105 protein-coding genes (2 of these 105 cut by a window edge) are annotated in these 115,343 nt (G+C 65.2%); 46 read left to right on the top strand and 59 right to left on the bottom strand.

What is annotated here, in order from left to right:
- From BFL43_RS22160 to BFL43_RS22135, 6 genes are all read left to right on the top strand, one after another.
- On the top strand, positions 1–199 hold the final stretch of the coding sequence (locus tag BFL43_RS22160) for a YfbU family protein (protein WP_240498420.1). Its footprint begins 614 nt before the window's first position; only the last 199 of its 813 coding nucleotides appear in the window; the start codon falls outside the window, past its left edge; the stop codon is at positions 197–199.
- Between the two features lie 146 nt (positions 200–345).
- Positions 346–654 carry a type II toxin-antitoxin system RelE/ParE family toxin gene (locus BFL43_RS22155; RefSeq protein ID WP_084894807.1) on the top strand — a complete coding sequence of 103 codons (309 nt, stop codon included), beginning with the start codon at positions 346–348 and terminating at the stop codon, positions 652–654.
- A gap of 11 nt (positions 655–665) precedes the next feature.
- Positions 666–1,763 carry a HigA family addiction module antitoxin gene (locus BFL43_RS22150; protein ID WP_084894805.1) on the top strand — a complete coding sequence of 366 codons (1,098 nt, stop codon included), beginning with the start codon at positions 666–668 and terminating at the stop codon, positions 1,761–1,763.
- Between the two features lie 98 nt (positions 1,764–1,861).
- Positions 1,862–2,341 carry a GNAT family N-acetyltransferase gene (locus tag BFL43_RS22145; protein WP_084894891.1) on the top strand — a complete coding sequence of 160 codons (480 nt, stop codon included), beginning with the start codon at positions 1,862–1,864 and terminating at the stop codon, positions 2,339–2,341.
- A gap of 85 nt (positions 2,342–2,426) precedes the next feature.
- Complete coding sequence (locus tag BFL43_RS29195; RefSeq protein WP_206186731.1) at positions 2,427–3,086, top strand: hypothetical protein; 660 nt, start codon at positions 2,427–2,429, stop codon at positions 3,084–3,086.
- A 353-nt stretch (positions 3,087–3,439) separates the two neighbouring features.
- On the top strand, positions 3,440–4,345 hold the full coding sequence (locus BFL43_RS22135; protein ID WP_168176698.1) for a hypothetical protein: 906 nt from the start codon (positions 3,440–3,442) through the stop codon (positions 4,343–4,345).
- 285 nt (positions 4,346–4,630) lie between these two features.
- On the opposite strand, the gene BFL43_RS22130 is transcribed toward BFL43_RS22135, so the two are convergent.
- Genes BFL43_RS22130 through BFL43_RS22120 form a run of 3 tightly spaced genes read right to left on the bottom strand, consistent with a single transcriptional unit; the run spans position 4,631 to position 7,787 of the window.
- A complete protein-coding gene (locus tag BFL43_RS22130) occupies positions 4,631–5,296 on the bottom strand; it encodes a response regulator transcription factor (RefSeq protein ID WP_084894889.1) in 666 nt (221 codons plus the stop codon).
- Positions 5,286–6,497, bottom strand: coding sequence for a DUF5931 domain-containing protein (locus tag BFL43_RS22125; RefSeq protein WP_084894801.1), 1,212 nt, complete (start codon positions 6,495–6,497; stop codon positions 5,286–5,288). Before BFL43_RS22125 ends, BFL43_RS22130 begins: the two co-directional genes overlap by 11 nt.
- 3 nt (positions 6,498–6,500) lie before the next feature.
- Positions 6,501–7,787 carry an AI-2E family transporter gene (locus BFL43_RS22120; RefSeq protein WP_240498418.1) on the bottom strand — a complete coding sequence of 429 codons (1,287 nt, stop codon included), beginning with the start codon at positions 7,785–7,787 and terminating at the stop codon, positions 6,501–6,503.
- 124 nt (positions 7,788–7,911) lie between these two features.
- Here BFL43_RS22120 and BFL43_RS22115 point away from each other — a divergent pair, with 124 nt between their 5' ends.
- Both BFL43_RS22115 and BFL43_RS22110 read left to right on the top strand, forming a co-directional pair.
- Positions 7,912–9,072, top strand: a complete 1,161-nt coding sequence (locus tag BFL43_RS22115; protein ID WP_084894797.1) for a YbhN family protein — start codon at positions 7,912–7,914, stop codon at positions 9,070–9,072.
- A gap of 30 nt (positions 9,073–9,102) precedes the next feature.
- Positions 9,103–9,504 carry a DUF3054 domain-containing protein gene (locus tag BFL43_RS22110; RefSeq protein WP_084894795.1) on the top strand — a complete coding sequence of 134 codons (402 nt, stop codon included), beginning with the start codon at positions 9,103–9,105 and terminating at the stop codon, positions 9,502–9,504.
- Here BFL43_RS22110 and sigJ read toward each other — a convergent pair.
- The gene (gene sigJ, locus BFL43_RS22105) at positions 9,487–10,425 is read right to left on the bottom strand and encodes an RNA polymerase sigma factor SigJ (protein ID WP_084894793.1); all 939 of its coding nucleotides are present in this window, start codon (positions 10,423–10,425) and stop codon (positions 9,487–9,489) included. The genes BFL43_RS22110 and sigJ overlap by 18 nt on opposite strands.
- Positions 10,426–10,569: 144 nt before the next feature.
- On the opposite strand from sigJ, the gene BFL43_RS22100 reads away from it, so the two are divergent.
- Positions 10,570–11,304, top strand: a complete 735-nt coding sequence (locus tag BFL43_RS22100; RefSeq protein ID WP_084894791.1) for an NmrA family NAD(P)-binding protein — start codon at positions 10,570–10,572, stop codon at positions 11,302–11,304.
- A 7-nt stretch (positions 11,305–11,311) separates the two neighbouring features.
- On the opposite strand, the gene BFL43_RS22095 is transcribed toward BFL43_RS22100, so the two are convergent.
- Together BFL43_RS22095 and BFL43_RS22090 are read right to left on the bottom strand one after the other, a co-directional pair.
- Complete coding sequence (locus BFL43_RS22095) at positions 11,312–11,947, bottom strand: TetR/AcrR family transcriptional regulator (protein ID WP_084894789.1); 636 nt, start codon at positions 11,945–11,947, stop codon at positions 11,312–11,314.
- Positions 11,944–13,584, bottom strand: coding sequence for an NTF2-like N-terminal transpeptidase domain-containing protein (locus BFL43_RS22090; protein ID WP_084894786.1), 1,641 nt, complete (start codon positions 13,582–13,584; stop codon positions 11,944–11,946). The genes BFL43_RS22095 and BFL43_RS22090 overlap by 4 nt, the downstream gene beginning before the upstream one ends.
- A 141-nt stretch (positions 13,585–13,725) precedes the next feature.
- On the opposite strand from BFL43_RS22090, the gene BFL43_RS22085 reads away from it, so the two are divergent.
- Positions 13,726–14,475 carry a pirin-like bicupin family protein gene (locus BFL43_RS22085; protein WP_240498417.1) on the top strand — a complete coding sequence of 250 codons (750 nt, stop codon included), beginning with the start codon at positions 13,726–13,728 and terminating at the stop codon, positions 14,473–14,475.
- 1 nt (position 14,476) lies between these two features.
- On the opposite strand, the gene BFL43_RS22080 is transcribed toward BFL43_RS22085, so the two are convergent.
- Genes BFL43_RS22080 through BFL43_RS22070 form a run of 3 tightly spaced genes read right to left on the bottom strand, consistent with a single transcriptional unit; the run spans position 14,477 to position 17,219 of the window.
- Positions 14,477–15,262, bottom strand: a complete 786-nt coding sequence (locus tag BFL43_RS22080; RefSeq protein WP_084894784.1) for an ABC transporter ATP-binding protein — start codon at positions 15,260–15,262, stop codon at positions 14,477–14,479.
- Positions 15,246–16,298: an ABC transporter substrate-binding protein gene (locus tag BFL43_RS22075; protein ID WP_143695458.1), complete on the bottom strand. Its 1,053-nt coding sequence runs from the start codon at positions 16,296–16,298 to the stop codon at positions 15,246–15,248. The genes BFL43_RS22080 and BFL43_RS22075 overlap by 17 nt, the downstream gene beginning before the upstream one ends.
- A 51-nt stretch (positions 16,299–16,349) precedes the next feature.
- Positions 16,350–17,219 carry an ABC transporter permease gene (locus BFL43_RS22070; RefSeq protein WP_084894780.1) on the bottom strand — a complete coding sequence of 290 codons (870 nt, stop codon included), beginning with the start codon at positions 17,217–17,219 and terminating at the stop codon, positions 16,350–16,352.
- A gap of 463 nt (positions 17,220–17,682) precedes the next feature.
- On the opposite strand from BFL43_RS22070, the gene BFL43_RS22065 reads away from it, so the two are divergent.
- Positions 17,683–18,387 carry a PAS and ANTAR domain-containing protein gene (locus BFL43_RS22065; protein WP_084894778.1) on the top strand — a complete coding sequence of 235 codons (705 nt, stop codon included), beginning with the start codon at positions 17,683–17,685 and terminating at the stop codon, positions 18,385–18,387.
- Positions 18,388–18,418: 31 nt separating this feature from the next.
- The gene (locus tag BFL43_RS22060; protein WP_240498416.1) at positions 18,419–20,416 is read left to right on the top strand and encodes a M13 family metallopeptidase; all 1,998 of its coding nucleotides are present in this window, start codon (positions 18,419–18,421) and stop codon (positions 20,414–20,416) included.
- A gap of 78 nt (positions 20,417–20,494) precedes the next feature.
- On the opposite strand, the gene BFL43_RS22055 is transcribed toward BFL43_RS22060, so the two are convergent.
- Positions 20,495–21,418, bottom strand: coding sequence for a L,D-transpeptidase (locus tag BFL43_RS22055; RefSeq protein WP_084894775.1), 924 nt, complete (start codon positions 21,416–21,418; stop codon positions 20,495–20,497).
- 248 nt (positions 21,419–21,666) lie between these two features.
- On the opposite strand from BFL43_RS22055, the gene BFL43_RS22050 reads away from it, so the two are divergent.
- A complete protein-coding gene (locus tag BFL43_RS22050) occupies positions 21,667–22,359 on the top strand; it encodes a GAF and ANTAR domain-containing protein (protein WP_240498415.1) in 693 nt (230 codons plus the stop codon).
- 22 nt (positions 22,360–22,381) lie between these two features.
- Here the strand turns inward: BFL43_RS22050 and BFL43_RS22045 are convergent, their stop codons facing one another.
- The 6 genes from BFL43_RS22045 to BFL43_RS22020 all read right to left on the bottom strand — a co-directional run bounded on the left by BFL43_RS22045 (position 22,382) and on the right by BFL43_RS22020 (position 29,130).
- Entirely contained in the window at positions 22,382–23,233 is an 852-nt protein-coding gene (locus BFL43_RS22045; protein WP_084894773.1) for an alpha/beta fold hydrolase, read from the bottom strand.
- Between the two features lie 85 nt (positions 23,234–23,318).
- Positions 23,319–23,984 (bottom strand): TetR/AcrR family transcriptional regulator, encoded by a 666-nt coding sequence (locus BFL43_RS22040; RefSeq protein ID WP_084894771.1) that lies wholly within the window; start codon positions 23,982–23,984, stop codon positions 23,319–23,321.
- An 84-nt stretch (positions 23,985–24,068) separates the two neighbouring features.
- Positions 24,069–24,863 carry an ATP-binding cassette domain-containing protein gene (locus BFL43_RS22035; RefSeq protein WP_084894769.1) on the bottom strand — a complete coding sequence of 265 codons (795 nt, stop codon included), beginning with the start codon at positions 24,861–24,863 and terminating at the stop codon, positions 24,069–24,071.
- A complete protein-coding gene (locus BFL43_RS22030; protein ID WP_084894767.1) occupies positions 24,860–25,696 on the bottom strand; it encodes an ABC transporter ATP-binding protein in 837 nt (278 codons plus the stop codon). The genes BFL43_RS22035 and BFL43_RS22030 overlap by 4 nt, the downstream gene beginning before the upstream one ends.
- The gene (locus tag BFL43_RS22025; RefSeq protein WP_084894765.1) at positions 25,686–27,713 is read right to left on the bottom strand and encodes an ABC transporter permease; all 2,028 of its coding nucleotides are present in this window, start codon (positions 27,711–27,713) and stop codon (positions 25,686–25,688) included. The genes BFL43_RS22030 and BFL43_RS22025 overlap by 11 nt, the downstream gene beginning before the upstream one ends.
- 148 nt (positions 27,714–27,861) lie before the next feature.
- Positions 27,862–29,130 (bottom strand): ABC transporter substrate-binding protein, encoded by a 1,269-nt coding sequence (locus tag BFL43_RS22020; protein ID WP_206186730.1) that lies wholly within the window; start codon positions 29,128–29,130, stop codon positions 27,862–27,864.
- A 413-nt stretch (positions 29,131–29,543) separates the two neighbouring features.
- On the opposite strand from BFL43_RS22020, the gene BFL43_RS22015 reads away from it, so the two are divergent.
- Positions 29,544–30,365 (top strand): SGNH/GDSL hydrolase family protein, encoded by an 822-nt coding sequence (locus BFL43_RS22015; protein WP_084894763.1) that lies wholly within the window; start codon positions 29,544–29,546, stop codon positions 30,363–30,365.
- A 65-nt stretch (positions 30,366–30,430) separates the two neighbouring features.
- On the opposite strand, the gene BFL43_RS22010 is transcribed toward BFL43_RS22015, so the two are convergent.
- Positions 30,431–32,608, bottom strand: coding sequence for a 3-hydroxyacyl-CoA dehydrogenase NAD-binding domain-containing protein (locus tag BFL43_RS22010; RefSeq protein ID WP_084894761.1), 2,178 nt, complete (start codon positions 32,606–32,608; stop codon positions 30,431–30,433).
- A gap of 45 nt (positions 32,609–32,653) precedes the next feature.
- Positions 32,654–33,862, bottom strand: coding sequence for an acetyl-CoA C-acetyltransferase (locus tag BFL43_RS22005; protein WP_084839388.1), 1,209 nt, complete (start codon positions 33,860–33,862; stop codon positions 32,654–32,656).
- Between the two features lie 147 nt (positions 33,863–34,009).
- On the opposite strand from BFL43_RS22005, the gene BFL43_RS22000 reads away from it, so the two are divergent.
- Together BFL43_RS22000 and BFL43_RS21995 are read left to right on the top strand one after the other, a co-directional pair.
- Complete coding sequence (locus tag BFL43_RS22000; RefSeq protein ID WP_084894759.1) at positions 34,010–35,254, top strand: TetR/AcrR family transcriptional regulator; 1,245 nt, start codon at positions 34,010–34,012, stop codon at positions 35,252–35,254.
- Positions 35,251–36,216: an adenylate/guanylate cyclase domain-containing protein gene (locus tag BFL43_RS21995; RefSeq protein WP_240498414.1), complete on the top strand. Its 966-nt coding sequence runs from the start codon at positions 35,251–35,253 to the stop codon at positions 36,214–36,216. The genes BFL43_RS22000 and BFL43_RS21995 overlap by 4 nt, the downstream gene beginning before the upstream one ends.
- Before the next feature lie 97 nt (positions 36,217–36,313).
- Here the strand turns inward: BFL43_RS21995 and BFL43_RS21990 are convergent, their stop codons facing one another.
- From BFL43_RS21990 to BFL43_RS21975, 4 genes are all read right to left on the bottom strand, one after another.
- Positions 36,314–37,375, bottom strand: coding sequence for an ABC transporter ATP-binding protein (locus tag BFL43_RS21990; protein WP_084894757.1), 1,062 nt, complete (start codon positions 37,373–37,375; stop codon positions 36,314–36,316).
- Positions 37,372–38,100 carry an ABC transporter permease gene (locus BFL43_RS21985; protein WP_084894878.1) on the bottom strand — a complete coding sequence of 243 codons (729 nt, stop codon included), beginning with the start codon at positions 38,098–38,100 and terminating at the stop codon, positions 37,372–37,374. Before BFL43_RS21985 ends, BFL43_RS21990 begins: the two co-directional genes overlap by 4 nt.
- Before the next feature lie 74 nt (positions 38,101–38,174).
- Positions 38,175–38,939 (bottom strand): molybdate ABC transporter substrate-binding protein, encoded by a 765-nt coding sequence (gene modA / locus BFL43_RS21980; RefSeq protein ID WP_084894755.1) that lies wholly within the window; start codon positions 38,937–38,939, stop codon positions 38,175–38,177.
- Positions 38,936–39,340 carry a TOBE domain-containing protein gene (locus BFL43_RS21975; RefSeq protein ID WP_084894753.1) on the bottom strand — a complete coding sequence of 135 codons (405 nt, stop codon included), beginning with the start codon at positions 39,338–39,340 and terminating at the stop codon, positions 38,936–38,938. The genes modA and BFL43_RS21975 overlap by 4 nt, the downstream gene beginning before the upstream one ends.
- Positions 39,341–39,489: 149 nt before the next feature.
- Here BFL43_RS21975 and BFL43_RS21970 point away from each other — a divergent pair, with 149 nt between their 5' ends.
- The 3 genes from BFL43_RS21970 (at position 39,490) to BFL43_RS21960 (ending at position 42,396) form a co-directional block, all read left to right on the top strand.
- A complete protein-coding gene (locus BFL43_RS21970; RefSeq protein WP_084894876.1) occupies positions 39,490–40,305 on the top strand; it encodes a VOC family protein in 816 nt (271 codons plus the stop codon).
- Between the two features lie 250 nt (positions 40,306–40,555).
- Positions 40,556–41,542, top strand: a complete 987-nt coding sequence (locus BFL43_RS21965) for an ATP-binding cassette domain-containing protein (protein ID WP_084894874.1) — start codon at positions 40,556–40,558, stop codon at positions 41,540–41,542.
- Complete coding sequence (locus BFL43_RS21960) at positions 41,542–42,396, top strand: ABC transporter permease (protein WP_084894751.1); 855 nt, start codon at positions 41,542–41,544, stop codon at positions 42,394–42,396. The genes BFL43_RS21965 and BFL43_RS21960 overlap by 1 nt, the downstream gene beginning before the upstream one ends.
- 75 nt (positions 42,397–42,471) lie before the next feature.
- Here BFL43_RS21960 and BFL43_RS21955 read toward each other — a convergent pair whose 3' ends face one another.
- Positions 42,472–43,821: an ROK family protein gene (locus tag BFL43_RS21955; RefSeq protein WP_084894749.1), complete on the bottom strand. Its 1,350-nt coding sequence runs from the start codon at positions 43,819–43,821 to the stop codon at positions 42,472–42,474.
- Between the two features lie 411 nt (positions 43,822–44,232).
- Between BFL43_RS21955 and BFL43_RS21950 the strand changes: the two genes are divergently transcribed.
- Genes BFL43_RS21950 through BFL43_RS21940 form a run of 3 tightly spaced genes read left to right on the top strand, consistent with a single transcriptional unit; the run spans position 44,233 to position 47,778 of the window.
- Positions 44,233–45,411: an LLM class flavin-dependent oxidoreductase gene (locus BFL43_RS21950; protein ID WP_084894747.1), complete on the top strand. Its 1,179-nt coding sequence runs from the start codon at positions 44,233–44,235 to the stop codon at positions 45,409–45,411.
- Positions 45,412–45,439: 28 nt separating this feature from the next.
- Positions 45,440–46,558 (top strand): dimethylsulfone monooxygenase SfnG, encoded by a 1,119-nt coding sequence (gene sfnG, locus BFL43_RS21945; RefSeq protein ID WP_084894745.1) that lies wholly within the window; start codon positions 45,440–45,442, stop codon positions 46,556–46,558.
- On the top strand, positions 46,555–47,778 hold the full coding sequence (locus BFL43_RS21940) for an SfnB family sulfur acquisition oxidoreductase (RefSeq protein ID WP_084894743.1): 1,224 nt from the start codon (positions 46,555–46,557) through the stop codon (positions 47,776–47,778). The genes sfnG and BFL43_RS21940 overlap by 4 nt, the downstream gene beginning before the upstream one ends.
- A 67-nt stretch (positions 47,779–47,845) precedes the next feature.
- Here the strand turns inward: BFL43_RS21940 and BFL43_RS21935 are convergent, their stop codons facing one another.
- The 3 genes from BFL43_RS21935 to BFL43_RS21925 are packed head-to-tail and all read right to left on the bottom strand — an operon-like array spanning position 47,846 to position 50,393.
- On the bottom strand, positions 47,846–48,505 hold the full coding sequence (locus BFL43_RS21935; protein WP_084894741.1) for a hypothetical protein: 660 nt from the start codon (positions 48,503–48,505) through the stop codon (positions 47,846–47,848).
- A 36-nt stretch (positions 48,506–48,541) separates the two neighbouring features.
- Complete coding sequence (locus BFL43_RS21930) at positions 48,542–49,516, bottom strand: YhjD/YihY/BrkB family envelope integrity protein (protein ID WP_084894872.1); 975 nt, start codon at positions 49,514–49,516, stop codon at positions 48,542–48,544.
- A 58-nt stretch (positions 49,517–49,574) separates the two neighbouring features.
- Complete coding sequence (locus BFL43_RS21925) at positions 49,575–50,393, bottom strand: DUF72 domain-containing protein (protein WP_084894739.1); 819 nt, start codon at positions 50,391–50,393, stop codon at positions 49,575–49,577.
- Between the two features lie 33 nt (positions 50,394–50,426).
- On the opposite strand from BFL43_RS21925, the gene BFL43_RS21920 reads away from it, so the two are divergent.
- Positions 50,427–50,906 carry a nucleoside deaminase gene (locus tag BFL43_RS21920; RefSeq protein WP_084894737.1) on the top strand — a complete coding sequence of 160 codons (480 nt, stop codon included), beginning with the start codon at positions 50,427–50,429 and terminating at the stop codon, positions 50,904–50,906.
- 57 nt (positions 50,907–50,963) lie between these two features.
- Positions 50,964–51,998: a sigma-70 family RNA polymerase sigma factor gene (locus BFL43_RS21915; protein WP_084894735.1), complete on the top strand. Its 1,035-nt coding sequence runs from the start codon at positions 50,964–50,966 to the stop codon at positions 51,996–51,998.
- Here the strand turns inward: BFL43_RS21915 and BFL43_RS21910 are convergent.
- Complete coding sequence (locus BFL43_RS21910; protein ID WP_084894733.1) at positions 51,977–52,381, bottom strand: VOC family protein; 405 nt, start codon at positions 52,379–52,381, stop codon at positions 51,977–51,979. The genes BFL43_RS21915 and BFL43_RS21910 overlap by 22 nt on opposite strands.
- 134 nt (positions 52,382–52,515) lie before the next feature.
- On the opposite strand from BFL43_RS21910, the gene BFL43_RS21905 reads away from it, so the two are divergent.
- From BFL43_RS21905 to BFL43_RS21895, 3 genes are all read left to right on the top strand, one after another.
- A complete protein-coding gene (locus tag BFL43_RS21905) occupies positions 52,516–53,778 on the top strand; it encodes a histidine kinase (RefSeq protein ID WP_143695457.1) in 1,263 nt (420 codons plus the stop codon).
- Positions 53,766–54,437, top strand: coding sequence for a response regulator transcription factor (locus BFL43_RS21900; protein ID WP_084894729.1), 672 nt, complete (start codon positions 53,766–53,768; stop codon positions 54,435–54,437). Before BFL43_RS21905 ends, BFL43_RS21900 begins: the two co-directional genes overlap by 13 nt.
- An 88-nt stretch (positions 54,438–54,525) precedes the next feature.
- Entirely contained in the window at positions 54,526–55,185 is a 660-nt protein-coding gene (locus tag BFL43_RS21895; RefSeq protein ID WP_084894727.1) for an NAD(P)-binding domain-containing protein, read from the top strand.
- Between the two features lie 90 nt (positions 55,186–55,275).
- On the opposite strand, the gene BFL43_RS21890 is transcribed toward BFL43_RS21895, so the two are convergent.
- Positions 55,276–55,911: a TetR/AcrR family transcriptional regulator gene (locus tag BFL43_RS21890; RefSeq protein ID WP_084894870.1), complete on the bottom strand. Its 636-nt coding sequence runs from the start codon at positions 55,909–55,911 to the stop codon at positions 55,276–55,278.
- A 191-nt stretch (positions 55,912–56,102) separates the two neighbouring features.
- On the opposite strand from BFL43_RS21890, the gene BFL43_RS21885 reads away from it, so the two are divergent.
- Genes BFL43_RS21885 through BFL43_RS21860 form a run of 6 tightly spaced genes read left to right on the top strand, consistent with a single transcriptional unit; the run spans position 56,103 to position 64,804 of the window.
- The gene (locus BFL43_RS21885) at positions 56,103–57,671 is read left to right on the top strand and encodes an amino acid permease (RefSeq protein WP_084894725.1); all 1,569 of its coding nucleotides are present in this window, start codon (positions 56,103–56,105) and stop codon (positions 57,669–57,671) included.
- A gap of 32 nt (positions 57,672–57,703) precedes the next feature.
- Complete coding sequence (locus BFL43_RS21880; protein ID WP_084894723.1) at positions 57,704–58,558, top strand: urea amidolyase associated protein UAAP1; 855 nt, start codon at positions 57,704–57,706, stop codon at positions 58,556–58,558.
- Positions 58,558–59,226, top strand: coding sequence for an urea amidolyase associated protein UAAP2 (locus tag BFL43_RS21875; RefSeq protein WP_084894721.1), 669 nt, complete (start codon positions 58,558–58,560; stop codon positions 59,224–59,226). Before BFL43_RS21880 ends, BFL43_RS21875 begins: the two co-directional genes overlap by 1 nt.
- Before the next feature lie 5 nt (positions 59,227–59,231).
- Positions 59,232–61,235, top strand: coding sequence for a 5-oxoprolinase/urea amidolyase family protein (locus BFL43_RS21870; RefSeq protein WP_084894719.1), 2,004 nt, complete (start codon positions 59,232–59,234; stop codon positions 61,233–61,235).
- Entirely contained in the window at positions 61,232–62,893 is a 1,662-nt protein-coding gene (gene atzF, locus BFL43_RS21865; protein ID WP_084894717.1) for an allophanate hydrolase, read from the top strand. Before BFL43_RS21870 ends, atzF begins: the two co-directional genes overlap by 4 nt.
- Before the next feature lie 54 nt (positions 62,894–62,947).
- Complete coding sequence (locus BFL43_RS21860; protein ID WP_084894715.1) at positions 62,948–64,804, top strand: glycosyltransferase; 1,857 nt, start codon at positions 62,948–62,950, stop codon at positions 64,802–64,804.
- Between the two features lie 3 nt (positions 64,805–64,807).
- Here the strand turns inward: BFL43_RS21860 and BFL43_RS21855 are convergent, their stop codons facing one another.
- The 4 genes from BFL43_RS21855 to BFL43_RS21840 form a co-directional block, all read right to left on the bottom strand.
- Positions 64,808–65,866, bottom strand: a complete 1,059-nt coding sequence (locus BFL43_RS21855) for a class I SAM-dependent methyltransferase (RefSeq protein ID WP_084894713.1) — start codon at positions 65,864–65,866, stop codon at positions 64,808–64,810.
- Positions 65,856–68,546, bottom strand: a complete 2,691-nt coding sequence (locus tag BFL43_RS21850; RefSeq protein WP_240498413.1) for an HAD family hydrolase — start codon at positions 68,544–68,546, stop codon at positions 65,856–65,858. Before BFL43_RS21850 ends, BFL43_RS21855 begins: the two co-directional genes overlap by 11 nt.
- 109 nt (positions 68,547–68,655) lie before the next feature.
- Entirely contained in the window at positions 68,656–69,516 is an 861-nt protein-coding gene (locus BFL43_RS21845) for a TIGR03621 family F420-dependent LLM class oxidoreductase (RefSeq protein WP_084894710.1), read from the bottom strand.
- Between the two features lie 37 nt (positions 69,517–69,553).
- Positions 69,554–69,790, bottom strand: a complete 237-nt coding sequence (locus BFL43_RS21840) for a DUF3263 domain-containing protein (protein WP_084894708.1) — start codon at positions 69,788–69,790, stop codon at positions 69,554–69,556.
- Positions 69,791–69,916: 126 nt separating this feature from the next.
- Here BFL43_RS21840 and BFL43_RS21835 point away from each other — a divergent pair, with 126 nt between their 5' ends.
- Positions 69,917–70,603, top strand: a complete 687-nt coding sequence (locus tag BFL43_RS21835) for a histidine phosphatase family protein (RefSeq protein ID WP_084894706.1) — start codon at positions 69,917–69,919, stop codon at positions 70,601–70,603.
- 180 nt (positions 70,604–70,783) lie between these two features.
- Positions 70,784–72,265, top strand: coding sequence for an SDR family oxidoreductase (locus tag BFL43_RS21830; RefSeq protein WP_084894704.1), 1,482 nt, complete (start codon positions 70,784–70,786; stop codon positions 72,263–72,265).
- A gap of 47 nt (positions 72,266–72,312) precedes the next feature.
- Here the strand turns inward: BFL43_RS21830 and BFL43_RS21825 are convergent, their stop codons facing one another.
- The 4 genes from BFL43_RS21825 to BFL43_RS21810 form a co-directional block, all read right to left on the bottom strand.
- Complete coding sequence (locus tag BFL43_RS21825; protein WP_084894702.1) at positions 72,313–73,080, bottom strand: SDR family oxidoreductase; 768 nt, start codon at positions 73,078–73,080, stop codon at positions 72,313–72,315.
- A gap of 3 nt (positions 73,081–73,083) precedes the next feature.
- Positions 73,084–74,109: a phosphotransferase family protein gene (locus BFL43_RS21820; RefSeq protein WP_084894701.1), complete on the bottom strand. Its 1,026-nt coding sequence runs from the start codon at positions 74,107–74,109 to the stop codon at positions 73,084–73,086.
- Positions 74,106–75,320, bottom strand: coding sequence for an acyl-CoA dehydrogenase family protein (locus BFL43_RS21815; protein WP_084894699.1), 1,215 nt, complete (start codon positions 75,318–75,320; stop codon positions 74,106–74,108). Before BFL43_RS21815 ends, BFL43_RS21820 begins: the two co-directional genes overlap by 4 nt.
- A gap of 113 nt (positions 75,321–75,433) precedes the next feature.
- Positions 75,434–76,078 (bottom strand): TetR/AcrR family transcriptional regulator, encoded by a 645-nt coding sequence (locus tag BFL43_RS21810; protein ID WP_084894697.1) that lies wholly within the window; start codon positions 76,076–76,078, stop codon positions 75,434–75,436.
- Positions 76,079–76,186: 108 nt separating this feature from the next.
- On the opposite strand from BFL43_RS21810, the gene BFL43_RS21805 reads away from it, so the two are divergent.
- Positions 76,187–77,425, top strand: a complete 1,239-nt coding sequence (locus tag BFL43_RS21805) for an MFS transporter (protein ID WP_084894695.1) — start codon at positions 76,187–76,189, stop codon at positions 77,423–77,425.
- On the opposite strand, the gene BFL43_RS21800 is transcribed toward BFL43_RS21805, so the two are convergent.
- Entirely contained in the window at positions 77,409–78,041 is a 633-nt protein-coding gene (locus BFL43_RS21800) for a TetR/AcrR family transcriptional regulator (protein ID WP_084894868.1), read from the bottom strand. The genes BFL43_RS21805 and BFL43_RS21800 overlap by 17 nt on opposite strands.
- A 238-nt stretch (positions 78,042–78,279) precedes the next feature.
- On the opposite strand from BFL43_RS21800, the gene BFL43_RS21795 reads away from it, so the two are divergent.
- Positions 78,280–79,056 (top strand): oxygenase MpaB family protein, encoded by a 777-nt coding sequence (locus BFL43_RS21795; protein WP_346425989.1) that lies wholly within the window; start codon positions 78,280–78,282, stop codon positions 79,054–79,056.
- A 61-nt stretch (positions 79,057–79,117) separates the two neighbouring features.
- Here the strand turns inward: BFL43_RS21795 and BFL43_RS21790 are convergent, their stop codons facing one another.
- Together BFL43_RS21790 and BFL43_RS21785 are read right to left on the bottom strand one after the other, a co-directional pair.
- Positions 79,118–79,825 (bottom strand): SDR family oxidoreductase, encoded by a 708-nt coding sequence (locus BFL43_RS21790; protein ID WP_084894691.1) that lies wholly within the window; start codon positions 79,823–79,825, stop codon positions 79,118–79,120.
- A gap of 85 nt (positions 79,826–79,910) precedes the next feature.
- Positions 79,911–81,218 (bottom strand): alpha-hydroxy-acid oxidizing protein, encoded by a 1,308-nt coding sequence (locus tag BFL43_RS21785; RefSeq protein WP_084894689.1) that lies wholly within the window; start codon positions 81,216–81,218, stop codon positions 79,911–79,913.
- A gap of 131 nt (positions 81,219–81,349) precedes the next feature.
- Here BFL43_RS21785 and BFL43_RS21780 point away from each other — a divergent pair, with 131 nt between their 5' ends.
- Positions 81,350–82,369 (top strand): NADP-dependent oxidoreductase, encoded by a 1,020-nt coding sequence (locus BFL43_RS21780; protein ID WP_084894687.1) that lies wholly within the window; start codon positions 81,350–81,352, stop codon positions 82,367–82,369.
- A 73-nt stretch (positions 82,370–82,442) separates the two neighbouring features.
- Here the strand turns inward: BFL43_RS21780 and BFL43_RS21775 are convergent, their stop codons facing one another.
- On the bottom strand, positions 82,443–83,510 hold the full coding sequence (locus tag BFL43_RS21775; protein ID WP_206186729.1) for an ABC transporter substrate-binding protein: 1,068 nt from the start codon (positions 83,508–83,510) through the stop codon (positions 82,443–82,445).
- A gap of 117 nt (positions 83,511–83,627) precedes the next feature.
- Here BFL43_RS21775 and BFL43_RS21770 point away from each other — a divergent pair, with 117 nt between their 5' ends.
- Positions 83,628–84,488, top strand: a complete 861-nt coding sequence (locus BFL43_RS21770; RefSeq protein WP_084894685.1) for an AraC family transcriptional regulator — start codon at positions 83,628–83,630, stop codon at positions 84,486–84,488.
- A 232-nt stretch (positions 84,489–84,720) separates the two neighbouring features.
- On the top strand, positions 84,721–85,353 hold the full coding sequence (locus tag BFL43_RS21765; RefSeq protein ID WP_084894683.1) for a hypothetical protein: 633 nt from the start codon (positions 84,721–84,723) through the stop codon (positions 85,351–85,353).
- A 61-nt stretch (positions 85,354–85,414) separates the two neighbouring features.
- On the opposite strand, the gene BFL43_RS21760 is transcribed toward BFL43_RS21765, so the two are convergent.
- The 3 genes from BFL43_RS21760 to BFL43_RS21750 form a co-directional block, all read right to left on the bottom strand.
- Positions 85,415–86,503, bottom strand: coding sequence for an NAD(P)-dependent alcohol dehydrogenase (locus BFL43_RS21760; RefSeq protein WP_084894864.1), 1,089 nt, complete (start codon positions 86,501–86,503; stop codon positions 85,415–85,417).
- Between the two features lie 11 nt (positions 86,504–86,514).
- Positions 86,515–86,982 carry a DUF4334 domain-containing protein gene (locus BFL43_RS21755; RefSeq protein ID WP_084894681.1) on the bottom strand — a complete coding sequence of 156 codons (468 nt, stop codon included), beginning with the start codon at positions 86,980–86,982 and terminating at the stop codon, positions 86,515–86,517.
- Between the two features lie 70 nt (positions 86,983–87,052).
- Positions 87,053–87,673: a LysE/ArgO family amino acid transporter gene (locus BFL43_RS21750; RefSeq protein WP_143695456.1), complete on the bottom strand. Its 621-nt coding sequence runs from the start codon at positions 87,671–87,673 to the stop codon at positions 87,053–87,055.
- A gap of 72 nt (positions 87,674–87,745) precedes the next feature.
- On the opposite strand from BFL43_RS21750, the gene BFL43_RS21745 reads away from it, so the two are divergent.
- Positions 87,746–88,654 (top strand): LysR family transcriptional regulator ArgP, encoded by a 909-nt coding sequence (locus BFL43_RS21745; protein ID WP_084894676.1) that lies wholly within the window; start codon positions 87,746–87,748, stop codon positions 88,652–88,654.
- Between the two features lie 5 nt (positions 88,655–88,659).
- On the opposite strand, the gene BFL43_RS21740 is transcribed toward BFL43_RS21745, so the two are convergent.
- The 4 genes from BFL43_RS21740 to BFL43_RS21725 are packed head-to-tail and all read right to left on the bottom strand — an operon-like array spanning position 88,660 to position 93,044.
- Entirely contained in the window at positions 88,660–89,493 is an 834-nt protein-coding gene (locus tag BFL43_RS21740; RefSeq protein ID WP_084894674.1) for an SDR family NAD(P)-dependent oxidoreductase, read from the bottom strand.
- Positions 89,490–91,010 (bottom strand): NAD(P)/FAD-dependent oxidoreductase, encoded by a 1,521-nt coding sequence (locus tag BFL43_RS21735; protein ID WP_084894672.1) that lies wholly within the window; start codon positions 91,008–91,010, stop codon positions 89,490–89,492. Before BFL43_RS21735 ends, BFL43_RS21740 begins: the two co-directional genes overlap by 4 nt.
- Before the next feature lie 16 nt (positions 91,011–91,026).
- Complete coding sequence (locus BFL43_RS21730; protein ID WP_240498412.1) at positions 91,027–92,133, bottom strand: PDR/VanB family oxidoreductase; 1,107 nt, start codon at positions 92,131–92,133, stop codon at positions 91,027–91,029.
- The gene (locus tag BFL43_RS21725) at positions 92,130–93,044 is read right to left on the bottom strand and encodes a metal-dependent hydrolase (protein ID WP_084894670.1); all 915 of its coding nucleotides are present in this window, start codon (positions 93,042–93,044) and stop codon (positions 92,130–92,132) included. Before BFL43_RS21725 ends, BFL43_RS21730 begins: the two co-directional genes overlap by 4 nt.
- A gap of 118 nt (positions 93,045–93,162) precedes the next feature.
- Between BFL43_RS21725 and BFL43_RS21720 the strand changes: the two genes are divergently transcribed.
- Positions 93,163–93,747, top strand: coding sequence for a TetR/AcrR family transcriptional regulator (locus BFL43_RS21720; RefSeq protein WP_084894668.1), 585 nt, complete (start codon positions 93,163–93,165; stop codon positions 93,745–93,747).
- 24 nt (positions 93,748–93,771) lie between these two features.
- Here BFL43_RS21720 and BFL43_RS21715 read toward each other — a convergent pair whose 3' ends face one another.
- The 10 genes from BFL43_RS21715 to BFL43_RS21670 all read right to left on the bottom strand — a co-directional run bounded on the left by BFL43_RS21715 (position 93,772) and on the right by BFL43_RS21670 (position 109,060).
- A complete protein-coding gene (locus BFL43_RS21715) occupies positions 93,772–94,383 on the bottom strand; it encodes a TetR/AcrR family transcriptional regulator (RefSeq protein WP_084894860.1) in 612 nt (203 codons plus the stop codon).
- 14 nt (positions 94,384–94,397) lie between these two features.
- Positions 94,398–96,587, bottom strand: coding sequence for a 3-hydroxyacyl-CoA dehydrogenase NAD-binding domain-containing protein (locus BFL43_RS21710; protein ID WP_084894858.1), 2,190 nt, complete (start codon positions 96,585–96,587; stop codon positions 94,398–94,400).
- Between the two features lie 10 nt (positions 96,588–96,597).
- A complete protein-coding gene (locus BFL43_RS21705) occupies positions 96,598–97,809 on the bottom strand; it encodes an acetyl-CoA C-acetyltransferase (RefSeq protein WP_084894666.1) in 1,212 nt (403 codons plus the stop codon).
- 24 nt (positions 97,810–97,833) lie between these two features.
- Positions 97,834–98,973, bottom strand: a complete 1,140-nt coding sequence (locus BFL43_RS21700; protein WP_084894856.1) for an acyl-CoA dehydrogenase family protein — start codon at positions 98,971–98,973, stop codon at positions 97,834–97,836.
- 16 nt (positions 98,974–98,989) lie between these two features.
- Positions 98,990–100,750 carry a long-chain fatty acid--CoA ligase gene (locus BFL43_RS21695; RefSeq protein WP_084894664.1) on the bottom strand — a complete coding sequence of 587 codons (1,761 nt, stop codon included), beginning with the start codon at positions 100,748–100,750 and terminating at the stop codon, positions 98,990–98,992.
- Between the two features lie 169 nt (positions 100,751–100,919).
- A complete protein-coding gene (locus BFL43_RS21690; protein ID WP_206186728.1) occupies positions 100,920–102,221 on the bottom strand; it encodes an MFS transporter in 1,302 nt (433 codons plus the stop codon).
- 177 nt (positions 102,222–102,398) lie between these two features.
- On the bottom strand, positions 102,399–103,457 hold the full coding sequence (locus BFL43_RS21685; protein WP_084894854.1) for a hypothetical protein: 1,059 nt from the start codon (positions 103,455–103,457) through the stop codon (positions 102,399–102,401).
- A 150-nt stretch (positions 103,458–103,607) separates the two neighbouring features.
- A complete protein-coding gene (locus tag BFL43_RS21680) occupies positions 103,608–105,170 on the bottom strand; it encodes an NAD(P)/FAD-dependent oxidoreductase (protein ID WP_084894662.1) in 1,563 nt (520 codons plus the stop codon).
- A 57-nt stretch (positions 105,171–105,227) separates the two neighbouring features.
- Positions 105,228–107,975 (bottom strand): DUF2232 domain-containing protein, encoded by a 2,748-nt coding sequence (locus tag BFL43_RS21675; RefSeq protein ID WP_276206117.1) that lies wholly within the window; start codon positions 107,973–107,975, stop codon positions 105,228–105,230.
- Positions 107,976–108,127: 152 nt separating this feature from the next.
- Positions 108,128–109,060: a Ku protein gene (locus BFL43_RS21670; protein WP_084894658.1), complete on the bottom strand. Its 933-nt coding sequence runs from the start codon at positions 109,058–109,060 to the stop codon at positions 108,128–108,130.
- Positions 109,061–109,121: 61 nt separating this feature from the next.
- Between BFL43_RS21670 and BFL43_RS21665 the strand changes: the two genes are divergently transcribed.
- Positions 109,122–111,482 carry an ATP-dependent DNA ligase gene (locus tag BFL43_RS21665; protein WP_084894656.1) on the top strand — a complete coding sequence of 787 codons (2,361 nt, stop codon included), beginning with the start codon at positions 109,122–109,124 and terminating at the stop codon, positions 111,480–111,482.
- A gap of 185 nt (positions 111,483–111,667) precedes the next feature.
- Positions 111,668–112,411, top strand: a complete 744-nt coding sequence (locus BFL43_RS21660) for a metallophosphoesterase (protein WP_084894654.1) — start codon at positions 111,668–111,670, stop codon at positions 112,409–112,411.
- Between the two features lie 14 nt (positions 112,412–112,425).
- Here BFL43_RS21660 and BFL43_RS21655 read toward each other — a convergent pair whose 3' ends face one another.
- Entirely contained in the window at positions 112,426–113,370 is a 945-nt protein-coding gene (locus BFL43_RS21655; protein WP_143695455.1) for a YdcF family protein, read from the bottom strand.
- Between the two features lie 198 nt (positions 113,371–113,568).
- Here BFL43_RS21655 and BFL43_RS21650 point away from each other — a divergent pair, with 198 nt between their 5' ends.
- A complete protein-coding gene (locus BFL43_RS21650) occupies positions 113,569–114,081 on the top strand; it encodes an LURP-one-related family protein (protein ID WP_084894852.1) in 513 nt (170 codons plus the stop codon).
- A gap of 52 nt (positions 114,082–114,133) precedes the next feature.
- Here BFL43_RS21650 and BFL43_RS21645 read toward each other — a convergent pair whose 3' ends face one another.
- Positions 114,134–114,724, bottom strand: coding sequence for a TetR/AcrR family transcriptional regulator (locus BFL43_RS21645; RefSeq protein WP_084894650.1), 591 nt, complete (start codon positions 114,722–114,724; stop codon positions 114,134–114,136).
- Positions 114,725–114,847: 123 nt separating this feature from the next.
- Between BFL43_RS21645 and BFL43_RS21640 the strand changes: the two genes are divergently transcribed.
- Positions 114,848–115,343, top strand: the 5' end (the start) of a protein-coding gene (locus BFL43_RS21640) for an acyl-CoA dehydrogenase (RefSeq protein ID WP_084894648.1). Its footprint extends 1,280 nt past the window's final position; the window shows 496 of its 1,776 coding nt (coding positions 1–496); the start codon lies at positions 114,848–114,850; its stop codon lies beyond the right edge, outside the window.

Here is a 115,343-nt window from a genome sequence, read left to right as displayed (position 1 = left end):
GTTGCGGCCACAGCTGGAGCGCAACGACGACGGAAACTCGCACCACCGCGTGCTCGACACCTACCTACGAATGCTGGCCGAGCACCGCCGCATCACGGATAGCCGAGATCGAGGAGGCCGTCGCGACGACTACTTCCTGGCGGTAGACGAACTTGAGCAGATCGCTGCGGCTCGGGTCCACCCCTCGCGTCGTGGGTAGGACTGCGGCTTGGCGCCGAAGGCGTGGATGGAGAAGCGGATGAACAAGGCGGCGCGTGATACACCCCCGACTGTGAGTCGGTCTTCTCACAGCGGCATAGTGCTCCAGCTATCGGGGTTAGAATGTAACGATATCGGTGACACCAGGTGAAGGTTCTCTACGACAACAAGAAGTTAGAGGATCTCTGCACGGACGAGCGAGAGATGCAAAAGAAGCGGGGTGACATCGCCGCCAAACTCCGACGGCGGATCAAGGCACTCGAAACCGCCAACAGCGTTGGTGAGTTGCGGACCCATGACCCGTTGGGCAGATGGCACCAGCTCACTGGAGACCGAGCCGGTGAGTGGGGCGGCGATCTGAGCCAGAACTACCGCCTCGTGATTCGTCCCGAAGGCGACTGTGAACAGTGGGATGCCGTGACGGTAACCGTGATCGAGATCGACGACTATCACTGAAAGGAGAAGCCATGACTACGACCAACTACGCGGTTGCCCCTGGGGAGTACCTGGAGGAGTGGATCGAAGACCAGGGCTTGTCCCAGCAGCATGTCGCTGACCGACTCGGGGTGAGCCGGAAGCACGTCAACGAAATCGTCAACGGGCACGCCGCCATCACCCAGGACATGGCGCTGCGTCTGGAACGTGTCGTCGGCATCCCCGCCGCCTCGTGGCTCCGCTACGAGGCGGCGTATCGCGCGGACCGCGCGCGCATTGCTGGCGAACAGGAACTTGCCCAGTACGTCGGGGAGATCGATAGCAGCGCTTCCGCGTACCTCCGCAGCATCGGGGCCACCAACGCCACCCGCGCCAAGCCGGGAGAACTGGTCTCCGACTTCCTCGCCTTCCACCGCTGCGGAACGTGGGATGCGTACGTACATCTCCACAAGACTGCATCGCAAGGCGACTACGCGCTCGCCGCATTGAAAGAGTCCGGAGCCGAGCTCGACCCGACTCTGTTATCGACCTGGTTGCGCGCTGGTGAACTCACCGAGCGGTACGAGCGCGGGCGGAACTACTCCTTCACCGCGCACGAGTTGCGCGAGGCGCTCCCGCGCCTGCGAGAGCGCGCCGCTACTCCCAATGACTCGATGCTCCGGGACCTCGCAGGGATGCTCGCAGACGTCAGTGTCGTGCTCATGGTGGTTCCGCCGCCGAAGAAGTTCCCGCTCTTGGGGATGACACGCTGGATCGATAAGCGTGTGCCAGTCATCCAGCAAACCGGGCGGTGGGGCCGAGACGGCTTCGTGATCTGGACGCTGTTCCACGAATTGGGTCATGTCCTCAACGACCCTCGGGGCGAAATGCATCTTGAGTACTCCACGGAGAAGATACGCAACAGTGTCGCTGAGAAGGCCGCGAACGCCTTCGCGATGGACCTTCTGTTCGGCGAGTCGGGGATGGAACCCTTCCGTGACGTGACAAGCGACGATGCCATCGCGCGGGCCGCAAAGGCGGTGGGGATAGCTCCCGGCGTAGCCGTCCATCAGATGCACCGCAAGCGGTTTCTGCCCTACCACCACGGGAATCGTCTGTGCGTCGACTTAGCTGGAACGTTCAGCGAATAGTTCGCGGCCGGCACCAGCTACTCCTGAACCTGGCCGCCCTGGTGCAGTCACCCGAGTGGACGATCGAGCGCTTCGCAAGTAGACGATAACCTCACATGATGCCCACCCGATCTGCGGAGTCGTCGGAGCTGGCACTCGTCGATCTCCACCGGCCCGCTACAGCGAACAAGTACGCCTGGCGCCCGCCCTTCGATGTCGAGGCCGCCTACGAACATGAGCAGTGGTGGGACACAGTGCCCTACCCCCTCGGCGATCCCTGGTACATCCAGGTGGTGGCGGGAGGCATGGAGGTGGCGCGCGTGGAGATGGACAACCCAGGAGACGTCAACCCCGAGTACACGGACGTGCCTGACCTCGGCCCCGAGCGACTGGAGATCCAGTTCATCGAGGTGGCAAACACCGCCCACCGCCGTGGCATCGGCAGCCGAGTGGTGCGCGCGCTGCAGGAACGTCACGCTGACCGCCGACTGTTTGCCTACAGCGAGGAGGCCGATAGGTTCTGGACCTCACTTGGATGGGAGCGGTTCGATCATCCAAATGGCCTGAACCGACCGCTGTTCATCTCACCGCCGAGATAACGCCATCAGCACGCTCAGCCTCACCGGGTCGCATTCTGAGGGGGCATGGTCCAGCGACTTGCCGGTCTCCAGCCATCATCTACCCATGACGGATGAGAACTACCACGTGCGGCGGGTAAACCTCGACGAGTCCGACGCGAATCGCCTCGCCAAGTGGGCCTCGCTCTGGGGGGACCTGGTCCACGCCGACATGGCTCTCGCTGAGAGGGCAGGTCTGCCCGATACCGCTTCCAACGTCTTCGTTCGGCGCGCGCTGTGGGAGGCGGCAGTGGTCAGCTATGGGCGCATGGCTGTCAGCGACAAGCGGCGCAACGTCGACTACGAGGAACTGATCCGGGCCGCCCGCGGCGACCGTGGCGTTGAGTTCCACCAGACTTTGATGGTCTGGCGCCACGACCACGTCGCTCACCGCAAGTCCCGCGAACTGGAGACCGTCGACGTCTACGCCGACTACCTCGACTCAGATCTCCCCGTCCTCGACTCCATCAGGGTGGCGGTGTCGTCCTCAGGTGGGCCTCCCCTTGGATCCCCACTCGTCGTTGAGTTCGCCGAACACGTGAAGTCGCTGCGGGACACCCTGTGGGTGAAGTACCTCGCACCGATCGGCGAGCTGCTCGCGACGCGAGGACCCCGCAGCTCCACAGTTCCGGTCGACCCTGAAACAGAGGGGCTTGTGATCCAGGCAGTCCTATGGTCGCGGATGAACGGGACCGGCATCGCAGACGGCGGGGAGCCGACCTCGTGAGCAGTCCGATGGAACCGAGCGAGGTGCCGCTGGGGCAAGAACCCGCGGGCGTCGTCGCCTTCTCATTCGTGCTGCCGTACGCGGTGCCGCTGAGCACAGAACCGGTGCAAATCCACGTCGGACACGAGTATCTACGGATACGTGGGGTCGACCCTGCCGAACACGACGACTCGTGGATGCTGGACGCGTTCACCTGTCTCCTCACATGGTCGACGGAGTCGCATGGAGCGGACCCCGTTTTTGAGGGCAGCGTTCTGGCATCGTCGGTCCTCGCCCGGGTAACTGGCCGGGCGGCCCGTGAAACGCAGCCTGAGACCGCAGACGCCCCACGTGAACGCTCAGTGGCAGTTGTGATGGTTCCGGTGAAGAGTCGCGCTGCTGCCTTAACACCGCCGCACGACGGCAAAGTAGACCCTCTGACCCTGGCTCACTGGCTGGTGGCAGACAGCGTTCGCTCAGTACGAATCGCGTCGAGCATTCCGCTTCCGGAACTTCACTACAAAGCGTTAAATCCAATCATCCCCGCCGCGTTCGGTAAACAGACCGACGCCGGGGCAATCAGCTTCGATGAAGGTCAACAGGCGATCGTGCTCGACCACGTTCCAGTCCAGTCGGTTACTTGGGAGCCGGTCGACGCGGTTTCGGTCGGCAATGTATTCACTCAACTCACGCTTGGCAGTATCAGCGCTCTGATCCGCGATCACGACGCTCGGAGCCGCGCGGAGCACGTCGCTGGCGACTACCGCGCCTCGGTGCTGAGCAGCGCGGTCACGTGCGAGGTGGCGCTCGACAGCACGCTCGCGGCGATGTTGTGGGAAGAGGGAAAGACACCGGCGGAGGCCGCTCAGATGTGGGTCAACGCAAGTTCGATCACCCTCCGCGTAAAGACGACGTATGCACCGCGACTAGGTGGAACTTGGCACCTAGATAGCAGGGGTGCGGTGGCTGATTGGCGACGTCACGTTGTCGACGTCCGCAACAGCCTCATCCACTCTGGCCGCACCACCACAGTGGCCGAATCCAACCGCGCGGGTGAAGGCGCCGCAGAGCTCATCTCATTCATCTCGAAGCGACTGGTGCTCAAGTGGAAGATCTACCCGAAGGCGCTGGCCGTCATGTGTGGTCCGAGTTCGGTGGACCAGCACGCGTCAAAGAAGCAGCGCGCGAATATTCAGGAAGCCCTGGAACGGAACTCCGCATTCGCTGCCGAGTTCCACCGGTGGCGTGACGACTGGCTGAAGGAGCGCGCCTCGCTGTAGTCTTCGGCAGACTCTGTTGCGCCATCCTCGGGCACGCACCGTTACCGGTGACGTCGAGCCTCGTGAGCCTTAACGACAACCGTGTAACCGCGGCGGTTGTGCGAATCTGCAGGAGCGCGGAGGCATTCCGCAGTTAGCTGCAGACATGGTCTGGACTAGCTCACAGCGAGGCTGTCATGGCAGCTCGACGGACAGGCACCTGCGCTAATTAGATTTAGCGCAGATGAAGCGGTTCACCAAACCCACCGAGCCGGAACCGGAGTCGTAAGACCGCGGGCAAGACCATCAGCCGCCGGGTTCTTCGTCCAAACCGTGCTCGATCGCATACCTGGTCAGCTCCACCCGGTTGCCCAGCTGCAACTTTCGCAGCGTGGCCTGCACGTGGTTCTCGACGGTTCGATGACTCAGAGACAGCTTCGTCGCGATCTGCTTGGCGCTCAGCCCCTTCGCCACGTACCGCAGCACCTCCGTCTCCCGGTCGGTGAGTGCCGGAGCATCTACCGGGCGGTCGGGGTCCCGCGCGATACGGCGATACTCCCCCAGCACCAGACCGGCGAGGCCGGGCGTGAAGACCGCCTGACCGTTCGCTGTCGCCCGCACCGCGGCCAGCAATTCTTCCTTCGAGGCACTCTTCACCAGGTATCCGCTCGCGCCGGCCTTCACGGCCTCGAGCACGTCCTCACGCTCGTCCGACGCCGACAGCACCAGAACCCGGCTGCGCGGCGACACCTCCAAGATCCGCACGGTCGCCTCGGCCCCGTTGCCGTCGGGCAGGTGCATGTCCATCAGCACCACGTCCGGCTGCACCGCGCCCCCTCGACGCGCCGCCGCCTCGACGCTGTCCGCGGTGGCCACGACGTCGAACCCGGCATCGGTGAGATCTCGGGCGACCCCGTCTCTCCACATCGGGTGATCGTCGACGACCATGACCCGCAAGTCCTCAGGAGGCATCTGCTTCACCCTTCGTATCCGTCTCCGGGCCGCTCGCTTGACGACCGCTCATTCTGGGCACTGTCAGCTCCCACTCGGTGCCCTCGCCCGGCCCCGTGTCCAACCGGGCCGATCCACCGAGAGCTTCCATCCGCTCGACAATGGACCGGGACACCCCCATCCGTCCCTCGGCGACTGCTTCCACCAGCCGGCCCTCGTCGATGCCGACGCCGTCGTCGCGCACGCTGACGACCACCTCGTCCCCGAGATCCTCGACCAGCACGAAGGCCTTCGCTATGGGGCCCGCGTGGAATCTGACGTTGTCGAGAGCGTTGACCACCGCGGCCTCGACTTCCAGAGCCATCCGGTGATCGAGGGTGACGGGCTCACCCGGTTCACTGAGGGACACCCGGTCACCGGCGTGGGGGCGGAGCAGCAGCCGAAGGTCGATGTCGGCCGGCCCACCGGAAAGGGCCGCCGGTTCGATATCGGCGATCAACCGCCGCAACGACCGTTCCTGTTCACCCGCCAACTGCGCCAACTGCGCTGTCTCGCCGCCGATTTCCGCACCACGCCGGCTGATCAACGCCAGCACCTGCAACACCCCGTCGTGCACCTGCCTGCTCAGCCGATCGCGCTCCTCGGCCGCGGCGGCGACCCGCATCGCCCTGGCAACCCGATCGTGATTCCGGCGGGCCGTCACCGAGGCCAGACCGACCCCGACCCCCACCGCCAGCAGCACCACCACCGTGGCGTCGCGTCCCACATTGAGGTCGTAACCACCCTTGGCGACCGCGCTGGCGGCCCGCACCACGAGTCCGAAGCCGGCGCCCACCAGCGGACCGCCCAGGATCGCGGCCGACACAACGACATTCGTCGCCCACAGGGTCGTGGGGAACGACTGGTTCGACGCCGCCCAGTCGGCCGAGGCGACGAACCGGGTGGAGATCACCAGCACGCACACGATCACCAACTCGGCGATGACCCACGACCAGCGACGTCCGGTGCCCTTGAGGTAGCCGATCGTGCTGATCCCGGTCCACACGGTCAGGACCGCGAAGAGGAACCAGCTCCACGCCACCCGTTCGTAGTCATTGTGCACCGCCAGCTGAAACCCCAGCGCGTAGACGAAACTGAGCAACCGGAACACCTGGGCGGCCCGCCAGAGCGGACCCACCGGATCATCGTCGAGTAACGAGGAGAGCGCTGCGCGGGAACTCATGCGTCAGCTGGAATCGTCTGAGCTGCCCCGCTTGTCGTCCGGTGCCGCGTCGTCGTCGGGTTTCTCGGTCTTCGGCCCCCGGGCGCCGTGCGCGTCGAGATCATCCCACTTCGGCCGGTCGGGTTCGGCCTCGTACATTCGTTCGTGTTCTTTACCTGTGGCCGCGGCCACCTTGGCCAGCTCACTGTCGTCATCGATCGACTTCGACTTGTCCACCAGCGTCCGGATCGCGGTGTTGAGGAAGGCGATGATCGGTACCGCCAGCAGACCACCGACGATACCCGCGGTGACCAGGCCGGCCGCGATCGCGAGCACCACCGCCACCGGGTGCAGACGGACCGAACGCCCCAACAGGAATGGTTGCAGCACATGGCTTTCGAGCTGCATCACTCCCACCACCACGGCCAGTGCGATGACTGCGGCGATCCAGCCCTGGGTCACCAGGGCCACGAGGACTGCGAGGCTGCCTGTGATCAGTGCACCGACGATGGGGATGAACGCACCGATGAACACCAGGGATGCCAGCGGAAGAGCCAGCGGCACCTGCAGAATCGCCAGACCCGCGCCGATACCGATCGCGTCGACAGCCGCGACCACCACAGTCGCGCGCACATATCCGACCAGGGATCCGAACCCGTTCTGCCCTGCTTCCCACACCTTTTCGCGGGACCCCTCCGGAATGGCCAGCGTCAGGAACCGCCAGATCTGGCCGCCGCCATAGAGAAAGAAGATCATCAGGAACAGCATCAGAAGGCCACCGGTGACGATCTCGCTGACCGTGGTGAAGGTCGCCAACGCGCCGGATGTCACCTTGTCCTGGTTGTCCTGCAGGAACTTGATGGAGTCGTCGCCGAGATGATCGATCTGCTCCTGACGGATGTTCAGCGGGCCATCGACGAGCCAGCCCCGGCTGTCGTCGATGGTCTTGGTGACCTGATCCGTCAGATCCGGGACACCGTCGATGAACTGCTGCACGACGAAGGTCATGATCCCGGCGATCGCGCCGATCGCAACCACCAGCGACGCGACGACGGCCAGCGCGCGCGGCACCCCACGACGATTGAGCCAGTCGACCACCGGCACCAGGAACGCCGTGCCCAGCACCGCCAGCCCGATCGGGACGAAGACTTCTTCGTATCTCGCGATCACCTGGGACGCGACATACAGCGCGACCGCGATCACCACCAGGCGCCACGACCACTCTGCGGCGGCCCGGACGACCGGATGCACCTTCAATCGATCTGCGGTTCGGTCTGTGGTGCTGACGTCCTCGAGTTTCCCCTGGCTCACCTGGGCAACATTAGACCCCACCCTTGCGTCACGCGCTGAACCCGGCGCAGGGGCGAATACTCGCGTACGGTTTCGCCGAGTCTCGGCTGTAACTCGGACACTGCCGCCCGATAGGGTGCCTAGCATGACGGCGACGCAATCGACCCGCCGCCGCTTCTGGTGGGTGCGCTGGGTGGCACTCGCGTTGGTCGTGGTGATTCTCTCGGTCGAGGCCTATCTGGTCTGGCCGAAGCTCAGGGAGACCTGGTTCCACCTCGACGAGATCGAGTGGGAGTGGGTTGCCCTCTGCATCTTGGCAGCCGTGCTCTCGATGGACAGCTTCGCGCAGGTGCAGCGGACGCTTCTCCGATCGGCCGGTGTCAGGGTGAAGCAGTGGCAGTCCCTGTCAGTGGTACTCGCGGCGAACTCGCTGAGCCAGACGATGCCCGGTGGGCAGGTGCTCGCGCCCGCATTCACCTACCGCGAAACCCGCAAGTGGGGAGCGACACCCGTCATCGCGTCGTGGCAGGTCGTCATGTCCGGACTCTTGATGGGTGTCGGTCTCGCCGTCCTCGGCCTGGGAGGCGCCCTCCTGGCGGGAGCCAAGACAAGTCCGTTCTCGGTCATCTTCTCGATCAGCGGCTTCATCGCGTTCGCCCTGGTCGCCCAGTACATCGCCCGGCACCCGGAATCGATCGAGGGCATCGGCGTCACGTTGCTGCGGTGGATCAATCACCTCCGCGACAAAGCCGCGGATCACGGCGTCCAGCGGTGGCACGAGATCTTGCGGCAACTGCAGGCAGTTCAGCTCAAACCGAAGGAAGCCTCGCAAGCGTTCGGGTGGTCACTGTTCAACTGGGTCGCGGACGTCGCCTGTCTGGCCTTCGCCTGCTACGCGGTCGGCGGGCAACCCAGCATCGCCGGATTGATGGTGGCGTACGCCGCATCGAAGGCCGTGGGCACCGCGATACCACTGCTCCCGGGAGGACTCGGGGTCGTCGACGGCGTGCTGGTGCCCGCGTTGACGTCCGCCGGGATGGGCGCAGCGGAATCGGTCACCGCGGTTCTGGTGTACCGCATGATCAGCTACCTGTTGGTGGCTCTCGTGGGCTGGATTGTGATCCTCGTCATGTTCCGGGGTACCTACCGGGCCGAGGCCGAGAGCGGGGACACGATCGAGGAAGAAGTAGAGGAAGAGCTCGACGACGTCGTGGAAGACCGCTCGAAGAGCGTGTCCACCGATCCCGACCCCCCGGTCATCCGACCGTCCGACGAACGGCCGGATTCGCCCGATTCGGTTCGCTGAGCGCGCGCGGTGCCCGCTACGGTGGCTCGTATGCGCCGAACGCTCACCGCCCTCAGTGATCTACTCGCGGTGCTCGTCTTCGCTTTCATCGGCCGCATGAACCACGCCGAGGGTCTGTCGATCGAAGGCGTGTTCAGCACCACCTGGCCCTTCGCGATCGGCGCGGCGATCGGCTGGGCCCTGGCGTATCTCTTCGCGCACATGCTCGCCGACCACGGGTTCGACTACGACTTCCGGCCCGAACGACTCATCCCCGACGGTGCGCTGATGTGGATCGGCGCGGTCGCCATCGGGATGACCCTGCGCCACCTCTTCCATCAGGGCGTCGCATTCAGCTTCGTCATCGTCGCGACCATCGTGCTCGGCGCGTTCCTGCTGGGCTGGCGTGCGGTCCGGGTGCTGCTGGTGCGGCGTTCAGTCATCACCGTCTGACGTCGGATCGACGGGCGGGATCAGCGCCTCCAGTTGCGTGAGTTTGCCAGGATTCCGCACGAACATCAGTCGGCTGATTCCCGCCGATCCCTCTCGAGCTCCGCTCCGCTGCGTCCCCGGGGCCGAGAACTCGAACGAGAGCAGCGTGTCAGGCTTCCCATCTCGCACCGTCAACACCGCGGGCCCACCGTTGCACTCGACGAGCAGCGGGTACGACCCGACTGCGAACTTCGTGACGGCACCGAGGACGAACCGGGCGACCTTGTCGCGACCGAAGATCGGGACGCGGGCGGCGCTGACGATGCCGCCGCCGTCGCTGATCGAGACCACGTCCGCGGTGAGCGCAGCTTCGAGCGCGGCGAGATCGCCCGCCTGCGCGGCCGCGACGAACGCGGTCATGACCCGCGCCCGCTCGTCGGGGTCCACCGACGTGTGGCGTTCACGTCCGACGTGTTCGCGCGCCCTGCGGGCCAGCTGCCGGGCATTGGCCTCATTGGTCTCGAGCAGCCGAGCGATCTCGCGGTAGGGGTAGTCGAAGGCTTCGCGCAGGATGTATGCCGCGCGCTCGCGCGGATCGAGGCGTTCGAGTAGCAGGACCACCGCCATCTCCAGTGCTTCGGCGCGAACGGCCCCGAGCGCGGGATCATCGACGGTCGACACCGGCTCCGGCAGCCAGGGTCCGATGTAGGTCTCCCGTGTCGCTCGTGCGGATGTCACCGCATTGATGGACAGTCGGGTGACGGTGGTGACGAGGAACGCCTCCGCATTGCGGACCACGTCGTGATCGGTCCCCTGCCAGCGGAGCCAGGCATCCTGCACCAGGTCTTCGGCTTCACCGGCCGCGCCGGTCATGCGGTAGGCGATTCCGAACAGGCGTGGCCGGAGTCGTTCGAACTCGTTTAGAGCTGTCGCCTGCGACATCACATACCCTTTCGCCAGGTCTCGGCCGCCGGATCCGACCGTGTGTCAGCCATTTCGATGAGCTTGTCACATTCGCAACGCCTCGTCGGTCTGGGGTTTTGCCAGGCAAACACACGCCGGCCGAGACGACGAAAGGCAGCACTCATGACGACATTCTTGGTCACCGGAGCCACCGGGCGGATCGGCGTCCCGACCACCGCGCAGTTGCGGAACGCCGGGCACGACGTGCGTGCGCTGAGCAGGCGCAGCGGTCCGGGGCTGGTCACCGGAGATCTGCTCACCGGCGTCGACAGCGCCGTCCTCGACGACGTCGACACCATCATCCACCTCGCGACGACCAACGGCGCGAAGGACATACAGGTCGCCGAGAACCTCTTTCGGGCGGCTGCCGAGGCAGGCGTCGCGCACGTGGTGCTGCTTTCGATCGTCGGCATCGACACCATCCCGATGGGGTTCTACAAGCACCGCGTCCAGATCGAGGAGATCGCGACGAACTCCCACGTGCCGGTGACCCTGCAGCGGGCCACGCAGTTCCACCCGTTCGTGGAACAGATGTTCACCGCACAGAGGTTCTCACCGGTGTTCGTGAGTCCGTCGATCCGCTTCCAGCCCATCGGCACCGCTGAAGTCGCGGCGCGACTCGTGGAACTGGCGGCGGGCGACCCCGCGGGCCGGGTCGATGACATCGGCGGTCCCGAGCAGCGCACCGCGAGCGATCTGCTCGACGCCTGGAAGCAGGCAACGGGACGACACCGCCCGAGCATTCCGGGAAAGCTGTTCAAGGCGTTCGCAGCCGGCGAGAACCTCATCGAGGGGCCGGGTTTCGGGAACCAGACCTTCAAGCAGTACCTGGCAGACAAGTACCCCGCCGTCAGCTGACGCCAGATCACCCGGCTCGGTGGCCCACCGCATCACGGGCCACCGCCTGATAGCGCGCGATCACCTGTTCCTCGGTGGCCTGCCCGCCCGGCCGGAACCACATGGCGACAGCGGTACAGGCGGTGACCACGAACCGGGAGGCCTCGACCGGATTGTCCGTGCGAAACTCTCCCCGCCGGACACCGTCTGCGACCACACGATCGAAAATTCGCTGCTGCGCATCACGATTGGCGATAACACGCTCCAGCGCCACTGGGTCGAGGCTGCGGAGTTCGGAGTTGCCGATGTAGCTTTCCAGCGGGTTCTCGGCGTGCACGCCGACGTGTGTACGGACGATGGCGTCCAGTCGGTGCACGGGGTCGGCGGGCGCAGCGAGCAATGCCTGCTCGGTGGCTTCCACCAGCGCCTCCCCACCACGAGCCAAGATCGTCACCAGAAGTTCGTGCTTGGATCCGAAGTGGTTGTAGATGGAACCGGCGCTGATGCCTGCGAAACCAGCGATGTCGCGCACGGAGGTCCCGTGGTACCCGCGGGCGGCGATCATCTGAACGGCTGCACTGAGGATCACCCGGGCGGTCGGATCGTCGCTGTCACGGATTGCCGCGGTGGTGAAAGCAGGCTCGCGCGGCGGACCTGACTTCATTGCGGATGGGCGCGGGGGGTGAAGAAGCGTTGCGCCACAGCCAGAGCCGCGGATCCGGATCGCTCACCCTCGGTGTAGACGACGACGACGCGACCACCCGCGATGCCGACGAACCAGCCGGGGCCCTGCGGCCCGTTGGTCCCGACCAGCGCGCGCAGCCCCGGTGCGTTCGTGAGGTCGCTGGCGTCACCCGTGGTCGCCGCCTCCTTCATCGCACTATTGACCGTCGTCAGCACCTTCTGGTCGATCGGACCCAGCTCACCGCCCTCGACCCGTCCGGCCTGCCCTGAGATCATGGACGGCGCAATCGAATTCGTGCGCGCGATCGCAACGCCCAGCGCGCCCATGTTCAGAGCGGACACCTTGAGGTCCTCGGGCCGGAACGTAACCGGCTCGGCGACCGGACCGCTGTGAGGGCCGGACGGACGGACGCCCGGGATCGTGTAGTCGACGTCGAGGCCCAGTTGCGCCAGCAGTTGCGCGGCGCGGGCGTCGTCGGATCCGGCCAGCTGATTGATGACTCTGGCAACCGGTTCCAGCGTGCTACCCGGGGTGTAGTCCTTGTCGATCGTGATGTCCTGTTCGGCCGCTGCGTCGTTACGCATGGATGCGCGGATCGCACCGGTCTTGGCGTCGAGGACCAGGATGCTCGCGGGTTGGGCCACCTCGACCACGGCGTCGAGCGCGTCGAGTTGGGTGACCTGGTCGATGGTGGTGCCGACGTTCGGTCCCGCGGGCCCCTGCTCGCCGGCGAGTTGCACTGGCCGAACGCCAGGGGCGACCATCTGCGCCGACCATCCGGAGGTGGCATCCCGGATTGCCTGCCAGTAATCGTGGACCCCGTCCAACACGGGTGAGTCAAGCCGACGGTCGAGCAGCACGAGTTGCGGCACGGGCTTGACCGAGACGCCCGGCACCGACTTCGGATCACCGGCGAGGGCGACCATGTCTGACTCTCGCACCGACACCACTGTCACCGGCTTGTTCTGGGCGGCCGCGAGCTGATCGCGGATGACGGTTGGCGTGACCAGTTGCGCGAGAGGCTCGATGATGGTCGCGAGCGATCCGATCGACGAGTCCACGTTCGGGGTGCCCGCGGGGTCGAGGACGATCTCGTTGATCGTCTGCAGGGTGAGCATGTTCTTCCCGAACCGGTCCTGCACCACGGGTGCGGGACGCGCGTCGGTTCGAAGGTTGCGCAAGCTGCCGCCGGCGGGCATATTGTCGGCGAGCACTTCCGGCTGCCATTGGATCCGCCAGCCGAGCGAGAGGCGTCGCGCCGAGCCCGAGGTCTCCGTCTTGAGTTCGCGATCATCGCCGAGAACCCACGTCGTGGTCAGCTCGAACGTGGCGGTGCCGTCGGTGTATTCCTCGGCTCGTTCGACGTCGACATTCACCTTCTGCGCACCCATGCCTGTGAACGAGGCGGCAAGCGATCCCTCGGCCTGTCCCGGTGCCGAGGTGAGTGCTGCGGCGGCGAGTGCGTCCTGGTCTTCCATCGCTGTGGCGAACGAGCCGAGCAGTGCCGCCGCACCCGTATCCAGAGGTTTGCTGAACGCGCCGCACGAGGCAACACCGAGCGCGCAGACGAGCGCGAGAACAGCAGTGGCCGCGAGGCGGCCGGGGGAACGACGCATAGTCACAATTTTCACTCCTGTAACAGGACAAATGCCACCAATGTGGTTCCCAACTTGCTTACGAGGTCGTCACAATCGAGTAACTACTCTTAATCTGCCCTGATTTGGGCCCGTTTCCAGCAGCGGAGGATGATGGTCGGGGTGAATGATCGCCATGAACTCCATCGGGCCGACGACCGGCCGGACACCCGAACCGAGTGGCTCGAGTCGCGGCACAGCTTCTCGTTCGGCGACAACTACGACCCTGCCAACACCCACCACGGGGTGTTGATGGTCCACAATGACGAGACCGTTTCACCCCAACAGGGGTTCGACAGCCATCCCCACCGGGACATGGAGATCATCACCTGGGTGCTGTCGGGCTCGTTGGTCCACCAGGATTCGATGGATCACAGTGGGGTGATCTTTCCGGGGCTCGCGCAGCGAATGAGCGCAGGGACCGGCATCCGGCATTCAGAGCGCAACGACACCTGGCGAGCCGATGCGACGACCGGCATCGAGCCCGTCCACTTCGTTCAGATGTGGGTCTTGCCGGACGAGTCGGGCATCGAGCCGGGCTACGACCAACTGGACATCTCCGAGCAACTGACCGGCGGCGGACTCGTCACGGTCGCCTCGGGGATGCCGGCGTACGACTCGGCGATTCGCATCGCCAACAAGAACGCCGCATTTCATGTCGCGCGACTGTCGGTCGGCCAGTCGGTGCCGCTACCCGACCTGCCGTGGGGTCACGTCTTCGTCGCCTCGGGATCGGCGTGGCTCGAGGGTACCGGCGATGAGCTCCAGACAGGCGACGCCGTCAGGATCACCGGTGGTGGCGGTGAGAAACTCACCGCCACCACCGATGCAGAGATCCTCATCTGGGAGATGCACAAGAAACTCGGTCGCTAACTCAAGCGGCGGCCGCCTTCACCGCGTGACTCACCTCGGACCTGATCGAGTTGTACTCCCGGGAGTTCCGTAGTTCGTCGAAGTCGATCCTCCCGCGAGGCAGATCCACCTCGAGGTCGAGGGCTACCTGCCCCGGACGCTTGGAGAGCACCACGATCCGCGACCCGAGGAACACTGCTTCGTCTGCGCTGTGGGTCACGAACACCGACGTCCGGCCGGTCTCGCTGCTCACTCCGCGGACGTCTTCCTGTAGCCGTTCCCTGGTGAGCGCGTCGAGCGCCGCGAAAGGTTCGTCCAGCAGGAAGAGCGGGTTCTCGGCGGCCAGGGCCCGCGCGATGGCGACACGCTGCTGCTGTCCACCGGAGATCTCCCAGATCCGTCGGTCGGCCGTGCCTTCGAGTCCGACCCGCTCGAGTAGCTGATCGCGACGGGCCTTGCGGTCCGGCTTCGCGATCCCGGCGTACTTCAGGGCGACCTCCACGTTGCCGCCGACGGTCCGCCACGGGAACAACCGCGGTTGCTGGAACACGACTCCGGCGGACTCACCGGGTGTCGTCGGGGGCTTGCCGAGCACGTCGACCTGACCGTCGGTGGGCTGTTCGAAGCCGGCGATCAGGCGCAGCAGCGTGCTCTTGCCGCACCCCGACGCCCCGACCAGGACGAGGAACTCGCCGGCCGGGACGTCGAGGGAGACCGGACCCACCGCTGTGACGGTGTCGCCGCCCTTGCCGTAGCGATGTGACACGTTGTCGAGGTGGATGGCTCGACTGTCACTGGTCGAAGGCACCGGGCAGACCTTCGACGTAGATGGCCTCCTGCAACTGCTCCAGGGTGGGCGCGGAGTCGATCTGCTTCTGTGCGACCAGGAACTCGGCGGCGTCGAGCAGGTTGTTCGCGATGTTGCCGACCGCTCCCGGGGTACCGAGCCACTGCGGCGATGCGACCTGGGCAGGCGTGAGGTAGATGCCCTGCTTCAGCTGCCCCTGCGCCTCTTCTGCGCTGATGCCGAGTTCTTGGCCGACTAAGCCGGCAGCGGCGGCCGGATCGGTGTTGATCAGGTCGAGCGCGCGGGCCTGCACTTTGCGCCAGGCGTCGACGGCGGCCGGATCGTCGGAAATCAGTTTGTTCGAGACGACGCCGAGGTCCAGGGTGGGGTTGGACTGACCGATCGCCCGGCTGGTGACGAGGTCTTTGCCGGTCTTGCGGAGCTCGTCGAGGGTCGGCAGCCAGGTGTAGGCGGCGTCGATGTCGCCGCGTTCCCACGCGGCGATGATGGCCTGCGGCTGCAGGTCGACGATCTTGACGTCGTTCGCCGACAGTCCGGCCTGCTCGAGTGCGACCAGCAAGCTGTAGTGCGCGGTCGAGGCCAGTGCGGTGCCGATGGTCTTGCCCTTGAGCTCGGCGACACTGTTGATGTTGGTGCCGTCGCGGGCGACCAGCGCCTCGTTGTCGCCTGCGACGTCGAGAACGAATGCGACCTTGTAGCCGATCGGCGAGTTGCCGGACAGGCCACGGGCGACGGGGCTCGAGCCGATGGCCCCGATGTCGATCGAGTTGCCGATGAAGGCCTGATTGATCGTGGCGCCGGACTCGAACTTGGTCCACTTGATCGTGTAGTCGGGCAGCGCTTCTTCGAGCCACTTCTGATTCTTGACGATCAGGTCGCCACTGGGAAAGGCCTGGTAGCCGACGGTGATGGTCTTGCCGTCGCTGTCGTCACCGGAGCAGGAGGCGAGACCGAGGGTCAGCGTGAGTGCGGACAGCGCAGCGACGAGCACCACCCATCGTCGGCGCAATCGGGCAGAGCGGCGTGTTTGGCTCATGTTGTTCGTTCTTTCTTCTTGTGGGACACAGAGGAGGCGGGCGCGGGCGTTCTAAACGCGTCCCCGCCAGGGCACGGTCTTGCGCTCGATGAGCTGCAGCAGTCCGTCGATGATCAACCCGGAGGTTCCGATCGCGATGATGCCGACGAGCACGACCGGGGTGTTGTTGTAGTTGGATGCGTCTCTGACCATGCCGCCGATGCCGGGCAGGCCGTTGACCAGTTCGGCGGCAACCAGCGAGGAGTAGGCGACCCCGACTGCCAACCGGATGCCGGTGAAGGTCTCGGGCAACGCGGACGGGATCACGACGTCCTTGATCACCTCGAACCTGCTGGCTCCCAGCGCCTTCGCCGCTTCGGTCGAGCTCTGCGGGGCGGCCAGCACTGCCGAGGTGGTCGCGACGGCGACCGGCGGGAACGCCGCGATGGCCAGCAGGGTGATCTTCGGCTCCTCGTTGATGCCGAGCCAGATGATCAGCAGCGAGAAGTACGCCAGCGGCGGCAACGTGCGCAGGAAGGTGATCCAGGGTTCGAACAGAGCCCGGACCTTGCCGAAGGTCCCCATGAACAGCCCGAACGCGATACCGACGACGATGCCGATGGCGATGCCGTAACCGATGCGCTGCAGGCTGATGAGCAGGTGCTCCCACAGGTACTTACCCGCGTAGCCGCGCACACCGTCGGTCGTCGTATTCGTCTCGACGAAGGCGTCCCACACCGCACTCGGCGCGGGGATCAGCGTCTCGTTCCAGATCTTCAGGCTCACGACCAACTGCCACAACGCGATGAAGACGACGAGCGACAGAATCGGTAAACCGACCCGCGACAACAGTTTCGACGTACGCCCGGATTCCCGGCGCCGCGTGGTCACGTTCGGGTCGACCGTCTCGGTCGGCGCAGCTATGGCCGGTACAACTGACATGAGGACAACCCCTGATGAGCTAGCTCTGGCACCGATGATCACCATCGATAGGAGAAGGAGGTGCCGCGCGCGTCGAGGCGAACCTCATCGAAGAGCGGCAGCGGAGGTGTTGTGGTCGCTCTAGGGTGAGCGGACTACAACGTGAAGATGTTCACAGGCAACAGTTCTGGGCACCAAGGCGGCAGAGGTCCACCGCGAGTCGCCGCACCAGCATCGTCTTGAGCACCGCGTCACAGTAGCCCGGCGACTTCCACTCACGCGGATTTGAAGTCAGCTGAACCCAAAGTGTTCTCTTCGACGGCCCGTTCTGCTAGGTACACCCTTTGTGTCCATGAACCACTTCGGCATGCTAGAAAATCACTGGCTCGAATCGAGGGCTGTGTCTTTGCCGACAGCCCGGTGGCGACCCTGCCCGATGGACGCTCGGCTGACTTCCATACAGGTGTGAACAGGGAGCAGTTTCTTGGAGAACAGCAGGACCGACACCCAGTCGGTGCAGGAGGTGCTCGGCGGCAGCGCTGTCCAGAAGGTGGGCAGTTTTCGCTATCTGATCGCGCAGGACCAGTGGCACTGGTCCGATGAGGTCGCCGCGATCCACGGTTACGGGGCCGGCGAGGTCTCACCCACCACCGAACTGCTGCTCGCACACAAGCACCCTGATGACCGGGAGCGGGTCGAGCGGGCGATCGACGACCTCCTACGGGAGGGGAAGTCGTTCAGCAGCAGGCACCGCATCGTCGATCGCCGCGGGCAGGTCCATCACGTGCTCGTCGTCGGGGATCGACTGACCGACCCATCCGGATCCCTCATCGGCACCGAAGGATTCTATGTGGACCTGACAGACGTGCACGAGGGTGAACTGAAAGAGACGATGGACGCCGCGGTCAAGGACTTCGCGGTGTCCCGGGCTGTCATCGAACAGGCAAAGGGCATGTTGATGCTCGTGTACGGCATCAACGCCGACCGCGCATTCGACGTCCTGACCTGGCGTTCGCAGCAGACCAACACGAAGCTCAGGACGTTGGCACAGAACATCGTCGCCTCGGTCAACGGCAACGTACCGTTCGACGACGAGAGCAGGCAGATGTTCGATCATCTGCTGCTGACCGCGCATCAGAGCCCGGATGACGCAGCTGCGCAGAACTCGGGTAGCTCCGGCGGCGGCTGACGAAATCGCGGTTCGGTGCCAGGATGGTCTGGTGACTTCTACCGCAGACACCGCCAATTCCACCGCCGCACGGTCCGGCATCGATCTGAGCTGGGTCGACGAGTCGGTGCGGCCGCAAGACGACCTCTTCGAGCATGTGAACGGCACCTGGTTGCGCGACCACGTCATCCCCGAGGACCGCGCGGTCGATGGCGCCTTCCATGTGTTGCGCGACCGTGCAGAAGAGAACGTCCGCGACTTGATCACCGAGTGCGCCGAGTCCTCGCCTGCCCCCGGCAGCGACGCCCAGAAGATCGGCGACCTCTTCGCCAGCTTCATGAACACCGAGCACATCAATGCACTCGGTATCTCCCCGATCACTGCGGACCTCGCGGCGCTCGGCGACGCGACCACACGCACCGAGCTCGCCGGGCTCGTCGGGGCGGCGCAGCGCCGCGGAATCGGTGGCCTCTTCGGCTACTACGTGGACACCGATGCCAAGGCGTCTGATCGCTATCTGATGCACATCACGCAGTCCGGGATCGGACTGCCCGACGAGTCGTACTACCGCGAGGACAATCACGCCGAGACGCGCACCGCGTACCGGGCTCACGTCGAGAAGATGTTCGCACTGGCCGGATTCGACGATTCCGCCGCCCGTGCCGACACCGTCGTCGATCTCGAGACCGCCATCGCGTCCCAGCACTGGGATGTGGTGCGCCGCCGCGACGCCGACCTCACGTACAACCTCCGCACTCTGTCCGAGTTCACAACAGAAGCAACCGGATTCGATGTGGACTCCTGGATCTCCGGGCTACGGACAACGGGTTCCGAGACCTTCGGCGAGGTCGTCGTCGGCCAGCCGTCCTTCGTCGGGGGCGTCGCGGCATTGTGGGGCGAGCGCGACCTCGACGAGTGGAAGGTGTGGGCACAGTGGCGGCTGCTGCATTCGGCCGCCCCGTACCTCTCCGATGAGTTCGTCGACGAGAACTTCGACTTCTACGGCAAGACCCTCACCGGTTCGGAGGTCATTCGCGACCGCTGGAAGCGCGGGGTCGGCCTCGTCGAGCAAGGCCTCGGATTTGCCGTCGGTAAACTGTATGTGGCAAAGCACTTTCCGCCCGAGGCCAAGGCCCGCATGGACGTACTGATCGGGAATCTCGTGAAGGCGTACCGGCGTAACATCACCGATCTGGATTGGATGAGCCCGGATACCCGCGAGAAGGCCCTGGTCAAGCTCGAGAAGTTCACGCCGAAGATCGGATACCCGGCGACCTGGCGCGACTATTCGTCTCTGCGCATCGAGCGAGACGACCTCTTCGGGAACATCGCTCGCGCAAGCGCTTACGAGGAGGATCGCGAGTTCGGGAAGATCGGTTCGCCGGTCGACCACGACGAGTGGTTCATGACCCCCCAGACGGTCAACGCCTACTACAACCCGGGGATGAACGAGATCGTGTTCCCCGCAGCGATCCTGCAGCCTCCGTTCTTCGACCCCGAGGCCGACGACGCCGCCAACTATGGCGGCATCGGTGCGGTGATCGGCCATGAAATCGGCCACGGCTTCGATGACCAGGGTGCGAAGTACGACGGTGACGGCAATCTCGTGGACTGGTGGACCGACAACGATCGTACCGAGTTCAGCACCCGCACACGCAAACTCATCGATCAGTACGGCACCTTCACCCCGAAGGGCCTCGACGAGAAGTACAAGGTCAACGGCGACTTCACGATCGGTGAGAACATCGGCGATCTCGGCGGTCTGTCGATCTCACTTGTCGCCTACCAGATCGCCCTGGACGGGCAGACCCCGCCGGACATCGACGGCCTCACCGGACTGCAGCGGGTGTTCTATGGCTGGGCGCAGGTGTGGCGCACCAAGACCCGCGACGCCGAGGCGATCCGGCGGCTGTCGATCGATCCGCATTCACCGCCTGAGTTCCGCTGCAACGGCGTCATCAGCAACATCAACGCGTTCTACGACGCGTTCGGGGTGAAAGAGGGCGACGGCCTCTACCTCGACGACGCGGACCGCGTACACATCTGGTAACCCCCAACCCCCGATTTTGGTGGGTTTTGGCGAAGCCGACCTGCGGGTTTGCTCGCCAAAACCCACCAAAATCGGAAGTTACGGGGTGGTGAAGTCGGTCAGTCCATCAGCCGGATCTGCGGTACCGCCGATGGTGTTCACCACGACGACCGGCGCACCCTTGGGGGCATTCTCGAAGAACCACCGTCCGTCCTCGGTGCTGACGTTGAGGCAACCGTGCGAGACGTTGGTGTTGCCCTGTTGTCCGACCGACCACGGCGCGGCGTGGACGAAGATGCCGCTGTTCGAGATGCGGGTCGCGTATTCGACATACGTGCGGTAGCCGTCGGGTGAGTCCACGGGCACCCCGTAGGTGGACGAGTCCATGTACATGTCAGCGAACCGCTCACCGACGGTGTAGATGCCGTTGGGTGTGGGGTGATCGTTGGCGCCCATCGACGTGGGCATAGTCCGGACCACCTTTCCGTCGACCGCGACGGTGATGGTGTGGGTGTTGTCGTCGGCCGTCGCGATCCAGGACTCGCCGATCGTGAAGTTCGAGGTGGCGCTGCCGGCCTGCACAGAGACCTGCGTGTTCGCCGGCCAGAACTCTGTCGGCTTCCACCGGAGTTCCTTGTTGCCCACCCAGTACAGATTGCCGGCAACCGCCGGCGTCGCGGTGACCCTGATGGCTTTCTCTGCGGCCTCTTTGTCGTCGATCGCCGCCTGGAACGAGATGACCACCGGCTGCGCGACCCCGACCGTCTCGCCGTCGGCGGGATCGAGTGTCGGAGTCGAGAAGTTGGCGCGGCCCAGCGGTTGCTCGGATGACGTCGTCGGCGCCGGGCTCGCGGGGCCGGGCTTGGGCAGATCAGGAGCGGAGATACCGGGGACCTCCGGGCCGCCCGGCCAGACGGGATCGGCTGTCGCTGTGATGGTGGACGTTCCGAGAAGCAGTGCGACCCCTGCGACAACAGTCACGAGCCGGCGACGGCGACCATGCCTGATCCTGCCGAGCTGCATGCAGTGTCCCCTTTTTGGTTTTCCCCCGAGCGCCAGGATGCCCAAGATACGTGAGTGTCCCGAGATTCTCCACCACCGAATCGTCGAACTCCGCATCGCAAGTGCTCCGGAGACACAAACTGCGTATGACCACGCGTGGAGCGGACGGAGAGCTCTTCGGATGTCGCCGTCCGACCACGGCGAATTGACATCTATAAGTAGACTTTCAGAATTGTCTAGCAGGACAGGCCATGGCAGGAACTGGGAACATGAAACAACCGAACACCGATTTACCCGATCGGATGGCCGCAGTCGCGCGGCTGCTGCGGTCTGAGAGCAAGGACAGCGACACCGTTCTGCGCGCGATTTCGAAGTCCGCGGTCGAGAACGTTCCCGGTGGCGAGTACGCCAGTGTCACCCTGGTGACGGGCAACTCCAAGGTCGAGACGCCGGTCATGGTGGGCGACCTGGCAGGCAAATGCGACGAATTGCAGCAGGAGTTCGGCGAAGGCCCATGCATCCGGTCGGCGCTCAACTCCGAGACCATCCAGATCGACGACATGGGCTCAGACACCCGGTGGCCGCGTTTCGCCGCAGGCGCCGAGAGTCTGGGCATCAAGTCGATGATCTGCTTCTGCCTGTACATAGAGGACGACACTTTGGGCGCGCTCAATCTGCACAGCTCGTCGGCAGGCGCCTTCGACGACGAATCGGTCTCCATCGGTTCGCTGTTCGCCGCGCATGCCGCGATCGCCTTCGCGGCGGTCAGGGAGAAAGACCAGATTCGGGCAGCGCTCACCAACCGCGACATCATCGGCCAGGCCAAAGGCATGATCATGGAACGCTACAAACTCGACCCGGACGAAGCCTTCCGGCTCCTCGCACGACTGTCCCAGGACTCGAACGTCAAACTGGCCGAGATTGCGCTGCAGGTGGTCACCGCAGGCCCGGACGAACGCTAGGCGCCCGGACCCCGATCAGGGTTCAGCGGCTGAGGAACTCACCGACTGCACTCTCGAACGCACCCTTGGCCTCGATCATCACCCAGTGCCCGCAGTTCGGGAAGACATGTAACTCGGCCTGAGGTATCAACCGCATCGGGATCATCGCCATGTCGGGTGGGCTGACCCTGTCGTCACGACCCCAGGTGAGCAGCGTCGGGCAGCTGACCTTGTGCATCATCGACCAGTACGGAGGGTTGTCGGATGCGGCCATGAACTCCTGCTGCATCGCGAACGCCGCCGAGCCGTACATCATCTGAGCCGTCGCTTGGGCGTCCGGATTGATGGCGGCCTCCCAGCGCTCCTCGATCAGCTCATCTGTCACCAGGGCTCGGTCGAACACCATGGCCGTCAGCCAGCGGATCAGCTTGTCCCGATCAGGTGCATCAGTGAACTCCTGCAGCAACCGCAGGCCCTCGCTCGGGCTGGGACTGAAGACGTTCGGCCCGACACCACCGATGGTCACGAGCTTGCTCACCCGGTCCGGCTTCTTGATGGCCAGGTTGACGCCGACCACACCACCCATCGAATTGCCGATGACCGGCGCGGACTCGATGCCGAGCGCGTCCATGAATCTGATCACCGACGACCCGGCGGTCAGTACGGGATGGCCTTTGACGGGATCACTCACGCCGAACCCTGGGAACTCCAGCACGTAGCAGTGGAAGTTCTCGGCGAACACCCCGATGTTTCCCCGGTAGTTGCGCCAGCCGGTGACGCCGGGACCGGAACCGTGCAACAAGATCAGCGGCGGACCGGAACCCGCCTCGTGATAGCGCAGCACTCCGCTGTCGGTCTGCAGTTCTCGTCTGGATTCCTCGAAGGTCACGTTCACCCCCTCAGATTAGAACGTGTTCCATTTCTGTGGGCCGAATGGGTCGCCGTGGCGAGCCGCAGACCTGGCGGACACGCGCCGGCAGCTACGACTCGAGGGATTCGTCGATCGCATGGAGCTGACGGACCTCCACCGATCGCAGCACCGCCAGCGACGCGGTCACCGCGAGATCGCACGCGGCGTCGATACCCGCACCCGAGACGATCACCGCTCGGTTGGCGACATCGAGACTCATACCGAGCAGCATCGACGCCAGGGTGTCGGCGCTGGCCCCGACCGTGTCGCCCTGCTCGGCATAGTTTCCCCGCAGCCGCTCCGCGATGCGGGGTTCGAGCGCCGCGAACAGCCGGCGACCGGGATCGTGATCCTCATCGCGGTTCGTCAGCAGCACCCGGAACCCTCTGGGCTGGCGGCGAGCGAACTCGAACAACGCCTCGACGGAGTACCTCGCCCGGTCGCCGTAGGTCATGTCGTCGCCCTTGTCGTACGCGGCGAACATCCACTCGGTGAGCGCAGAGAGCTCACGATCGATGACGGCCTCGACAAGAGAATCGCGCGAGCCGAAGTGCGCGTACAACGTGACCCGAGACGTACCACCACGTTCGGCGATCATGTCCATCGTGGCCCGCTGCGCGCCGACATCAGCGATCACCGACAGAGCAGCATCGAGCAGTTCGTCGTCGGTCGGCCGGTTACGGGTACTACGAGTACTCTTCGCTGAGACCTCGCCCGAGCTGGTCGTCTTCGGCACTTTCCCTCCTCCAGCGAGCGGCCGCGCACCGTCCCGGATGCCCCACGACGGACCGCTTCCACACGCCTGCCTCGAGTTCAGGCGCTATTCGACAACCGTTGCCGCCGCACCGGTCTCACGGGTCTCACCGGTCGAGCTCCGCTTCGCTTCGTCTCCGGCCAGTCCGAAGTACGCGGCCTCAACCTTCTCGCGTTGGCCCCGGAGATCCTGCGCCGACCCCGCCAAAGCCACTCGGCCATGGTGCAGGACGATCGCGGAGTCGGCAATCGCAAGGGCGAGGTCGATGTGTTGCTCCACGAGCACCACTGCCATCTGCTGCTCGTCGGCGATGGTGCGCAGGCGCGGCAGCAAGTCCTTCACCGCGATCGGCGACAGGCCGAGGCTGAGCTCGTCGATCAGCAGGACCTTGGGCTTCGCCAGCAGCGCCTTCGCGAGCGCCAGCATCTGTTGCTCACCGCCCGAGAGGTTGCCGCACCGCCGACCTTTGAGCGTCTTCAACTTGGGGAAGTACTCGAAGACGTCGCTCAGTTCGGCGCCGCCCTTGCGTTTGGCCAGCCTCAGGTTGTCGGACACGGTGAGTTTGTGGAACACACCGCGGTTGTCGGGGACCAAGGTAAGACCTCGCCGGGCGTTACGTTCGACCCGCTTGTCGAGCGGTGCCCCGAGGACGGTCACCGCCCCCGACATGAGCGGCAGTGCACCGACCGTGGCGAGCAGGGTGGTCGTCTTGCCGGCTCCATTGGGTCCGAGCAACGCCAGGATCTCCCCTGCCCGCACACTCGCATTGAAGTCGCGGACGGCCGGGACTCCGCCGTAGCCGACATTGAGTCCCTCGATCGTCAGCACCGATTCGCTGGCCACGGCGGTTGTGGTTGTCATTGCGCCGACCCTTTCTGCAGTAGCGGCGATGCCTCGGGCCCGCCGGCGGCGTCGATGTCGACTTCCGCCTCCACCTCGGCACTGCCCAGGTAGGCGGACACGACCCGCGGGTCGTCTCGAATCTCCTGCGGAGGGCCCGCGGCAATGACTTTTCCGAAGTCCAGGACGTAGAGCCGATGGCACACGTCGAGAACGAGCGACATGTCGTGGTCGATCAACAACACTCCGATGCCGGTCGCGGCGATACGACGCAGCTCGTCTCCGAAGTCGCGGCTCTCGTGGGTGTCCAGGCCTGCTGCCGGTTCGTCGAGCAGCACCATCCTGGTGCCGCCCACGAGGGCCCGCGCCACACCCACCAGTTTCTGCTGGCCCAGGGCCAGCTCACTCGGATGCCGGTCCGCGGAATCGGTCAGGCCCACCATCGCGAGCGCCTCGCCGATGGTTTTCGCGGGCGGCTTCGACCCGGTGAAGATATCCGCGACCAGAGCTTTGAGGCCCGGTTTCTGCACCGCGACCGCTAGATTCTCGGCCACCGTCAGGTCCGCGAACAGCTCGCCTGCCTGCCAGGTTCGAGCCATGCCCGTGCCTCGTCTGCGGTGCGGGCTGTACCCGTCGATCCGGACCCCGCCCATCGTCACCTCACCGGTTGACTTGGTGAAGCCGGTGACGGCATCGACGAACGTGGTCTTACCCGCCCCGTTGGGACCGATGAGGCCGACGATCTCGCCGGCTCCGACCTCGAGAGTGATGTCGTCATTGGCGACCACACCGCCGTACCGGACCGACAGGCCTCGAGCCTGCAGCAGTGCTGCTCCCTGCGCTTCAGCCGACATGAGAACTCGCTTTCGCTTCGGATGTTCCTGACGACGCCGGCACAGCAGGCGCAGCGGTCTTACCGGAATCTGGACCCTTACCGATCCTCGCTTTGATGTGGTCTACCGCTTCGCGTACCGCACCGGCGACACCCACCGGGTTGAGCACAGCCATCAGCAACAGGCTGCCGGCCGCGATCAGCTCGTAGTACTTACCGAAATCCAGGGTCTGAGTGAGGAATACGTACCCCACTCCCAGCGGACCGATGATGCCCGCAACGAACGCACCCGACACCGACGTGATGCCGCCGACGTAGGTCATCGCGAGCAACGTCAGGCCGATGATCACGGTGAACGATCCCGCGGACAGCTGCCCGCGGCTGTACCCGATGAGACAACCGCCGACCCCGGCAAGAAATGCAGACAACGCGAAGCCCAAGATCTTCGTTGCCGCAACGTTGATTCCCACCGACGCCGCTGCTCGCTCGTTCGAACGCACCGCGAGGAACGCGCGACCCGTGGCGCCCGCCATGAACCGCATCACTATGAGTGTCAACACTGTCACCACCACCAACACCATCATCGAGAACTCGATGGTCGTCAGTTCGCTGCCCTGCCGCACCGACAGGTCCCAGCCGAACAACGTGGGGTCCTCGATGAGGTTGCCCTCGAACGGCGTCAACGATGGATTGTTGAAGACGAAGCTCTGAATGGCCAGCGCCGCAGCCAGTGTCACGACAGCCAATTGTGCGCCGCGGATACGGAGGGCGGGAACGCCGACGATCACACCGAGCACGGTGGCGATCAACGCCGACAGCAGGATGCTCAGCGGGAAGGGGACGCCCCAGTTCGTCGTGACCTTCGACAGTGCGAATCCCGCCGCACCAGCGAACGCCATACTCGCCAGGGAGATCTGACCGAGATAACCGGTCAGCAGCACGAGAGACAATGCGATCAGTGACAAGATCATCGACGTCAGGATTCCGAAACGCCAACTGCCGGAGGTCAACAGAACAGCGACCACCACAGCGGCGACCATCAGGACGACCGGTATCGGACGAATTCTGGGAATGAACACCGCAGGCATCTTCGCCTCGCCGAGCGAGCCGCGCGACGGGATCTTGCCGCCCAGCAGGAACAGCGCGATCACCACGACAACGAACGGAACAGCGTCGCCGACCCCGGTCTGCGCCCAGCTGGGCCACCACTCCAGGGTGCTCGCCCACAGGATCACGGCCTGGAATGCACCCAAGATCAACCCGGCCGCACAGGCGACCCCGAACGAGGTGAGTCGTCCGACCAGCGCAACCGCCAGCGCAGGGATGATGTAGAACGTGTAACTCGTGGCATCCAGACCGATTGTGTAAGCACCGAGGACGACGATGAGGCCGGAGGCGGCACCGGTGATCACCCACACGATTGCGGCGAGCCGATCTGGCGAGAAGCCGGCAAGTCGCGCGGCCAGCTCGTCCTCAGAACCCGCCCGTGTCGCGACACCGAGAGTCGTCAGCGAGAAATACGCCCACAGCAACAAGGCGATCAGTATCGCGACGACGGCCATGAGGATGTCGCTCACGTTGACGACCGCGCCGGCGATCTCGAAGGTATTCTGCGGCAAAATCGGTAGTGCCATCAGGGAGTCGGTGCTGAAACGTAGATGTACCAGAGCCGTTATGAACAGCATCAGGCCGACCGAGGCGACCACCTGTGCCAGCACCGGAGCGTGGCGCAGCGGCCGGAAGATCAGATAGTGCGCAAGCAGCGCCCACAGCGCAGCAGAAACGACGCCGATCACGATGGCGAGCACCATCGGTGTCGGGTTGTCCTCACTGCCGATGCTCAGGCTCCCGATAGGAAGCACGAGGGTACCGTCGGTGCGCAGTGCGGCAACAACATACACCGCCCAGAGCGCAATCGAACCCTGAGCGAAGTTGATGACCCCGGTGGCAGCGTAGATGCCGACCAATGAGGTGGCGAACACCGAGTAGACGGCGCCGACCGCCAGGCCGAGGAACACGAATTGGACGAATTGACTCATGGGTCGTTGCCCACCTCACTGTGTGGATCTGCGCGAAACCGGTACGAGAGTGCGCGGTATCAAGGCGTTGATGCCTGGGGGGTGGATCGCTCGAGGCTTCGAGCGATCCACCCCCCAGTAGATCTGTCTGACGGTAGAGCGCTATCTACTAGCTGGCACCCGGGATGGCCGCGAGCGCAGCCGGATTCGGCTGAGTCAGTCCGCCACCGACGGGTTCTGTCTTCTGATCGGCGACCACCTCGAAGACGAACATCTCCGTGGTGCAGTTCGGCGTGGTCGGCTTGCCGCAGTTGAGCTTCGGTCCGAGCCAGCTCTGGTAGTCCGTCACGGCCTTGAGGGATGCCAGAACGGTGGCGCCGGTGTACTCCGCAGGCTTCGCTGCACCGAGGGTCCGAGCGAAGTCGACGAACGTCGCGAAGGTGCCGTAGGCGTAGAAGCCACCGGACTCGCCGGCCTCATCGACGTACTTCTTGGTGATGTCGAGGTTGGCTTGCATGTCCGCCGGGGCAGAATCCTTGGCCGGGTCGAGCCAGATAGGTGAATACGTCTGGGCACCAACGGCCTTGGGACCAAGTGCCTCGAGGAACTCGGTGCAGGCCGCGAGGAACATGGTGTTCTTGAAGCCCACGCTCTGCAACGACTGGGCGAGCTTGGTGCAGTTCGCGTCTGTCTGCGAGGTCATCAGGCCGCCGGCATCGGGGTTACCGGAGTTGATGGTCGACGCCAACGCGGTGTAGTTCGGGTTCGTCGGTGAGTAGTAGACACTCTTGACGTCGAGACCGAGCTGCTGGCCCAGCGGCAGCAGAATGCGCTCGAACGTCTGGCGTGCGGCCGCAACGTCGACGTTTGCCAGCGTCAGAGAGTTCTTGCCCTGCGCTTTGAGGGACTGCATCACGCCGACCAGGAAGGAAGCCTGAGGCGGTCCGAAGTAGACCCGATTGTCGGCCGACGAGCCCGTCACGGAATCGAAAGGAATCTGCCCGACGAGCGGGATGTTGGCGGACTTGAGGATCGGCAGGGCCGCACTCGACGCGGCGTCGTAACCATCGATGACCGCAGTTACACCGGCCTGCACCAGCTGATTGGCGCAACCGATGGTCGATTCCGGCGCCGACACATCGACGGCGCAACTGGTCACCTCGATGGGGTGTCCGTCGATACCGCCGAGCGAGTCGTTGATGTACTTGACCGCAGCCTGTTGCCCGACCTCGACACCGGGCTGGGTGATCGGTCCGTTCGAAGGGTTGAGGAAGCCGACCTTGATCGGCGTACCGGTGGCCTTGGTGCCACTCTCCGATGGCGCGGCGGCGGTGCTACCGCCGTCATCGGACCCGCTGTCGTCGCTACAGGAGACGACGGAAAAGACACACGCCGCCGCGACAAATACTGCCGCAATCCGGCCGGTTCTCTTACGCATTTCAATGCCTTTCCCGGCGGCTTCTGACTTCAGACGAATAGGTGCGACAAGATCGGTTCGCCGAGGCGATGACTTGGGGTTTGAACAGCACGAATAAGCCCGGCCAGGCCCTCCGAGTTACACGGGGTTTGCAACCGAATGGCGTGCTTGCAATTCGGAGTGCCCAATCCGGGTGTGATCTGGGCCACTCGAAAAATAGCCCCTGCCTTACAGCCGCGTCAAGGTGAATCCATAAGTAAAATTCTGGACGAAATCGGCAGCGATGGACTTCTCGAAACCGTCCGTATTGTCCGATTTGAGGCGTATAAATAGTGGTCGGAAATATCGTTCGCATTGCGCACTAAATCCCGCCCCGTGAACGCGGCAGTGCGCCCTGACTCCCCTTGTCGCCTCACGGCTCTAGACTCTGCGGGGTGAGCTACTCACGTTTCGTCGCAATAGGAGACAGTCAGACCGAAGGCATGTGTGACGGCGACGATGACGCCGGCTACCGAGGCTGGGCCGACCGACTGGCCGAGATGCTGGCCGAGCACAACCCGCGCCTGCGCTACGCCAATCTCGCGGTCCGGGGCCGGACCACCCGACAGATCCGCGACGTACAGCTCGCTCCGGCCGTCGCGCTGCAGCCGGATCTGGTGGCCGCTCCCCTGGGCATGAACGACGTACTTGCCAGCACAGCGATATCGCAGGTCCACAGGGACCTCGACTTCATCTACAGCGAACTGCGAAAGTCGGACGCGACGGTGCTGATCTCGACGTTTCCGAACCTCGCTCGCACCGTACCGATCGCAAAACGCATCGAAGCGCGGCTACTGGCGGTCAACGAGATGATGCGGGAGTTCGCCATGACGTACGGATTCGTCCTCGTCGACCTGCATGCCGCATCGGTTCTCACCGACCCCCGATCGTGGTCGCCCGATCGCTTGCACGCATCCCCCTTCGGACATCAGAGATTCGCTGCCGGCGCCGCCCACGCCCTCGGCCTCCCCGGCAGCGACCCGCAATGGGGCGAGGCATTGCCGCCGCGCCCTCCGCTGACGATCGCGCAGACCATCGCTCGTGAAACACAGTGGGCCAGGACGTTTTTCATTCCGTGGATGATTCGGCGCATCCGCGGGGTCTCCCTCGGAGACGGCAGAGAACCCAAACGCCCAGAACTGACGCCGGTGGTGCCGGAGACGCATCACGGCCCGGTTCCATTGCAGGAACCGGGCCGTGATGAGCGCAGGGGCTAAGAGGTGACTTCTTACTGCGCGCCTCTCACATAGACGCGCGGGAACACCTCCCCGTCAGAAGGACTTCAGTACTTCTCGCCCTTGGCTGCCTTGTCGACGAGCGACTGCGGCGGCTCGAAGTTGCTGCCGTACTTGCTCGCGAGATCGCGGGCGCGATCGACGAAGCCCTGCAGACCACCCTCGTACTGGTTGATGTACTGGATGACACCGCCGGTCCACGCCGGGAAGCCGATGCCGAAGATCGAGCCGATGTTGGCGTCGGCGACGGTCTCGAGCACACCCTCGTCGAAACACTTGACGGTTTCGAGGGCCTCGGCGAAGAGCATGCGCTCTTGCATGTCCTCGAACGGGATCGTCTTCGAGCCCGAGTTGAACGATTCACGCAGACCGGGCCAGATGCCGACGCGCTTGCCGTTCTCGTCGTAGTCGTAGAAGCCCTTGCCACCCGAGCGTCCCGGGCGGCCGAACTCGTCGACCATCTTGTCCACGACAGCGGAAGAACCGTGGTCGGGGACCTCTTTGCCCTCGTTGGCGAGGGCCTTCTCGGTCTCCTTGCGGATCTTCTGCGGCAGCGTCAGCGTCAGCTCGTCCATGAGCTGCAGCGGCGGAGCCGGGTAACCGGCCTGCGCGCCTGCCTGCTCGATGAACGCCGGCTCCACACCTTCGCCGACGGCCGCGATGGCCTCGTTGACGAAGGTGCCGATGACCCGCGAGGTGAAGAAGCCACGGCTGTCGTTGACGACGATCGGGGTCTTGCGGATCTGCAGGGTGTAGTCGATGACCTTGGCCAGGACCGCGTCAGAGGTCTTGGCGCCCTTGATGATCTCCACCAGCGGCATCTTGTCGACGGGCGAGAAGAAGTGGATTCCGATGAAGTCCTCGGACCGCTTGACACCCTCGGCCAGGCTGGTGATCGGCAGGGTCGAGGTGTTGGAGCCCAGGATGGCGTCGGGTTCGACGATGTCCTCGATCTCCTGGAATACCTTGTGTTTGACCTCGACCGACTCGAACGCGGCCTCGATCACGAGGTCGACGCCCTTGAAGTCCGCGGCGTCGACGGTCGGGGTGATGCGGGCCAGCAGCTCGTCCGACTTCTCCTTCGTGGTCTTGCCACGCGAGAGAGCCTTCTCTTCGAGCTTGATCGCATAGCCCTTGCCCTTTTCGGCGGCTTCGATGTTGATGTCCTTGAGGACGACCTCGATGCCCGACTTGGCAGAGACGTAAGCGATTGCAGCGCCCATCATTCCGGCACCGATGACGCCGACCTTCTTGGCGGTGAACTTCTCGAAACCGTCGGGACGCGACGCGCCGCCGTTGATGGCCTGCAGGTCGAAGAAGAACGCCTTGATCATGTTCTGCGCGACCTGACCGGTCACCAGCGACACGAAGTAGCGGGTCTCGACCTGATCGGCGGTGTCGACGTCGACGTACGCGCCTTCGATGGCGGCGGCCATGATCGCGCGCGGCGCCGGCATCGGGGCACCCTTGAGCTGCTGACGCAGCAGCGACGGGATCGCCGGGAGCATCTGTGCGAGCGACGGGCTGGTGGGCGAGCCGCCGGGCATCTTGTAGCCCTTCTTGTCCCACGGCTGAGCAGCCTCGGGATTGGCAGCGATCCACGCCTTGGCGACCGGGACGAGTTCGTCGATCGAACCGACGAGCTCGTCGACGAGGCCGGTCTCCTTGGCCTGGGTCGGCTTGAACCGGTTGCCCTGCAGCAGAACACCCATCAGTGCGTTCTGGATACCGAGCAGACGCACGGTACGCACGACGCCACCGCCGCCGGGCAGCAGGCCCAGCGTGACCTCGGGGAGGCCGATCTGGCTGCCCTTGACGTCAGCCGCGATGCGGTGGTGGGTGTGCAGCGCGATCTCGAGTCCGCCACCGAGTGCGGCGCCGTTGATGGCCGCCACGACCGGCTTGCCCAGGGTCTCGAGCCGACGGAGCACGGCCTTCATACCGTTGGTGGTGTTCGTGATCTGGGTGGCCAGCTCGACCTTGTCGACGCCCTTGCGATCAGCGGTCATGTCCTTGAGGTCGCCACCGGCGAAGAAGGTCTTCTTGGCCGACGTCAGGATGACACCGGTGATGTTGTCCTTCTCGGCCTCGAGACGATCGACCGTCGCGGCCATCGAGGTGGTGTACAGCCCGTTCATCGTGTTGGCGCCCTGATTCGGGTCGTCCATGGTGAGCAGGACGACGCCGTCGCTGTCCTGTTCCCAGTTGATCATGTTGTCGGTCATAGGTATTCGCAACTCTTTCGTGAAGTGGGGAAGGGCCGGAGAGGGTCAGACACGCTCGATGATCGTGGCGACACCCATGCCGCCGCCGATGCACAGGGTGATCAGGCCGTAGCGGCCGCCGGTGCGCTCGAGTTCGTCGAGTACGGTGCCGACCAGCATCGCGCCGGTCGCGCCGAGCGGGTGGCCCATGGCGATCGCGCCGCCGTTGACGTTGGTCTTCTCGTGCGGGATGTTGAGATCCTTCATCCACTTCATGACCACCGAGGCGAAGGCCTCGTTGAGCTCGAAGACATCGATGTCGTCGATGGTCAGTCCGGCCTTGGCGAGAACGGCTTCGGTCGCCGGCGTCGGGCCTGTGAGCATGATCGTGGGATCGCTACCGGTCTGAGCGGTGGCGACGACGCGTGCACGTGCGGTCAGCCCGGCCTTCTTGCCTGCGGCCTCACTACCGACCAGGACCAGCGCGGAACCGTCGACGATGCCGGACGAGTTACCGCCGGTGTGAACGTGATTGATCTTCTCGACGTTGACGTACTTCTGACGGGCGACATCGTCGAATCCGCCCATCGCGGCCAGGCCCTCGAAGGCCGGCTTCAACTTGCCGAGGCTCTCGACGGTGCTGCCCGGGCGACGGTGCTCGTCGTAATCGAGCAGGGTGACGCCGTTGATGTCCTTGACCGGGACGACCGACTTGGCGAAGTATCCGGCCGACCAGGCGGCCTCGGCGCGGGCCTGCGACTCGGCGGCGTAAGCATCGACGTCTTCGCGAGAGAAGCCCTCGATGGTGGCGATCAGGTCGGCACCGATGCCCTGCGGAGCGATGTAGAGATCGAATGCGGTGGTCGGGTCGGTGAACATGGCGCCGCCGTCGCTGCCCATCGGCACGCGCGACATCGACTCCACACCACCGGCGATGACCAGCTGGTCCCAGCCGGAGGCAACCTTCTGGGCGGCGAGGTTGGTGGCCTCGAGGCCGGAGGCGCAGAAGCGGTTGATCTGGGTTCCGGGAACGGTGTCGGGCAGACCTGCCACGAGGGCAGCCGTCCGCGGGAGAACCGCACCCTGCTCGCCGACCGGCGACACGATGCCCAGCACGACGTCGTTGATGTCGGCCGGATCGAGATCGGGGAAGCGAACCTTGAGTTCGTTGATGAGCCCGACCACGAGGTCGACGGGCTTGACGCTGTGCAACGAGCCCTTACGTTGCTTGCCGCGAGGCGTACGAATGGCCTCGAAGATGTATGCATCAGTCACGCTGGGGTTTCCTTTCAGATGAACTGCGCTGTTCGCCAGCGCTCGCCTTCGATCTAACACTAGGCTAACGCGCTGTAACTTATTTGACCATACCCCGAGTACAGAGCAGCAATCAATCGTCCGATCATGCGCTAGGGTTGATTCACAATGTCCACGAACCCCGAGGTCGCGGACGGCCCGCGAGCACAGCGTCATCGTCGGCCGGCCGACCGCAAAGACCAGCTCACCGACCGTGCTGCCGAACTCTTCCTGGCGCGCGGCTACGACCATGTCTCGGTGGCGGACATCGCGAAGGCTGCAGGGGTGACCGGACCGTCGATCTATCGGCACTTCGTCGACAAACAGGCGATCCTCTATGCGGCGGTGATGTCAGGTGTCGAGGACATAGAGAAGTGCACAGATACCGCACTAGCCCCCGCGGCCGACGGGCAGATCCCGATCGACAAGGCCATCGAGAAGCTGTGCGCCCTCGGGGTGACCAACCCCCGGTCAGCTGCCCTGTGGCGCTGGTCCACCGCGCATCTGACCCCGGACCAGAACGACGAGGTCGCCCGGCGCACCCGCAAGGTGCTGCAGCGATGGTCGGGTGCGGTGTTCGCCCATCGCACCGACCTGTCCGCCCGCGACATCGACCAGCTGGCCTGGTCGATTCTGAGCGTCAACGGCAGCGTGTCCGTCCACCGCACGCGCATCTCCACCGCGAGGGCGGTGGCCCAGCTGGTGAAACTCGTCGACCGGGTAGTCGAGCTGACCCCTGACCGCGCCACCCCCATTCCACCGATGCCCCGGGCCATGGCAGAACCGTCCGGCCGCCGGGACGAGATCCTCGACGCGGCCGCAGCCCTGTTCCAGCAGCGCGGGTTCGCGACCGTCGGCGTCGATGAGATCGGCGAGGCGGTTGGAATCACCGGACCCAGTGTCTACAAACACTTTCCGAGCAAGCAGGCGATTCTCATCGGCATCAGCCAGCGGAGCGCGAACCGGCTGGAGGCCAGCGCCATCGCGGCGTATTCGATCGCCTCCGATCCGCAATCGCTGCTCGCGGTACTCGTGGACTCCTATGTCCAAGTACTGACATCGACGCCAGACCTGTCGGTGTCGTTCAACAGTCGTAGTGTGCTCGAACGGTTCGACAACGGCGATCTCATCACCTATCAGCGCCGGTACGTGGGACGCTGGGTGAACCTGGTCGAGCAGATCGAGACCGACCTACCGACCCCGGAGGCCGCGGTGACCGTGCACGCAGCACTGACAATCGCCAACGACGCCATGCGCTTGCGCCGCAACTGGAGCAGGCCAGACATGCCGGCTCTGCTGGCGTACCTGATGAAGGGCGTGCTCGGACTACCCGAGGGCGGACCCGTTGGTCAGGCAGGAACCGTACTGCCGTGATCGATCAGCCCGACGTCAGCCCACCCGACATCAGCCCGCCCGACATCAGCGCCGAGACGATCGAGACGCAGCTGCTCGGCGGCGAGCGGCTCTTCACCCTCGAAGACATGACCGCGGCCCTGAACATCTCAGAGGACCACGCCCGGCGGGTGTGGTCGGCGTTCGGCTTCACGATGCAGGGCGACGACAAACTGTTCACCGCCGACGACGTGCAGGCGCTGCAACTCGTCCGGGGCCTCGACGAGGGCCAGCCCCCGGAGTTCGAGATCGCCATGGCCAGAGCACTCGGCCAGACGATGTCGCGGCTCGCGGACTGGGAGGCCAGCAACATGGCCGATCGCATCCGCAGTGGCGACAGTCCAGATCTCGAGACGATGCTCGGCGCTGTGCAGCGGGTTCAGACGCTGGTCTGGCGACGCCATCTCGCGTCCGCGTTGCAGAACGCGCTGGCGACCACCGACGGTGTGAACCGAACTCTTGCAGTCGGTTTCGTCGACATAGTCGGATACACGAGCTTGTCACGCAAGATCGGGATGGATGAGCTCGACGGTCTCCTCGAAACGTTCGAGACAAACGCTTACGACGTCATCAACTCACGCGGCGGGCGGGTGGTGAAGACCCTCGGCGACGCCGTGATGTTCGAGGTCGAAGATCCGGCCGCGGCGGCGGACATGGCCCTCGCCCTACAACAGCTCACCGACGAACACGGCCTGCCACCGCTGCGCGTCGGTATCGCCTTCGGCACCGTACTGACCCGGCTCGGCGACGTCTTCGGAGAACCGGTCAACATCGCGGCCCGGCTGACCAGTTCCGCCCGCTCCGGAACGATCCTCGCCGACACCGAACTCGGAAACGCGATCGACGGCGACGATCGCTTCTTCCTCAAATCGATCGGGAGCCTGCACGTCCGGGGCTACAAACGGCTCCGCGCGAGTGTGCTCGAGCCGAACAAGAAAGCCTGAGCCCACCCACAAACCCAGTCGTCCCAGGCAAACCCAGTCGTTGCAACATGTGGGTTTGCCTGGAACGACTGGGTTTGCGGGGCGGGTCAAGTCAGCGCTACCGCGCCGGGTACACCGTGACCTCTGTCGCCTTGACCACCAGAGCCACCTCGTCATCGGCGACCAGTCCGAGTTCGCTCACGGCAGCCCAGGTGATCGCCGCGGTGATCACAGCATCGTCGACCAAGCAGTCGACCCGCGCCAGATCTCCCTGCGGCACTATTTGCGCCACAACGGCTTTCACGACGTTACGCGGACTCCCCGAAGGTGGCCTCCGGTACACGGCCACCGCGCGTGGCGAGAATGCGGCCATCGAGGATGCACCCGCGGCCGGCGTCTCATCGACCATCCCGGCGATGGCGAACCTGCCGGTCTCCACGACCGCGCCCGACCAATGACCACTGATCAGGTTGAGGCCGGCCAGTTGCGCGGCGAATTGATTGACGGGACTGGCGAGCAATTCCCGCACCGGCCCCTGCGCCACGATTCTTCCGTCGCCGAGGATGATCGCCGAATCGGCGAGGGTCACCGCATCGGCGATGTCGTGGGTCACCAGCAAGGTGGTGCGGGCGCGATCCTGCAGGATGCCCCGGAGCATCGACCGGATCCTGTGCACCACATCGACATCCAGCGCGCTGAAGGGTTCGTCGAGAAGCAGCAGATCGGGGTCTGCGGCCAGTGCCCGGGCCAAGGCGACCCGCTGCGATTGCCCGCCGGACAGCTGTGCGGGTTTGCGGTCGGCCAGATCGGTAGCGTCGACCGCGTCCAGCCATCGTTTCGTTCGGGAGCGCACCTCGGAGCGGGGTAGGTGCGCGGCGGCCGGGGCGAAGGCCACGTTCTGCGCCACGGTCAGATGCGGGAACAGCATGCCCTGCTGCGAGAGCAATGCGACCCCGCGTTCATGAGGCGGCACAAACGTTTTCGGTCCGACGAGTTCGCGCACCCCGACCGTCACCGAGCCGGAGTCGGGCCGTAGCAGTCCGGCCAGCATGTTCATCAGCGTGCTCTTGCCTGCACCGTTCGGACCGAGGATCGCAACGGTCTGTCCGGCAGGGATCCGAATGCTCAAGTCGAGGAATGGCACTTCGCCGGCCAGTTCGGCGACCAGGTCCCCTGTCACAGGACCACCGCCCGCTTGGAGTCGCGCACGTGCACCGCGATCACCACCAGCAACGCCACGACGACCAACACGATCGACAGCGGCAGAGCCTGTTCGGGCTCGCTGATCGACTCCACGTAGATCGCGAGAGGTGCGGTCTGGGTGACGCCTTGCAGGTTACCGGCAAAGGTGATCGTCGCCCCGAACTCACCGAGGGCTCGTGCGAAGGCCAACACCATGCCGGACAGCAAGGCGGGAAACACCAGTGGCATGGTCACTTTCCACAGAGTTCGCGTCGGGGACGCACCGAGGGTCGCAGCCACCTGTTCATAGCGGCTACCGACACTGCGGAGCGCACCTTCGAGGCTGATCACCAGAAACGGCAGTGCCACAAACGTCTGGGCCAGGATCACCGCGGTCGTCGAGAAGGCGATGTCGATCCCGATCGATGACAGCGGCTCGCCGACCAGACCGAATTTGCCGAAGGCATAGAGCAGCCCGATTCCGCCTACCACCGGCGGAAGGACCAACGGCAGGAGCACCACTGACCGCAGCACCCGGATCGACATACCGGTTCGTCGGGCGAACACAATCGCCATCGGCACCCCGAGCACGATGCACAGCACCGTGCTGACCGCCGCGGTCCGCAAGCTCAGCTTCAGTGCATCCAGCGATGATTGCGAGGTGATGTTGCCCCAGAAGTCATCCCACGGGGTGTTCACCGCCAGCGCGATCGGCGGCAGCATCACGAGCGCCACACCGATTGCGGCCGGCAGGTAGAGCCAGGCCGGTACCGCCTTCAGTGCGGATCCGGAGTTGCTCAAGTCGCGGGTCCGAAGCCCTGCGACTCGAGCAGCGCACTGCCCTTCGTGCCGAGCACCATGTCGACGAACTGTTGTGCGGCTTCTTTGTTCCTGGTCGCCGCGACGACGCCGATCGGATACTTGTTGACGACCGCAGCAAAGGCGGGATCGGACACGGAGGTGACGGTGTCGCCGGCACCGGCGGCATCGGTGACGTAGACGAGGCCGGCGTCGGCCTGTTTGGTCTGCACCTTGGTGAGCACACCGGTCACCGCCGTTTCTTCACTGACCGGCTTGATGTCGACGCCGGTGTTCTCCTCGACCTCGGCAGTCGCGCTGCCACACGGCACGTCGACCGCGCAGATCACCGTGGTCACATCGGACTTCGCGAGATCGGCGAGACCCTGGATGTTCTCGGGGTTGCCCGGCTGGGTGACGATCGTCAAGACGTTGGTCGCGAAGATCTGCGGATCGGTGATCTTGTCCCCGAGCTTTTCCATGTTCTTCTGGTCGGCGGTGGCCAGCACATCGACGTTCGCGCCCTGGTCGATCTGCGTGACCAGCGCCTGCGAACCGTCGAAGTTGAACTTGATCTCGATGTCGGGGTTGTCGGCCGAGAACTGCTCGGCGAGTGCCGTGAAGCTCTTCTTCAGAGAGGCCGCGGCAGACACCGTCAGCGTGACCTTCTCCGTGTTCGAATCCGGCGCGCTCGACGAACACCCCGCCGATAACAGGACCACCGCCACGACGAGGACGAGTGCGACGAGACTTCTTGACTTCACTCGACGGGCCTCGTTTCTACGATCACGTTGGTTGCCTTGATGACCGCCGTCGCCACCGAGCCGGGTTTGAGATCGAGTTCGCGGACGGCGTCGGTACTCATCAGCGATGTCACTTCGAACGGTCCGCATTGCAGGGTCACCTGGCTCATCACCGGATCCGACTTCACCTCCGTGACAAGTCCGACGAAACGGTTGCGGGCCGACCGCACGACCGGCGCGTCGGCGCTCGAGAGCGCAGGCGCGCGTTCACTGGCCAGTCGCGCCAGATCTGCCCCGTCGACGACCTGTCTGCCGCTGTCGTCGGTGTATGAACGCAGCTGATCCCCGGCGATCAACCGGCGAACGGTGTCGTCGCTGATCCCCAGGAGTTCGGCCGCCTGCCGAATTCGCACTTCACTCACCTGTTGAGGTTCGACCGCTACTGCGACTATGTCAAGCCGAAACGTCCGCAGATGCGGAGCTGGCGACGCGACGGGTTCGTCGCGATGAGTTCCGGCACCGACCCCGGTCTATGCCTGTGACGACCTTCGAACCTCACAAGGAGCCCGCCATGCCAGCCATCGACTCACATCCGGACGGTGTCGCCGTCTGGATCGATCTGTCCAGCACCGAGCCGGATCGCGCCGCCTCGTTCTACGGCGACCTGTTCGGGTGGGACCGGACCGAGCCGGACCAGCAGATGGGCGGCTACTCGCAGTTCACCTACCAGGGCAAACTCATCGCCGGCCTCGGGCCGAAGCAAAGCCCGGACATGCCCGACTTCTGGTGCACGTACTTCCAGACACCGGACATCGAGGCGACCGTCAAGCAGGTCTCGACCTCAGGTGGCAGCGTCTTCGTCGAACCGATGGAGATCCCCGGGCAGGGGACGATGGCGATCGTGATGGATCCGGGCAGCGATCCGGGATCCAATGGTGGCCGCAACGGCCACGGCGCTGTCTTCGGCTTCTGGGAACCTCTTGAGCACAAAGGCTTTCAGCTCTACATGGAGGCCAATGCACCCTGCTACTTCGAGCTTCTGAGCACCGACTTCGCGAAGGCGGTCGAGTTCTACCCGGCGGTCACCGGGCGACAGACCATCACCCTCAGCGACACCGACGAGTTCCGTTACGCCCAGTTGAGTCTGCCCGACACCAAGCCGGGCGAGGGGTACGCCGGGATCATGGACGGTCGCGGCTTCTTACCTGCTGAGGTGCCCTCGCACTGGTCCATCTACATCGGCGTCGCCGACGCCGATGCCACGGCCGCACGAGTCGGGGAACTCGGCGGCACCGTCGTCGCCGCCCCGATGGACACCCCGTATGGGCGACTCGCGACCATCAGTGATCCGTGGGGCGCACAGATCAAACTGCAACAGGTGCCCTGATCCCGAATCCGTCCCGTCGGATTTTCGATGCCCGGGACGATGAACACCGAGTGGACCCGCTCCAGCTCTTGACTTCAAGTTCGCTTCAACTCGGAGGATGACAGAACCGATCTCGAGATGAACAGCCGACGATATTTCCACGACGGATCCGTTGCGATCTGACTCGACCTGCAACTAGGAGAACAACGTGTCAACGCTCAGCAAGAAAACTGCTGGCCCGATGTCCGACTCGGTCGCTACGGTGAGCCCCATGACTTCCACAGCAGTCACCACCGAACACGCCATCGAGGCCATCGACCTGGTCAAAGAGTTCGACGGCGTCCGTGCCGTCGACGGAGTGAGTTTCCACGTCCCGCCCGGCTCGGTACTGGGACTGCTCGGACCGAACGGCGCGGGAAAGACCACCATCGTCCGGATGATGACCACGCTGAGCCTGCCCACCTCGGGTACGGCCCGTATCGCGGGGTACGACGTGACAGAGAATCCGGACCTGGTCCGCAGCAGCATGGGCCTGACCGGACAGGCTGCCACCGTCGACGAGTTGCTGACCGGGCGTGAGAATCTCTGGATGATCGGCAGCCTCTACGGGTTGCCCCGCAAGGAGGTCCGCGCCGCAGGTGACCGACTGCTCGAGCAGTTCTCGCTCACCGACGCCGCTGACCGAGTGGTCAAGACCTACTCGGGCGGAATGCGTCGCCGGCTCGATCTCGCCGTCAGCCTGCTGGCCTCACCACCGGTGCTGTTTCTCGACGAACCGACGACAGGTCTCGATCCGAGAAGCCGGCAGGAACTCTGGGATGTGCTGAAGTCACTCGTCAACCATGGCACCACCCTGCTGCTGACAACCCAGTATCTCGAAGAGGCCGACCAACTCGCCGACGACATCGTTGTCATCGACAAGGGCAAGATCATCGCGGCCGGTACCCCGTTGCAGCTCAAGGAACAGGCGGGCAAGGCCAGCCTGGTGCTGACGGTCTCCGATGCCGACGACCTGCCCGAGGCGACCCGACTCCTGCGGGAGAACAGCGGGGAGGTCTTCGTCGACGAGTCGCAGCGGCAATTGACCGCAAGTGCCGACGGAATCGGCGACCTCACCAAGATCGCCGGGATCTTCGAACGCAGCGAGATCGCGGTCGACGACATCGGACTCACCCGCCCAAGCCTTGACGACGTCTTCCTCTCCCTCACCGGGCACCGAGCTGAAGACGCCGACGCCGACGCCGAGGAGAACAAGTGATGACCACCACGACCAGCAACGCCGGAACGACGAAAGCAACGCCGCGATCGGCGATAGGCAAACCAGACATAGTGCGAGAGTCACTGGTCATGGTGCGGCGCAACCTCATCCACACCAAACGCCAACCCGAGATGCTCTCGGACGTGACGGTGCAGCCGATCATGTTCGTGCTGCTGTTCGCGTACGTCTTCGGTGCGTCGATCAGCCCCGGCGACGGGTTCGACTACAAAGAGTGGCTGCTCCCCGGAATCATGGGTCAGACCATCGCGTTCTCGGCGTTCATCGTCGCGCTCGGACTGACCAACGATCTGGACAAGGGCATCATCGACCGCTTCCGGTCACTGCCGATGGCACGGTCGTCAGTCCTCGTCGGACGATCCGTGGCGGCGCTGATCCACTCCTCTATCGGCATCGTCGTGATGGCGCTCACCGGTCTGCTGATCGGCTGGCGCATCCACGAAGGATTCGCGAAAGCAGTTCTCGCCTTCGCTCTGGTGCTGCTGTTCGGTTTCGCCATGATCTGGTTCGGCATTCTCATCGGATCGGTGATGCGCTCACCGGAAGCCGTGAACGGTGTCATGTTCACCCTGCTGTTCCCGGTCACGTTCCTGTCCAACGCTTTCGTCCCGACAGAACCGATGCCGAGTTGGCTGCGCACGATCGCGGAGTGTAATCCGATCTCGTCGCTCGTCCAGTCGATGCGTGAACTGTGGGGCAACGGTCCGGCGGCGCCTCCGGGAGCCCCCTGGCCGCTGCAGAATCCTGAGCTCTCGACGGTGCTCTGGTCGATAGCGTTGACCTTGATCTTCGCGCCATTTGCATTGCGCGCGTACCACAAGCGCACCACTGATTAGATTGGGAATTCGCGCCACCTACGCACATATGAGCCGGTTGCAAGCGGCTCGTATGCGTGCAGGTGGCGCGAATTTTTATGCGGTGCGGGAGAGGGCTTCCACCGGATCGCTGTAGATCGCATCGAGGGAAACCGCACCTGCGGCTTGTTGCTGGACCGTGGCACCCGAGCGTGACACCCGGACGTCCCGGCGCTCGGCGACCGAGGTCTCGCGGACAGCCTGCGCGACGATCGGCAGGGTCGAGGGGGCGTCGGTGAACGCCTGCCCACCGAGGACCACGTGGTCCGGGTTGAAGATGTCGGCAATCAGGCCGACTGCCTTGCCGAGCAGCCGTGCGCGCTCGTCGAGGATGGCGCGGGAGATCTCGTTGCCCTCCGCAGCCAGCTGGTGCACGTCTTCCACCGACTCGATCTTCAGACCCGCGGCGATGGCGGCGTCGACGATGCCGGTGTCGCTGACGGTCGGTTCGAGCCGGCCGGTGCCGTGCGGGTCGAGAAGTTCGGTGCGCCCGACCGGGAAGTGCCCGATCTCCGGCGGTCCGGCGGTGGGGGTGTACACGCTGCCGCCGACGGTGAAGGCGATGCCAACTGTCTCGCGTGCGTAGAAGTAGACGAAGCTACCACCCTCTTGACCCGGATCCACCAACAATTCGGCCTGCGGGTTCAGCAGGAGTTCCGCAGCGGCCATCGCCTCGACGTGAGAGGCCACGGAGATCGGCAATCCGACGACCGAGGCGAGAATCTCACCGACAGGTGCGGACTGCCACCCGAGGCGCGAGTGGGTGACGCGTCCGGCCTTGTCGACCCGTCCGGCCAGTGCCACCCCAGCCCACAGCACCTTCTTGTTCTGCCACCGCGACAGGAAACGCTTTGCGCTCAGCCCGATGGCCGTCAGTGTCTGCTCGGGGCTGTCGGCGATCGGGGTCGGGATCTGGATGGCACCGACAACGCGGTGAAAGAGGTCATGGGTGGTGATGGAGGTGACCTTGAGGCCGATGTGGATGCCGACCGTCAAGAACTCGGCCGTGTTCAGCTCGAAAGGCAGTCGCGGGCGACCGATGGCACCGGCAGGCGCGAGGTCGGCGCGCTCACGCAGCAAGCCGACCTTCAGGAGGGCACTGACCTGGCGGTTCACAGTCGAGATGCTCAAGCCCGAGGCACCGGACGCAGCGTCGCGGAACACCGGGCCGTGCAGGCGTGCAGCCCGCAACACCACTGCCGCCGGCTTGGTCGACAGATGCAGTTGCGGGGTGGCGATGTGAATCCCAGCGCGGGCGCTGCCCAATTTCACCGCTGCCTTTTTCGGGCTGGGCACTCCCAGCGGACGAGCAGGACGAGCAGGCGCGGCGACGCGGGAGCCGGTCGGGCGGGTCACAGACGGGCGGGTGGTGGTCGTAGCTATGCGGTGATCAAGTGTGGCAGTCATCGAGGGTCCTCGTGGAGTTGTCGCGCCCAGGACCACACCAGTGGCCGAGCGAGAGATGTCAGAACGGAATGCCGCGAGCGCGGCGGATTCGGATCAGGACATTCGACAACAGAGAACGCGAGCGAACGGCAGACGACACCCCAGAGCGGTGGTCATGTAGGTGACCTCCGGGATGTAGTGGCCTGTGCTCGTCATGAACGTCAAGGTAGCAGCGCTTGCAGATTCCGTGCAACGCGGACATCGATCGGACCGAGAAGACTGAACGCACGTCACAGAGGCGTTCACCGGCGAGAATAGTCGCCACGCCGATCTCCCCGCCGACTTGGAATCACAGCGATCTGAACCCTGGGAACCCGGCGCGGGAGCCACCCACACTGGGTCCGACTCTGCATTCAACCGAAAGGCTCGCCTGTGTCACTGCATTTCCACTGGTTCCTGCCGACGTACGGCGACTCACGGAATCTGATGGCTGGTGGTCACGGATCGAACATGTCCGGTGATCGCCCCGCTGACCTGCGATATCTGAACCAGCTGGCCGGGGCCGCCGAGGTGAACGGCTTCGAGGCCGTCCTCACACCCACCGGGCTCTGGTGCGAAGACGCCTGGCTCTCGACCGCGATGCTTCTCGAGACAACCGACACCCTGAAGTTCTTGGTGGCGCTGCGTCCAGGACTGACCAGCCCGACGCTCGCGGCGCAGATGGCGTCGACGTATCAGTGGCAGTCGAAAGGCCGTCTGCTCCTCAACGTGGTCACCGGGGGCGAGTCCTCCGAGCAACGAGCCTTCGGCGACTTCTTGTCCAAGGAAGCGCGATACGAGCGCTGTGGCGAGTTCCTCGACATCATCCGGCAGCTCTGGACCCGGGAGGATCCCGTCGACTTCGTCGGCCGCCATCTACGTGTGGAGGGTGCCCAACTGGCTCGTAAGCCGGATCCGCTGCCTCCCGTGTTCTTCGGTGGCTCATCGCCCGCAGCCGGCACCGTTGCTTCGAAGTACGCCGACACCTATCTGACGTGGGGCGAAAAGCCCGACGCCGTCGCCGAGAAGCTGAACTGGATCCGTGGTCTGGCAGCCGCAGAGGGACGTGACCTGACGTACGGCATCCGGCTGCACGTCATCTCGCGCGACACTGCCGAGCAGGCCTGGGCCGAAGCAGACAGGCTCATCGGGGCCCTGGACCCGCAGTTGGTGGCAAATGCGCAGCAGAACCTGGCCAAGTCGGAGTCCGAGGGACAACGGCGGATGCGCGAGTTGCACGGCGGCGGGAGCGCTTTCAGCGCCGACACCGATGCCCGGTCACTCGAGATCTATCCGAACCTGTGGACGGGTGTCGGATTGGTCCGCGGTGGCGCAGGGACTGCACTCGTCGGATCGCACGATGAGGTCGCCGATCGGATCGCGGAGTACGCCGAGCTCGGACTCGACCACTTCATCCTGTCCGGTTACCCACACGTCGAGGAGGCCTATCACTTCGGGGAGGGAGTGCGGCCAAGACTGATCCAGCGTGGACTCCTCGACGCCGACGACCGGGCAGCCGAGCCCGTCCGCGGCGCCTTCCTGCCTTCACTCAAACCCGCCAGCGCTTCCTGATCAGCGCCAAACACTCTGGAGCACAACCATGACCACTGAAAAGGTCTCAGACGAGATCAAGTTCGCCTACTGGGTACCCAACGTCAGCGGCGGGCTGGTGACCAGCGAGATCGAGCAGCGGACCAGCTGGGACTTCGAGTACAACAAGAAGCTGGCCCAGACCGCGGAGAAGGTCGGCTTCGAGTACGCACTCTCCCAGGTGCGCTACATAGCGTCGTACGGCGCAGAGTTCCAGCACGAGTCGACGTCGTTCAGCCTGGCCCTGCTCGGTGCGACCGAGAAGCTGAAGGTCATCGCCGCGATCCATCCGGGACTCTGGCATCCGGCGGTACTCGCCAAGTTCGGCGCCACGGCAGACCATCTCTCGAACGGACGGTTCGCGATCAATGTGGTGTCGGGCTGGTTCTCCGGCGAATTCAGGGCACTCGGAGAGCCGTGGCTCGAACACGACGAAAGATACCGTCGGAGTGCGGAGTTCATCGACGTGATCCGGAAGATCTGGACCGAGGACAACGTCGAATTCGCCGGCGACTTCTATCGGATCCGCGACTTCACCCTCAAGCCCAAGCCGCTGAACACCCCCGAACGCCCCAATCCGGAGATCTTCCAGGGTGGCAACTCGACGGCCGCTCGCAACAACGGTGGCCGGTTCTCGGACTGGTACTTCTCCAACGGCAAGGACTTCGACGGGGTCACCGAACAGGTCGACGACCTGCGGGCGGTGGCTCGGGCACACAATCGCGAGGTCAAGTTCGGCCTGAACGGTTTCATCATCGCGCGCGACACCGAGGCCGAGGCCCGCGACACCCTCCGGGAGATCATCGAGAAGGCTAACCGCCCGGCGGTGGAGGGCTTCAGGGACTCCGTCCAGCAGGCCGGCGCATCCACGTCCGATGGCAAGGGCATGTGGGCAGACTCGAAGTTCGAAGATCTCGTCCAGTACAACGACGGCTTCAAGACCCAGCTGATCGGTACCCCTGAGCAGATCGCCGAGCGCATAGTCGCCTACAAACGCCTCGGCGTCGACCTCATCCTCGGCGGATTCCTGCACTTCCAGGAAGAGATCGAGTACTTCGGTGCCAAAGTTCTGCCGCTCGTTCGCGAACTGGAGGCGGCCGATACCGCAGCCGGCGTCAGGGCACCGTGAGCACTGCGATCGCAGCACATATCGACTCCGCGGGGCAGGCGCTCTCGGTCGCCCGTGACCTCGCGCAGCACTTCGCCACCGGGGCCGCGGCACGCGATCGCGATCGCAAGCTCCCCTACAAGGAGATCGACCACCTCTCGGCCAGCGGCCTGCTGGCGATCACGGTGCCTGCCCGGTTCGGCGGTGCCGATCTCGCTCCGAGTGTGGTCGCCGAGGTCGTCCGGATCCTGGCCACCGCCGACCCCAACATCGCGCAGATCCCGCACAGCCATTTCGTGTACCTGAATCTGCTCCGGCTGGCGGCCGAGCCAACCCAACAGCGCGAACTCTTCGAAGACGTGCTGGGCGGCAGCCGAATTGCCAATGCGCAGTCTGAACGAGGCGGCAAAACCGTTGCCGAGATCGCGACCACGATCCGCCCCCACAGCGGCGGCCTGCGACTGGACGGTTCGAAGTTCTACTGCACGGGTTCGCTGTACGCACACACGCTTGCAGTGTTGACGCGACTGGACGATCCGGAGGGCAAAACCGGCCTGCCCGACGGTGAATACGTCGCGTTCATTCCCGCGGATGCAGCCGGTGTCCGCATCGTCGACGACTGGAATGGCATCGGGCAGCGCACCACCGGCAGTGGCACGATCACGTTCGAGGGTGTGTCGGTCCGCGGCGATCAACTGGTTGCCAGAGCCAAAGCCGTGGGTGCACCGAGCGGGTACGGCGCCTTCGCACAGCTGCTGCACGTCGCCATCGATGCAGGTATTGCTCGCGGAGCCCTTTCTGCCGCAGTGGAGTTCGCGCGCACCAAGAGCCGCGCATGGTTCGAGGCAGGCGTCGACAAGGCCATCGACGACCCGCTGCTGATCCAGCGCTTCGGGGAACTCGCGGTCGAGGTGACCACCGCCGAAGCAACCCTGACCGCTGCGGGAACTGCGGTTGATGCCACGTTCAACACCCCGGCACGCGGTGCGGCACAAGCGGCAGCCGCAGCGTCGATCGCCGTGGCCACCGCCAAGATCGTCGCCGATCGCGCAGCCAACGATGTCTCCTCGGCACTGTTCGAGGTGTCGGGAACCCGAAGCGCGGGAGCAGATCTCGGGCTCGATCATTTCTGGCGAAACGCGCGCACCCACACCCTGCACGATCCGGTGCGGTGGAAGTACCAGCACATCGGTCGCGCTCTGCTTCACAAGTCGGCGCCGCCCACGCACGGCGTCATCTGAGGAAGATCCACACACCGAGAACGGCCACCCGCAGACACGGGTGGCCGTTCTTGACGAATGACGCGGGTCAGCGCGCGGCGGCCTGCCTGAGCTGAGCCTTGGTGGTCTCCGGGGCGACGGTCTTCAAAGCGACGGTCAGCGTGTTACCGGGGCCTGAAACCAGCGAGTTCAGCACCGGGCCGACCAGATTTCCGCACCCGGTGAAGGCCGGGATCGGATAGGTGCCGCTCAGCGTGGTGTCCAGCGAGGTGCCGCTCAGGTCGATCGTGCCCGCGAGATCAGCCGTCGTCACCGACGTCTCGCAGTGTGCGCCGGCGGGCAGCAGGTTCAAGTTCGCCGATCCGGTGTCGAGACCGAGCGGCTGAATGCTGTTGATCTTCACCTTGAAGCTCTGCTGAGCCTTGAGCGCCACGGTCGTGAAGTCTTCGGCGAACTTCACCGTCCCCGTCACCGGTGATGGATCCACTATCGAGAGCGTGACGGTGGCCAGGTTGAGAGAGCCCAGCTTCAGATCGGTCGTGGTCGTGGGAAGGTTCAGTTCACCCGTCAGCGTTCCCGTCGAGAAATCTTCGGTACTGAGCACACTGGTGAGACCGGTGGCCGGGAAAGTGACCTTCTGGTTCAGCTTCTTCAGCACCGTCGTGGTGTTTGCGGTGTAGTCGATAGGCAGGTCAAAGGCATTCGCCGGACCGGCGACCGCCAGTCCGACCGCGAGTGTGGTTGCCATTGCCGCCACCGTGGAGAGAGCGCGGGTTTGCTCGCGCTAGCTCGGCTCGTCGGGTTTCTTCGCCTTTTCAAAAGTCACCGTGACCTGCTCGAAGCCCTTGGCCCGCTGAGCCTTCGCCTGCCGGGTGTAGGCCGTGCGGTCGCCCTGCGTCAGTTCGACCTCGTCGGTGAACGGCGTCAGCAGCGCGCGTGGATAGAGTCTGTGCACCCGGACTGCATTGATCTCAGCGGTGAGGACCACCGCGGCCGCCGCGAGGTAGAAGTACGCGAGCAGACCGAGAACCACCGCGAAAACGCTGTTGGTGGTGCTGGCGTTCTTGACGACCTGGGTCACGTAAAAAGTTCCGAAGGTCTGCAGCAACTGCCACAAGATCGCCATCACGATGGCCCCGGGCAGGACGTCGCGGTAGCTCACCGTGTTGGTGGTGCTGAGTTTGTAGGCGACCATGAAGACCGCAGAGTTGACGACCACCGCCGTGATCCCGATGGCCCAGGTGTCCCAGGGTCCCAAGAGTCCCCAGAGGCCGCCGTACGTCGACAACACGGTCGTCCCGACGAGGGTGAGGGCGAGGACCGTCAGCAGGAGCAGACTGCGCAGCCGGGAGAAGATCGGATTGGGGCGCTTGTTTCGCGGCACCGCCCAGACCGTGTTCATCGCGTTCTGCGCGGCCTGACCTGCGCCGGAGGCACCATACAGAGCGCCGAGGAGTCCGATGACCACACCCCAGATCCCGCCGCTCAGCTCCTGCGGTTGACCGAGTTGGTCTCCGATGACCGGGAACTGACTCAGCGTCGAGTTCAGCACCCGTTCCTGAAGTCCCGGATTGCCGTCCAGCACGATGCCGACGCCGGTGGTCAGCAAGAGCAGCAATGGGAACAGCGCAAGGAATGCGTAGTAGGTCATCAGGACCGCGAGATAGCCGCCCTGATCGTCGGCGTACTTGTAGATCACGGCGATACCGAATCCGAGGACAGGGTGCTTGCGCTGCAGCTTGTCCAAACGCTCGATCATCGATGGCACCCCAGTCGTCCGGTGGGCGCCGTCACTGGTTGAGCGCTGGGCGATAACGCTACCCGAGCCCGCCGGGATCGAGCCGATCGAGCAGCCCTTGCGCATCATAGGGCGCTCGGACCTTCGCGTCGTTGTCGAAATAGACGTACACGTCGCCTCCGGCCGAGCGTTCACGGAACCTGACCGCCCAGGCGTCGAGCGCCTCGTCTGTGTAGCCGCTGGTGTAGAGCTCCTGGTCGCCGTGCAGCCGCGCATAGGAGAAGTCTGCGGTCATCTCGTCGATGACCGGGAACTTACCCGCCGAGTCAGCGAGCACCAGAGCAATATCGCGCTCTCGCAACAACTCTGGCAGTTGCGGGTCCATGAAGCTCGGGTGGCGGACCTCGAGCGCATGCCGCACCGGGCGGTCTGCATCGGTGGTCGTCCAGGCCCGCCCCGCAATGTGGTCGCTGTGACCCTCGGACATGGTCGCCGCTGCAGCAGTCGTCCGGGGTAGCAGCTCCGCGAAGTCTGCCAGCGCGGCAGCGTCGAACGGCAGGTTCGGCGGGAGCTGCCAGAGGATCGGGCCGAGTTTCGGACCGAGGGCGAGAACACCGGAGGCGAGGAACGTGGCGAGAGGCTCCGCGACGGCGACCAACCGCTTCATGTGGGTGATGAACCGTGGCCCCTTCACCGAGAACACGAAGTCGTCGGGGGTCTGCTCGGCCCATTTGAGGTAGCTCGCCGGTTTCTGCAACGCATAGAACGACCCGTTGAGCTCCACTGAATTGAGGTGCCGCGAGAGGTACTCCAGTTCGCGCCGCTGCGCGAGACCCTCCGGATAGAAGGTCTTGCGCCACGGCGGGTACACCCACCCTGAGGTGCCGACTCGGATCACACCTCAACCTGTACACCACGACAGAATGGGGCGATGACCGAACTCGATGACGCCCTGTTGCTGCGTCGCGCCGTCGCCCTCGCCTGGTCGTCGAGGAACGCGGGCAATCACCCCTTCGGCGCGCTGCTCGTCACGGCCGACGGGTACGTGGCCCTCGAGGCCCAGAACACCGTCGTCACCGGATCCGATGCCACCGGCCACGCCGAGACCAACCTCGTGCGCCTGGCCTCGTCGACGTTCAGACGTGGCGAACTCGCCGATATGACCCTGTACACCTCCACCGAACCCTGTGCGATGTGCTCGGGCGCCGTCTACTGGTCTGGGATCGGCACCGTCGTCTATGCCCTCGCCGAGTCAGCGCTGGCAGAGTTGACGGGTGCGGACGAAGAGAATCCGACGATGACGTTGCCGTGCCGGGACGTCTTCGCTGCAGGCCAGCGGCCCACGATCGTGCGTGGGCCGATTCATCTTCCCGAGGCCGCAGCCGTGCACGAGGGATTCTGGACGAGCTGAGTCCCCCATCCACACTTTCTCTCGCTGTTGTCCGCCCCCCGGCGTAATCTGTCCCCCATGACTGTCGAGGCAACGGCCGATCCTGACTTCCTGGAAGTGACCGAACCGTACCGCCGAGAACTGCTCGCCCACTGTTACCGGATGATGGGCTCTCATCACGATGCCGAAGACCTCCTGCAGGAGACCTACATCCGGGCGTGGCGCGGATACGCACGGTTCGACGGCCGCGCCTCGGTCCGGACCTGGCTGTACAAGATCGCGACCAACACCTGTCTGACGGCACTGGGGTCCAAGCAGCGTCGCCCGTTGCCATCCGGCCTCGGCGGCGATTCCTACGATCCCGAGGCGCCGCTTCTGCAAGACCACGAGGTCCCTTGGCTCGAGCCGTTCGCAGACTCCGATGAGTCACTTGCTGAGACGTCCGACCCGGCCACGATCGTCGGGTCCCGTGAATCCATCCGTCTCGCGTTCATCGCCGCCCTGCAACATCTGCCCGAACGCCAGCGCGCCGTGATCATCCTCCGAGATGTGTTGCAATGGCGAGCAAACGAGGTCGCCGACACCCTCGGCCTGACCACCGCCACCGTCAACAGCCTGCTGCAGCGCGCGCGGGCGCAGCTCAAAGAAATTGCTCCCGAGCGCGATTCGGTGTCCGAACCGCAAGACGCTGCCCAGAAAGAGTTGCTGCAAAAGTGGGTCGAGGCGTTTCAGTCGTACGACATCGACGCAATCGTGCAGCTCTTCACCGACAAGGCGATCTGGGAGATGCCGCCGTTCACCGGTTGGTACCAGGGCGCCGAGGCCATCGGACGCCTCATCCGCGGCAATTGCCCGGCGGAAAAGGCGGACGACATGTTGCTGTTGCCCGCCACTGCAAACGGCCAGCCGGCGTTCGGTCTGTACATGCGTGAGCCCGACGGGGTGCACCGGCCGTTCCAGCTGCAGGTTCTCGACGTCACCGGAGACGGCGTGGCCCATGTTGTGGCCTTCTTCTCCGACACCATGGTCGAGGATTTCGCCCGGTTCGGGTTGCCGGCGACCGCGACCCTGCCTGCAACCGGCGAACCGGTTCAGCCGGCGATGGCCGACTGATCCATCCAGGTGACCTCCCAGACGTGACCGTCGAGGTCGCGGAAGCTCCGGCCGTACATGAAGCCGTGGTCCTGAGCGTCTTGCCAGGCCGACCCACCGATCTCGAGGGCCTTGTCAGCGATCTTGTCGACTTCCTCGCGGGACTCCGCCGAGACCGCGATCAGCACCTCGCGCTCCTTGCTCGTGTCGGTGATGCCGCCGGTGATGAAGTCCTGAAAGCGCGCCGGTGTCATCAACATCGCGAAGGTCTGGTCGTTGATGATGAGGCACAGCGTGTTCTCGTCGCTGAACGTCTCGTTGAACTCGAAGCCCAGCTCGGTGAAGAACGTCCGGGTAGCGGGGATGTCAGAGGCAGTGGTGTTCAGGAACATCATGCGGGACATGGCAGTAACTCCATTTCGTGGTGCTGTTTGTGTTGTCACCCTTTCAGACCGGGGTGGCCACCGAAAGTAATCGGACATCGAAGTTCACACTTTCGCCCGATGCCGGAAGCCTCCACGTCACGGATCATCGCGGTATGAGTTCCGCAGGTGTGCCGGGTCAGACCTCGGACTGGGAGTCTCTGACCGCGCGCCGCGCCTGGATGCCCGGTGCCGTACGCGAGACCCTCGAGGCCGACCCGCACCCGCTGACCGGCAAGCGCACCAAGCGCGACGTCACGATCGATGTACTGATGGTCGCCCTGTCACTGACGATCGGCATCGTCGCCATCTGGGGGCGCTTCGGCAACTGGGGTCCCCTGCTCGCAGCCGACATCGTCGTGGGGGTCCTGGGCTGCGGGGCCCTGATCTGGCGGCGCCGCTGGCCGCTGGCGATCGCCCTGATCCTGACCCTCCTCTCGGGCGTCGCGTCTTTCATCGGCGGTGCCGCACTGCTGGCCTTGTTCTCGCTGGCCGTGCACAAGCCGCTGCGTTACTCGATGTCGATCGGTGCGCTCGGTATCTGCGCGTCGATGTCGAACTTCTTCCTCTACCCCGACGCCCAGACCGACGTCTGGTACGCGGTGTTGTTGTACTCGATCCTCGTCACGGCGGTGGCCGTCGGATGGGGAACGATGGTCCGCAATCGTCGCCAGTTGTTGATCTCGCTCGCCGAATTGGCGCGCAACGTGGAATCGGAGCAGCGCGAGCGGATCGCTGCCGCCAGGGCCACCGAGCGGGAGCGGCTGGCCCGTGAGATGCATGACGTGCTGGCCCATCGCATGAGTCTGTTGTCCGTGCACGCCGGCGCTCTCGAATTCCGCGAGGATGCCTCCCAGGAAGAGGTCCGCCGGGCCGCCGGGGTGATCCGGGCGGGGGTACACCAAATGCTGGTCGACCTGCGCGATGTCATCGGCATGCTGCGGGAGGAGACCGATGACCTCGCCTCCCCGATGCGAACACTGGCGTTCGTCGACGAATTGTTCGCCGAGACCGAGCTCGCGGGCAGCCCCATCAGGGCCACCATCGAGGTCGACGACCTCGACGAGGTGCCCGGGGTCATCAGCCGCGCCGCGTACCGCATCGTGCAGGAGGGGCTGACCAACGCGCGTAAGCACGCGGGCGAGGTGACCATCACCGTGATCATCAGCGGCGCCCCGGGACAAGGATTGACCATCTGCATCCGTCAGCCACTCAACCCTGTTGCAGCCATGCACAACTCCATACCGGGCACCGGTTCGGGACTGGTCGGTTTGCGAGAACGCGTCACCCTCGCCGGTGGCGAGATGGAACATGGTGTGAAGGAGCGAAACTTCGTGTTGACGGCGCGACTGCCCTGGGAGACCGAATGTCCGAGGTGACCACAGAGATCCGACTGCTGTTGGTCGACGACGAGTGGCTGGTGCGCGCGGGCCTGCGCACGATGCTGACCGGCCAGCCCGACATCGACATCGTGGGTGAGGCGTCCGACGGCTCGGCGGTGCGCGAGAAGGTCGCCGAGACCGGGGCCAACCTGGTCCTCATGGACATCAGGATGCCGAAGGTCAACGGCCTTGTGGCCACCGAGGCGCTCCGCGCCCTGCCCGATCCCCCGCATGTGGTCATGCTCACCACCTTCGACACAGACGATCTGGTGTTGCGTTCGCTGCAGGCCGGGGCCAGCGGCTTCCTGCTCAAGGACACCCCGCCTGCCGACCTGATCGCGGCGTTGCGCAAGGTGGTGGCGGGCGAACCGATTCTGTCTCCGGCCATCACGCGCAAACTCATCGTCCGCTTCACCGAACCCGGTGAACGAAAGTCGAAGGCAGACACCCAGTTCGATCAGCTCACCCCGGGCGAGCAGCGCGTGGCGGTCGCCGTCGCCCAGGGCAACTCCAACTCCGCCATCGCCGAGGATCTGTTCGTCTCGGTGGCAACGGTCAAGAGCCACATCTCCCACATCCTCGACAAGCTCGGGTTCAACAACCGGGTCCAGATCGCTCTGCTGGTCCACGACGCCCGGCCCGGAGAGGTGCCCTGACCTCGATCATCAGAGGCCGGGGAATGAACTCCCGACCGCACGAGTTGGCCGGAGGAGTGTGTTTTCCACGACGTAAGGGGTCACCAGAGTGAAGATCGGAATCATCGGCGCAGGATTCATCGGCGGAACGCTGACGCGTCGACTGACACAATTGGGGCATGAAGTGCGGGTGTCCAATTCGCGCGATCCCCAGACGCTCGCAGAGCTGGCCACCGAGACCGGCGCGCAGGCCGTCTGGGCGAAAGACGCCGCGGACGATGCCGACCTGGTCATCGTCAGCATTCCGCAGAAGAACACCCCGGACCTGGCCAAGGGGATCCTCTCGGCGCGCAAGCCCGGTGCACCGGTGATCGAGACCAACAATTACTACCCGCAGCAGCGCGACGGCAAGATTGCCGCCATCGAGGACGGAACACCCGAAAGCGCCTGGGTTTCAGAACTTCTCGACGCTCCCGTCTACAAGGTCTTCAACGGGATCTACTGGAAGCACCTGCTGGAGAAGGGCACCGAGGCCGGGACCGAGGGCCGAATCGCGCTGCCCGTCGCCGGCGACGACGAGGACGGCAAGAAGATCGTCTCGGCCATCGTCGACGAACTCGGTTTCGACCCCGTCGATGCCGGCACCATCGCCGAGTCGTGGCGCCAGCAGCCCGGAACTCCCTCGTACGGCAAAGATTTCACTGCGGCCAAGCTCACAGAGGCGCTGGCCGAGGCCACCCCGGAACGCACCGCGGAGTGGAAGGCCTGACCTACCTTTCGTACGCAAACCCACCCGTTCCGGTCACATCCAGGGGTCGCAGACCCGTGGGTCTGACCGGAACGGGTGGGTTTGTCATCTCTAGGTGAGGACGAGCGCGATGCTCTCGACGAGTACCCCGACCAGGTCGTCGACGGAATCGGCGCCGAGCGCGCCCACCATCTCGTCGGAGCGCATGCTGATGACCGATTCCACGAGCCGGAACGGAACGTGCCTACGCGGGTCGGACTGATCACCGAGGACCTCACCGGCCAGTTGCGCATAGACGCGCGCCAGGTCGGTGCGCGCCTGTCGGAACTCGGCGAATCGCTGCGTGCGCAGTTCGGGAAGTAGATAGAGCGCGCCGAGATTCCAGCGCGACGCTGCGAGCTGCCCGGCGTCGAAACCCGCCAGCTCCTGGAGCCGGGCCAGCGTCGGACCGTCGGCTGCCGCAACCTCGCGCGCCTTCTCGAGCGGCACCACGACGGTGTCCTTGAGCAGGGACTCGAGGATGTCGTCTTTCGTCTTGAAGTGGTGATAGAGCGACGCCTGCCGGATCCCCACGGCCTCGGCGATCATCCTGGTGGACGTACCCGCGTAGCCACGCGTGGTGAACAGCTCCGCAGCGGCGTCCCTGATCTCCTCGCGAGCAGTGGCACCACGACGTCGTTGCTCCACCAATCGAGGGCGTCCTGGGCCTGCCGCAACATGAGTCACAAATACTGACCTTACTGTCATCGACGCACCATTGATGGCGTCCGCGCCGGTCAGCGAGCCCCTGACCTGCACTGAGTGCGTTCTCGGAAACACACTTGTTTCACGCGTTTGCGAGCCGGAAACAAACCTGTCACTCGACAGAAATAGCTACGCGGTTATCTATCACCTGACAGATACCAGGGCTCATGGGCCCCTTAGCAGGAAGATCTCCCATGACCGCAACCGCGCAACCCCCCACCGCACCAGTGAGCGGCGGTGCCGGACCAACGCCGGACGCCGACGACCTCTCCGAGTTCGGCTACACCCAGCAGCTCCATCGCTCGCTGGGAACCTTCGCGTCGTTTGCGGCGGGTTTCTCGTTCGTCTCCATCCTGACCACGATCTTCCAGCTGTTCGGTCTCGGCTTTTCGTTCGGCGGTCCGGCGTTCTTCTGGACCTGGCCGATCGTCTATGTCGGCCAGTTCCTGGTCGCCCTCTGCTTCGCCGAGATCGCAGCACGCTATCCGATCTCCGGTGCGATCTACCAGTGGTCGCGGCGCATGGGCGGTGAGGTCATCGGCTGGTTCGGTGGCTGGTTCATGATGCTCGCCCAGATCGTCACCGCATCCGCGGCGGCCATCGCACTCCAGGTGGTCATGCCCTCGATCTGGGACGGATTCCAGATCATCGGCGACGACGCTGCACTGACCAGCACCAGCGGCGCCGCCAACGCGGTCCTCCTCGGGTCAATCCTGCTGGTCATCACGACCTTCATCAACTGCATCGGCGTCAACTGGATGAGCCGGATCAACAACATCGGCGTCACCTGCGAGATCGTCGGCGTGACCGCGGTCATCCTGGCGCTGTTCACCCACGCCGAGCGCGGTCCCGACGTCGTCTTCGACACCGGACTTCCCGGCCAACAACCCGGCTACATCTGGGCTTTCATCGTCTCCGGTCTGATGGCCGCATACGTGATGGTCGGCTTCGGCTCCGCCGGCGAACTCGCCGAGGAGACAAAGAACCCTCGCCGCGTCGCACCGCGCACCATCCGCCTGGCCCTGACCGCATCGGCAATCGGCGGCGGTTTGATGCTGCTCGGCGCACTCATGGCCGCACCGAGTCTCGGTGAAGAACTGGCCGTCGGCGGACTTCCGTACGTCCTCGACTCCGTGCTCGGATCCTTCTGGGGCAAGGTCCTGCTCTGTGACGTCGTAGTGGCGATCTTCATCTGCACCTTGGCAATACAGACCGCGTGCTCACGATTGATGTTCTCGATGGCCCGCGACAACCGGCTGCCCGCGTCGAAACTCCTGAGCCACGTGAACGCGCGGACCGGAACCCCCATCGCACCGTCGGTGCTGATCGGTGTCCTGTGCATCGGCGTCCTCGTCGTCAACATCGGCAACTCGGCGATCTTCGCGACCCTCGCCAGCGTCTGCATCATCCTGATCTACCTCGCGTATCTCTCGGTCACCGGCCCGATGCTCTGGCGCCGGCTCAAGGGCTGGCCTGGCAACACCACCAGCGCTGTCGACGCCGAAGGAAAGAAGCTGTTCACGTTGGGCCGCTTCGGGATTCCGCTCAACATCCTGGCGGTTGTATACGGACTGCTGATGGTGGTCAACCTGGCCTGGCCACGCGCGGAGATCTTCGACCCCGCCGGCGAGATGCCCATCCTCAAGTGGGCAGGCCCGATCTGCATCGTGGCGTCGATCCTCATCGGCATCGCCTGCTTCCCCCACGGCAAGAAGCACCCGATGCCCGTGAAGGTGTTCACGCCGGCAGCAGCCGACAAATAGTCACTCCCCGATTTCGAAAGGACAACCCGGCCATGACGATGACGTCCACCGGAACCACCGCAGGAGCCCGTGAGCACGCTCGAGCCCAAGCCGCCGCCATCACCGACACGATGCCCGTCGTACCGGCGTCGGCCTGGCCGGATCTGCCCGACGATGTTGTCGCGCAGGACATGACGTGGGCCGAGACGGTGCCCGGTGGGCGTTACACCAGCAAAGTGCTCGCCCGTGGCACCAGGCTCCGGCTTCGCGATATCGCCGGGAACGGGTGCGCCAACGTGCTGCTCTGGCGCGCTGACGCCCCGTGGGAACGGCTCAACGTCGCGGACACCGTGAAGGTCCCCTGGCAGGCGTACCTCGGCGCCGGCCATCCCCTGCTCAGCGATCAGGGTCGGGTCCTGGCCACCATCGTCGCCGATGACTCCGGCCATCACGACGCGCTCTGCGGAACCAGCACGCTGGCAGGCAACACCGCGAAATATGGTGCCGGTGAGGTCTACTCGCAGACACCTGCCGGCCGGGAGCTGTTCCTGCTCGCCGCCGCGAAACACGGCCTGCGCGCCACCGATGTCGCTCCGTCCCTGTCGTTCTTCCACGGCATCGTGGTCGAGTCCGACGGATCCCTGACCTCGAAGGGATCGGCGGGGTTGGACAAGCACGTGGACCTGCTTCTCCATCTGCCGTGCACGGTCGCGATCGTGAACACCGCACACCCCCTCGACCCCTCCCCCGGGTTCGATGTGGGTCCGGTGGAGGTCCTCGCGTGGCGGGCACCCGGCGATCTCGAGACCCTGCTCGACGATCTACCCGACACCGACCCGGAATACCAGCGTGCGGCTCTCAACTCCGAGGATGTCTGGGCCGCAGCACACTTCGAGAGGAACGCGTGATGAGCACGGCGACAACGGCCTCGGCCGCAGAACTGGCCCTGGTTGCCGGTGAGGTGATCGGAGACCACGAGATCGGCGCCCGCGCGCCATGGTCTGGTGTGGTCGAAGCCGGGGACGTCCTCACGATCGTCGATCTGTACGGCAACCAGGCCGTCGACACCCTGTTCTTCGGCGGCCGCGATCACTCCATCCGTTATTCCGCACAGGCGACCATCGCCGCCCAGGGAAACATCTTCCTGACCACCGGATCGGTGATCCGAGATCAGGATTCGGCCCCGCTGATGACGATCGTGGCCGACGAAGTCGGCAACCACGACACCCTCGGCGGTGCGTGCTCACAGGAGTCGAACACGCTGCGATACGGCCACCACACCAAACACCAGCACGCGTGTGTGGAGAACTTCCTCATCGGCGGCGCCCCGCACGGCCTGGGCAAGGCCGACATGGTCGGGAACGTCAACTTCTTCATGAACGTGCCCGTCGACCCTGACGGTTCCCTCGGCATCGTCGACGGACTGTCCGCGCCCGGCAAACGCCTGGCGCTGCGAGCTGAGGTGGACACACTGGTCCTCATCTCCAACTGCCCGCAGATCAACAACCCCTGCAACGGTTTCGACCCCACCCCGGTACGTGTCATCGTGACCCGGCCCGGCGTCAGCGAGGTCTGATCACAATGTCCACCATCTCGATCCTGCGGGCAGGCCCGCAGACCACCATCCAGGATTGGCCCGGCCGTATCCGTTACTGGCACGTCGGTGTCCCACCGTCAGGGCCGATGGATGACCTGTCGTTCCGGTTGGCGAACATCGCGGTCGGCAACGCCGAAGGTGCGCCCGGTCTGGAGTGCACCCTGGTGGGTCCGCAACTGCAGTTCGACGCCGACACCGTTGTCGCGGTCACCGGCGCGCCCGTCTCACTGACAGTCTCTGGTAGGTCTGTGCCGCAATGGGTTCCGATCACCCTCGAAGCCGGCGAGATCCTCGACATCGGTGCGGTCGGCGTCGTCGGGATGCGCGTCTACGTCGCTGTCGCAGGGGGCATCGACGCCGAGTTGTATCTCGAGAGCCGATCGACGTTCACCCTCGGCAAGTTCGGAGGCAAAGACGGCCGCGCCCTGACCGACGGTGACACCCTTGCGACGACCCCGACTGCCCCCGCCGGGGTCGCCCGCCGCATCCTCGGCGACGAGAAGCCCGCGCTGACCAACAATTGGCATCTCGCCGTGACCGTCGGCCCGCACAGTGCCCCCGAGTTCTTCACGCCCGAGGACATCGACGATCTCTACAACACCCCCTACGAGGTGCATTTCAACTCCGACCGCACCGGAGTTCGACTCGTGGGGCCGCAACCGCGATGGGCACGCAACGACGGCGGCGAGGCGGGCCTGCACCCGTCGAACATCCACGACACCGCGTATTCGGTTGGTGCACTGGACTTCACCGGCGACACTCCCATACTGCTCGGGCCCGACGGTCCGAGTCTCGGAGGGTTCGTGTGCCCGGTGACCGTCACCACTGCGGAGCGTTGGAAACTCGGGCAGCTCAAGCCCGGCGACACGGTGCAGTTCGTCCCGGTCCGCGCGGCCGAGGTTGCCAGCGTCGCAAGCTTCGGCGTGCACCGGCGTGCCGGGTTCAGCACCGTCATCTCCGCCGGCACCGACCTCGACGACGGGGTACTCGGTGGATCGACGACGGCCGACGGCACCACCAAGGTGACCTACCGTCGCAGCGGCGACGACAACATCCTCGTCGAGTACGGCGACATGAGCTTGGATCTCGCGCTTCGCGCCCGGGTTCACGCGCTCGCCGAACGCATAGACGCCGAACGCCCGCCCGGCCTGATCACCCTCACCCCCGGCATCCGGTCACTGCAGATCAAGGTCGACCCCACAGTGATGCGGCAGTCGACGCTGCTCGAGTGGCTGACCGAATGCGAAGCCCAGCTGCCGTCGGCCTCGGAACTGGTCGTACCGAGCCGAACGGTGCATCTACCGCTGTCCTGGGACGATCCGGCCACCCGCGAGGCGATCGAGCGATACATGCTCGGCGTCCGCTCGGATGCCCCCTGGTGTCCCTGGAACATCGAGTTCATCCGCCGGATGAACGGCCTCGACTCGGTCGACGACGTGCACCGGATCGTCTACGACGCCGAATACCTGGTGCTCGGACTCGGCGACGTGTATCTCGGTGCGCCCGTCGCCGTCCCGCTCGACCCACGCCACCGCCTGATCACCACGAAATACAACCCCGCCCGTACCTGGACACCGGAGAACGCGGTCGGCATCGGAGGCGCGTACATGTGCATCTATGGGATGGAGGGTCCGGGCGGTTACCAGTTCGTCGGACGCACCACCCAGGTCTGGAACCACCGGCATCCGCTGCGGGCCGCCGGGTTCGAACCCGAGCATCCCTGGCTGCTCCGCTTCTTCGACAAGATCAGCTGGTACCCGGTCAGCGCCGATGAACTCCTCGACCTACGGGCCGACATGGCCGCCGGGCGTGGCACAGTGGAGATCAGCGACGGCACGTTCTCGCTCGCCGAACACCAGCGGTTCCTCGACGACAATGCGGGCGGCATCACCGCAGATCGCTCCGCGATGGAGGCCGCCAGGGCAATCGAACGGCAACGTTGGTCCGATGGTGGCGAGTTCGCCACCAAGACAGGAAAAGTGGCATGAGCCGGATCGCTGACATCTACGACCTCATCGACGCGGCCGATCGACCCGAGGTGTTCATCACCCTGCGCGGGCGGACAGACGTCGAGCGGGACTACGCGGCCTCGGTGGCCGCAGGCGGCGCGCTGGCCGGTGTCGTCCTGGCGGTCAAGGACAACGTCGACGTCGCGGGGCTGCCCACGACGGCTGCGTGCCCCGGCTTCGAATACGTGCCGGAGCGAGACGCAGCAGCAGTTGCCGCACTGCGTTCGGCAGGAGCGGTGGTCATCGGCAAGACCAACCTCGATCAGTTCGCGACCGGCCTCGTCGGCACCCGCAGCCCCTACGGCGCGGTACGTGATTCGCGACGGCCCGAGCGCATCTCCGGCGGGTCGAGTTCGGGTTCTGCGGTTGCTGTCGCACTGGGATTCGCCGACATCGCCATCGGCACCGACACCGCCGGGTCCGGGCGGGTACCCGCGGGTCTGCAGGGCATCGTCGGCATCAAACCCACACTGGGTGTGGTCAGTACGGCCGGCGTGGTCCCGGCATGCGCGAGCTACGACTGCGTCATCGTCCTCGCTCGCGATCTCGACCTCGCCAACCGCGCGATGGGATCGATGGCCGGCGCCGAGAACTGGGGTACCGCGGTGAAGTTCGCCGCTCCGGACAGTCCGGTGGTCGCCGTCCCCGCCCAACTGCCGGCCCTGGACGAGCGGTGGCAGGACGCGTTCGAGGCCGCCATCGAGCAGGCTGAATCCGCAGGCGTCCGGATCAAACGGATCGACATCTCGGACTTCCTGGCCGCGGCCAAGCTGCTCTACGAGGGCGCACTCGTCGCCGAACGGTACGAGGCGGTCGGCGAGTTCATCTCGGGTGCAACCGAATCCACCGAACTCGACCCGACGGTCGCAGCAATCATCGGTGCGGCCGATCGCTTCAGCGCGGTCGAACTGCTCGCCGACCGTCGGCGGGTGGAGCAACTCCGAATCCGGGCCTTGGCTGCACTCGGTGACGCCGACGCCCTGCTCGTCCCCACTGCACCGATGCACCCGACCCTCGATCAGGTCGCCGCCGACCCGATCGGCGTCAACGCGGCGATGGGGACGTACACCAACTTCTGCAACCTCTTCGACCTGTGCGCGGTGGCTGTTCCGGCCGGGATCGTCGACGACACCGACGGCAGTCAGGCCCAATTCGGGGTGACCGTGGTCTGCCGCGATCACGACGACGCCATCGCGCTCGACATAGCCGGCCGGATCGGCACCGTGGCGGCTGCCGAAGGACCCTCCTGGCCCGAACTCGCCGGGGCCGCGACCACCGAGGTGTTCGTCGTCGGCGCGCACTTGCGGGGACAACCGCTGATGCACCAGCTGACCGATCGCGGCGCTCGGTGGGACGGGGACGCCGCCACCGCTGCGGCCTATCGGCTGGTCGCACTCGACACCGAACCCGCGAAACCGGGGCTGGTCCGCGACACCGCTGCCGGCACCTCGATCCGGGGTGAGCTGTGGACACTGTCACCCGCCGCGCTCGGGGATTTCCTCACCGCGCTGCCGACCCCGATGACCCTCGGTGCCGTCGAACTCGAGGGCGGTCGATGGACGGTCGGGTTCGCGTGCGATCACGAAGCCGTTGCCGCCGCCCGGCCACTGAGCGTGACGCACTGGCTCGAGCGCTGACGCCTCCGCACCCACCCGGCGTCGGCGCTCGTCCACCTGTAGCAGGATGGCGGTATGAACGAACGCGCCGAGACCGCTGCGCAGCTCGCATCGGCTGACACACCCCTGGTGTTGCAGCGTGTGCTCTTCGCCGGACCGACGCCGGACACCGACGCCGACCTCTACGCCACCATCGCCGGGGGCGGCGATCGCACCCGGACCTCGGTGCATGCCCGCCACGGGGCCACCATCGACACGGACACCTACTTCGGGCGGGTGCCCGCTCCCTACTTCGAGCGGTGGACGACGGTGACGAGCGTCGATCTGACCTTCGACTTCGAGACCACAGGCCGGGCCCATGCGGTGGTGCGCGGCTGCGACAGCGACGGACAGGTCCACGTTGTGGCGCGACTGGAGTTGGAGGGCGCCGGCGCGGTGACCTCCACGGTGCCCCTCGACAGGTACTCCGACGGTGGTTCGCTATGGGTGGGTTTCATCGCCGACGACGGTGACCTCACCATCAGTGACGCGGTGTGGTCGACGACCGCCCCGCATCGGATCCGGGCCGCGGCGGTGGCGATCTGTACCTTCAACCGGCCCGCCGACTGTGTGGCAACCCTGACGGCGCTGGCGTCGGATCAGCTGACGCGCGAGCGGCTGACCGCGGTGTACGTCGTCGATCAGGGCACCGACGCGGTCTGCGACGAGCCCGGCTTCGATCAGACTTCCGCCGCTCTCGGCGAGCGCCTCACATACATCCGCCAGCCCAATCTCGGTGGTGCGGGCGGTTTCACCCGCGGGATATCCGAGGCCGTCGCGCACGAGGAGGATCTCGATCTCATCCTGATGGACGACGACATCCGCTGCGAACCCGAGACCCCGTTGCGCCTGGCCGCTTTCGCAAGTGTCACCCCCGATCCGACAATCGTGGGCGCCCAGATGCTCTACCTGATGAATCCGACGCGGCTGCACGTCGGCGCGGAGTACGCGGACCTGCATACGCTCAGGGCCGGCCGGTGGGCGAAAAACGCGCTGCACGACGCGGACATGCTGACCCGGCGCCAGGACCGGCCTGCCGACGCGGGCTACAACGGGTGGTGGACGTGCCTGCTGCCGGCGGAGGTCATCACGGCACTCGGGCTGCCCCTGCCGATGTTCTTCCAGTGGGACGACATCGAATACGGCATCCGGGCCGCCGGGACCGCCGGCGTCCAGACCGTCACCTTGCCGGGAGCTGCGGTGTGGCACATGGACTTCTCCCGTAAAGACAACGACGACTGGACGATGTACTTCAGCATCCGGAACTCGCTGATCACCGCGGCGCTGCACAGCGATCTCGATGTCAAGTCGTTGAGTACACGCATGTTCCGTGAGATCTCGCAGCACATCGTGGCGATGCAATACGGGTTGGCGTACACGATGATTCGGGGTATCGAGGATTTCCTCACCGGACCTGACATCCTTGCCGACGGTGGCCGGACGGCGCTGGTGGACATCCGCCGCGAACGCGCCGCGTTCGGTGAGACGGTGATGCATCGCGAGTCCGACGTCCCCGGGGTGAACTACCGTGAGTTGCCCGTCCATCCCGCCGGCTTCGAACCTGCCAAGGATCGCTTCGACGTGGTGCTCGCCAAACGCGCAGCAACCCAACTTGCCGGACGGGTGGTGCGAGGGTGTGTGGCCATTCCCCCGACGGATGCCCACTGGTGGCACGTGTCCCTGTTCGATCAGGCCGTGGTGGCGGACGCATCCGGCAACGGCGTCCGGCTGCGCACCCGAGACACCGGCCTTGCCCGCACCCTCGGGGCACGAAACCTCAAGGTGCGATGGGCCTTCCGGGCGGACGCCGCAAACGTGCGAAAGGCCTTTCAGGCGGCGCTGCCTACGCTGACCAGCCCGGCAAACTGGCAGCGTCTGTTCACTACGGAGTGAGACCTACCGACGGACCTTGCTGCGCAGACCCCGCACCTCACGAGCGGCCTTGCGCACGGCCCGGCCACCCACGTTCCGGATCGAGATCGGCGGATTCGCCCGTAGGGCTTCGAGTTCGTGCTGGTGGGCTCGGGTGAGCCGGTCGGTCTCGTCACGTTGCTGCTGCAGCTCGGCGCTCAACTGCCCGACCCGATACGCCAGATCATCGCGATCGATGGCGCCCGCGGCCATCTCGTACTGCATGGCGAGCACCCGCGTGTACAGCGCGATCCGATTGTTCTCCATGGCCGCCAGCAATGGCGATCCGTTGTACGGCTCGAGCGCCGAGCGTAGCTTGGCGGCCTTCTCGGCATCGCCGGTCGGATAGATCACGCCGAGGCCGAAAACGGCTGGCACCAGCGCCAATTCGTGCCTGCCCACCGGGTCCGCGGCGAGCGCGTCCTCGATGGCGGTCAGCACCCCGTTGCGTTCCCCACCGGCGTCCACGGCGGCGGTGAACTGTCCGAGGCCGACGAATCCGGCAGCGGTGACGTCATCGTGCCAGACGGTCGGGCCCTCGGCACCGTGGTCATGTACATCTGCTGGGTCGAGTCCTGCGGCGTTGTAGTACAGGTCCCGCCGCCCCCACGGCCACAGCAGGTCGTGCAGGATCACCACAGCATCGGGGGCGTTGGCCAAGATCCAATCGAGCTCGCCGCGCACGGTGGCGTAATTGTGGTCGCCGTCCACGACATAGACGTCGCCGAGCGGGATCTCGGCCAGAACAGCCGGTGAGAACCCCTCGATCAGATGCAAATCGGGGTTGTCACCCAATGTCCTACGCATCTCTTCGGTCGGAACCGGCTCGACGCAGTAAACCGCATCGGCTCCGTGATCGAGGTAGATCGAACTCGCACCACCCGACTCGACCCCGACCTCGACAACGGTCCGCGGCCCGGCCGCGGTGAAGATCCGTCCGATCACCTCGGAGAACAACGTCAGAGAATGCAGGAGCAACGGCGCCTGCCGTGCCGCCCGCGCTTGCACATGCGGGTCGTTCCGGTCCCCGAACTCAGTCTTCATCTTTGTCTTTCTTCTCATCGTCGTCCGGAGGAGTGACCGGTGCACCGGCCCGTCCGACGATGCGCGCCACACCGGCCGCCAGGGCCAGTGGGCCACCCGACCGATACTCGGCCTTGGCCCGCGCAGTCAGTCTCGTGAGTCTAGGTGCCGCGGGCGCCCGATGTGAGAGTCCCGACAGCGACTGGGGCAGCACCGCGAACGCGATGGTGATCTGAGCCGAGCTCACCGGAGCGCCGGCACGATCGACGAGCGACAGCCACAACGCCGAATGGGGCGCATGGAATTCGACGAGATTACCACCGAGCCAGGCTGATTCGGCGTAAACGAGTCCCGCGAAGTCCTGGGGGTGCTCCCAGCGCAGCGGAGTCGGATGCCGGTGTCCGCCGGCGGTCACCGTGGCCTCGATCCAGTCGAGTCGTACCAGCGCGGGCCGACCGGGGATGGCGAGCGAGATGTCCGTCGCGTCGAATGCCTCGAAGTTCAAGCGCGCGAACGACAACCCGTTCCGGTTGATCCGCAGGGGCACCTTGGGACCATCGTGCCATTTCCCGTCGCCGGTCCGGAAGCGCAGGACCGTTTCGCTCTGCGGCTCATCGGGTTCGAACACCGATGCCGGTACGGCACCCGTGCGCACAGCGTCGGCGGCCGAAGCGAGCCGCGGGTCGGCTGCGGCCAGCACCTGGGGCCAGAAGGCGTCGCGCATCCCGAGGTCGTCGAGGTCGCCGGGCGACATGTAGCGAACCGCGGGTAGCAATTCGACCGGGATCACATGACTGACGAGGTCGGAGCCGAAGTTGTCCTCGTGCTCCCAGGCGCCGAACACGGCGGCCTCGTCAGGGGTCGGAGCCGTGATGGACGAGGCGACGATGTTGCCCAGCAGCGGCACCTCGCCACCGTTGAACGCCGGCCACAGGTCGGAGTCGCCCGCATAGCGGAGCCACTCGTCCTGGAATGCGTGCACACCCTGGTGCAGCGCTCGCCGTGCGTGGTTCTGTTCGGCGGAACCCGCGATCGGCCCCAGGATCGGATCTCCTTCGGGGGTGAAGTCGAGCAGCGATCCACACAGGCTGCTCACGCCCTGCTCCAAGATCTCCGGGCTCCGGGTGACGGCCCCGACGACTGCGACGGGTTCGCCTGCCGAGCCGAGGTAACCCTCGACGCGCAGACCCCGCAACATCACCTTCGTGCTGCGCTTGTCCGTGGCCAGGTACAGACCCGCGGGCTTGATCGGCACCCCGGCGAGGCCGAGTGCGGTCGAAAGCTGACTCTGAATGGTCGCGCCCCACCCGAGGTCGACGATGGTCAGGTCGTCGCTGTCCAGGGCGCCGGCGGTACGCAGGTGCGCGAGCAGACGTTCGCGCGTCGCGGTCGCGGTCGTCGCGATCCGGTTACGCAGATGCGGTGTCTCCACCAACGCCGTCGCGACGTCGTCGGCGATGATGCCGTTGTCGAGAACCACCCCTAGCCGGTCGGCCAGCGCCGGGACGTCTCCTGGGCGCAGCTGCAGGATCGCCAGCAAGCCGCCGATGGTCATACCGTGTCGGCGGCGCATGAACGTGTGGATGCTGTCCTGGTCCAGAACGCCCAACGCGGCGACAGAGGTCAGGTGCCGGGAGAGCCAGATCGGTTTCGCAACCACATCCAGGCCTGCGCTGCGGGCAGCGTTGTTGATGAGGTCTGCCAGCATCTCCCCTTCGCGCATCGGACACCACAGCACCTTCGTGCCACGTTCCGCCGCGCGATGAGCCGCCCAATCGGCGAACCCGGTCAGTACCGGGCCGAGAACAGCGGCGCCGTACCTCCAGGAGCACGCCACGTCGGGCGCGACGGCGTCGAGGTTCGCGTTCTCGATCAGCTTCGCTCGCAAACTGGTGATCCCGAAGTCACCCTCGGTAACGTCGAGGTGTGGCGCGCTCACCCCGAAGGGCTCCAGCGGCGCACCCTCGCGACGCAAGATCGCTTCGTAGTCGTCGGTGATCCGCGTGAAGTGCACGGTGCGCACGCCCAGCTTGTTAGGCGCGGTGACATCCGGCCGCTTGTTGTCGCCGATGTGGACGATCTGGCCGGGCCGCACTCCGAGACCCTTGATCACGACCTTCCACAATCCGTGCGCCTTGTCGACGCCGTGCTCATGGGAACGGAAGAACCGCGCTGATTTGAGCGGCTCGAGATGCGGCCGGTCGAGAAAACGGTCGAGATGTTCCTGCAGGAAATACGTGTCGGACACCACCACGATCGGCACCGAGTGGGCGTGCGCAGTGTTCACCAACTCGGCGATGTCGAAGTCCGGGACGAGGACCCGGCGCTCTTCGGCGACCTCGGCCTCGACATAGAACTCGATGTCGTCGCGGAGCAGGATCTCCGCGGGCATCTCGCGCCAGATGTCGTAGATCGACACCTCCGGACCGAGCTTGCCGCGACGCTCCCGCGACTCGGTCTCGGCGGTGATCCGCATCGTCCGGAACGCGTGGGGTTCGACCCAGTCGGGTAACGCGCCCTCGCGCCGGAGCCGCTTACCGAGCAACACGAACAGATCGGTCGGCCGCGGGACCCGCCGCCACAAGATGGTGTCGAAGATGTCCAGCGAGAGCACCGAGCAGGATCCGTCCCGCAACATCTGGTGAACGTCCTCGAGGGTCGTGCGGCCTCGGCGGACGATCTGGGCGTTGGGTTCCGTCACGTCGGTGATCAGGGCTTTTTCCAATCCGGTCGGTTGTCGATCTGGTCTCGGGCAGGCGCCTGGACCCATCGTAGTGATGCCCGTTGCCCGGGTCTGGCGAACGCCGCGCTCAGGTCCCGCTTCGCAGTTCGCCGATCACCCGGCCATAGGCATCGAGGTCGGCGGCCGACGGCTCGATCGGCGTGAGGTAGGTGACCCCGAAGGTGTCACGGAGCTCCCGGATACGCGCCACCACCTCATCGTGGGTGCCGTGCAGGGCATTGGGCAGACGCAGCAGTTCAGGGTCCGAAGCGTCGGGCCGGTGACTGCGCAGGGTCTGCAGGTCCGGTTCCCGATCGATCGCGAGGTCGGCGATGATCAGGTTGATCTCCAGCTCATCGAACCGCGCGCCCGCCTGCGTCCGGAGGAAGTCGACGCGTTCGGCCAGCGCCTCGTCGTCGGCGAGGACCGCGAGAGCGACGATGTCGGCGTGCTGTGCTGCCAAGGTCAGCACCTTGTTCCCGGTGCCCGCGATCATGATCGGTGGCGGCGACTGAATTGTCGGCGGCACGAACCCGGGGTCCGACAGCAGCGCCTTGAGCTGCAGCACGGTGTCCCGCAGGTGGTCGACCCGTCGCCCGGGGCTTTCGAAGGGCAGGCCCACGGCCTCGAACTCCGCCTCCACATACCCCGCGCCGAGCCCGATCTCGAACCGCCCTCCGGTGAGCTGATCGACGCTCGCGATGTCGCGCGCCAGCAAGACCGGACGGTAGAACCCGGCATTGAGGACAAAGTTGCCGACCCGGACGGTCGGCGCCGCCGCTGCTGCCGCTGCCAGCATCGGGAAAGGCGCACCCAGTTCCAGATGATCGGGGAGCAGGACGACGTCCACTCCGCAGCGCTCTGCGTGCCTGACCTGGTCCAAGAACTCGCCCGCGCTGCCGCGACCCAACAGATTGACCCCGAATCGGAAGTCCCGCCTTGCCTCCATGAGGGTCAGCCTAATCGTGGGTCCGGAGGTTCTTCGGTCAGCGCGCGAGCCACAACCGTCTGCGGATGACCGCGCGCATGACGGCCAGATCATCGGGTGCGATCTCGTCGAACCGGGCACCGTCGGACATCAGGTCGTTCAGCTCCGTGAAGAAGGTGCGATCAGACATCCCGAACCTGTCGTGGATCTCGTCGGAGGGTCCGCCGCCCAGGCGGTACCACTTCGACTCGAAGTCGAGCATCTCGTCCAGCTTCGATCCTGCGTGTGTGTCCATGCGAACCACCTCCCGACTGTTTGTGTTGTCCTCAGTTGTACCCAGACGGACTGAACACCAGGCGACATCGAGGCGACCATGCGGGGCCGGGGCAAACCTCGATGACGCGACCGGCAAGATGGGCGCATGGGTGTCATCTATCTGGTTCGCCACGGCCAGGCCGGAACCGACGAGAACGGCTACGGAAGTCTCACCGATCTCGGCAGACAGCAGGCCAGGAACGTCGGGCAGAAATTGGCCGCGCGAATCCCGAAGGTGGACTTCACCGTGTCGGGAAACCTTGCGCGCCAACTGGAGACGATCGAGGAGATCGTCGGGCAATTTCCAGGGTCGAGCGCCCCGGCGCCGGTGGTCAACGCCGGCTGGAACGAGTACGACCTGACCAGGCTCGCGCACACGGACGTGCCGCCGACCGGGACATCGGAGGAGGCGGCCCAGGCGCAGCGGAGTTTTCAGCGCAGACTCGACGCCTCGTTGCTGACTTGGGCCGCTGACGAGCAGACGACCGGGCCCGGCTCGTACGTCGACTATCGGGATTCGATGCTGCAGGCGTTGGCAGAGATCGCCGAGCACGCCGGCCCCGGGCAGGTGGCCATCGCGGCCTCCTCGGCCGGCACCATCGGAGCGGTCGTCGCGCACCTGTGGGGCATCAGCCCGGAGAACTGGCCCAGCGTCTCGCGGACCATGGTCAACGCCTCCATCACCAAACTCATCGTCGGCAAGTCCGGGATCAATGTGATGTCGGTGAACGATCACGCGCACGCCGACGTCGACGACGAAGACGGCCGGCGTCTGATGATGACGATGCGATGAGGTCCAAGCGGCGTTGAGGTCCAAGCGGCGTTGAGGTCCAAGCGGCGTTGAGGTCCAAGCGGCCTCGAGATCCTCCGCATGCAACGGGCGTCGAATCACGGTTTAGCAGAGCACTGCTCTCGGGTACAGGGATGTCAGGCACGTAGCCTCGAATCAACGCCCTCAACAATCGGAGCGCTCATGCAGTCCCCCACGTCGCCGACCCCCAGCGCACTGGTCACCGGCGCCACCGGATACATCGGCGGCCGGCTTGCTCCGCGGTTGATCGAACGCGGCCACGATGTCCGGGTCCTGGCCCGGACCCCCGACAAACTCGCAGGCGCGCCGTGGGCCGACGACGCGAAGGTGATCAAAGGCGACCTCGGAGACCTGGGGTCTCTCGAAGACGCCTTCACGGTCGTCGACGTGGTCTACCACCTGGTGCATTCGATGGGCACCAACAAAGACTTCGGCGCCGAGGAACGGCGGTCGGCGCTCAACGTCGTCAACGCCGCACGCAAGGCCGGCGTCTCCCGGATCGTCTACCTCAGCGGCCTGCACCCCTCCGATGTGAAGCTGTCACAGCATTTGAGTTCGCGGACCGAGGTCGGCGAGATCCTGATGTCGTCGGGCATCGAGACGATCGTCCTGCAGGCCGGTGTCGTGATCGGTTCCGGATCGGCATCATTCGAGATGATCCGGCACCTCACGGAACGACTTCCCGTGATGACCACCCCCAAGTGGGTGCACAACAAGATCCAGCCCATCTCGGTGCGCGACGTGCTGCACTATCTGATCGAGGCCGCGACGGCTCCGGTCCCCGAATCCCGGACCTGGGACATCGGCGGACCCGACGTCCTCGAGTACGGCGACATGATGCAGATCTACGCCGAGGTAGCCGGCCTCAGCAGACGTCGCATCCTCGTATTGCCTTTGCTCACACCTACTCTCGCCAGCCTCTGGGTGGGTAGCGTCACCCCCATTCCGGGCGGGCTGGCCAGGCCGCTGGTCGAATCCCTCGAACACGACGCCATCGCTTCCGAAAACGACATCAACTCCGTCATCAAGCCGCCACCAGACGGACTCACCGGATACCGCACGTCCGTCGAGTTGGCACTCGCCCGCATCGAACGGGGCGAGGTGGAGACCGCGTGGTCGAATGCATCACCGGGATATGCGCCGTCGGAACCCATCCCATCCGATCCGCAGTGGGCCGGCGAGGAGACCTACACCGATTCTGCGAGCGCCGAAGCCTCAGTGGATCCGGCCACGCTCTGGAAGGTCATCGAGAGCATCGGTGGCAAGAACGGTTGGTACGGATACTCGTCTGCGTGGAAGCTCCGGTCGTGGGCCGACGGACTGCTCGGCGGTCCGGGGGCGTCGCGGGGTCGGCGAGACCCTCGGCATCTGCAGCCCGGCGACGCGCTCGACTGGTGGCGGGTGGAGACCGTCGAGTCCGGACAGCTGCTGCGCCTGAGGTCCGAGATGCTCACGCCCGGCACCGCTTGGCTCGAGTTCTCGGTCAGTGCCACCGAGAACGGCAGTCGACTCGACCAGCGGACGGTGTTCTACCCGCGTGGCATCGTGGGCCGGTTGTACTGGTTCGCCAATCTGCCTGCCCACAAGACCGTGTTCGCGGCCATGACCAAGAACATCGTCGCGACCGCCGAGTCCCTTCGCTGACCTGACCCCGCCCGTCCATCGTGCCGATAAGCGCGTCGAGCGACTGATCAGGCGCGGCCCAAGTTCGTCCCCGGCCGGGTGAGCACCACGCCAGGCAGCACCGCGTACCTGGAGAGTCGGCTCACCGCTTCGACCATCGTCGCTACGTCGCCGACGGTGATCATCTCGTCTGGGGAGATCTTGTCCTTGAGCCAGTCCGACATGTCGGTGTTCACGTAGCCCGGTGAGATCGTCGTCGCCGAGACGCCGTTGTCCGACTCCTCGAGATTGAACGTCTCGCACAGCGAGATCAGCGCGGCCTTGGTCGCGCCGTATGCGGCCAGCTCGGGTTCGGGGTGGACTCCGGTGATCGATGCGATGGCAACGACTTTCGCGGCACCCGCCAGCTCAGCGGTGCGGCGCAGGGTCGGCAACAACGCCTGCAGGAGCACGTACGCCGATCGCACGTTCACTTGATAGAGCTTGTCGAATCGGCGCACGGGCAGTTCCGCGATCGGCCCCTTCTGGCCCATGCCGGCGTTGAGCACCAACAGGTCCAGTCGACCGAACGCTTCGTTATGAGCCGCGGCCAGGGCTTCCAGCTGCTCCGCATCGGCCATGTCCGCGACGGCGACCGTGACCCGCACCCCGAACTTCTCACCGAGCAGCTGGGCGAGCTGCTCCAGGGGCTCCCGGCTGCGGGCACTGATCGTCAGATCCCAACCCGCCTCGGCGAATCGGGTCGCGACCTCAGCCCCGATTCCCCGGGACGCGCCCGTCACCAGTGCAGCTTTGCGCTCGCCGACCACACTGTCCTCCACTGCGGTATCCCCCATTGCTCAGCCGTTCTTTCCCTTGATGGCGCGCAGACCGGCCGCCATGAATTCTCCGGTCACCGCGGCGGCCTGGTCCGCACCCGCGCCCGCCGATGACCCACTCCGCGCCCTGTGCGTGATGCCCTCGCCGATCACCCCGAGTTTGAAGTTGGCCAACGCGAGATAGAAGTTCCAGTCGGTCAATTCGCGACCCGACGCGGTGGCGTACCGTTGTGCGATCTCGCCCGCGGCCGGGTAGCGATCGCTGGTCCACGCCGCCGGGATCCCCAGGATCTCGTCGAAGATCGGCGAGCGATACGTACACATCAGTGCGACATCGGTCAGTGGATCGCCGAGTGTGGACATCTCCCAGTCGACGACAGCCTTCACGACGCCGGGATCGTCGACGGCGAGAATGGTGTTGTCCACGCGAAAGTCGCCGTGCACGATCGAGTTCTCCGACCGCGCCGGGATGGATTCGCTCAGTGCCGCATGCAATGTGGCCACATCCTCGAGCTCCTGGGTCTTCACGTGCTCCCACTGCCGAGCCCAGAGCTTGACCTGCCGGGCCACGAATCCGTCCGGCCGGCCGAACTCACCGAGGCCCACTGCCTGGTAGTCGACCGCGTGCAGATTCGCCAGCGCCTGCACCAACCCGTCGAGATTGCGGTCGACGTCGGTGTCGCTCAGCGCCTTCAGTTCGTCGGCGCTGCGCACCACGAGTCCGTCCACGAACTCCACGACAGTGAAAGGGGCGCCGAGGATCTCGCCCTCCTTGTCGAAGGCCACGGTGCCCGCGACGGGCACGTCGGTACCCTGCAGCGCGTTCGTGACCGTCCACTCTCGGTTCATGTCATGCGCCGACGGAGTCAGACCACCTGTCGGCGGACGCCGGACCACCCATCGTGAGTTGTCATCGTGTGCAGCGAAAGTCAGGTTGGAACGGCCGCCACTGATCAGCTCCACAACGAGTTCGCCGGTGACGGCGACACCACTGTCGACGAGGAACCGACGCAGTTTCGCGGTGTCCATACCGGGCAGTTCACTCATGGCTTACCACCGGCAGCCGCGGCTTTCCTGGCCTTGCCGACTGCGCGCTTGGCGAGGGCCCAGCGATGGACCTCGGAAGGGCCATCGTAGATCTGGAAGGGACGCAGCTCGCGCTGCAGCCGCGCCAACGGCAGGTCGTCGGAAACACCCATTCCGCCGCACATCTGGATCGACCGATCCACCACCCGCGAGAACGCCTCTGCGGCAAAGGTCTTCGCGATCGAGGTCTCGTCTCCACCGTGGGCACCCTGGTCGAGTTCCCAGCACGCCTTGACCAGCAGCGAGCGCGCCGCGGCCAAATCGATCTCGTTGTCGGCCACCATCTGCTGGATCATGCCGAGGTCACCGAGCCTGCCACCGAAGGCCTCTCGCCTGGCGACATAGTCGAGCGCGATGTCGCGTGCTCGATTGGCACTGCCCATCCATCGCATCACGTGGGTCATCCGGGCGGGTCCGAGTCGCACCTGTGCGTAGCGGTAACCCTCGTCGACCTCGCCGAGGACATCCTCATCGGGAACGAAGACATCGCGGAACGCGACCTCACAGTGCCCGCCGATCATCGCGCGATCGATGGTGTTGATGTGCCGCCCGACGGTGATGCCCGGGGTGTCGGCCGGGGCGAGGAACATCGTCGCTCCGCCACGATCACCGGGCTCGCCGGTGGTGCGGGCCATGATGATGAAGAACCCCGCGCCGTCGGCACCGGTGATGAACCATTTGTCACCGTTGATCTTCCAGCCACCGTCGACCTTGACGGCCGCGGTACGCAGCGCCGCAGGATCGGAGCCGGCACCGGGTGCTGGTTCGGTCATCGCGAACGCGGAGCGCACGTCGCCGCGCGCCAGCGGCGCCAGGTACTTCTCTTTCTGGTCCGCACTGGCGACGTGGGCGAGCATGTGCACGTTGCCCTCGTCAGGAGCGCCGATGTGCAGGGCGATGGGACCGAAGACGGAGTATCCGGCCGCTTCGAACACCGGCGCCCGGTCGGACATGTTGAGGCCGAGGCCGCCGTATTCGACGGGCGCGTGCGGCGCCAGGATTCCCAGGTCGCGGGCGCGATCACGAAGCTCGAGGCGCAGCTCTTCACCGCCCGCTGCGGCGATGTCGCCCGCGAACTTCTCTTCGATCGGCAGAACGTGACTGCGAACGAAGTCGCTGGTCTTGTCGATCACGTCCTGGACAACTGGATCGTAGGAAAGGTCAATCGCCATGGGGCACCTCCTCGTGTGCGCCGCCCGGCAGGTCGGCTGCCCCGACCGAGCGATCGTTCGGTTTCGGGTAACAGACTGTCACGGCCGCCCCTGGGCAGTCAACCCCGGCAGGACTAGGACGAAGCGGAGAAGTATCCGACCATCTGCCGCGCGATGAGCAGGTATCGCGACACCAGTTCGTCCGGGCCCAGCCTGCCGGAGGGTCGATACCAGGTGGAGACCCCGACGCACATCGTCGTCACCGCACGGCCCGCATCCACGGGGTGCGGGGTGCGGAAATCGCCGGAGTCGACGCCCGCCTGCACTATGGCGTCGACCATGCGCTGCTGCTCATCCCGGGTGGCGATGTATTCCACCCTGAACACGGGCTCGAGACTGCGGATCTCGGTCGACCCGACGAACGCCTGCGCCCTCCGGTACATGTGGAACCGCAGCAGCGATTCGACCACCGCGTCGAACCGCTCCACGGGCGAACTGCCCGCCTGCTCGAGGGCCGCTCGGGAACGTCCGAGCAGGTCGCTCATCGTCAGCTCGAGCAGCCCCTGCAACAGCGACTGTTTCGACGGGTAGTGGTGGTAGAGCCCCGGGACGCTCAGCCCCGCCCGCGCGGCGATGTCCCGGACCGAGGTGCCGTGATAGCCGTGCTCGGCGAACGCAGAGAGCGCGGCGGCCAACGGTACCGGCAGATCTTCTTCCCCATACTGACGCCAGAGTCCCTCGCCGTACTCACGCGGCGCTGGCCGAGCTCCGGTATCCATACCCGTAAACCTACTGTGCCGCCGCGGGCGCACTGGGCAATACCACCCGCCCCCGATCGACGAGTTGTCCGATTCGATCGAGCCGCGCAGATCCGGCAGGCTGAAACCGTGCCCTTTGACCCACCCGGTCCCGACGGGTCGCCTCCCCCGTCCGCCGCGACCGGCATCAGCAGGCGACTGGTACTGCTGTTCGCTCTCACCTGTGGCGTCTCGGTGTCGTCGCTGTACGTCCTGCAACCCGTTCTCGAGGAGATCCGCACCGACTTCTCCATCTCCACCTCCACCGCGGCCCTGGTGGTGACCGCCGCGCAATTCGGGTACGCGATGGGCCTTCTACTACTGGTCCCACTGGGCGACCTGTGGAACCGAAAAGTGTTGGCGCCCAGTATGATGGCTGCCTCAGCTGTCGCGCTGCTGCTGTCCGGACTCGCCCCGGGGTTCGGCGCCCTGTTCGTGGCCTCGCTGCTTGTCGGCGTCTCCGCGGCCACCGCGCAGATCGTCATACCGTGGTCATCGTCACTGGCTCTGCCCTCGGACCGCGGACGTGTGGTCGGAGTGGTGATGAGCGGTCTGCTGCTCGGCATCCTGCTGGCACGGGTCGTCAGCGGGGCGATCGCGGAAGTCGGTGGCTGGCGGGCGGTGCTGTTCGTCGGCGCGGCCCTCATGGCCGTCCTGGCAGTGGTCGTCCACCTCCTCGTGCCTGCGGACCGGGCTCGCCCTCCCCAGGCGTATGGGGCACTGCTCGCCTCGATCGGACGGATGATCGCCGCCGAAGCGATGCTGCGGCAACGGATGGCGCTCGGCTTCCTGACGATGTTCGGCTTCAGCGCGATGTGGACATCGATCGCGTTTCTCCTCTCGGGGAGCAGAGGTGAACGCTTCTCGTATTCCGAGGCGATGATCGGGGCTTTCGCCCTCGCCGGTGTCGCAGGTGCGCTCGCCGCGCCGATGTTCGGAAAGCTGGCCGACCGCGGACATCTACGGGGGGCGACCACGGGCGCGTGGGTGATCACGATTGCCGGATGGTTGTTGCTGGCCTGGCCCGGTACGCCGCTCGCGGCACTGCTCGTCGGCCTGGTCGTCTTCGATTTCGGAGTGCAGGCCTCGCAACTGTCGAACCAATCGGCGATCTACTCACTCTCGCCGGATGCGCGCAGTCGCGTGACCACCGCCTACATGGTCACCTACTTCGCAGGTGCCGTGGCGGGGTCGGTCACCTCCGGGTACGCCTACGACGCAGGTGGATGGAATCTGTTGTGCCTCATAGGGACCGGTTCGGCCGTGACAGGCTTGCTGCTGTGGGCCGGCATCGATCGCTGGAACAGCCGCGTCACTCGACCCCGGTGACATTCTGCGGGAGCAGTTCGACGACCGCGCCGTACATCATCGTCACACACAGATCGACGAGTTCATCGTCGCTGCAATCGATTCGGCCGTCGATCCAGGCGCTGAGAACCTGCCCGAGACCACCGACGTAGAAATGGGCGGCGCCTTGCACCGCTGCTCCCTCGAAGTGGGTGCCCGAGGTCTGCACGGTCAGTGCGGCGAACATCATCGCCGCATCCATGCGCTTGGACGCGAGCCGTCCACTGAGCAGGGTCTGCGAGAACAAGATCCTGCCGCGGCGCCGATCGGAGTCGATTCGGCGCACGATGGCGCCGACGGCCGAGCGGATCTGATCCTTGGGTGAACTGCCACCTGCGGCGACCGCCGCCTGCGCCGACTCGGCGATATCGAGGACCACGACGTCGTACGTGGTGCCGACCAGGTCGTCGACGTCGGTGAAACTCTCGTAGAAGTAGCGCGCGGTGAGGCCGGCCTGCCGGCACACCCCACGGACGCTGATCGCACCGCCGTCAGGTGACCCCATGATGTCCAGCGCAGCGTCCACCAGGGCCGCCCGGCGACGTTTCACCCGGTCAGCTCCGTTTTCGCCGCCGTACGGGCGCATTGGGTCAGGCATGACACCCATCATTCCACCTTCGGTTGTCCGCAATTGACAATCACTGCGAACGCGACTTCAATTGAAAGCGACAACAGGTGTTCTCACAATATTCTTGGTAGGAAGGCAGACAATGACGTCTGGGACCGTTGAAGGCAGCAGCGCTCTCTCCGAGGCTTCGCCCCTTTCCCGCCCATCCCCCCGAGGACCGGTGTGGACCCGCGAACAGGCGGACAGCGCGAGTGGCGATCTCCTGGAGATGCCGGGCATCTCCGCCCTTGCCGGCGCCGCCAACGTGATCATGCAACTCGCCCTCCCCGCCGTCGGCTACGGCGTCGCCGAGAGCAAGGTCGACAGTGGAAATCTGTTCAAGCACCCCCTCAAACGCGGCCGCACGACGCTTGCTTACCTGGCGGTGGCCGTCAACGGCTCCCCCGAGGACCGCAAGGCCTACCGCCGCGCTGTCGGCCACTCGCACGCACGGGTCCGGTCGACGGAGTCGAGTCCGGTCAAGTACAGCGCCTTCGATCCCACCCTGCAGCTCTGGGTCGCAGCGTGCCTCTACAAGGGGTGGGAGGACTTGCAGGTTCTCTTCGGCGATCCGGCCGCGGTCACCGAAGAGGCTTACCAGCAGGGCGCGCTGATGGGCACCACCCTGCAGATGCCCCGAGACATGTGGCCCGCGACGCGCGACGACTTCCAGCAGTACTGGGATTCGACCGTGTCCGCACTGGAGATCGACGACACCATCCGCGACCTGCTCGTCAGCATCGCGAGGTTCGAGTTCCTGCCGAAGCCGGTGTCGTTGCTGATCGGCGACTTCGGCCTGTTTCTCACCACGGGTTTCTTGCCCCCGGAGTTCCGCGAGAAGATGGATCTGACGTGGACCCCACGTCAACAGCGCCTCTTCGACCTGCACAACCGGATCGCCCGCAACCTGGTCGAACGGTTGCCGAAACCGTTGCGCGCGTTCCCCTTCAACGCCTACCTCTGGGACACCAGACGGCGCATCAAGGCCGGCAAGCCTCTCACCTGAGTTCCGAAAATGGGTCGTTCTGGCGAACAAAACGCCAGGTCGGGTCCGCCAGAACAGCCCATCATCGGGACGGCGCGAACTGCGGGTACAGGGCTTCAACGGGCGCGGCCAGACCGGCTTTGACCTGGATGCTCACGTCGTCGGCGAGGACTTCCAGCCGGCCGGCTTCGAGGCCATCGTAGGCGTCCCGGATGACGTCCGCCGGGTCGTTCTTCTCGGCCGTGACGCCCGCGGTCATCGGGGTGTCGGTGTAGCCGAGATGCAGGCCCAGGACCTGGGTCTCCTGCGGCGCCAGCTCCAGACGCAGCACATTGGTCGCCATCCACAACGCAGCCTTGGACACGCTGTACGAGCTGCCGATACCGATCCAGCTCAGCACCGAGTGGACGTTGATGACAGCGCCCCCGCCGCGTGTTGCGAGAATCGGGGCAAACGCCTTGGTCACCGCGATCGGCCCGTAGAGGTTGATGTCCATCAGCGCTTTCAGTTCGCCGACCGGCTGATCGAGTAGTCGGCCGGAAGTCGTCTGACCTGCATTGTTGATCACGATGTCGACGTCGGCGGCGGATGATGCCGCGGCCTCGATCGACGCGGCGTCCGTGACGTCCAGGCGGATCGGCACGATCCGATCGTCATCCCACTCCCGGGGGTTGCGAGCCGCCGCGTAGACCTTGGTGGCGCCGCGAGCGAGCGCCTGCGTGACGAACTCTGTACCGAGCCCACCGTTGGCGCCGGTGACCAGGACGGTGGCGTTGTTCAGCGTAACCATTGTGTTTCTCCCATCGAGCCGCAGCCGGGATGGGTCGACCCCGGGCGTGGACTCCACGGTACCTGCTGACTTTGGTTTACAGTAGTCAGAGGGTCTTCTTCAGCGCCGCAGCCGTGAGATCGGCAGTACTGGTGTGCCCGGACAGCCCGAGGGTGAGGTCGAGTTCGGCAATGATGTTGGCGACGACATCGCGCGCACCATCCGCACCGTCGAGCGCCAATCCGTACATGTGCGGCCGTCCGATGCACACCGCGTCAGCACCGAGCGCAAGCGCCTTGAAGACGTCGGCGCCACCACGAATACCGGAGTCCAACAACACCTTCGATCGACCGTCGACGGCCTTGGCGACGTCGACGAGGGCGTCGATGGAACTGATCGCGCCGTCGACCTGCCTGCCTCCGTGGTTGGAGACGAGGATGCCGTCGACACCGTGGTCCACCGCCTGCAACGCGTCGTCGGGATGCAGGATTCCTTTGAGCACGATCGGCAGCGACGTCCGTTCGCGCAGTCCGGCGATGTCCGTCCAGTTCAGCGACGGCCGGGAATAGATCTCCAGGAACGTCTGCACCGATTCCCGCGGCACCGGCGAAACAAGATTGCGCACAGCGCCTCCCGGAATGTTCCGCGCCATCGAGATCAGCGATTTGATCGCGCCCACCGTGATCGCCGGCTTCTCCCGCGGCAGCGCTGCCGCGATCCGATCCCGAACGATCGAGACGAACCGGTCGTCCGAGGTGTACTGATCGATTCCCAGCCCCTGCGCGAACGGCAACGACCCCAGATTCAGATCCTGCGGTCGCCACCCGAGCATGGTGGTGTCGAGCGTGACCACTATTGCAGCAGCGCCGGACTTTTCGGCACGCTGAAGGAAGCTGTCGACGAGGTCTTCGTCCGTCGACCAATACAGCTGATACCAGCGCGGCGCCCCCGGGGTGATCTCGTCCATCGCAGCGGCCGTGCGTTCCATCGGCGCACTGCCCTGACTCGAGAAGATATAGGGAATCCCGAGTTGTGCTGCGGCCCTGCCGATGTGGACGTCTGCGTCCGGAAAGGCGAGCGCGCCCGCCCCCACCGGGGAGAACAGAACAGGCGCGGGCAGATGCTGGCCGAACAGTTCTGTGGCCAGGGTGCGCTCGGACACATCTCGGAGCATCCGCGGAACGATCGCCCACCGCTCGAGCGCCGTCCGGTTTGCCCGCATCGTCCCACCGTCGCCCGCACCACCGGCAACATAGGCCCACGCCTTGGCAGACATCCTGCGTCGCGCAGCACGTTCCAACGCCTCGAAGTTTGTCGGTACCTTTGGTTTTCGGCCGAACACCCCGGCGGTATAGATCTCATTCTGACGGGCACGACCGGGAGACGGCAGGTGTTCGGTGGCGTCGCTGCTCATCGGCCCACACTATCGACCACCGGTTCGCCGAACAACGACTTGAGGTACCTCACATTCGCCTACGGTGAGGAACATCGGCCCGGGCCGGGACCGTTGCAGCTGGGGTAATCGATGTCTCGATGAGGAGAACAATGACAAACACCACCCGCGTAGTGCTCGCATCCCGACCACATGGAGAGCCGAAGGATTCGGACTTCCGATTCGAGGACGTGGCATTACCCGAGCCCACACCCGGCGAGGTGGTGTTGCAGACGCTCTACCTCTCCCTCGATCCGTACATGCGAGGCCGGATGAGCGCCGCCAAGTCGTATGCCCCTCCCGTGGAGATCGGCGACACGATGGTCGGCGCCACGGTCTCGCGGGTCCTGCAGTCCACGGTCGACGACTTCTCCGAAGGCGACATCGTCCTCGGCTACGGCGGCTGGCAGACGCACTCGGTCGAGAAGGCCAAATATCTACGCAAGCTCGACCCCGAGATCAATCCGCCGTCGACAGCACTCGGTGTGCTGGGGATGCCGGGATTCACCGCCTACGCCGGACTGCTCACCATCGGCAACCCGCAGCCCGGCGAGACCGTCGTGGTCGCCGCCGCAGCCGGCCCTGTGGGATCGGCCGTCGGACAGATCGCGAAGATCAAGGGGGCCAGAGCTGTCGGCATCGCGGGTGGCCCCGACAAAGTCAAATACCTCATCGACGAACTCGGCTTCGACGCCGCGGTCGACCATCGTGCCGACGACTTCGCCGAGCAGCTCAAGGCGGCGACACCGGACGGAATCGATGTCTACTTCGAGAACGTCGGCGGCAACGTCTTCGATCAGGTCATCCGCCGGATGAACCTCTACGGCCGCATCCCCGTGTGCGGCCTGGTGGCCAACTACAACCTGACGTCGCTTCCGGAAGGACCTGACCGCACCGGCCAGCTCATGAACGCGGTGTTGGTCAAGAGCCTGACCATCCGCGGTTTCATCCAGACCGAATTCGCAGGCGAGCAGATGCCTCAGTTCCTCGACGAGGCATCAGGCTGGGTCGCGGATGGATCGCTGAAGTACCGCGAAGACATCACCGACGGCCTCGACAACGTCCTCGACGCCTTCCGCGGCCTCCTCGCCGGCCGCAACTTCGGCAAAGCCGTGGTGAAGGTCGCCGACTAGCCCGAATTTGGTGGGTTCTGGCGAGTAAAACCGCAGGTCGGGCTCACCAAAACCCACCAAGATCGGGATGTAGTCACGACCCGCTGGGAGTCGAGGATGCGGGCGCCGAGCTGCTCGGTCCGGCTGCTTCGGTCAGCAACGGAGCCAGCGCCTCATCGATCGCGTCGAGGGTCTGCAGCGCGGAGGTGTAGGTCGCGGCTTCGGTGTACCTGAGGCCGTAGACCTTGCCTGCCTGGACTGCGGGCAGGGTCTTGAACAACGGCGAGTCCAGGACATATCGGACCTCGGGTCCGACCGATCCATCGGCTTCGACGGTGTACGTGATCACGTCGGCGTCTGCGAAACTCTCCGGGATGCTTTCGATGGACGGGTACTCCGAACTGTCCTGTGATCCGCCGAGTTTCTCCTTGACCTCGCCGTAGTAGTTCACTCCGACGTCCTGCGCGATGTTGGTGCCCCAGGAGCCGCCGAACTCTCGCTGGAAGTTGCCTGCCGCCGATTCGCCGTACGCACCCAGGTGTCCGAACTTCAAAGGTCCGAGCACCCCCGCGTACTTCTCCTTAAGACCGGCAGCTTTGTCGTCATAGGTCTTCTTGGTCGACTCGTAGGCGTCGAGCTTGCCCGCGGCATCGAGTTGTCGCTTGGTCAATTCCCGCCAAGCTGCGGGGTTGGTCGGCCCGATGGCGACGACGGGTGCGATCGCCTCCAGAGCGCCCAGATCGAGGTCCACCATCGCCGGTTGTGGCACTCCGATCACGATGAGGTCCGGGTTGACACTGGCGATGGCCTCGTAGTTGGTGTCCGCAGCCGACATGTCGCCGGCGATCTTCTCGAGCGACTCGTAGTCGGCCAGGTCCTCGGGCGTCATCAACGGGATCCCGCGCTTCCATTCGGAGATACCGACCAGCGGTGCGTCCGCTTCGATCAGGGGCGGTACCGCGTAGCCGGTCGCCACGATCCGCTGCGGCGCCACCGGGATCTCGATGTCACCGTTGTCGGCGGCGAAAACCCGAGTCTCACTGGTCGTCGATTCGGCGGCCGAATCGTTGTCGGAATCACTGCCGCAGGCCACGGCGGACAGAGCAAGGCCGAGCGTGGCCGCAGCGGCAGCCAGACGAAACCCGAGATGACGAGCAGACAAGATGTACTTCTTTCTCCAAATATGCGGACCCGCGACGCCAGGCCCCCGACGCGTCGAGCTTTCTAGCTGAGGCTAGCCTTACTAAAGACTGCAGCGGCTTCGTCGGGAGGACACTCTGTGACGCTCGGAGGACACTTCGACCGGTCCGGACCTGTCGGCCCCTTCGGGGCAGGCGCCGACCCGCTCTGGGTCGAGGAGTACGGATACGGCATCGGTCCACCGACCGGAATTCTGATCCTCAAGTACGGGTCGGGCGGTGCCCTCGAGATTCCCGAATCCCGCAGCGACTTCGTGCACCAGCTGTACTGGACCCCCGACGGCATGCTGTCGGTGCGTCACGCCAACAGAACCGAGTTCATCGGCGCCACCGAGGCACTGTGGGTGCGACGCGGCGTCACCCATGAGGTCTTCACCTCGCGGAAACAGATCATCTACCGCATCTGTCTCCGCGAAGTACCGCAGCGCCTGCGTACGTTGCGAGTGGCGGCGGTGTCGGCGGACCAGCAGTCGCGCAGGCTCATCGAGCAGATCGCTCGACCGGGTCAAGACGAGGCGACGGCGCTGGCGGCGCGGGCCACGATCATGGCGGGCCTGGGTGCCACCCACCGCGATTTCGTCGGCCGTGACCCCATCGGGATACCGTCCTCGTCGCGCACCACGGGTTTCGCGCAGACGATCGCCCGAACCCTCCTGCACGACCCCGCCGACCCGACGCGACTCGACGAGTGGGCGACCCGACTGCACACCAGCACCAAGACCCTGCAGCGCGACTTCGTCCGCGAGTTCGGGGTGTCGTATTCGCAGTGGCGCACCAAGACTCGGCTCGATGCAGCCGTTGTCCTACTCGAGACGAAATCAGTGACCGAGGTCGCGCACCGCGTCGGATACTCCAGTGTGCCCGCGTTCGTGACGGCCTTCTCACGCGAGTACGGCCATACGCCGGGGCGCTACGCGGTGGGCACCATCGACTCTGCGTGAACCGCCACGGCCTTCTCACGCGAGTACGGCCATACGCCGGGGCGCTACGCGGTGGGCACCATCGACTCTGCGTGAACCGCCCACCGTGCCAATCCGACCGTCGACCGTGCCGAAACAGCCGCCGATCGTGCCGGTCGGGCAAGGCACCAGAGTTCCGAGATCGGTAGGCCGGCAAAGGAGTCGAGTTTCCAGATCTCCGATGTGCACTCGCGATCGGTCCTATTCTCAGTCCATGCCGAAAACGGTCCGCGTGGTGCTCCGCTCGTTGATCTCGATGGCAATGGTCGTCGGACTGATGACGTCGTTGCCGATGGCTGCCTCCGCGATCGAACCGCCGGACAATGCGCACGCCAACCCGAATGCGTTCGGCGGCACTGACAAGTTCGGCTACGTCCCAGGCTTGGGTGAGTACCGCGTCCACAGCGCCGTCATCCTCGACCTCGGCCCCGGCGTTTCCGGCGGTGTCCAACGCGACCCCGACCTCTACAAGTGCGTCAACGCCACCGGCGAGTTCCCCTACCAAACCACGAACGCGATTCCGCAGGTCCACGATCTGTGGATGGACGTGAGCATGTCGGTGTTGCCACCATGCTTCCAGTCGAAGAGCTTCGCCTGGTTCAACGTCTACGTCGACAGCCCCTATCGAGGGAATTTCGAGATCAGTTTCGCCGAGGACGAGGACGGGAAACCGGCGCAGTCCCCGTTCGAACTGACTTGCCTCAGCGGAAGCTACTACCACCTCGACTGCCACCAGAACAACGACCTGTCGATCACCATCACGTGCAAGGACGAGCCGAACGCTCCATGCCCGCGTCGTGACTCGCCCCTACCGTTCCCGATTCCTGATCTCGGATCGACCGGCTAACCGATCGGCGGCTGTTTCGGCCCGGTCGGCGGCAGTTTCGGCCCGGTCGGCGGTGGGCAGGTCAGAAGGTGAGCACCGGTTTGATCGCTGCTCCGGATTGTGCTGCGGCCCAGGCATTGTCGAAATCAGCGAAGTCGTAGGTCGTGATCAGCTTCTCGAGCGGGAGATCACCACGCTTGTGGAGATCTATCAGTTCGGGGATGAATGTGCTGGGCACGCTGTCGCCTTCGACGATGCCGCGAATCCGTAGACCTCTACCCATGATCAGCCCGACCGGAAGCTCGGCGATCGGGGCTCCGAGGCCGACGATGCCCAGCTGTCCGCGAGACCGCAAGGCGGTGACCGCCTCGGTAAGGACAGCGGGGATGGCCGTGGTGTCCAGGACATGATCGGCACCGCCTCCGGTGAATTCCGCCAAAGTCGACACCACATCGCCCGCAGCAGGATCCACCGTTGCAGTAGCGCCGAGCTCGACCGCCAGCGCTCGTCGCTCGGCGATGGGATCGACGGCAATGATGACGCGAGCGCCCGCTATCCGGGCACCCATGACTGCGGAAAGACCCACCGCGCCGGCGCCGAAGATCACCACACTCTGCCCGAGCACGGGCCGCAACGCGTTGAGAATCGAGCCGACACCGGTCTGCACGCTGCATCCGAGCGGGGCAGCCACCGACATCTCGATCTCGTCGCCTATCGGCACCGTATTGCGCTGATGCGCGAGGGCATACGTCGCGAAACTGGACTGACCGAAGAAGTCACCATTGATAGGGCCGTGCTCGCCACGCACTGAACCCGACACCTCGCCTCTGTCTCCACGCATGTTCAGAGCGGTCGACTGCCGGCAGTATGCGGACTCGCCTGCCTTGCAATGGTTGCACTGTCCGCAGCTGTTGAACGTCAGGACTACTCGCGTACCGACCCGGACGGTGGCTGTGCGGCCGACCGCCTCGACAATCCCGGCTCCCTCATGACCGAAGACCATCGGCATCCGCTTGCCGGGCCACCGGGCGGCCAACGAGATGTCGGTGTGACAGATGCCGACCGCCTGCACTCGCACCAGGATTTCATCACCGACCGGTTCGCGGACCTGCACGTCGCGCAACGCCGGCGGCGCTCCCACCTCGCTGAGCACCGCCGCCCGCGCCGCTATGGAAGTGGGCGTCACTCGCGTTCGAGGTAAAAGTAGAAGTGCTTGTCGCGCACCAGTGAGGTCTTGCCGTTCATGATGCCCATGACGTGCGTGTCGTCGACCTTCTTGAAGTGATCGATGACGGGCTGACCGTCGTAGACCATGGCCGCGGTGGTCTCGCCGCGGAACTCGACCGCCCACAGGCTGGCCTCGCCCTTGCCCAGTTCCTTGTTCGAGTAGAGGTTGCCCTCGTCGTCGCGGCAGACCAGCGGCTTCACATCGTGATACGCGTCGAACGTCTTGCCGTGCCAGTTGACCTGCTCCAACTGGCCGTCCATGGCGTGGCCGCTGGGTAGTTCACCGCCCGACCAGGCCCCGAGCATGAAGTCGCGGCCGATCGGTTCGAGGCCTGCCCACAAGTCGTCGAGGTCGGCGGGCTCACTGATCGCCTGACTTTCCTTCAATTCGAAAAACTTTGCGACGGCCTTGTCGTTGTTCATCTCTGCCTCACTGCCGGGGGAACTCTGAGAACAACAGTAGTCAGAAATCCCCCGGCATCCAAGACGTTCGTCAGAACACAGCGCTTCCGATCAGCACCGCACCCAGCACACCCATGACGACCGCAACGAGGGTATCGAGCACCTGCCACGCACGCGGCTTGGCGAACAGGGGCGCGAGGCGGGCCGAACCGAAGCCGAGAGCGGCGAACCACACGAACGATGCCATACATGCACCAGCAGCAAAGACCCATTTGTCCTGCGGCCCATGACTGTTGGCAATGGCTCCGAGCGTTATCAGGGTGTCGAGGTAGACGTGCGGATTCAGCCAGGTCAGGGCGACGGCAGTCCCGATGGCCGCCCAGCGGCCGGCCGAAGCCACGCCGCCCGTCGCATCCAGCGATGCCGGGCGGACGACCCGGCGGGCAGCCATGGCCGCCAAGACCAGCAGATAGGCCCCACCGACCACGGTCGCGATGTCGACGATCTCGGGGTAGGCGGTCACCAGGGCACCGAGACCAGCTACTCCCCCGAGGATCAGCACGACGTCCGAGGCCGAGCACACCGCGACCACCGCCAGCACGTGTTCACGTCGGATGCCCTGACGGAGAACGAAAATGTTCTGGGCACCGATGGCGATGATGAGCCCGGCCCCGGTGAGGAGGCCGGCGAAGGCGGGTACGAAGTAGGTCACCCGACAAACGCTAAGGCCGTCGCGGCTGTCAATCCAGCGAATGTTTTTCACGAACCATTAGAATGGTTCATGATGGACATCAGCAGCGAGGGCCTGCAGACACTGGCGGCGGTGGTGCGTGAAGGTACCTTCGACGCCGCAGCCGAGTCGCTGCATCTGACTCCGTCTGCGGTCAGTCAGCGTATGAAGGCCTTGGAGGCGACGGTCGGACGGGTCCTCGTGCAACGCACAAAACCCGCCAGGGCCACTCCCGACGGTGAGGTCCTGCTCCGACTGGCGGCGCAGTGGGACCTACTCCGCCTCGAAGCCGCAGCCGATCTCGCCGGTGAACCCGAAGTGGGACATGAGGATCCGCGGGACACTCCCCGGATGCATCTGCCGATCGCCGCGAACGCCGACTCGATCTCCATCTGGCTCCTACCGGTGGTCGCCGAGATCCAGCGCCGTCATCCGGTTGCGGTGGAGGTTCTCCGGGACGATGAGAGCCACTCCACCAGATTTCTCCGCGCGGGTCAGGCGGTCGGCGCGGTCACCTCCGATCCGCGGCCGGTGCGCGGGTGCACCGTGCTGCCGCTTGGCGCGATGCGCTATCTACCGGTGGCGAGTGTCGATTTCATCGAGACATGGCTTCCCAACGGACTGCGGGCAGCCGACCTCGGACGGGCCCCGATGGTGGCGTTCGACCGGAAGGACACCATCCAGTTCGATCTCCTCGGGCGCCTGACCCGGCGCCACGTCGACCCACCGATCACCTACGTTCCGGCCTCGGTCGAATACCGTCGCGCGGTCGAACTCGGCGCAGGCTGGGGTGCGGTACCCGCCGCTCAGATCCAGCCTGCGCTGGCTGCCGGCACGGTGAAGACGCTCGGCAGTCGTCATGTGGACGTCCAGTTGTTCTGGCAATACTGGAAATTGGAGTCGCCGATCATCAACGACCTCACCGTTCTGGTTCGCGAGGCCGCGGGAGGATTCCTGGTGTGAAGACCTCAGGCCCGTTCCAGATCGCGAATGATCTCGTGGACGGTGGCGTCCTTCACCAGCCGGGCTTCCAAGAGGGGATTGAGTACCCCCCGCAGCCAGAAATACGGTAGCCACGACCGCGGCGCGATCACCCGCGCCGAACGTCGACGCACGGCGGTGATCAGCACGTCGGCAGCAGCGTCCGCAGCCAGTCTCCGGTTCAGCGGCCAGGGCAGTTGAGCACCGATGCGCTCCCCTATCGGATCGTTGTCGAGGGTCGCCCGCGCCAACTCCGTGTCGACGACCCCGAAGTAGGCGACCCCGGCCGACGTCCCCACCGCTGCGAGTTCGATGCGCAACGCTCGCCCCAGTTGCTCGACGGCAGCCTTGCTCACCATATAGGCGGCCCCACCCATACCCGGAGTAAATGCGGCACAGGAGGATACGAGCAGGACATGACCGCCGCTGCGGACCAGTTCGTCGGCGCTCGCGCGGACCACATTGAGGACACCCCCGAAGTTGACTGCGATCACCCGGTCGAACTGCTCTGGGTCGGTGCGGCGAATGGTCCCCGGCGCCGGGGTGATGCCGGCGTTGGCGATCACCACGTCGAGAGAACCGAAATGCTCGACGACCCGGGCGACGGCGATCTCTACAGCCTCGCGATCGCAGACGTCACCGGCCAAGATCAGCAATCGGTCGTAGGAACGGAGTTCGTGGCCTGCGACGTCGCGATCGAACACCGCGACCCGGGCGCCGAGGGTGATCAGCTTGTTCACGGTGGCCGCCCCGATGCCCCGGGCGCCGCCGGTGATCAGCACTGTCGCCGACGAGAGGTCGATCCGTTGCGCGGCGCTCATTGCGTGACAACCTCTTCCAGTGCGGGTCCTGTGGTTGTCGCCGGGGCGACAGCCGGATAAAAGATGTAGTCGGAGAGCTCGACTCGCGACATGGCACGTGTGAAGCTACGGACCGACCCCGGCCAGAACGTCACGTTGCGTCCGGATGGGCTGAGGTAGTAGCTGCTGCAGCCACCCGAGTTCCACACCGAGCCGGCGAGCTTGCGGTCGACCATGGAGCAGAACTCCTGCTGCGCGGACGCCTTCACCTCGATCGCGGAGTCCTTCCGCGTCGACAGCACCCGCAGGGCAGCCAGGATGTGTTCCACCTGCGCCTCGATGGTGACCACCTGCGACGTGTAAACCACCGAGTTCGGCCCCAGGATCATGAAAAAGTTCGGGAACCCGTGCACGGTCGTCCCCCGGTACGACGCCATCTCACCGTTCGGCCACGTCTCGGCGAGGCTGACCCCTCCGCGTCCCCGGATCCGGCGGAAGCCCGAGTGGCGTGACACCGTGAATCCGGTTCCGAGCACGATGGTGTCGACCTCGTGGACCACTCCGTCGGCGGTCTCGATGCCTTCCGGTCGGACCGAGTTGATCGCAGCGGTTTCGACGGTGACGTTGGGGCGGGTCAGTGCCGGGTAGTACTTGTTGGAGAACGTCGGCCGTTTGCAGCCGAACGCGTAATCCGGCGTGAGCTTTTTGCGCAGTTCGGGATCGCCGACCTGTCGACGAAGGTGCACCCGGCCCAGTGCTGCTGCCGGCGCCAGAAGGCGATTCCACCGCACCAACCCCGGCACGAACGCGTCCTGAACGAGGTCGAACTGCTTACGCAGGGCCCGCTGAGTACGCGGAACGCGACGGAAGAGGTTGCGGACGCGGGCGTGTACCGGCCGGTCCGGGTGCGGCATGATCCAGGTGGGCGTGCGCTGGAACAAGGTCAGATGTTCGGCCTCCGGCGCGATCTGCGGGATGAACTGGACCGCTGAGGCACCCGTGCCGATCACGGCGATCCGACCCGCCAGCTCTGCCTCGTGGTCCCAGTCCGCGGAGTGGAAGACGTTGCCGGCGAACGTCTCCAGTCCCGCGATATCAGGAGTCGCCGCCTCGCTGAACGGGCCGAGCGCACCGATCAGCACCCGTGCGGTCCAGTGTCCGTTCGAGGTGGTGACGGACCACAACCGCGCATCGTCATCCCACGATGCGTCCTGGACATCATGTCCGAAACGAATGTGCCTGCGCACGCCGAGCCTGTCGGTGCAGTCGTTGAGGTACGCCTCGATCTCGGGCTGCAGCGGGTAGAGCCTGGTCCAGTCCGGGTTGGGCGCGAACGAGAATGAATACAGCGCAGACGGGATGTCGCACTGGGCACCGGGATAGGTGTTCACGTGCCACGTACCACCGACCGCATCGGCACGCTCGAAGACGACAAAGTCCTCGATGCCTTCTTGTTTGAGCCGAATGGCCGCCCCCAGCCCACCGAAACCGGTTCCGATGATCGCGATGTCGACGTGTTCGGATGTTCTCTCGCTCATGGCTTTCTGCCTTCCGTCATAGGTCGAGGGTGAGTGTCTCGTCGAGTGCGGCACGCGAGACGCACAACGTCATCGCGGATCCGCGCTCGATGTCGCCGAGCACCCGGTCGCGATGGTCGGGTTGTCCGTCGACGACACCGACGACACAGGCCCCGCAGAAACCCTGCCTGCACGAATAGGCCTGATCAGGACGCAGCCGCCGGACCGCGTCGAGCGCTGATTCGTGGGCCCCGACCGCAATACGCTCACCGGTGCTCTGCATCGCGATCTCGAACGGCTCGCCATCGACGATCGGTGGCGGAGAGAAATACTCGGTGTGAAACGTGGTGTTCGGAGCGATCACCCGGCTTCGTGCGCGAACCGCCGCCGACAGTCCCGCCGGACCACACGCGTACAGGGCCCCACCGGGCTTCGCGTGAGTGAGAATCGCGTCGATGCCCGGGGGCCCATCCACGTCGTCGTCGGCCACGATCAACGTGCCACCGCCGCGCTCGGCCAGTCCTTCGAGTTCGCCGAGAAACGGCATGCTCGACCGAGAACGGCCGTGGTAGTACAGCACCCACGGCAGACCCTGGTGACACGCCGCGTACACCATCGACAGGATCGGCGTGATCCCGATACCACCCGCCACGAAAAGATAGTGCGGCGCACGGGCCATCGGGAAAGCGTTGCGGGGACCACGAATCCGCAGGCGCTCACCTTCGCGTAGCCGGTGCATCTCGGACGACGCAGTGCCATCGACGACGCGGCGAACCGCGATGCGGTAGCAATCCGCAGCCACGGGGTTGCCGCTCAGCGAGTACTGCCGGAGCACTCCGGACGTTGTCGTCACATCGATGTGGGCGCCGGGCCGCCATGCGGGTAGAGCCGCGCCATCGGGCCGGCGCAGCAGGAACGACCGCACATCGTCTGCCTCCCGTTCGATGCGATCGACGACGGCTTCGAACTCGAAACCGCCCCGCCGCCGTGGTCGCGCCGGCGACAGAGCTGTCACCGCCGGCGTTTCGGCAACTAGCTTGGAGTACAGGCGCGACAACGCGCCGATGGCCCGCAATCCCGGTCCCGCATCGTCCACGGGTTCGGCGACCGCCCGCGGTGTCAGGCGTGCCGTTGCCGCGCTCACGGTTGCGCCGCCAGCGCCGCGGGCGAGGTGGCCAGGTACCGGACGGCCTTGTCGATGTCGCCCATCGACGACGGATGGAATCCCGGACGGATGTAGAGGCCGAGCTGAACGAACAAGAAGGAGAGACCGGGAATGAGGTGCCTGCGCGAGGCCCGCGCGAAGGCCAGTGGCCACGGCACCCGGAATCGACGCCTGCCGGGGTCGCCCCGGTAGAGGTGCGCAGCCGTGGTGAACCACAGCACCGCCAGACCGAAACTCGCGATGACCGCGGTGCGGGCGCGACGAAAGCCCCCGCCGTCGACATATTGGAAGGCGTCGAACGCGACATTACGGTGCTCGAGTTCTTCGGCGCCGTGCCAGCGCAGCAGATCGAGCATGGTGGGATCGACACCGCGCCGGTCGAACTCGGAGTTGTCGAGCAACCACTCGCCGACCACTGCCGTGAAGTGCTCGGCAGCGGCATAGATACCGAGCCGCTCGTTCAGCCAGGCTCGCCCGGCCCTGCCGGTGAGCCCGTGATCGCCGAAGACCACTCCGACCGCGTATCGGATACGTCGCATGATGGGGTCGACATCGACCCCACCCGCGATCAGGTAGTCGCGAAACCCCTCGTGCGAGGACGCATGGGTGGTCTCCTGACCGACGAACCCGACCACCTCCTCGTGGAGACGGCGATCGTCGATGAGCGGCAGGGCTCGCGCGAACACGTCCGCCATCGCGCGTTCCCCCTCGGGCAGTACGAGGTGCATGACGTTCCAGAAGTGGGTCGCGTAGGCCTCGCCCGGGATGTATTCCAGCGGCACGTCGGTCCAGTCGAATTGGACGGCTCGCGCGGTGATCGCGTAGGACTCGTCCGAGTATCCGGTCGTCTCAACCCGGCCGGGTCGTGCGCTCGCGGCTGTGGACTTCATCGAAACAGACTCCTTCGTTGCCCAACGTGCAGGCCTCTTCCAGCGATTAGCAACATTGCAACATTGCAACATAATATGTTGCAATGTTGCACGGTCCGATTCGATCTAGGCTGAGGCCATGCAGATCGATGTCGACGCCGATGGCCCCCTGCTCGACGCCGCACTCGAGCTGTTCGGCGACCTCGGGATCGCCCGCACGACGATCGGGGACATCGCCCGCAAGGCGGGCGTGAACAGGGTCACCGTCTATCGCCGGATCGGGTCCAAGGACGAACTGGTGCAGGCCGTCATGAGTCGGGAGGCGACCCGCCTCTTCCAGGCCGTCCACGCGGCGGCTGCCGCGCAGCAGACGTTTACCGACCGCATCGCCCATGGCTTCGCGAGCACGGTCACCTCGGTACGCGACAAACCGGTCCTGCAGGCCATGTTCGCCTCGGCCGATCCCACCGTCCTCGGACAACTGACCACCGGCGCCGCCGGCATGCTCGAAGGAGCGCTGGCAGTGACCACTGCGCTCATCGCGCAAGCGGAGTCCGAGCAGCTGCCAGGCCTCGTCCCAGTCGTGCCGCATGCCGCTGAAATGCTTGTGCGACTCGCCCATTCGATTCTGTTGACACCGGCCGTGGATGTGCCCCTACAGACCTACGACGATCTCCTGCAGTTTGCGCACCGCACCCTGCTGCCGGCGATCACCGCCTGCTGAGTCCACGTACACCCCCGCGCGCAATCAGCCGATCTCGTCGAGGACCGTCTCGATCAGGGCCACGAGGGTCTCGGTGAGCATCCGACTCACCTGCTCCTGCGTGAGGGTGTCCCGGTCCAACCATTCCCGGACCGCGGATTTGACCATCCCCCCGTAGGCCCGGACGGCGGCGAGCGCCACGCGATGGGTGTCGGGGGTGCTGACGAAACCTATTGCGTCGAGCACTCGCTGGGCAGCCTGGTCGTCAGCCTCCTCGAGGATCGCCCTGACCTCGGGGTCGCCGCCGACACCGTCGACGCCGACCGCCAGCCATGTACGGCCATGGGCGGCCAGCACGGTCATGAGCCAGTTGACCGATGCCTCGACCCGGTTGCGGAGTGTTCCGGTGGGCAGGGTGACCTCGTCGGCGACCGGCACCAGCATCATCGTCCGGACCACCTCGAGGTAGAGGTCGCGTTTGGTGCCGAAATAGTGGTGCAGCAGCCCGCGCGCCACTCCCGCGTCACGAGCCACCGCAGCCATCTGCACTGCCGCGTAAGGCTGCTCGCCGAACGCCTTGATCGCGGCGGCGAGTATTTCCGAGCGACGCTCATCCGGCCCGAGCCGTCGCCACCTCGGTTCGAGTGGGGTCGACATGGGAACCAATGCTGTCACAGGTAGCGCTCGTCCCGACCCGCTCGGCCACGCAATGATTCCGGTACTACGAAGCGATCGCCGTAGCGCCCACGGAGTTCGTCGGCGCGGACCACGAATCCGGCGGGCCCACCGGCATATTGGTTGATGTACTGCAGGGTGCCTCCGGTCCACACCGGGTAGCCGATGCCCATGATGGAGCCGATGTTCGCCTCGGCCACGGTGCTCACCACACCCTCGTCGAGACACCGCACGGCCTCGAGCGCAGCGGCGACCAGCATCCGCTCCTTGGCATCCTCGAACGGGATCAGCACGTCGGGACGGTGGTACTGCTCGGCCAGCTGCGGCCACAACCGACCGCGGGCGCCACCGGGCCCGTCGTACTCGTAGAACCCGCGGCCCTCGAGTCGGCCGGGACGATCGAACTCGCCGAGCATCCGATCGACGAGCGGATAGGACGCACTGGTCACGAAATCGACGTCTCGCGCGTTGGCATCGGCGATGAAGCCGGCACGGATCTTGGCGATCGTCTTCATGTTGATCTCGTCGAACAGCGTGAGCGCACCGGCGGGAAAGCCTGCCTGTAGCGCGGCCTGCTCAGCGCTGGCTGGATGCATGCCCTCGGCAACCAGGGACAAGGCCTCGTCGACGAACTTCGCGATGACCCGGTTGGCGTAGCAGCCGTAGGCATCCTTGACCACGATCGGGGTCTTACGGATCTGCCGCACGAAGTCCAGGCCGCGGGCGAGGGCATCGTCAGAGGTGTTCTCACCGACCACGATCTCCACCAGCGGCATCTTGTCCACCGGCGAGAAGAAGTGCAGCCCGATGACGTCGGCGGGACGATCGACTGCCGCCGCCATCTCTGCGATCGGCAGCGCCGAGGTGTTGGAGGCGAGCAAGGCCCCCGGCCCGACATGGTCGGCCACCTCGGCCAGCACTCGCCTCTTCAATTCGATGTCCTCGAACACGGCCTCGACGACGAGGTCGGCTCCGGCGACATCAGAAATGTTGTCGGTGGCGATGATTCGGGCCAGCACGGACTCGCGTGCGTCCGCACTGATCCGGCCCTTCGCCACCGCGCCGTCGAGGAGTCGCCGCGAATAGTCCTTGCCGCGTTCGGCCGCCTCGATCGTCACGTCGCGGAGCACGACCTCGATCCCTGACTGCGCCGAGACGTAAGCGATTGCCGCACCCATCATCCCGGCGCCGAGGACCGCCACCTTCTCGGCCTTTCGCACCGGTCGGTCCTGCGGTCTGGAGGCGCCGTTGTTGACCGCGTTCAGGTCGAAGAACAACGCCTTGATCATGTTGGTCGAGATCTGACCGCAGATCAGCTGTGCGCAGTATCGCGTCTCGATCGCGAAGGCGGTGTCGAGGTCGACCTGCGCACCCTCGACGGCGACCGCGAGTACCGCGATGGGCGCGGGCATCGGGCTGCCCTTGAGCTGCTTGCGCAGATTCGCCGGGTAGGCGGGTAATTGTGCGGCGAGCGCCGGGGTCGCAGGGGTACCCCCCGGGATCCGGTAGCCCTTGCGATCCAACGGTTGAGAAGCCTTCGGGTTGTCTGCGATCCATGCCCTCGCCCGATCGATCAGTTCCTCCTGGGTGGAGACCACCTCATCGATGATCCCCACATCGAGGGCCTTCGCCGGCACCATCCGCCGACCCTCGCCGACGACGCCGAGAACCGCATCTGTGATGCCGAGCAGTCGCACCACCCGGGTGACGCCGCCGGCGCCTGGCAGCACTCCGAGGGTCACCTCCGGAAGGCCCAGGACACTGCCTTTCTTGTTCAGCGCGATGCGATGGTGGGCGGCGAGAGCGACCTCGAACCCGCCGCCGAGCGCGGTCCCGTTGATGGCTGCGACCACCGGACGCCCCAAGGTTTCGATGCGACGGAAGCACATCTTGAAATGATCGAGCCCGGCGGAGATGTCCGCGACATCTGCCGGACCGGCATTCATCAGCCTGTTGAGGTCACCGCCTGCGAAGAAGGTCTCCTTGCCAGAGGTGATGATGACGCCTGCGATGGAGTCCTTTTCGGCCTCGAGACGCTCGACGGTCGACAGCAGAGCATCGGCCATCGCGTCCGTCATCGTGTTGGTCGCCTGGCCGGGATCGTCCATCGTCAGCGTGACGATGCCCTCGCCGTCGCGGTGCCAACCGATGATGGCGTCGGTCTCGGTGGTGAGTACGGGGTTCATGGTCACTTCCTCAGACTCTCTCGATGATGGTGGCCACGCCCATACCGCCGCCGATACACAGGGTGATCAGCGCCCGCCGCAGGCCGCGGCGTTCCAGTTCGTCGACCATCGTGCCGACCAGCATCGCCCCGGTCGCGCCGACTGGGTGCCCCATCGCGATGGCGCCACCGTTGACATTGATGATCTCGTCAGGAATCGCGAAGTGTCGCTGGTAGTTCAGGACAACAGAGGCGAAGGCCTCGTTGAGTTCGAACAGGTCGATGTCGTCGAGGGTCAGGCCGGTCTTGGCGAGCACCTTCTCGGTGGCCGGCACCGGACCGGTCAGCATGATCGTCGAATCGGCTCCGCTCGTGGCGGTTCCGACGATGCGGGCCCGCGGCACCAGTCCGGCGGCGCGCCCGGCAGCTTCGCCACCGACCAGTACCAGCGCGGATCCGTCGGCGATACCCGAGGAGTTCCCGGCGTGATGCACGTGGTCGATCTCTTCCACCCAGTGATACTTCTGCAGGGCGACGGCGTCGAATCCACCGAGTTCACCGAGGTCGGCAAAGGATGGTCTCAAACCACCGAGCGCGTCCACCGTGGTGTCCCCGCGGACCAACTCGTCAGTGTCGAGCAGCACCGATCCGTTGATGTCACGGACCGGCACAATGGACTTCGAGAAGAAACCACGCGCGATCGCCGCCGCTGCTCGCTGCTGGGAGCGCACCGCGTAGGCGTCCACATCGTCGCGGGTGAAGCCGTGAACCGTGGCGATCAGGTCAGCCGAGACACCCTGCGGAATGAAGTACGTCGCGTAGTTCGTCGCCGGATCGAGCGGCCAGGCACCGCCATCGGAACCAAGAGGGATGCGCGACATCGACTCGACACCGCCCGCGAGAACCAGATCATCCCAGCCGGAGGCCACCTTCTGGGCCGCCACGTTGACCGCCTCCAGGCCGGAACCGCAGAATCTGTTCAGCTGCAGACCTCCAACGGTATCGGCCAATCCGGCACGCAGAGCCACGGTCTTGGCAATGTCGGCGCCCTGATCACCGATCGGAGAGACGACGCCGAGGATGATGTCGTCGATTGCCGCCGGATCCAGCTGCGGGTGGCGGGATCTGAGCTCGCTGACCAGGCCGACGGCCAGGTCGATCGGTTTCACGCCGTGCAGGGCACCGGTCTTCTTACCGCGACCTCGCGGTGTGCGGATGGCCTCGTAGACGTATGCATCGGGCATTGGGGGCTCCGTTGTTCTGGTGGGTCAGAGGTGCCGGGCGATGAGATCTTTCATGACCTCATTGGCTCCGGCATAGATGCGGGAGATGCGGCCGTCGACGAACATCCGGGCGATCGGATACTCCTCCATGTAGCCGTACCCACCGTGCAGTTGCAAACAGCGGTCGACAACCTGGGTCTGCTGTTCGGAACACCACAGTTTGATCATCGCCGCACCTTTGACATCGAGCTCGCCGCGCAGATGCCGGTCGACAGCGCTGCGGACAAACGCGCGCATGACCTCGACGATGGTTGCTATCTCAGCGAGTTCGAAACGTGTGTTCTGCAGTGCGAAAAGAGGTTTGCCGAATGCCTCTCGCTCACGGACGTAGGCGAGGGTCAGCTCGTACGCCGCCTCGACCACACCGAGCGCCGCCACCCCGACGATCAGCCGTTCCTGCGGGAGCTGTTGCATCAGCTGGACGAAGCCGCGCCCGGGGGTGCCTCCGAGCAGGTTCGCCGAAGGCACGCGCAGACCGTCGAAGAACAACTCGGTGGTGTCCTGACCCTTCTGGCCGATCTTCTTCAGTGTGCGTCCACGCTCGAATCCTGCTGGGTCGTCGCCCACCTCAGCCACGAGCAGCGAGACGCCCGCGCCTCGCAGTGCCGGATCGGTGGTCACCGCGATGATGATCAGATCGCAGGTGGCGCCGTTCGAGATGAAGGTCTTGGCACCCGAGATCACATAGTCGCCGCCCTCGAGCACCGCTCTGGTGGTGATGGCCTGTAGGTCAGAACCCGTACCGGGTTCTGTCATGGCGATCGCACCGATCCACTCACCACTGATCAGTTTCGGTAACCAGCGCTTCTTCTGGTCCTCCGAGGCGTAGGCGAGCAGGTAATGCGGCACGATTCCCGAATGGACCCCGAGTTGCATCGACAAGTCAGCAGAGCGGGCCTGCTCACGGAACAGTACCGACTCGTGCGCGAAAGTACCTCCCCCGCCGCCGTATTCCTCGGGGATCGACATCCCGAGCAGCCCGAGTTCGCCGGCACGCCGATAGAGTGCGCGGTCGGGTTGGCCTGCGGCGGCGAATTCCTCGTACCGCGGAGCCACTTCCTTGGTGAAGAAATCACGCGCGAGCGTGGTCAGATCATCGAGCTCCGTCGCCAGGTCCTCGGTCATGGTCGTATCCTTCGTCTCAGGGCTCATAGAGCGCGTCGATGTGGTCGGCGTACTTCTTCGCGATCGGCACCCGCTTGAGTTTCATCGTCGGAGTCAACTCGACGCCGCCAGGAATCCAGTACTCCGGCAGCAGTTCCCAGCTCCTGATGTGTTCGACACGCGAAAGTCGCTTGTTGGCAGCCGCGACCGCATCGGTCATCGCCGCCTGGATGGCCGGATGTGCAGCGAGCGATGCCGGAGTGGGGTCCAGAACCCCGGCCTGTTGCGCGAACACTGCAGCGGCTTCCGGGTCCAACGTGATGAGCGCAGCGATGTGGGGGCGGTTGTCGCCGATGGCCGCCACCGCGCCGATCAGTGCGCTCGCAGCCTTCAGTGCACCCTCGATGTTGCTGGGTGACATGTTCTTTCCGCCCGAGTTGATGATCATCTCCTTCTTGCGGTCGATGATCGTCAGATAGCCTCGCGGATCCAGGGTGCCGATGTCGCCGGTGTGGATCCACCCCTGCTCATCCAGGGTCTGCGCCGTCCGGACAGCGTCGTTGCGGTAACCCACCATCACGCCCCCGCCACGGACCAGCACCTCACCATCCGCGGCCAGCCGCACCTCGGTTCCCGGGATCGCCCTGCCCACCGTGCCGTACTCGGGCCTGCTGATCGGATTGACGGTGGTGACCGCAGAGGTCTCCGACATACCCCAGGCCTCCATCACCGGAACACCCAGCGCCAGCATGAATTCCAGGGCTGCGACGTCGATCGGCGCCGCGCCGGACACCGCCGAGACAAGGTCGTCCATGCCGAGTTTTGCGCGTAGTTTTGACAGCACCAGCGCATCGGCCAACGTTGCGGCAACCTGATCGACGCGGCTCAGCTGCGTGCCCTCGACCGTGGCGGCCGCTTTCTTCTTGCCTGCCTCCAGTGCCCACCGCGCGAGGGCGCCTTTCACACCCGTCTCGCCCGCGACACCGGCCTCGACACTGCCCTTGATCTTGTACCAGAGCATCGGCACGGCCACGAAAAAGGTCGGGCGCACCCTGCCGAGTACCTCGATCAGGGTCTTGGGATTGTCGACATCGGTGACGGTGATCCCGAAATACATTGGGGCGTACTGGCAGATCCACCGGTTGATCAGGTGCGCATCGGGCAGATACGAGATCACCCGGCCACGACTGAGATCCCCGATGACCTCGGTGATGACCTCGAGCTGATAGAGCAGGTTCCCGTGCGTCAGTTCGACACCTTTCGGATTGCCCGTGGTGCCGCTGGTGTAGATCAGGGTCAGCACGTCGTCGGCCTCGACCGCCTGCCAGGCGGCCACGAAGTCGAAGTCGGAGGCACCGAGGTTCACCAGTTCGTCGAGTGTGATGGTGCCGTCGGCGACAATGTCGATGCACACCAGCTGCGTGTCGCCGATACCGATCAGGGCCTCCTGCACTCGAGGCAAGAACTGGGATTCGGTGATGACGATCGCCGGCTCGGCGTTGGTGAACAGATACGCGATCTGCGCGGGCGTGTTGGTGTTGTAGACCGAGAACGCGACGGCGCCGAGGTGCATGACCGCTGCGTCGACGAGGTGGAATTCAGGCCGGTTGGTCAGCATCAGCCCGACCGTGTCCCCGCGCCTCACCCCCGCCGACGCCAGGCCGGCAGCGATCTTCCGCACCCGCACGCCGTATTCGGCCCAGGTGTATTCGACCGTGCCGTCGGCTCTGCGAATCGCCACCTCTGGACCGAGTTCGGCGACTCGCCGCTGGAAATGGGCACACAGACTCCGGGACATGACGGGCTCCTCGATCGGCAGACCCCGGGTGTGCCCGAACTGTGTCGGGAGACGGGGTACACGACACTGTTGGCGCCGCGCCAAATAAGTATGAAGGGCTATTTGGCACGGTGTCAACAAGCGATAGACGACTTCAGCCGACGCCCCGTACTGACGAACCAGGGACGTTCTAGGTCGTGCCGGCGACCGGGGAGACCACTTCGACGTCGTCCCGCAACGGATGGGCGATCTCGTCGATGTTCAACTTGGCCCAGAAATAGGCGATCGCGGCGATCGGCACAGGAGCGATCCCAGCGATGACGAAGGTCGCTGTCAGCCCGATCCATTCGCTGACCGGTGCGGCAATCGCCATGGACACCGGCATCAGTGCGACCGACACGAAGAAGTCAAGACTCGACACCCGCCCGAGCATGTGGAGTGGTACCCGGCGCTGCAACAGGGTTCCCCAGATGACCATCGGCCCGTCGAACGCGAATCCCAACACCAGGCCCGCGAGGACGAACACCCACACCTGGTCGGTCAGACCCATCACCACCAGGGGCAACGACGACAGTCCCCAGATCACGAACATGACCGTGAGATAGCGCCGGGGCATCTGCATCGACGCGAGTACGAGAGAGCCGATCGCACCCCCGATCCCGAAGGCCGCCAACACCATCGCGTGGGAGCCGGCATCACCGTCAGCCCTGTTCTTGAGAGCGAACGGGATGAGTACCTCCAACGGGCCCATCACCAAGAGCACGAGCACCATCGCGAACAGCAGGGTCGCCAGCAGCCACGGGGTCCGCCACATGTAGACGAAGCCCTCGGCGATGTCGGTGATCGTTCCGCGCACGAGTTCGGCGTTGGGGCGGGACTCGCTGCGCGACGGCGTCGGCCGCATCAGCAGGTACAGGACGCCCGAGAGTGCGGAGGCCACCGCCGACCCGATGATCGCCACCGCCGGCGACGACATCGCGATCAGCCCTCCGGCCACCGCGGGACCGGCAGCCTGAAAGATCGTGGGCCGCAACGTACCTTCGATGCCGTTGGCGGCCATCAGCTCGTCGCGTGGCACGAGCGTCGGGAGCAGAGCCGAGTACGTCGGATAATAGATACCGGTGGTGATGCCGCCGATGAGCGACACCAGGACGAGGTGCCACAGGACGACGGAATCCGTCAGCGCCAGCAGCCCTACCCCGCCGATCGCGACCAGCTTGGTCGCCTCCAGTGCGATGAGGATCGTCCGTTGCGACATCCGGTCCGCGAGCACCCCTCCGAGCAGGGTCGAGGCAACCATGCCGACCGCGGCCACCGCCGTCACCAGCGACAGCTGACCGGGCCCGCCGCCCATCCCGATGACCTGCCAGACCACACCGCCGGTCCAGATACCGTCTGCGAACATCGCAAGCACCAAGCCCATGCAGAGCAACCGGTACTGCTGATGCCGAAACGGCTTCAGCGCCCGGGGCAGAGTGGAGGGTGCGGTCACCGATCAACTGTGCCCCATCCGCTCGATGAGAGGCCAGCGATTATCCCGATCTTGGTGGCTTTCGGCGAGGTCGACCTGGGGAAATGGTCGCCAAAACCCACCACTATCGGAACGCAAACTCGCCGCCACCGGGTTGCGGTGACGGCGAGCGGAGCTCAGTGCAAAAGACCGATCAGGTCACTTCACACCGACGATTTCTTCCGCGATGGCGGCAAGGCGGGTCTGGGCTGCCGAGATGACACCGTGGCGTCCCTTGTGCGCCTCTTCGTACGCGATGACGGTACGGATCTCGGACGGCTCATCGAGTTGCTTGACCGCCGAGACCACCGAGTTCACGTTGAGCGAGTCGTAGTCGACGATCGGGAGATCTTCGGGGTCGACGAGACCGGTGGCGTCGCGCACGGCGTGGATCGCGTCGGCTGCGCCGGTCGCGCCTTGGGCGCGGGCGGTGTCCTCAGCGGCGTCGAGTGCCGCATCGCTAGTTGCCTTGGCAGTCTTGCTCGCTGCCTTACCTGCGTCCGATGCGCGCTCGACGACGGTCTCGCCGGCGGCGGTGACACGCTTGACTGCCTTGTCGCGGGCATCGGTCGCGAGCGCGACCGCGGCTCCGCCTGCCTCTTCGGTCTTGTCGACGAAACCGCCGAGTCGTGCCGGGGCACTTCGCAATACGTCGACTGCACGGTCGACGCCACGTGCGGTCAGTGTCGCCGGAATGCCTGCGACGCGCAGTGCCGCGCCGCTGGCGGCCTGCAGTGGTCCGCGCCGGAGCGCGACCGGGCCGCCGATCGCTTCCTCGGCGAGGACGATGGTCAGCCAGTCGACGGTCGCTTGATGCGCGGTGATCAAGCGTTCTGCCAACGCGACGACCTCGGGCTCGCTCTCAGCCGTGGCCAGCGCCTTGACGTAGATCGACCGATCCAGCAACTGGTGCTCGAGTGCGAGGTCACCCAGCAGCGCTTCGTCGAAGGGCTGCGCCTGCTCGGCGAGCGCCTTCACCGTGGCCGCGAGTCGTCCGAGAACCGGACGCAGTACATCGGGCAGTCCGCCGAGATCCCGGATGGCCTTCTCGATGGCCACGGCGCGGATCCGACCATTGGCCGCATTCTCGGACAGTTCCTTACGCACCGCTTCGGTGCGAGCCTGGGCAATTCGGGTCTCCGCGACCTGGACCTCGGTATTCGTCAAGGTCAACAGGGTGCGCAGCTGGTTGCGCAAAGTGCTTGTCGAAATGCTCATATCATTCTCCTTCGGTTGGATGGGGGCGATATTGAGCGTTCGACACAAGGCGTACCCGACCACTTCAGCGACAAACGCACCGGAGACCGAGATCACAGGCGTGATCGCACGCAAGTGACGCACGTGATCGACGTGGCCGATGAGGCAGCTCTACTGCTGCGAAGCGCCGCTTTTCGCCACCGCGCCGAACTCATCCGGGCTCCCGACGGTGCCGAACACCATCGACTCCTCGATCCGATCGAAACGGTGATCGAGGTAATCGAGGACGAAGTTGTGACGGACGTTCCACGGCCGCCTGGTGCCCGACTTCGGTAGCGCATGCGGGTTGCGCTGTACGTAACCCGCTTGTAGATCGAACGCCGGCTTCTCTGCCATGCCCTGATCACGGAGATGTGGATAGCAGTGTGTATAGCCCTTCTCCCCCATGTACGCCAACAGTTTTGCGACCGCCTGCGCCGTCATGTCCGATCGCATCGTCCACGAGGCGTTGGTGTAACCGACACACCAGGCCAGATTGGGAACGTCCTCGAGGAGGTGCGCTTTGTAGACGAATCGATCACTGGGTTTGACGTCGGCACCGTCGACGCTCACCGACACCCCACCGAGCGACTGCAGTTGCAAGCCCGTGGCCATCACCACGATGTCGGCATCGAGTCGCCCTCCCGATTCGAGCAGGATGCCGGCCTCGTCGAAACCGGTGATGCGGTCGGTGACCACCGCTGCTCGGCCCCGGGCGATCGCCTTGTAGATGTCTGCGTCGGGTACGGCGCACACCCGTTGATCCCAGGGTTGGTAGGAGGGCTTGAAGTGGGTGTCGACGTCATATCCGGCCGGCAGATTGGCGACCGCGATCTTGCGGAGGTACTTCTTTATCGCCCCAGGTAGCTTGCGTGCCGCCGCGTAGGAGAGCACGATGATCGCGATGTTCCGCCATCGGATGACGGCATGAGAAACTCTGCGCGGCAACACTTTCCGAATGAAGTCAACCGTCGGGGTCTGTCTTCTGATGGAACCGATGTACGCAGGCGACCGCTGCAGCATCGTCACCTTGGCTGCATCGCCCGCCAGCGACGGAATCAGGGTGATCGCAGTCGCCCCGCTACCGATGACCACGACGTCCTTGTCGGCGTAGTCGAGATCCTCGGGCCAGAACTGTGGGCTGACGATCTGACCCTCGAATTGATCCATACCGGCGATGTCGGGGGTATAGCCCTCGTCGTAGTTGTAGTAGCCGGTGCCGAAGAACAGGAACCGGCAACTGTAGGTCAGCGCCACGCCGTCCTGCTCCGCACGTACGGTCCAGGTGCCGGTGCTCGAATCCCAGTCGGCGGAATGCACCCGGGTGCCGAAGTCGATGTGCCGGTCGATCCCGTGTTTACGCGCGGTATCGGTCAGATACTCCCTGATGTCTCCGCCGTCCGCGACCGACTCCGGCCGCGTCCACGGTTCGAACGGGAAGCTCAGCGTGAAGATGTCGCTGTCCGACCGGATGCCCGGATAGCGGAACAGATCCCAGGTGCCTCCGATACGGCTGCGTCGCTCGAGGATCGTGTAGCTCAGCCCCGGGTTCTGCTGTTTGATCCGGTAGGCAGCGCCGATCCCGGAGATACCCGCCCCGATGATCAGGACATCCGTGACGAGCGCATCCACGTTCTCGGCGGCCGGTCGAGCACTGCCGGGGGCCGAATGGTCAGGTACTGATTCTGCGGTCATCGAAGATCTCCCAGGTGGTCGGCATCGGCCGGGGCACGGCGACACCGGACCACACTCTCAGCCCAGGGTGATCACCGCGCCGACCGACCCGAGCACCACGATAAGCACGATGAGGTCGATAAATCTCGGACTCCGGTCGATGCGTGCCACCGATCCGATCCCGCCCCTGGCCTCGATGGCCGCCGCGAGCTCACGGCCGTTCTGCACCGCCAGCGAGCAGACGACCGGCAGGCAGGCCGCCCAACCGTTGATCCGCTCGGCCACACACTGCTTGTGTTCGGGTTTGCGCTGCGCGATGGTCTGCAGCAACGTACGGAAGTCACTGATCAGGAAGGGGCACAGCCGCAACGCGAGCGCGACCGACACCGCAGCCGACTGGGCCGGGATCCCCACCCGCTCGGCCCAGCCCACCAGTCGTTGGGCGAACGAGGGGATCTCGACCATGGGCGTGGTCCAACAGAACAGCAGCGCGCTGTACAGCGAAAGCACCGTCATCGAGATCAGGATCCCCCAGTAGGACGCCCCGCCCAGACCCAATTCGACCCCCGCCACCGTGACGTATGGATCGGCCCCTCCGAGCGCGGTGATCAGACCGCCGAACAGGGTGATCCAGATGAGCCACAACGGCAGCCTCGGGAGCGCGGCGCGCGGCACCCTGCCGAGCAGGGTCCACCCGGTCACGATCCCTGCCGCCACCGCCACGCTGAGCCAGGTCGGCTCCAGGGCGAACATGACCGCTATCGACGCCAGCACCAACAACTTGGTGCCCACCCACCATCCTCGGGCCGGCGAGGGGTGCGGGAGCGTTCGCACGACGCTCGCCAGATTCGCGGTCGACTTCAGTGTCGAGGGATCCGGGGCCGGGGCCACCGGCTGTCCGTCGATGGTCCCCTTGTCCACGACGATGGTCCGGTCCACGAGTTCGGCGAGCTCGCCGACGTCGTGCGAGATCACGATGAGCGTGGTGCCGGAGGCCTTGACCCTGGCCAGTGCCCGCACCATCGCCGCGCGGGCCGGGGTGTCGAGCCCTGCGAGCGGTTCGTCGAGCACCAGCAGACGCGGCCGGCAGGCCAGCAGCCCGGCGAGGGCAACGCGGCGCTGCTGACCTACGGAGAGTTGGTCGACGAGCGCGTCGCCCAGCACCGCGGGATTGAGGCCGAGTTCGATGAGGGCGACGTTCACCGCGGTGTCATCGACGCCCGCGGCATCTCGGATGTCGGACCGCACCTTCGACCGGACCAGCTGCAATCGGGAGTACTGGAACCCCAGTAGCGCATGTTTACGCCCGTTACGGACCTGCGCCCCGTCGACCATCACCGACCCGCTGGTGGGCGGTTGCAGTCCGGTGAGAACCCTCGCCAGCGTCGACTTCCCGGCACCGTTCGGTCCGGTGATCAGGACGGCAGAACCGGCCGCGATCTGCAGGTTGAGTCCGCTGAAGATCTGGTGGTGCCAAGGGGTTCCGGCGTCGTGGGCATAGCCGACGTCGTACAGACCGACATGCGCACCTTGGATGTGCCCGATCCCCCGGCTGGGGCTGAGCAGTTCGGCCCCGGCGTCGCGGTGGCTCGAGTCGAGCACCACCTCACGGTCTGCGAGCGCGGCCTCGCCCACGTCGTGGGTGATCTGCAGGACCGCGGTGTCGCCGCTGTCGGCGAGCTCCCGGAAGACACCGATCACCGCCCGGCGACCTTCCTGGTCGACCATCGCCGTCGACTCGTCGCTGATGAGGACCGCCGGTTCCCGCGACAGTGCGGCGGCGATCGCAAGTCGCTGGAGCTGACCGCCGGACAGCGTGGTCGTCTCCCTCGTCAGCATCCCCGACAGACCGACGCGGTCGAGCAGGACGTTCATCTGGTCTTCGGTGAGCTGGGGATTGCCCCAGGCAAGATCGTCGGCGACGACCATGCCCAGTACCTGCGTTTCCGGCCGTTGGCTGATCACCGCGGTGCCACCGCGCTTGCCCAACCCGACAGCTCCGGGTCGCTCGACGGTGCCCGCGGTCGGGGCCCGACCCGCGACGACCCTTGCGAGAGTGGATTTCCCGACTCCGTTCGGCCCGGTCACCGCGACGACCTCTCCGGCACCGAGACTCATCGACACGTCGTGGATCGCCGGTACCGGCGCACCCGGGTACTGCACGCCCACGGCACGCAAGTGCAGCGGCAACGGCGCCACCGGCCCGTGTTCGTCGATCCTGTCGTCAGTGTGCGGGGCTCCCAGACGAGCGATCATCCCGGGCACCGGACCTTTGAGTACCACGTAGACGGCCAGGGCCGACAGGGTCACGCCCACGACACCAGCTGCCGGGATCGCGATCCACCAGTACTCGAGGCACCACCTGACCGCCGGGTCGATGATCGCGGTGAGCGATTCGAGCCCCGCGTTGTTCATCACCCGCTCGGTGCCCTGCCAGCCGTTGCGGATCTGGGTGATCATGAACTCGCGATAGTCGGCGAGGAGTGCGATCAAACCGGTCGCGATCGCCGACGACGGAATCGCCAGGAACAGGAAGGCGGAGAGCGTGACTCGTGGCGCTTTCCAGCTGCGGCGAAAGGCGATACCGACCAGTGTTCCGAAAACTGCGGCGCTGCCAACGAGATTCGCCGCGGTCACCCCACCGAAGAGGAACGCGACGACCCAGCCGGTGAACGCCGCCAAGAGGCTGACGCGGAACCGCCGCCTGCCCGCGAGGATCGCGTACGGCACCGAGGCGACCAACGACGCCGCTCCTCCGATCGGCAGGACCCGGCTCAGGACGCAGATGGCTGCGGCGACATCGGCCAGGGCCGCGGCCTCGGCGATCTCGACGGCGGTGACCCGTCTGCGGGTACGGGCGTCTACCGGCGCCGCTGCGACGTCGCCGAGGTCTGGTCCTACTGCTTTGCGTGTGATGTGTCCAGATTGCCAGAGCGCGCCGATGTCGGGCAGCGCAGACCGTCGGAAATGGAGGGCGTTCAGCCGGCCTTGCGTTTGGCAGGGGCCTTCTTGGCAGGTGCTTTCTTGGCTGCCGCCTTCTTGGCGGGGGCCTTCTTGGCGGCCGCCTTCTTCGCGGGCGCCTTCTTCGGCGCGTCCTCGTCCTCGTCCTCCTCGGAGTCTGCGGACGCAGATCCTCCCCGGTCTTTCACCGAAGCACGCAACGCGGCCAGCAGGTCCGCGACCTCCGAGTCGTCATCGTCATCGTCGGCTTTCTCCGGTGCGCTGAACGCCTCGGTGCCCTCGGCCTTCGCCTCGATGAGCTTGCTCAGCTCCAATTGGTAGGTGTCCTCGTACTGCTGGGGGTCGAAGTCGCCCGACATCGATTCGATGAGCGAGGCAGCCATCTTCAGTTCCTGGGGCTTGAGGTCCGGGGACTCGTCGAGCGAGGGGAAGGCCGCCTCCCGCACCTCGTCGGGCCACAGCAGGGTCTGCAGGGTCAGGACGTTGCCGACGACCCGCAGAGCAGCCAGTCGGGTGCGGTTGCGGAGTGTGAACGTGGCGATGGCCAGTCGGTCGGTCTCCTGCAGCGCCTCTCGCATCAGCGCATACGCCTTGGGCGATTTGCTCGCGGGCTCGAGGTAGTACGGCTTGTCGAAGAAGATGGGATCGACTTGATCGACCGGCACGAAGTCGGTGATCGAGATCTCGGGGCTGCGTTGCACGGGCAACTCGGAGAGGTCGTCCTTGGTCAGGACCACGGTCTCGCCGGTCTCGCTCTCGTAGGCGTTGGCGATGGATGAGAACTCGACCTCGTCGTCCGTTCCCTCACGGACCTTGCGGTACCGGATCCGGGTACCGTCCTTCGAATCGACCTGATGCGACTTCCGGTCATGACTCTCGGTCGCCGAGTACACCTTGACCGGCACATTGACCAGGCCAAAGCTCAGATCGCCCTTCCAAATCGAACGCATATCGTCATTGTGCAGGTATCGGCCATTTGACGCAGCCCCCTGGCGCGGGAAAAGTCGGGTCATGCCCAGCCGCAACAGCCTCGACGTCGACGGGCACACCATCTCGGTGACCCACCTCGACAAGGTGCTTTACCCCGCAACGGGGACCATCAAGGCACAGGTCATCGAGTACTACAGCGAGATCTCCGACGTGATGTTGCCGCATATCCGTGACCGGCCGGTGACCCGTAAACGCTGGCCCGACGGGGTCGAGGGCACCCCGTTCTTCGAAAAGAACCTGCCGGGCCACGCCCCGGAATGGGTGGGCCGGGTGCAGCTCGAACACAGCGACCGAAGCGTCGTCTACCCGGTTCTCTCGTCGCGCGCCGAGCTCGTCTGGCTGGCCCAGCAGGCTGCGCTCGAACTACACGTCCCGCAGTGGACGCTCGGCTCGGACGCTGCAGGCGTGTCGTACAAACAGGATCGGATGACCGACCGCGTCGTCCTCGATCTCGACCCCGGACCCGACGTCACCCTGTCCCAGTGCGCGAGTGTCGCATTGCGCATCAGGGAGATGCTCGACGGGATCGGGTTGCGCAGCTTCCCGGTGACGAGCGGCTCCAAAGGCATTCACGTCTACTTCCGGCTCGACGCCCCGATCTCCGCCGACTCGGCACGCAAGGTCGCCAAGCAGATCGCGAACCAGCTGCAGTCGGAAAGCCCTGACCTGGTGACCGCGCAGATGACGAAGTCGGTGCGCGGTGGCCGCGTCTTCGTCGACTGGAGCCAGAACAGCGCGTCGAAGACAACGCTCGCCCCGTATTCGATGCGTGGCCGCGACGAGCCCCGGGTCGCTGCGCCCCGCGCGTGGGAAGAATTGGAAGACAAACAGATCCGGCACATCATGTTCGACGAGATGGCGGCCAGACTCGACGAGTTCGGCGATCTGCTCATCGGACTGGAGGATGTGTCCGCCACCGGCTCGGCCCCGATCCCCCAGCCCACGACAGCCGCAGACACCGACGTTGTCGACCTCGGCGAGTACCGCCGCAAGCGGGACGAGAGCAAGACCCCGGAGCCGTTCGGTAACACGAGAAAAGCGGACAGCAGGTCCGACGACGATCGCGCCGAAGGCCCGATGTTCGTGATCCAGGAACACCACGCGCGCCGGCTGCACTACGACTTCCGGCTCGAACGCAACGGGGTGCTGGTGTCGTGGGCGGTACCCAAGAACCTGCCGCTCGAAGGGGACAAGAACCGCCTCGCCGTCCAGACCGAAGACCACCCGATCGACTACGGCGACTTCGAGGGTGACATCCCCGCCGGGGAGTACGGCGGTGGCCATGTCGAGATCTGGGACCGGGGCACCTACGAGACCGAGAAGTGGCGCGACAAAGAGATCATCGTGCGGTTGCACGGGGAGCGTATCCAGGGCCGGTATGCCCTGATCAAGACCGGCGACAAGAACTGGCTGGCGCACCTGATGTCCGACGAGCCGCGCCCGATCGTGCCCGACAGCCTGCGGGACCCGCGACCGATGCTGGCCACCGACGAGTCGATCGAGAAACTGACCGGCGACACATGGGCATTCGAAGGCAAGTGGGACGGATATCGAATCCTGTTGCGCTACATCGACGGCAAGCTCCGGCTGACGTCTCGGTCCGGCATCGACATGACCAAGGACTTCCCGTCACTGCGCACCATCGGCGACGACCTGGGCCTGCTCGATGTGGTGCTGGACGGCGAGGTCGTGGCCTTCGACGACCAGGGCCGGACCAATTTCACCCGTCTCGCCGGCCGCAGCGAGATCGGGGATGTGGACGTCAAACTGCTGCTCTTCGACATTCTCTACCTCAACGGGTCGTCACTGCTGAAGCTCACGTGGGAGGACCGGCGGGGACTGCTGGAAGAGATCGCCAAGGCCTTTCGTTCCGATCTCGTCCAACTCCCACCCCTGCTCGACGGGCCGGGGTCGGTTGCCATCGCCACGAGCCGCGATCGCGGCTGGGAGGGCGTGATCGCCAAGCGCCGCGATTCCACCTACCAGCAGGGCAGGCGATCGAAGACGTGGCTCAAGCAGAAGAACTGGAGCGACATCGAGGTCGTGATCGGCGGGTGGCGTCCGGGCAAAGGGGGCCGCGGCGCCCGCATCGGGTCGTTGCTGATGGGGCTGCCCGAGGAGACCGGGCTTCGCTACGTGGGGCGCGTCGGGACGGGTTTCAGCGACAGCCAGCTCGATGCCCTGATGACCGAACTGGAGCCCCTGCGTCGTAAGACCTCCCCCTTCCTGGACACCCTCGACCGCAAGGTCTCGGCCGACGCGGTCTGGGTGCTGCCGAAGTTGGTCGCCGATGTGAGATTCATGGACTGGACCACAGCAGGTCATCTGCGTCACCCGTCGTGGCGGGGTATCCGCCGGGACAAGCTGCCCGGTGACCTGTGAGTATCGCCGGGAGAATGTGACCTGCGCGGGACCAAACGTTACGGTCGTAGACAGGTAGCAGTCAGAGCGTTGCCCAGCCGACACGATGGCGTGGCCGGAGCCGGACTCGAGCCGAACGAAGGCGGAGCCGGAGCAGGCCCAGGAGCACACGTTCAAGCTGGACCACAAGACTTGGAGGAGAGCACGTGCTCGTCGTCGCGCACATCAGCGATCTGCATTTCAACGGCACCGCCGGCGGACGCGATCGGGTCACCTCGGTCCTGGACTACATCAACCGCCGGGCCGACGGCATCGACGCGCTGGTCGTCACTGGCGACATCGCCGACGACGGCCGCCAGAGCGAGTACGAGGAAGCCGCGGCGACCCTGATCACCCCGCTGCCGATGCTGGTACTGCCCGGCAACCACGACGTCCGCGGCGAGTTCGGGCACGCGCTCCTGCGCGGGACCACCGAGACCGGTCCGCTCAACCATTCACAGATGATCGCGGGCGCGCTGTTCCTGATGTGTGACAGCTCGATCCCCGGCCAGAACGAGGGCCGTCTCGATGACGACACCCTCACCTGGATGGATGCGCAGATCGCGGGGGCAGGGTCGCACATTCCGGTGTTCGTGGCGTTCCACCATCCACCGGTCACGGTGCAGATGCCGTTCATGGACACCATCCGGCAGTCGGGTGAAGAACGGCTCATCGCGCTGGTCGACAAGCACCCGAACATCGTCGCGTTCCTGTGCGGACATGCCCACACCGGCGCGGTCACCGCATTCGCAGGGCGGCCGCTGTGCCTGGCCCCCGGGGTGTCATCGACGCTCAATCTGCCGTTCGAGGGTTCCGATGTCGTCAACGAAACCCAGCCTCCCGGGCTTGCATTCCACGTTTACGCGGAGGGCCGCATCATCAGTCACTTCCGGTCGGTGCCCGCCGTCTGAGACGGCTGCGCCGATCAGGCAGCCGGCGCGATGAAGGCCCGTGGCGCAACCCCGCCGCGCTGGGCTGGTATGCCCACGACCTGGGTAGCGTCCAGGTAGAACGACTTCTGGTTCACCTTCGACGGCGGTGCAGCGTTGGTCACCAGATTGCGGGTCGAGGTGGTCGCACCGACCACCGGGACTCCTGCGATCAAGAAGTCGCTGGCCGCCCGCCGTATCTCGTCGGGCGAGGTCACCAGGACGACCTCCCGCACGCGTAATCCGCGTACTGTTTCCGCCGTCAGCGAGGCATGCTGCGGCAGGCTCTGGGCGCGCGTTTCGAGGTGTATCCGCGTGGCCGGAAGCGCATGCGCAACCAGCCAGTCGCGCATCACGGTGGCCTCGGTTCGGCCTTGGTGCGAGCCGCCCGCCGAGATGATGATCGGGGATTGGTAGGCCACGATCGCCTGCGTCCAGGCGGCGAACAGCCGGCTCGCCGTCTCGTCGGTGGGCGCTCCGTCGGGCCGGAGTCCTGCACCGAGGACCACGATGCCGGTGGTCTGCGGGTAGTACCGCGGCACGGGGTCGGGGCCGATCCGCACGCCTGCGTCGATGGCGGAGATCGAGTTCCTGACCCGCTGGGCCAGCGTTCGGTCAAGGTTGTCGAGTGACGCCAGCGCCGCCTGCGTCGCTTTCCTGTCGGCGCAGTAGTCGGACCACAATGCCTGCAGGGCAAGTGCGTCGGTGTCGCGAGGATTGGCGGCGAGGAGGGTGCGCAGTTTGCTCAGGCCGGCCGTTGCGTTGCCGCGACCGAACTCGCCCTGGGCGGCATTGAACATGCTCGTGAGGTCGGCCTCGGAGACCGTCGGCGCCACGGCCGACGACGCCGGGTTCATCACCGTCGGGATCAATGCCACGGCACCAGTCGACATCCCGATGGCCGCCGCCGCAGCCACGAGCGTCCTATTCACACGCGTCACACGCGCAACTTGAGTCACTGGCGTAACAGTATCCGACTGGAGCTACAGGTCCGCACTGAAGAGGTCTCAGCTCGATAACACCGGTTACGGGTGCGTCGGCCGATCCCCAAGACCCTCCCCCACCTCCACACTCACCCAGCGGGCACTCATTCGTCCGAGGTGATGCGCGTCGAGGCCGCCGCGGGCAGCATCACATCCATGGGCCTCTTCAACCGATCACGCAACGACGTCCCCGCGCCGATCAAGTACCAGATGCGCGAGAAGCTTCTCTCCATCGGGGACGACTACTGGATCGAGAACAGTGCCGGCCAGAAAGTGTTCAAGGTCAACGGCAAAGCTGTTCGATTCCGCGAGACGTTCATCCTCGAAGACAGCAGAGGCGCTGAACTCGCCAAGATCCAGGAGCGCAAACTCAGCGTCCGCGACAAGATGCACATCCAGCGCGGCAGCTCCGAGGCCACGGTGCACAAGGCTCTCATCGGGATCCGGGACCGGTACACGATCAACCCCGACTCGGGACCGGACCTGAAGGCGAAGGGAAACTTCGTCGACCACGAATACGACATCGAGCGCGACGGCCACACCGTGGCGACGGTCTCCAAGAAGTGGTTCCGACTCCGCGACACCTACGGCGTCGAGATCAACGCAAACGAAGATCAGGCGTTCATCCTGGCCATCACCGTCTGCATCGACGAGCTCTCACACGACTGACGTCAGCGGTCCAAAGCCCTGATCAGTAGCCACTTCCTACGACACCGGCGGTCTACCGAGCTCCCACCACCATCCGCTCCGCGAGATCGGCATACGTCTTCGCGAGTCGCTCAGGGTCGCAATGTCGGGTCGACGGAAACCAGCGGCAGACATCCACGCACAGCGATGAGAGCGCCAGCACCACGTCGTCGGGATCGTCGATCTCGAACTCCCCTGACTTCTTGCCGCCATCCACGATCCCGGCGATGACCTCCGTCGTCTGTCGTCGGATCGCGACGATGGTCCGATAGTGCTCGGGCGTCAGCGCGTGCAGTTCGTACTGGACGACCCGTGCCACGTGGCGTTGTTCGGCCTGCCAACCGGCGAAGGCGGCGACGACCGCACGTAGTCGCGCGAGATGGTCAGCGGCCGGATCGTCGGCCCCTTGGAGTACCTGCAGAGCGGCCCGATGACCCTGGAGACTGATCGCGAACAGCAGCTCTTCCTTCGACCGATAATGCGGATACATCGCCGTCGCGCTCATGCCCAGACGTTTGGTGATCTCCCGCGTCGAGGTGCCGCCGTACCCCGACTCCGCGAAGGCCTCGACGGCTGCGCGCCGGATCCGCTCTGCCGCCGCGGAGTCCGACACCTGCTGGACCATGTGGCCTCCTTCCGCATTCAGGAATCTTGACGAAGATCGGTGCAGAGTGCATCCTAAGCGAGCGCTCATATATAAGCGAGCGCTAAGTTCTCCGCTCGAGCCCGCTCAACCGCAAGGACACCCATGGCCGTCTCACCGCTGTCCCGTCGTGACCTCGACTTCCTGCTGTACGAGTGGCTCGACGTCACTTCACTGACCTCCTTCGAGCGCTACACCGAACACTCGAAAGAGACGTTCGACGGAATCCTCGACCTGTGCGCCGACATCGCGATCAAACGATTTGCCCCTCATAACAAGAAGTCCGACCAGAACGAGCCGCGGATGGGTGGCGACGGCAAGGTCGTGATCATCGACGAGGTGGGCGCCGCCCTGGACGAGTTCGGCAAGGCCGGAATCGTCGCAGCCCAGTTCGACGAGTCTCTGGGTGGCATGCAACTGCCCACCGTCGTGGCCCGTGCGGCCATGGCCTGGTTCCAGGCGGCCAACGCCGCGACCGCGTCGTACCCGTTCCTCACGATGGCGAACGCCAACCTCCTTGTCGAGTACGGCACTCCAGAGCAGGTCGACACCTGGGTGAAGCCGATGCTCGAGGGCCGGTTCTTCGGGACCATGTGCCTCT

The organism is Williamsia sp. 1135, assembly GCF_002095395.1.
Classification (GTDB): Bacteria; Actinomycetota; Actinomycetes; order Mycobacteriales; family Mycobacteriaceae; genus Williamsia.
This window is presented reverse-complemented; position numbering and strand designations above follow the sequence as displayed.

Excerpts from the sequence above, each read along its gene's own strand:
- BFL43_RS22150 (WP_084894805.1), top strand. The coding sequence starts at position 666 with ATGACTACGACCAACTACGCGGTTGCCCCTGGGGAGTACCTGGAGGAG.
- BFL43_RS22145 (WP_084894891.1), top strand. The coding sequence starts at position 1,862 with ATGCCCACCCGATCTGCGGAGTCGTCGGAGCTGGCACTCGTCGATCTC.
- BFL43_RS29195 (WP_206186731.1), top strand. The coding sequence starts at position 2,427 with ATGACGGATGAGAACTACCACGTGCGGCGGGTAAACCTCGACGAGTCC.
- BFL43_RS22135 (WP_168176698.1), top strand. The coding sequence starts at position 3,440 with ATGGTTCCGGTGAAGAGTCGCGCTGCTGCCTTAACACCGCCGCACGAC.
- BFL43_RS22130 (WP_084894889.1), bottom strand. The coding sequence starts at position 5,296 with ATGCCTCCTGAGGACTTGCGGGTCATGGTCGTCGACGATCACCCGATG.
- BFL43_RS22125 (WP_084894801.1), bottom strand. The coding sequence starts at position 6,497 with ATGAGTTCCCGCGCAGCGCTCTCCTCGTTACTCGACGATGATCCGGTG.
- BFL43_RS22115 (WP_084894797.1), top strand. The coding sequence starts at position 7,912 with ATGACGGCGACGCAATCGACCCGCCGCCGCTTCTGGTGGGTGCGCTGG.
- BFL43_RS22110 (WP_084894795.1), top strand. The coding sequence starts at position 9,103 with ATGCGCCGAACGCTCACCGCCCTCAGTGATCTACTCGCGGTGCTCGTC.
- sigJ (WP_084894793.1), bottom strand. The coding sequence starts at position 10,425 with ATGTCGCAGGCGACAGCTCTAAACGAGTTCGAACGACTCCGGCCACGC.
- BFL43_RS22100 (WP_084894791.1), top strand. The coding sequence starts at position 10,570 with ATGACGACATTCTTGGTCACCGGAGCCACCGGGCGGATCGGCGTCCCG.
- BFL43_RS22095 (WP_084894789.1), bottom strand. The coding sequence starts at position 11,947 with ATGAAGTCAGGTCCGCCGCGCGAGCCTGCTTTCACCACCGCGGCAATC.
- BFL43_RS22090 (WP_084894786.1), bottom strand. The coding sequence starts at position 13,584 with ATGCGTCGTTCCCCCGGCCGCCTCGCGGCCACTGCTGTTCTCGCGCTC.
- BFL43_RS22075 (WP_143695458.1), bottom strand. The coding sequence starts at position 16,298 with ATGAGCCAAACACGCCGCTCTGCCCGATTGCGCCGACGATGGGTGGTG.
- BFL43_RS22070 (WP_084894780.1), bottom strand. The coding sequence starts at position 17,219 with ATGTCAGTTGTACCGGCCATAGCTGCGCCGACCGAGACGGTCGACCCG.
- BFL43_RS22055 (WP_084894775.1), bottom strand. The coding sequence starts at position 21,418 with ATGCAGCTCGGCAGGATCAGGCATGGTCGCCGTCGCCGGCTCGTGACT.
- BFL43_RS22050 (WP_240498415.1), top strand. The coding sequence starts at position 21,667 with ATGAAACAACCGAACACCGATTTACCCGATCGGATGGCCGCAGTCGCG.
- BFL43_RS22035 (WP_084894769.1), bottom strand. The coding sequence starts at position 24,863 with ATGACAACCACAACCGCCGTGGCCAGCGAATCGGTGCTGACGATCGAG.
- BFL43_RS22030 (WP_084894767.1), bottom strand. The coding sequence starts at position 25,696 with ATGTCGGCTGAAGCGCAGGGAGCAGCACTGCTGCAGGCTCGAGGCCTG.
- BFL43_RS22025 (WP_084894765.1), bottom strand. The coding sequence starts at position 27,713 with ATGAGTCAATTCGTCCAATTCGTGTTCCTCGGCCTGGCGGTCGGCGCC.
- BFL43_RS22020 (WP_206186730.1), bottom strand. The coding sequence starts at position 29,130 with ATGCGTAAGAGAACCGGCCGGATTGCGGCAGTATTTGTCGCGGCGGCG.
- BFL43_RS22010 (WP_084894761.1), bottom strand. The coding sequence starts at position 32,608 with ATGACCGACAACATGATCAACTGGGAACAGGACAGCGACGGCGTCGTC.
- BFL43_RS22000 (WP_084894759.1), top strand. The coding sequence starts at position 34,010 with ATGTCCACGAACCCCGAGGTCGCGGACGGCCCGCGAGCACAGCGTCAT.
- BFL43_RS21985 (WP_084894878.1), bottom strand. The coding sequence starts at position 38,100 with ATGCTGCCGCCGATCGCGCTGGCGGTGAACACCCCGTGGGATGACTTC.
- BFL43_RS21970 (WP_084894876.1), top strand. The coding sequence starts at position 39,490 with ATGCCAGCCATCGACTCACATCCGGACGGTGTCGCCGTCTGGATCGAT.
- BFL43_RS21965 (WP_084894874.1), top strand. The coding sequence starts at position 40,556 with ATGACTTCCACAGCAGTCACCACCGAACACGCCATCGAGGCCATCGAC.
- BFL43_RS21960 (WP_084894751.1), top strand. The coding sequence starts at position 41,542 with ATGACCACCACGACCAGCAACGCCGGAACGACGAAAGCAACGCCGCGA.
- BFL43_RS21955 (WP_084894749.1), bottom strand. The coding sequence starts at position 43,821 with ATGACTGCCACACTTGATCACCGCATAGCTACGACCACCACCCGCCCG.
- sfnG (WP_084894745.1), top strand. The coding sequence starts at position 45,440 with ATGACCACTGAAAAGGTCTCAGACGAGATCAAGTTCGCCTACTGGGTA.
- BFL43_RS21935 (WP_084894741.1), bottom strand. The coding sequence starts at position 48,505 with ATGGCAACCACACTCGCGGTCGGACTGGCGGTCGCCGGTCCGGCGAAT.
- BFL43_RS21930 (WP_084894872.1), bottom strand. The coding sequence starts at position 49,516 with ATGATCGAGCGTTTGGACAAGCTGCAGCGCAAGCACCCTGTCCTCGGA.
- BFL43_RS21920 (WP_084894737.1), top strand. The coding sequence starts at position 50,427 with ATGACCGAACTCGATGACGCCCTGTTGCTGCGTCGCGCCGTCGCCCTC.
- BFL43_RS21915 (WP_084894735.1), top strand. The coding sequence starts at position 50,964 with ATGACTGTCGAGGCAACGGCCGATCCTGACTTCCTGGAAGTGACCGAA.
- BFL43_RS21910 (WP_084894733.1), bottom strand. The coding sequence starts at position 52,381 with ATGTCCCGCATGATGTTCCTGAACACCACTGCCTCTGACATCCCCGCT.
- BFL43_RS21905 (WP_143695457.1), top strand. The coding sequence starts at position 52,516 with ATGAGTTCCGCAGGTGTGCCGGGTCAGACCTCGGACTGGGAGTCTCTG.
- BFL43_RS21900 (WP_084894729.1), top strand. The coding sequence starts at position 53,766 with ATGTCCGAGGTGACCACAGAGATCCGACTGCTGTTGGTCGACGACGAG.
- BFL43_RS21890 (WP_084894870.1), bottom strand. The coding sequence starts at position 55,911 with ATGACAGTAAGGTCAGTATTTGTGACTCATGTTGCGGCAGGCCCAGGA.
- BFL43_RS21885 (WP_084894725.1), top strand. The coding sequence starts at position 56,103 with ATGACCGCAACCGCGCAACCCCCCACCGCACCAGTGAGCGGCGGTGCC.
- BFL43_RS21880 (WP_084894723.1), top strand. The coding sequence starts at position 57,704 with ATGACGATGACGTCCACCGGAACCACCGCAGGAGCCCGTGAGCACGCT.
- BFL43_RS21875 (WP_084894721.1), top strand. The coding sequence starts at position 58,558 with ATGAGCACGGCGACAACGGCCTCGGCCGCAGAACTGGCCCTGGTTGCC.
- BFL43_RS21870 (WP_084894719.1), top strand. The coding sequence starts at position 59,232 with ATGTCCACCATCTCGATCCTGCGGGCAGGCCCGCAGACCACCATCCAG.
- atzF (WP_084894717.1), top strand. The coding sequence starts at position 61,232 with ATGAGCCGGATCGCTGACATCTACGACCTCATCGACGCGGCCGATCGA.
- BFL43_RS21860 (WP_084894715.1), top strand. The coding sequence starts at position 62,948 with ATGAACGAACGCGCCGAGACCGCTGCGCAGCTCGCATCGGCTGACACA.
- BFL43_RS21855 (WP_084894713.1), bottom strand. The coding sequence starts at position 65,866 with ATGAAGACTGAGTTCGGGGACCGGAACGACCCGCATGTGCAAGCGCGG.
- BFL43_RS21845 (WP_084894710.1), bottom strand. The coding sequence starts at position 69,516 with ATGGAGGCAAGGCGGGACTTCCGATTCGGGGTCAATCTGTTGGGTCGC.
- BFL43_RS21840 (WP_084894708.1), bottom strand. The coding sequence starts at position 69,790 with ATGGACACACACGCAGGATCGAAGCTGGACGAGATGCTCGACTTCGAG.
- BFL43_RS21835 (WP_084894706.1), top strand. The coding sequence starts at position 69,917 with ATGGGTGTCATCTATCTGGTTCGCCACGGCCAGGCCGGAACCGACGAG.
- BFL43_RS21830 (WP_084894704.1), top strand. The coding sequence starts at position 70,784 with ATGCAGTCCCCCACGTCGCCGACCCCCAGCGCACTGGTCACCGGCGCC.
- BFL43_RS21825 (WP_084894702.1), bottom strand. The coding sequence starts at position 73,080 with ATGGGGGATACCGCAGTGGAGGACAGTGTGGTCGGCGAGCGCAAAGCT.
- BFL43_RS21820 (WP_084894701.1), bottom strand. The coding sequence starts at position 74,109 with ATGAGTGAACTGCCCGGTATGGACACCGCGAAACTGCGTCGGTTCCTC.
- BFL43_RS21815 (WP_084894699.1), bottom strand. The coding sequence starts at position 75,320 with ATGGCGATTGACCTTTCCTACGATCCAGTTGTCCAGGACGTGATCGAC.
- BFL43_RS21810 (WP_084894697.1), bottom strand. The coding sequence starts at position 76,078 with ATGGATACCGGAGCTCGGCCAGCGCCGCGTGAGTACGGCGAGGGACTC.
- BFL43_RS21800 (WP_084894868.1), bottom strand. The coding sequence starts at position 78,041 with ATGCCTGACCCAATGCGCCCGTACGGCGGCGAAAACGGAGCTGACCGG.
- BFL43_RS21795 (WP_346425989.1), top strand. The coding sequence starts at position 78,280 with ATGCCGGGCATCTCCGCCCTTGCCGGCGCCGCCAACGTGATCATGCAA.
- BFL43_RS21790 (WP_084894691.1), bottom strand. The coding sequence starts at position 79,825 with ATGGTTACGCTGAACAACGCCACCGTCCTGGTCACCGGCGCCAACGGT.
- BFL43_RS21785 (WP_084894689.1), bottom strand. The coding sequence starts at position 81,218 with ATGAGCAGCGACGCCACCGAACACCTGCCGTCTCCCGGTCGTGCCCGT.
- BFL43_RS21780 (WP_084894687.1), top strand. The coding sequence starts at position 81,350 with ATGACAAACACCACCCGCGTAGTGCTCGCATCCCGACCACATGGAGAG.
- BFL43_RS21765 (WP_084894683.1), top strand. The coding sequence starts at position 84,721 with ATGCCGAAAACGGTCCGCGTGGTGCTCCGCTCGTTGATCTCGATGGCA.
- BFL43_RS21755 (WP_084894681.1), bottom strand. The coding sequence starts at position 86,982 with ATGAACAACGACAAGGCCGTCGCAAAGTTTTTCGAATTGAAGGAAAGT.
- BFL43_RS21745 (WP_084894676.1), top strand. The coding sequence starts at position 87,746 with ATGGACATCAGCAGCGAGGGCCTGCAGACACTGGCGGCGGTGGTGCGT.
- BFL43_RS21740 (WP_084894674.1), bottom strand. The coding sequence starts at position 89,493 with ATGAGCGCCGCGCAACGGATCGACCTCTCGTCGGCGACAGTGCTGATC.
- BFL43_RS21735 (WP_084894672.1), bottom strand. The coding sequence starts at position 91,010 with ATGAGCGAGAGAACATCCGAACACGTCGACATCGCGATCATCGGAACC.
- BFL43_RS21725 (WP_084894670.1), bottom strand. The coding sequence starts at position 93,044 with ATGAAGTCCACAGCCGCGAGCGCACGACCCGGCCGGGTTGAGACGACC.
- BFL43_RS21720 (WP_084894668.1), top strand. The coding sequence starts at position 93,163 with ATGCAGATCGATGTCGACGCCGATGGCCCCCTGCTCGACGCCGCACTC.
- BFL43_RS21715 (WP_084894860.1), bottom strand. The coding sequence starts at position 94,383 with ATGTCGACCCCACTCGAACCGAGGTGGCGACGGCTCGGGCCGGATGAG.
- BFL43_RS21710 (WP_084894858.1), bottom strand. The coding sequence starts at position 96,587 with ATGAACCCCGTACTCACCACCGAGACCGACGCCATCATCGGTTGGCAC.
- BFL43_RS21705 (WP_084894666.1), bottom strand. The coding sequence starts at position 97,809 with ATGCCCGATGCATACGTCTACGAGGCCATCCGCACACCGCGAGGTCGC.
- BFL43_RS21700 (WP_084894856.1), bottom strand. The coding sequence starts at position 98,973 with ATGACCGAGGACCTGGCGACGGAGCTCGATGATCTGACCACGCTCGCG.
- BFL43_RS21695 (WP_084894664.1), bottom strand. The coding sequence starts at position 100,750 with ATGTCCCGGAGTCTGTGTGCCCATTTCCAGCGGCGAGTCGCCGAACTC.
- BFL43_RS21685 (WP_084894854.1), bottom strand. The coding sequence starts at position 103,457 with ATGAGCATTTCGACAAGCACTTTGCGCAACCAGCTGCGCACCCTGTTG.
- BFL43_RS21680 (WP_084894662.1), bottom strand. The coding sequence starts at position 105,170 with ATGACCGCAGAATCAGTACCTGACCATTCGGCCCCCGGCAGTGCTCGA.
- BFL43_RS21670 (WP_084894658.1), bottom strand. The coding sequence starts at position 109,060 with ATGCGTTCGATTTGGAAGGGCGATCTGAGCTTTGGCCTGGTCAATGTG.
- BFL43_RS21665 (WP_084894656.1), top strand. The coding sequence starts at position 109,122 with ATGCCCAGCCGCAACAGCCTCGACGTCGACGGGCACACCATCTCGGTG.
- BFL43_RS21650 (WP_084894852.1), top strand. The coding sequence starts at position 113,569 with ATGGGCCTCTTCAACCGATCACGCAACGACGTCCCCGCGCCGATCAAG.
- BFL43_RS21645 (WP_084894650.1), bottom strand. The coding sequence starts at position 114,724 with ATGGTCCAGCAGGTGTCGGACTCCGCGGCGGCAGAGCGGATCCGGCGC.